Annotated in this window: 91 protein-coding genes and 5 tRNA genes (2 of these 96 cut by a window edge); 61 read left to right on the top strand and 35 right to left on the bottom strand. The window is 54.9% G+C overall.

Annotated features, from left to right (window positions below; genetic code table 11):
- Nucleotides 1-845, top strand: partial view of an RluA family pseudouridine synthase gene (locus CI070_RS06665; RefSeq protein WP_094136079.1) — the 3' portion only. It extends 121 nt beyond the left edge of the window; only the last 845 of its 966 coding nucleotides appear in the window; its start codon lies off the left edge, out of view; the stop codon is at nt 843-845.
- A 50-nt stretch (nt 846-895) separates the two neighbouring features.
- Here CI070_RS06665 and CI070_RS06670 read toward each other — a convergent pair whose 3' ends face one another.
- Nucleotides 896-1,318 carry a PEP-CTERM sorting domain-containing protein gene (locus tag CI070_RS06670; protein WP_094135989.1) on the bottom strand — a complete coding sequence of 141 codons (423 nt, stop codon included), beginning with the start codon at nt 1,316-1,318 and terminating at the stop codon, nt 896-898.
- Nucleotides 1,315-1,773 carry an IdeS/Mac family cysteine endopeptidase gene (locus tag CI070_RS06675; RefSeq protein ID WP_094135990.1) on the bottom strand — a complete coding sequence of 153 codons (459 nt, stop codon included), beginning with the start codon at nt 1,771-1,773 and terminating at the stop codon, nt 1,315-1,317. The genes CI070_RS06670 and CI070_RS06675 overlap by 4 nt, the downstream gene beginning before the upstream one ends.
- 292 nt (nt 1,774-2,065) lie before the next feature.
- Between CI070_RS06675 and pheA the strand changes: the two genes are divergently transcribed.
- From pheA to pgsA, 4 genes are all read left to right on the top strand, one after another.
- A complete protein-coding gene (gene pheA, locus CI070_RS06680; RefSeq protein WP_094135991.1) occupies nt 2,066-3,223 on the top strand; it encodes a prephenate dehydratase in 1,158 nt (385 codons plus the stop codon).
- Between the two features lie 44 nt (nt 3,224-3,267).
- Nucleotides 3,268-4,884 (top strand): alpha-L-fucosidase, encoded by a 1,617-nt coding sequence (locus CI070_RS06685; RefSeq protein ID WP_094135992.1) that lies wholly within the window; start codon nt 3,268-3,270, stop codon nt 4,882-4,884.
- Nucleotides 4,885-4,908: 24 nt separating this feature from the next.
- On the top strand, nt 4,909-7,293 hold the full coding sequence (ligA, locus tag CI070_RS06690; RefSeq protein WP_094135993.1) for an NAD-dependent DNA ligase LigA: 2,385 nt from the start codon (nt 4,909-4,911) through the stop codon (nt 7,291-7,293).
- Between the two features lie 178 nt (nt 7,294-7,471).
- Nucleotides 7,472-8,080, top strand: a complete 609-nt coding sequence (gene pgsA / locus CI070_RS06695; RefSeq protein ID WP_179218346.1) for a CDP-diacylglycerol--glycerol-3-phosphate 3-phosphatidyltransferase — start codon at nt 7,472-7,474, stop codon at nt 8,078-8,080.
- A 227-nt stretch (nt 8,081-8,307) separates the two neighbouring features.
- Here the strand turns inward: pgsA and CI070_RS06700 are convergent, their stop codons facing one another.
- Nucleotides 8,308-9,549 carry a hypothetical protein gene (locus tag CI070_RS06700; RefSeq protein ID WP_094135994.1) on the bottom strand — a complete coding sequence of 414 codons (1,242 nt, stop codon included), beginning with the start codon at nt 9,547-9,549 and terminating at the stop codon, nt 8,308-8,310.
- 339 nt (nt 9,550-9,888) lie between these two features.
- Between CI070_RS06700 and CI070_RS06705 the strand changes: the two genes are divergently transcribed.
- From CI070_RS06705 to CI070_RS06735, 6 genes are all read left to right on the top strand, one after another.
- The gene (locus CI070_RS06705) at nt 9,889-10,077 is read left to right on the top strand and encodes a hypothetical protein (protein WP_094135995.1); all 189 of its coding nucleotides are present in this window, start codon (nt 9,889-9,891) and stop codon (nt 10,075-10,077) included.
- Nucleotides 10,078-10,127: 50 nt separating this feature from the next.
- On the top strand, nt 10,128-11,417 hold the full coding sequence (locus CI070_RS06710) for a DEAD/DEAH box helicase (RefSeq protein ID WP_094135996.1): 1,290 nt from the start codon (nt 10,128-10,130) through the stop codon (nt 11,415-11,417).
- A 112-nt stretch (nt 11,418-11,529) separates the two neighbouring features.
- Complete coding sequence (locus CI070_RS06715) at nt 11,530-12,138, top strand: hypothetical protein (protein ID WP_094135997.1); 609 nt, start codon at nt 11,530-11,532, stop codon at nt 12,136-12,138.
- A gap of 495 nt (nt 12,139-12,633) precedes the next feature.
- Complete coding sequence (locus CI070_RS06725; RefSeq protein WP_094135999.1) at nt 12,634-14,079, top strand: Gfo/Idh/MocA family protein; 1,446 nt, start codon at nt 12,634-12,636, stop codon at nt 14,077-14,079.
- A 332-nt stretch (nt 14,080-14,411) separates the two neighbouring features.
- Nucleotides 14,412-15,554: a metabolite traffic protein EboE gene (eboE, locus tag CI070_RS06730; RefSeq protein ID WP_094136000.1), complete on the top strand. Its 1,143-nt coding sequence runs from the start codon at nt 14,412-14,414 to the stop codon at nt 15,552-15,554.
- 4 nt (nt 15,555-15,558) lie between these two features.
- Nucleotides 15,559-16,518, top strand: coding sequence for a hypothetical protein (locus CI070_RS06735; protein WP_094136001.1), 960 nt, complete (start codon nt 15,559-15,561; stop codon nt 16,516-16,518).
- Between the two features lie 18 nt (nt 16,519-16,536).
- On the opposite strand, the gene CI070_RS06740 is transcribed toward CI070_RS06735, so the two are convergent.
- Together CI070_RS06740 and rpoN are read right to left on the bottom strand one after the other, a co-directional pair.
- Nucleotides 16,537-17,691, bottom strand: coding sequence for an MFS transporter (locus CI070_RS06740; protein WP_094136002.1), 1,155 nt, complete (start codon nt 17,689-17,691; stop codon nt 16,537-16,539).
- 149 nt (nt 17,692-17,840) lie between these two features.
- Complete coding sequence (rpoN, locus tag CI070_RS06745; protein WP_094136003.1) at nt 17,841-19,229, bottom strand: RNA polymerase factor sigma-54; 1,389 nt, start codon at nt 19,227-19,229, stop codon at nt 17,841-17,843.
- A gap of 142 nt (nt 19,230-19,371) precedes the next feature.
- Here rpoN and CI070_RS06750 point away from each other — a divergent pair, with 142 nt between their 5' ends.
- The 4 genes from CI070_RS06750 to CI070_RS06765 all read left to right on the top strand — a co-directional run bounded on the left by CI070_RS06750 (nt 19,372) and on the right by CI070_RS06765 (nt 24,464).
- Entirely contained in the window at nt 19,372-20,082 is a 711-nt protein-coding gene (locus tag CI070_RS06750) for a GDSL-type esterase/lipase family protein (protein ID WP_179218347.1), read from the top strand.
- Nucleotides 20,083-20,293: 211 nt separating this feature from the next.
- Entirely contained in the window at nt 20,294-20,893 is a 600-nt protein-coding gene (locus CI070_RS06755) for a manganese efflux pump MntP (RefSeq protein ID WP_143245559.1), read from the top strand.
- Between the two features lie 108 nt (nt 20,894-21,001).
- Complete coding sequence (locus CI070_RS06760) at nt 21,002-23,230, top strand: discoidin domain-containing protein (protein ID WP_179218348.1); 2,229 nt, start codon at nt 21,002-21,004, stop codon at nt 23,228-23,230.
- Nucleotides 23,231-23,246: 16 nt separating this feature from the next.
- Complete coding sequence (locus CI070_RS06765; RefSeq protein WP_094136007.1) at nt 23,247-24,464, top strand: hypothetical protein; 1,218 nt, start codon at nt 23,247-23,249, stop codon at nt 24,462-24,464.
- 231 nt (nt 24,465-24,695) lie between these two features.
- Here CI070_RS06765 and CI070_RS06770 read toward each other — a convergent pair whose 3' ends face one another.
- The 6 genes from CI070_RS06770 to CI070_RS06795 form a co-directional block, all read right to left on the bottom strand.
- Nucleotides 24,696-26,075 (bottom strand): replication-associated recombination protein A, encoded by a 1,380-nt coding sequence (locus CI070_RS06770; protein WP_094136008.1) that lies wholly within the window; start codon nt 26,073-26,075, stop codon nt 24,696-24,698.
- A gap of 107 nt (nt 26,076-26,182) precedes the next feature.
- Nucleotides 26,183-26,578 (bottom strand): hypothetical protein, encoded by a 396-nt coding sequence (locus CI070_RS06775; RefSeq protein ID WP_094136009.1) that lies wholly within the window; start codon nt 26,576-26,578, stop codon nt 26,183-26,185.
- Nucleotides 26,579-26,943: 365 nt separating this feature from the next.
- Nucleotides 26,944-27,870 carry an NAD-dependent epimerase/dehydratase family protein gene (locus CI070_RS06780; protein ID WP_022197172.1) on the bottom strand — a complete coding sequence of 309 codons (927 nt, stop codon included), beginning with the start codon at nt 27,868-27,870 and terminating at the stop codon, nt 26,944-26,946.
- 26 nt (nt 27,871-27,896) lie between these two features.
- A complete protein-coding gene (locus CI070_RS06785; RefSeq protein WP_022197171.1) occupies nt 27,897-28,991 on the bottom strand; it encodes a phosphotransferase enzyme family protein in 1,095 nt (364 codons plus the stop codon).
- A gap of 12 nt (nt 28,992-29,003) precedes the next feature.
- Nucleotides 29,004-29,912, bottom strand: coding sequence for a nucleotidyltransferase family protein (locus CI070_RS06790; RefSeq protein WP_343125207.1), 909 nt, complete (start codon nt 29,910-29,912; stop codon nt 29,004-29,006).
- Between the two features lie 75 nt (nt 29,913-29,987).
- On the bottom strand, nt 29,988-30,707 hold the full coding sequence (locus CI070_RS06795) for a hypothetical protein (RefSeq protein ID WP_094136011.1): 720 nt from the start codon (nt 30,705-30,707) through the stop codon (nt 29,988-29,990).
- A 103-nt stretch (nt 30,708-30,810) separates the two neighbouring features.
- Between CI070_RS06795 and CI070_RS06800 the strand changes: the two genes are divergently transcribed.
- The 3 genes from CI070_RS06800 (at nt 30,811) to CI070_RS06815 (ending at nt 33,448) form a co-directional block, all read left to right on the top strand.
- Nucleotides 30,811-31,503 carry a M50 family metallopeptidase gene (locus CI070_RS06800; RefSeq protein WP_022197168.1) on the top strand — a complete coding sequence of 231 codons (693 nt, stop codon included), beginning with the start codon at nt 30,811-30,813 and terminating at the stop codon, nt 31,501-31,503.
- Between the two features lie 57 nt (nt 31,504-31,560).
- The gene (gene proS, locus CI070_RS06805) at nt 31,561-33,081 is read left to right on the top strand and encodes a proline--tRNA ligase (RefSeq protein WP_094136012.1); all 1,521 of its coding nucleotides are present in this window, start codon (nt 31,561-31,563) and stop codon (nt 33,079-33,081) included.
- Nucleotides 33,082-33,373: 292 nt separating this feature from the next.
- Nucleotides 33,374-33,448: transfer RNA gene (locus CI070_RS06815), tRNA-Gly, on the top strand.
- Between the two features lie 683 nt (nt 33,449-34,131).
- Here CI070_RS06815 and CI070_RS06820 read toward each other — a convergent pair.
- From CI070_RS06820 to CI070_RS06845, 7 genes are all read right to left on the bottom strand, one after another.
- Nucleotides 34,132-34,542, bottom strand: coding sequence for a hypothetical protein (locus CI070_RS06820; RefSeq protein ID WP_143245560.1), 411 nt, complete (start codon nt 34,540-34,542; stop codon nt 34,132-34,134).
- Nucleotides 34,543-34,759: 217 nt separating this feature from the next.
- Nucleotides 34,760-35,188, bottom strand: coding sequence for a hypothetical protein (locus tag CI070_RS06825; protein ID WP_094136015.1), 429 nt, complete (start codon nt 35,186-35,188; stop codon nt 34,760-34,762).
- Nucleotides 35,189-35,229: 41 nt separating this feature from the next.
- Nucleotides 35,230-35,643 carry a hypothetical protein gene (locus CI070_RS06830; RefSeq protein ID WP_143245562.1) on the bottom strand — a complete coding sequence of 138 codons (414 nt, stop codon included), beginning with the start codon at nt 35,641-35,643 and terminating at the stop codon, nt 35,230-35,232.
- Between the two features lie 29 nt (nt 35,644-35,672).
- Nucleotides 35,673-36,692, bottom strand: coding sequence for an RHS repeat domain-containing protein (locus CI070_RS06835; protein WP_094136017.1), 1,020 nt, complete (start codon nt 36,690-36,692; stop codon nt 35,673-35,675).
- A 145-nt stretch (nt 36,693-36,837) separates the two neighbouring features.
- A complete protein-coding gene (locus CI070_RS06840; protein WP_143245563.1) occupies nt 36,838-37,344 on the bottom strand; it encodes a hypothetical protein in 507 nt (168 codons plus the stop codon).
- Between the two features lie 334 nt (nt 37,345-37,678).
- The gene (locus CI070_RS13095; RefSeq protein ID WP_143245564.1) at nt 37,679-38,095 is read right to left on the bottom strand and encodes a hypothetical protein; all 417 of its coding nucleotides are present in this window, start codon (nt 38,093-38,095) and stop codon (nt 37,679-37,681) included.
- Nucleotides 38,096-38,097: 2 nt separating this feature from the next.
- Nucleotides 38,098-43,893, bottom strand: coding sequence for an RHS repeat domain-containing protein (locus CI070_RS06845; RefSeq protein ID WP_256943534.1), 5,796 nt, complete (start codon nt 43,891-43,893; stop codon nt 38,098-38,100).
- 485 nt (nt 43,894-44,378) lie between these two features.
- Between CI070_RS06845 and gadC the strand changes: the two genes are divergently transcribed.
- The gene (gene gadC / locus CI070_RS06850) at nt 44,379-45,947 is read left to right on the top strand and encodes a putative glutamine/gamma-aminobutyrate antiporter GadC (protein ID WP_179218349.1); all 1,569 of its coding nucleotides are present in this window, start codon (nt 44,379-44,381) and stop codon (nt 45,945-45,947) included.
- Nucleotides 45,940-46,881 (top strand): glutaminase A, encoded by a 942-nt coding sequence (glsA, locus tag CI070_RS06855; RefSeq protein ID WP_094136020.1) that lies wholly within the window; start codon nt 45,940-45,942, stop codon nt 46,879-46,881. The genes gadC and glsA overlap by 8 nt, the downstream gene beginning before the upstream one ends.
- A gap of 98 nt (nt 46,882-46,979) precedes the next feature.
- Here glsA and CI070_RS06860 read toward each other — a convergent pair whose 3' ends face one another.
- Nucleotides 46,980-47,390, bottom strand: coding sequence for a GNAT family N-acetyltransferase (locus CI070_RS06860; protein WP_094136081.1), 411 nt, complete (start codon nt 47,388-47,390; stop codon nt 46,980-46,982).
- A gap of 447 nt (nt 47,391-47,837) precedes the next feature.
- Here CI070_RS06860 and CI070_RS06865 point away from each other — a divergent pair, with 447 nt between their 5' ends.
- The 6 genes from CI070_RS06865 to dapF all read left to right on the top strand — a co-directional run bounded on the left by CI070_RS06865 (nt 47,838) and on the right by dapF (nt 54,766).
- The gene (locus tag CI070_RS06865; RefSeq protein WP_094136021.1) at nt 47,838-49,247 is read left to right on the top strand and encodes an alanine/glycine:cation symporter family protein; all 1,410 of its coding nucleotides are present in this window, start codon (nt 47,838-47,840) and stop codon (nt 49,245-49,247) included.
- 87 nt (nt 49,248-49,334) lie between these two features.
- Nucleotides 49,335-49,410: transfer RNA gene (locus CI070_RS06870), tRNA-Glu, on the top strand.
- Nucleotides 49,411-49,644: 234 nt separating this feature from the next.
- The gene (prfA, locus tag CI070_RS06875; protein WP_094136022.1) at nt 49,645-50,721 is read left to right on the top strand and encodes a peptide chain release factor 1; all 1,077 of its coding nucleotides are present in this window, start codon (nt 49,645-49,647) and stop codon (nt 50,719-50,721) included.
- Nucleotides 50,722-50,736: 15 nt separating this feature from the next.
- Nucleotides 50,737-51,642, top strand: a complete 906-nt coding sequence (gene prmC / locus CI070_RS06880) for a peptide chain release factor N(5)-glutamine methyltransferase (RefSeq protein WP_094136023.1) — start codon at nt 50,737-50,739, stop codon at nt 51,640-51,642.
- Nucleotides 51,642-53,882, top strand: a complete 2,241-nt coding sequence (gene priA, locus CI070_RS06885) for a replication restart helicase PriA (RefSeq protein ID WP_256943535.1) — start codon at nt 51,642-51,644, stop codon at nt 53,880-53,882. The genes prmC and priA overlap by 1 nt, the downstream gene beginning before the upstream one ends.
- Nucleotides 53,883-53,941: 59 nt before the next feature.
- Nucleotides 53,942-54,766, top strand: a complete 825-nt coding sequence (gene dapF, locus CI070_RS06890; RefSeq protein ID WP_094136024.1) for a diaminopimelate epimerase — start codon at nt 53,942-53,944, stop codon at nt 54,764-54,766.
- A 40-nt stretch (nt 54,767-54,806) separates the two neighbouring features.
- Here dapF and CI070_RS06895 read toward each other — a convergent pair whose 3' ends face one another.
- Entirely contained in the window at nt 54,807-55,445 is a 639-nt protein-coding gene (locus CI070_RS06895; protein ID WP_143247127.1) for a hypothetical protein, read from the bottom strand.
- A 767-nt stretch (nt 55,446-56,212) separates the two neighbouring features.
- On the opposite strand from CI070_RS06895, the gene CI070_RS06905 reads away from it, so the two are divergent.
- The 4 genes from CI070_RS06905 (at nt 56,213) to CI070_RS06920 (ending at nt 58,719) form a co-directional block, all read left to right on the top strand.
- Nucleotides 56,213-56,287, top strand: a tRNA-His gene (locus tag CI070_RS06905).
- A gap of 63 nt (nt 56,288-56,350) precedes the next feature.
- A complete protein-coding gene (locus CI070_RS06910) occupies nt 56,351-57,022 on the top strand; it encodes a ubiquinone/menaquinone biosynthesis methyltransferase (protein ID WP_094136083.1) in 672 nt (223 codons plus the stop codon).
- Nucleotides 57,019-58,524, top strand: coding sequence for an MATE family efflux transporter (locus tag CI070_RS06915; protein WP_179218351.1), 1,506 nt, complete (start codon nt 57,019-57,021; stop codon nt 58,522-58,524). Before CI070_RS06910 ends, CI070_RS06915 begins: the two co-directional genes overlap by 4 nt.
- Before the next feature lie 119 nt (nt 58,525-58,643).
- Nucleotides 58,644-58,719: transfer RNA gene (locus CI070_RS06920), tRNA-Ile, on the top strand.
- Between the two features lie 152 nt (nt 58,720-58,871).
- Here CI070_RS06920 and CI070_RS06925 read toward each other — a convergent pair.
- Nucleotides 58,872-60,026, bottom strand: coding sequence for a 2-isopropylmalate synthase (locus CI070_RS06925; RefSeq protein WP_094136084.1), 1,155 nt, complete (start codon nt 60,024-60,026; stop codon nt 58,872-58,874).
- Nucleotides 60,027-60,862: 836 nt separating this feature from the next.
- Here CI070_RS06925 and CI070_RS06930 point away from each other — a divergent pair.
- A complete protein-coding gene (locus CI070_RS06930) occupies nt 60,863-61,144 on the top strand; it encodes a DUF3892 domain-containing protein (RefSeq protein ID WP_094136028.1) in 282 nt (93 codons plus the stop codon).
- A gap of 98 nt (nt 61,145-61,242) precedes the next feature.
- Here CI070_RS06930 and recJ read toward each other — a convergent pair whose 3' ends face one another.
- Entirely contained in the window at nt 61,243-62,982 is a 1,740-nt protein-coding gene (gene recJ / locus CI070_RS06935) for a single-stranded-DNA-specific exonuclease RecJ (protein WP_046436108.1), read from the bottom strand.
- 188 nt (nt 62,983-63,170) lie between these two features.
- Nucleotides 63,171-66,032 carry a beta-N-acetylglucosaminidase domain-containing protein gene (locus tag CI070_RS06940; protein WP_094136029.1) on the bottom strand — a complete coding sequence of 954 codons (2,862 nt, stop codon included), beginning with the start codon at nt 66,030-66,032 and terminating at the stop codon, nt 63,171-63,173.
- 301 nt (nt 66,033-66,333) lie between these two features.
- On the opposite strand from CI070_RS06940, the gene CI070_RS06945 reads away from it, so the two are divergent.
- From CI070_RS06945 to CI070_RS06980, 8 genes are all read left to right on the top strand, one after another.
- The gene (locus CI070_RS06945; RefSeq protein ID WP_179218352.1) at nt 66,334-67,254 is read left to right on the top strand and encodes a metal ABC transporter substrate-binding protein; all 921 of its coding nucleotides are present in this window, start codon (nt 66,334-66,336) and stop codon (nt 67,252-67,254) included.
- On the top strand, nt 67,251-67,685 hold the full coding sequence (locus CI070_RS06950) for a hypothetical protein (RefSeq protein WP_094136031.1): 435 nt from the start codon (nt 67,251-67,253) through the stop codon (nt 67,683-67,685). Before CI070_RS06945 ends, CI070_RS06950 begins: the two co-directional genes overlap by 4 nt.
- Nucleotides 67,682-68,482 carry a metal ABC transporter ATP-binding protein gene (locus tag CI070_RS06955; protein ID WP_094136085.1) on the top strand — a complete coding sequence of 267 codons (801 nt, stop codon included), beginning with the start codon at nt 67,682-67,684 and terminating at the stop codon, nt 68,480-68,482. Before CI070_RS06950 ends, CI070_RS06955 begins: the two co-directional genes overlap by 4 nt.
- Nucleotides 68,479-69,342, top strand: a complete 864-nt coding sequence (locus CI070_RS06960; protein ID WP_012419117.1) for a metal ABC transporter permease — start codon at nt 68,479-68,481, stop codon at nt 69,340-69,342. The genes CI070_RS06955 and CI070_RS06960 overlap by 4 nt, the downstream gene beginning before the upstream one ends.
- A gap of 112 nt (nt 69,343-69,454) precedes the next feature.
- Nucleotides 69,455-69,946, top strand: coding sequence for a UvrB/UvrC motif-containing protein (locus CI070_RS06965; RefSeq protein WP_179218353.1), 492 nt, complete (start codon nt 69,455-69,457; stop codon nt 69,944-69,946).
- 5 nt (nt 69,947-69,951) lie between these two features.
- On the top strand, nt 69,952-71,007 hold the full coding sequence (locus tag CI070_RS06970; protein ID WP_094136033.1) for a protein arginine kinase: 1,056 nt from the start codon (nt 69,952-69,954) through the stop codon (nt 71,005-71,007).
- Between the two features lie 28 nt (nt 71,008-71,035).
- Nucleotides 71,036-73,618: an ATP-dependent Clp protease ATP-binding subunit gene (locus CI070_RS06975; RefSeq protein ID WP_094136034.1), complete on the top strand. Its 2,583-nt coding sequence runs from the start codon at nt 71,036-71,038 to the stop codon at nt 73,616-73,618.
- A gap of 126 nt (nt 73,619-73,744) precedes the next feature.
- On the top strand, nt 73,745-76,291 hold the full coding sequence (locus CI070_RS06980; protein WP_094136035.1) for an alpha-N-acetylglucosaminidase: 2,547 nt from the start codon (nt 73,745-73,747) through the stop codon (nt 76,289-76,291).
- A 130-nt stretch (nt 76,292-76,421) separates the two neighbouring features.
- Here CI070_RS06980 and CI070_RS06985 read toward each other — a convergent pair whose 3' ends face one another.
- Together CI070_RS06985 and CI070_RS06990 are read right to left on the bottom strand one after the other, a co-directional pair.
- Nucleotides 76,422-76,790, bottom strand: a complete 369-nt coding sequence (locus CI070_RS06985; RefSeq protein WP_143245567.1) for a rhodanese-like domain-containing protein — start codon at nt 76,788-76,790, stop codon at nt 76,422-76,424.
- A 194-nt stretch (nt 76,791-76,984) separates the two neighbouring features.
- Nucleotides 76,985-77,863 (bottom strand): fumarylacetoacetate hydrolase family protein, encoded by an 879-nt coding sequence (locus CI070_RS06990; RefSeq protein WP_094136037.1) that lies wholly within the window; start codon nt 77,861-77,863, stop codon nt 76,985-76,987.
- A gap of 166 nt (nt 77,864-78,029) precedes the next feature.
- Between CI070_RS06990 and CI070_RS06995 the strand changes: the two genes are divergently transcribed.
- From CI070_RS06995 to CI070_RS07060, 13 genes are all read left to right on the top strand, one after another.
- Nucleotides 78,030-79,586, top strand: coding sequence for a 2-isopropylmalate synthase (locus tag CI070_RS06995; RefSeq protein WP_094136038.1), 1,557 nt, complete (start codon nt 78,030-78,032; stop codon nt 79,584-79,586).
- Between the two features lie 126 nt (nt 79,587-79,712).
- Nucleotides 79,713-80,627, top strand: coding sequence for an SMP-30/gluconolactonase/LRE family protein (locus CI070_RS07000; RefSeq protein WP_094136039.1), 915 nt, complete (start codon nt 79,713-79,715; stop codon nt 80,625-80,627).
- A 118-nt stretch (nt 80,628-80,745) separates the two neighbouring features.
- Nucleotides 80,746-81,201, top strand: a complete 456-nt coding sequence (locus CI070_RS07005; protein ID WP_256943536.1) for a GatB/YqeY domain-containing protein — start codon at nt 80,746-80,748, stop codon at nt 81,199-81,201.
- Entirely contained in the window at nt 81,198-81,893 is a 696-nt protein-coding gene (gene ispD, locus CI070_RS07010) for a 2-C-methyl-D-erythritol 4-phosphate cytidylyltransferase (RefSeq protein ID WP_094136040.1), read from the top strand. Before CI070_RS07005 ends, ispD begins: the two co-directional genes overlap by 4 nt.
- On the top strand, nt 81,890-82,744 hold the full coding sequence (locus CI070_RS07015; protein ID WP_094136041.1) for an NAD-dependent epimerase/dehydratase family protein: 855 nt from the start codon (nt 81,890-81,892) through the stop codon (nt 82,742-82,744). The genes ispD and CI070_RS07015 overlap by 4 nt, the downstream gene beginning before the upstream one ends.
- A 137-nt stretch (nt 82,745-82,881) precedes the next feature.
- Nucleotides 82,882-85,167 (top strand): ArnT family glycosyltransferase, encoded by a 2,286-nt coding sequence (locus CI070_RS07020; RefSeq protein WP_094136042.1) that lies wholly within the window; start codon nt 82,882-82,884, stop codon nt 85,165-85,167.
- A gap of 129 nt (nt 85,168-85,296) precedes the next feature.
- A complete protein-coding gene (gene trpS, locus CI070_RS07025; protein ID WP_094136043.1) occupies nt 85,297-86,262 on the top strand; it encodes a tryptophan--tRNA ligase in 966 nt (321 codons plus the stop codon).
- A gap of 88 nt (nt 86,263-86,350) precedes the next feature.
- Complete coding sequence (locus CI070_RS07030; RefSeq protein WP_012419131.1) at nt 86,351-86,821, top strand: universal stress protein; 471 nt, start codon at nt 86,351-86,353, stop codon at nt 86,819-86,821.
- A gap of 33 nt (nt 86,822-86,854) precedes the next feature.
- Nucleotides 86,855-87,658 (top strand): TIGR00282 family metallophosphoesterase, encoded by an 804-nt coding sequence (locus tag CI070_RS07035; protein ID WP_094136044.1) that lies wholly within the window; start codon nt 86,855-86,857, stop codon nt 87,656-87,658.
- Between the two features lie 249 nt (nt 87,659-87,907).
- Entirely contained in the window at nt 87,908-88,702 is a 795-nt protein-coding gene (gene tcdA, locus CI070_RS07045; protein ID WP_094136046.1) for a tRNA cyclic N6-threonylcarbamoyladenosine(37) synthase TcdA, read from the top strand.
- The gene (locus CI070_RS07050) at nt 88,699-89,214 is read left to right on the top strand and encodes a hypothetical protein (protein ID WP_094136047.1); all 516 of its coding nucleotides are present in this window, start codon (nt 88,699-88,701) and stop codon (nt 89,212-89,214) included. Before tcdA ends, CI070_RS07050 begins: the two co-directional genes overlap by 4 nt.
- 104 nt (nt 89,215-89,318) lie before the next feature.
- Nucleotides 89,319-89,404: transfer RNA gene (locus CI070_RS07055), tRNA-Leu, on the top strand.
- Between the two features lie 295 nt (nt 89,405-89,699).
- Nucleotides 89,700-91,046 carry a tyrosine-type recombinase/integrase gene (locus CI070_RS07060; protein WP_094136048.1) on the top strand — a complete coding sequence of 449 codons (1,347 nt, stop codon included), beginning with the start codon at nt 89,700-89,702 and terminating at the stop codon, nt 91,044-91,046.
- Nucleotides 91,047-91,090: 44 nt separating this feature from the next.
- Here CI070_RS07060 and CI070_RS07065 read toward each other — a convergent pair whose 3' ends face one another.
- From CI070_RS07065 to CI070_RS13945, 7 genes are all read right to left on the bottom strand, one after another.
- Nucleotides 91,091-91,411, bottom strand: coding sequence for a helix-turn-helix domain-containing protein (locus CI070_RS07065; RefSeq protein WP_094136049.1), 321 nt, complete (start codon nt 91,409-91,411; stop codon nt 91,091-91,093).
- Between the two features lie 268 nt (nt 91,412-91,679).
- Nucleotides 91,680-92,006 (bottom strand): hypothetical protein, encoded by a 327-nt coding sequence (locus CI070_RS13940; protein WP_094136050.1) that lies wholly within the window; start codon nt 92,004-92,006, stop codon nt 91,680-91,682.
- Between the two features lie 268 nt (nt 92,007-92,274).
- A complete protein-coding gene (locus CI070_RS07075; RefSeq protein ID WP_143245569.1) occupies nt 92,275-93,765 on the bottom strand; it encodes a GYF domain-containing protein in 1,491 nt (496 codons plus the stop codon).
- Nucleotides 93,663-94,802 (bottom strand): DUF4339 domain-containing protein, encoded by a 1,140-nt coding sequence (locus CI070_RS13105; RefSeq protein WP_143245570.1) that lies wholly within the window; start codon nt 94,800-94,802, stop codon nt 93,663-93,665. The genes CI070_RS07075 and CI070_RS13105 overlap by 103 nt, the downstream gene beginning before the upstream one ends.
- A 39-nt stretch (nt 94,803-94,841) precedes the next feature.
- Nucleotides 94,842-96,842 carry a hypothetical protein gene (locus CI070_RS07080; protein ID WP_094136052.1) on the bottom strand — a complete coding sequence of 667 codons (2,001 nt, stop codon included), beginning with the start codon at nt 96,840-96,842 and terminating at the stop codon, nt 94,842-94,844.
- A gap of 46 nt (nt 96,843-96,888) precedes the next feature.
- Entirely contained in the window at nt 96,889-97,512 is a 624-nt protein-coding gene (locus CI070_RS13110; RefSeq protein WP_143245571.1) for an ankyrin repeat domain-containing protein, read from the bottom strand.
- A 278-nt stretch (nt 97,513-97,790) separates the two neighbouring features.
- Nucleotides 97,791-98,030 carry a hypothetical protein gene (locus CI070_RS13945; protein ID WP_143247128.1) on the bottom strand — a complete coding sequence of 80 codons (240 nt, stop codon included), beginning with the start codon at nt 98,028-98,030 and terminating at the stop codon, nt 97,791-97,793.
- Between the two features lie 410 nt (nt 98,031-98,440).
- On the opposite strand from CI070_RS13945, the gene CI070_RS07095 reads away from it, so the two are divergent.
- The 3 genes from CI070_RS07095 to CI070_RS07105 all read left to right on the top strand — a co-directional run bounded on the left by CI070_RS07095 (nt 98,441) and on the right by CI070_RS07105 (nt 102,668).
- On the top strand, nt 98,441-98,857 hold the full coding sequence (locus CI070_RS07095) for a hypothetical protein (RefSeq protein WP_094136055.1): 417 nt from the start codon (nt 98,441-98,443) through the stop codon (nt 98,855-98,857).
- A gap of 43 nt (nt 98,858-98,900) precedes the next feature.
- Nucleotides 98,901-100,523 (top strand): serine/threonine protein kinase, encoded by a 1,623-nt coding sequence (locus tag CI070_RS07100; RefSeq protein WP_094136056.1) that lies wholly within the window; start codon nt 98,901-98,903, stop codon nt 100,521-100,523.
- A 75-nt stretch (nt 100,524-100,598) separates the two neighbouring features.
- The gene (locus tag CI070_RS07105) at nt 100,599-102,668 is read left to right on the top strand and encodes a DUF262 and DUF1524 domain-containing protein (protein WP_094136057.1); all 2,070 of its coding nucleotides are present in this window, start codon (nt 100,599-100,601) and stop codon (nt 102,666-102,668) included.
- A gap of 487 nt (nt 102,669-103,155) precedes the next feature.
- On the opposite strand, the gene CI070_RS07110 is transcribed toward CI070_RS07105, so the two are convergent.
- The gene (locus tag CI070_RS07110) at nt 103,156-104,127 is read right to left on the bottom strand and encodes a carbohydrate kinase family protein (protein WP_094136058.1); all 972 of its coding nucleotides are present in this window, start codon (nt 104,125-104,127) and stop codon (nt 103,156-103,158) included.
- A 429-nt stretch (nt 104,128-104,556) separates the two neighbouring features.
- Between CI070_RS07110 and CI070_RS07115 the strand changes: the two genes are divergently transcribed.
- From CI070_RS07115 to CI070_RS07145, 6 genes are all read left to right on the top strand, one after another.
- Nucleotides 104,557-105,060: an 8-oxo-dGTP diphosphatase gene (locus CI070_RS07115; RefSeq protein ID WP_094136059.1), complete on the top strand. Its 504-nt coding sequence runs from the start codon at nt 104,557-104,559 to the stop codon at nt 105,058-105,060.
- 620 nt (nt 105,061-105,680) lie between these two features.
- Entirely contained in the window at nt 105,681-106,880 is a 1,200-nt protein-coding gene (gene kbl, locus CI070_RS07125; protein ID WP_094136060.1) for a glycine C-acetyltransferase, read from the top strand.
- 14 nt (nt 106,881-106,894) lie between these two features.
- A complete protein-coding gene (locus CI070_RS07130) occupies nt 106,895-109,534 on the top strand; it encodes an SUMF1/EgtB/PvdO family nonheme iron enzyme (protein WP_094136061.1) in 2,640 nt (879 codons plus the stop codon).
- Between the two features lie 160 nt (nt 109,535-109,694).
- Nucleotides 109,695-110,465 (top strand): ParA family protein, encoded by a 771-nt coding sequence (locus CI070_RS07135; RefSeq protein WP_094136062.1) that lies wholly within the window; start codon nt 109,695-109,697, stop codon nt 110,463-110,465.
- 240 nt (nt 110,466-110,705) lie between these two features.
- Nucleotides 110,706-113,459: a protein kinase domain-containing protein gene (locus CI070_RS07140; RefSeq protein ID WP_094136063.1), complete on the top strand. Its 2,754-nt coding sequence runs from the start codon at nt 110,706-110,708 to the stop codon at nt 113,457-113,459.
- 84 nt (nt 113,460-113,543) lie between these two features.
- Entirely contained in the window at nt 113,544-114,122 is a 579-nt protein-coding gene (locus tag CI070_RS07145; protein ID WP_143245572.1) for a hypothetical protein, read from the top strand.
- A 312-nt stretch (nt 114,123-114,434) separates the two neighbouring features.
- Here the strand turns inward: CI070_RS07145 and CI070_RS07150 are convergent, their stop codons facing one another.
- Both CI070_RS07150 and CI070_RS07155 read right to left on the bottom strand, forming a co-directional pair.
- Nucleotides 114,435-115,127 (bottom strand): hypothetical protein, encoded by a 693-nt coding sequence (locus CI070_RS07150; RefSeq protein ID WP_256943537.1) that lies wholly within the window; start codon nt 115,125-115,127, stop codon nt 114,435-114,437.
- A gap of 19 nt (nt 115,128-115,146) precedes the next feature.
- Nucleotides 115,147-115,343, bottom strand: partial view of a hypothetical protein gene (locus tag CI070_RS07155; protein WP_094136065.1) — the 3' portion only. 343 nt of this gene lie beyond the right edge of the window; 197 of the gene's 540 nt are visible here — the last part of the coding sequence; its start codon lies beyond the right edge, outside the window; it ends in the stop codon at nt 115,147-115,149.

Consider the following 115,343-nt stretch of genomic DNA (forward strand, 5'->3'; position numbering starts at 1 on the left):
TTAACGGTTCTCCCGCCAAGCCTAAAAACCCCGTTTCCCGCGGCGACTCCATCACCGTCCGCATTCCGGAGCCGGAACCGGCGGAAGCCCTTCCCCAGGATATCCCCCTGGACATCCTGTATGAAGATGAAGACGTGATCGTCATCAACAAGGAAAGCGGCATGGTCGTGCATCCCGCGGCCGGCAACCCGGACGGCACCATCGTAAACGCCCTGCTCCACCACTGCGGGGATCTCTCCGGCATCGGCGGAGTGGAACGCCCCGGCATCGTCCACCGCCTGGACAAGGACACCTCCGGCTGCCTGGTCATCGCAAAAAATGACGGCGCCCACCAGTCCCTGACGGCGCAGTTCGCGGCCCGCAGCACGGAAAAGCGTTATCTGGCCGTCGTCCAGGGCATTCCTTCCCAAAGTTCCGGCACGGTCTTCACCCATATTGGCCGCCATCCCGTGAACCGCCTGAAAATGGCGGTAGTCAATCCCGGTTCCGGGAAGGCCGCCATTACGGACTACGATTTGCTCTGCGCGGACCCGGCCACGGACTCATCTCTGGTTCTGTGCACGCTGCACACGGGAAGAACCCACCAGATACGCGTGCACATGCTCCATCTGGGCCATCCGCTCATCGGGGACCCCATTTACGCCAAGCCCGCCCGGCAGAAGGCCAAACCCGGCCGGCTCATGCTCCACGCGTGGCGGCTGGGCTTCGACCACCCGCGCACGGGAAAGCGCATGGAGTTTGAAGCTCCCGTCCCGCCGGAATATACGCCGTGGCTCCAACTCTTCCCCAACGGGCTTTACGGGACCATTCCGGAGCCCCGGAAGAGACATGACGGGCAAGGCTGACACGTCGCGCCCTTTTCCGTGCGCCGCACACAGTTCTCCCCTCAGGAATGTCAGAGGCGCAACCGGCGCTTCCTGCGCAGGAACAAAAGACTGCCGCCTGCAAGAAGGAGAGAAAAAGAAGCCGGCTCCGGAACCGCTTCAATCAGATTCAGGCCATAGGCGGAGTCAATGTAATAGTCGAGCGTTGAGTGGTACCCGTCCATATGAAGATAACCATTTTTTTCAGTCAAGGAGCAGGAACGCAACGCGGTCGTATCATCATCGGAGTCAGTAAAATAGATTTTGGTAAGCAGCCCTGTTCCGTCATCCCTGTCGACTCCCCAAAGTGTGATCGCGTGCCCCATGGCATCATTCGCAGAAATGCCAAGACTTACCCCATAGCAGGAATTCAGGGAAGAAACGATAAAATCGGAACAATAAGCGGAAAACGTGTCGTACCCGGACGGGAGGCTGCTGGACGTTTCCGTCGTCATATCGTTCCAATAATAGATATATTTCGTTGATACAGCTTCGGGTTATAATACCCCCCTCCCCATGTTGACGGATCCAGCGTATGCGGCATGGAATACCCATACTCATCAAGCCCGAAATCATAAGGCAAATAGCTTCCCTCATACCACCATTCCCAAGCATACTGGGCGGCGCCGCCCAAATCCTGAAAGGAATTGACATAGGTTCGGAAAATATTCTCCCCGGTCGGAGTCCCGTTATTCGCGCAGGAGGCATAGGAGCTATTCTCTTGCCACCAATTGATGAGGTTGGAAGCGGAAGCGGCCCAGCACAAGTAGGTATCTCCATTCCACGATTTGTTGAAATCGCTCCATCCGGATTCCTGCGTTACACCGTAGGTCCAGACAGAGCCGGAAAAAGCCGGAGAGGAAGAGAGCAAAACGCCGACACAAAAAGCATAGAGGGAATGATATCTCATGTTTTATTTCGTACTTTTTTTTATTCCAAAAACAAGTTTTTAATGGGAAGGACACAAAAAAACTTTCTCTTCGCTCGGCAACTCTATTTTCGTCTCATCCTTCCCTGCCCGGTTGAATTCCATCAGAAAGAAGATTCTCTTCATCTTCTTTTTCCCGTGAGCGGAAAATTCCCGTTTTCCCCATTGCTCCGGGCCGCACCGTTTCCGGGCAGCAGCAGGAGCTTTAATCTTGATTTGCCCCCCCGGAACCGCTACCTTGACACGGCTTTAACCACACAGCTTTCACAGAGACATGGAGACCACGCACCACGGGGAGGACGCCTCTCCGGACAATCCCCCCAGGCAGCAAAAAAGCGGAAACACGGATGAACAGACCATCGCCCTGACAAAGGCGCGCCTGGCTATTGACGAGGTGGACGCCCGGATTGTAGAGCTGTTAAAAAAACGCGCCGAATGGGTGCATGAAGTCGGCCGCATTAAAAAGGAAAAAAATTCCCCCATCTTCGTTCCCGAACGGGAAACGGCCATGCTCAACAAACTGAACCGCCTGAATGCGGGCGTGCTGCCGGAAGCCTCCCTCCAGGCCATTTACCGTGAAATCATTTCCTGCTCCTTCTTTCTGGAAGGCGGCCTGACCATTGCCTACCTGGGCCCCAAAGGGACCTGGAGCCATCAGGCGGCTCTCAAGCAGTTCGGAAAAAGCTGCGAACTCATTCCGTGCCAGAGCTTCAAGGACGTGTTTGACATGGTGGACCGGGGAAAGGCCCAGTACGGCGTAGTTCCCGTGGAAAATTCCTCGGAAGGCTCCGTCACCGCCGTGATGGATCTTTTCGTCACCTCACCCCTCAAAATCTGCGCCCAGATCAATCTGAACATCCGCAACAGCCTGATGGCGGATATTCCGCGGGAACACATCCGCATCCTGTATTCCCACCCCCAGGTCCTCGGCCAGACGAGGAACTGGATCCAGCGGCACTTCCCGAACGCGGAACTCGTGGAAACGTCCTCCACTACGAAAGCCAGCATTCTTGCCAAGGAGAACGCCGCCATGGGCGCGGCGTCCCTAGGCTGCCCGCTGGCTGCGGAATTGTTCGGCCTGAACATATTGGAAGAAGACGTTCAGGACCAGTCCTGCAACACCACCCGTTTTGCCGTCATCGGACGCCAGGAAACGCAGCCCAGCGGCAGGGACCGCACCTCCCTGCTCATCCGCATCCAGCACAAACCCGGCACCCTGGCGGAAGTGGTCAACTGCTTCCAGCGGCACAATAATAACCTGATACGCATTGAATCCCGCCCGTCCAAAGTCATCAACTGGGAATACGTCTTCTATATAGACGCCGCCGGCCACATTCAGGAATCCCCCCTCCGGGAAACCCTTCCGGAGCTGGAACAGCACTGTTCCATGCTGAAAATTCTGGGCAGCTACGCGGATACGGACGTCATTTAAGCCGGTTCAGCTTTCCCCCCAGCCTCACACCATCCTGAACAACCATGAACATAGCCACGATTGCCGCCCTGGCCGTCACTCTGGGGCTTCCCGCCCCGGCCCAGCAGTCCGTCACTAAAATCATTACGGAAAACGGGCAGCCCTCTCTGGCCCTGGACGAACAGTTCGCGGCCCGGCTGCGCGGCGGCGGAACAAAGCAGAACTCCCCGGCCACCGTTCCCTCGGAATTTTCGGCAGCCGCGCCCGGACTCCCCCTCCCCGCGGATGCCAACCATGCCGCAGTCAGGGAAACGGCGGAGGAACGCAACCGGCGCATGGAATGGTGGAGGGACGCCAAATTCGGCATGTTCATCCACTACGGCCTGTATTCCGGACTGGCCGGGGAATGGAAAGGCAGGCCCGGAGGTTCCGAATGGATTCAAAAAAACGTGGAAGTGGATACGGACACCTACGCCGCGGAAGCCCTGCCCCTGTTCAAGCCCAGGGAAGGCCTGACGGAAGAATGGGCCCAGCTCGCCCGGGATGCGGGGTGTCAATATATAGTGCTCACCAGCAAGCACCATGAAGGCTTCGGCCTGTTTGACAGCGCCTTGACGGATTACGACGCCAAAAGCGCCGTGAACAGGGACATCATCCGCGAATATGTGGACTCCTGCCGCAGGCGCGGCCTGAAAGTGGGCCTCTACCACTCCGTCATTGACTGGCACCACCCGTCTTATGACAACACCATCTGCCCGGACCTCTGCTACCCTGCGGGGCAGGCGGCCATGCTTAACAGGAAAAACATTCCCCGCGACCACGCCGCCTACCAGAAATACCTGCACGCCCAGGTCCGGGAGCTGATGACCCGTTACGCGCCCATCGACATCATGTGGTGGGACTACTCCCAGGGGGCCATGGAGGGGGCCAAAGGCTGGAAAGCGCCGGAACTGATGGACATGGTGCGCTCCATCAATCCCGGCGTCATCATGAACAACCGCCTGTACGCCTATTCCGGCCTGAACAAGGACCAGGCCGGAACGCTGGACCTGCGCTGCGGGGACTATATTACTCCGGAACGCTTCATCCCCCGGCGCGGATATCCCGGCGTGGACTGGGAATCCTGCATGACGGTGAGCGACAAATGGGGCTACAACCGCTACGACACCAACATCAAGTCCCCGGAAACCATCATTGAAAAACTGGTGGAATGCGTTACCAAGGGAGGCAATCTTCTGTTGAACGTCAATCCCATGGCAGACGGCACCATTCCGGAAAAAGTGGCCGCCACCATGCGCGGCGTAGGCCGGTGGCTCAACATCAACGGTGAAGCCGTGTACGGCACACGGGCATTCATTCAACTGGACCAGCCGGCCTCCATCAATCGGCAGGGGGATATCTTCGTCTTCCTGATTCCGCCGCCGGACAAGGGAGCGGCCCAGCCGCCCAGCGAAGGAACCATGAAAGAACTGACGGCGGGCGCGGAACACGCCCGCATGCAGCCGCTGGACGCCACCGGTTATGAAGATGATGAGGGAACGGCCATCACCCTGCCCGCCGGCTATTCCAAAGCATTGCTTTTGGGGGACAACGCCGTCCTTCCCGTCGTCAACGGAACGGTTCTGTTCAAGGCTCATGAACATTCCAAAACACCCTGTTCCGTCATCAAACTGAGCAAATAGCCATTGTTCCCACTCATTTTTCCTATGGAGGAAGACCTTTTTTCCCTGGCAGCCGGCAAACAGCCTTCACAGCAGGCAACGAATGAAACGGCATCCCGGGCTGGGGAGGCGCGGGAAAACGCCGGCGCCGGCCACCCCGGAAACGCGGAGGAAACCGCTCCCCGCCGCATAGACTACCTGCGTGCCGAACTGCGCCGTCACAACCGTCTGTATTACGAACAGGCGGAACCGGAGATTTCCGACGCGGAATATGACGCCCTGTTCCTGGAGCTGGAAAAACTGGAAGAAGCCCACCCCGAACTGGCGGATCCGGACTCCCCCACGCGCCGCGTAGGCGGCGCCCCCCTCCAGGGCTTCAACCAGATCAGGCATGCGGTGCCCATGTTGTCCATTGACGACATTTTTGAGCAGCGGGACGCCCCCGTGCCGGATGAAGAACTGGCGGAATTCTACCATAAGCTGGCCAGGGCGCTGCAAACGGAGAAAGTTCCCGTCTCCGTGGAACCCAAGATTGACGGAGTGGCCCTTTCCATCATGTACCGCGGCGGGAAGCTGGCTTACGCGGCCACGCGCGGAGACGGAGACGTTGGGGACGACGTAACGGCCAACGTACGCACCATCCGCAGCGTTCCCCTCACTCTCCCCCCCGGCGCGCCGCCCGTGCTGGAAGTGCGCGGGGAAGTCTTCATGCCCAATGAAGCCTTCGCCAAACTGAACGAAGAACGGGACGCCGACGGGCTCCCCGCCTTCGCCAACCCGCGCAACGCCACCGCCGGAACCCTCAAGCAGCTGGACCCCCGGCAGGTGGCCGCCCGTCCGCTGGCCTTCCTGGCCCATGGACTGGGCGCGTATGAAGGCCCGGAACTCAGGGACGCAAAAGACTTCTGGGACATGCTCCGCCATTGCGGCATCCCCTGCAATGAACCGGTGTATTACACGGACAGCCTGGAATCCACCCGCCAGGCCGTGCGGGATATTGACAGCCTCCGCCATACGCTCCCCTACGGCACGGACGGAGCCGTGATTAAAATCAGCTCCATGGCTACGCGGGAAGCGCTGGGCGCTACGGCGCGCGCGCCCCGCTGGGCGGCGGCGTATAAATTCCCCCCGGAACAGAAGGAAACCACCCTGCTGAATATTATCGTGCAGGTAGGACGCACCGGGGTGCTGACGCCCGTGGCGGAATTGCGGCCTGTGCTGCTGTCCGGTTCCACGGTGGCGCGGGCCACCCTGCATAACCAGGATGAAATCGACCGGAAGGACGTCCGCATCGGAGATACGGTGCTGGTGGAAAAGGCGGGGGAAATCATCCCCGCCGTTCTGAAAGTGAACCTCTCCAAACGCCCGGAGGACGCCAGGCCCTACAGCATACTGGAAGCCACGCGGGGGCTGTGCCCCGCCTGCGGCAATCCCATCATGAAGGAAGAAGGGAAAGTAGCCTGGCGCTGCACCAACTTCACCTGCCCCGCGCAGGCCGTGACGGGCATCACCCACTTCTGTTCCCGTTCTGCTCTGGATGTGGAGAGCATCGGCTCTTCCGTGGCGGAAGCGCTGAGAAGCTCCGGTCTGGCATCTTCTGCGCTGGACCTTTTCTCCCTGACTACGGACCAGCTCGCCACCCTGAACCTGGGCACGCCGGAGGAACCGCGCCGCTATGGGGAAAAAAATGCCCGGAAAGCTCTGGACGCCCTGCAAAACGCGCGCGGGCTTCCGCTGGAACGCTGGCTCATCGCCTTCGGCATTCCCCTGGTGGGGGAAGTTGTCGCCAAGGCGCTGGCGGACACGCATCCCGACCTGAAGCATGTGGCGGATTCTCCCTACCTCCGGGACATCGTCCGCCTGGATGAACTGGTGGAACAGGCCGCCAAAACCAACCCCAACACCCGCGACAACAAAAAGGCGGTGAAGGAAGGCGCGCTTTCCGCAGAAGCGGTACAGGAACGCCACCAGGAACTGATGGAGGAAATCGACCTCCTGACCGCGCCCTATCTGGCAACGGGCTACCTGCGTAAAAACACGGCCAAATTCAGCTATGGCTCCGAAATAGGCGTGGCGGCGGCCAAATCCCTCCGGAGCTTTTTCGCCTCCGCAGCAGGGAATCACACCATGGACGTCCTGAACGGATTGGGCATCAATCCCCAGTCCCAGTCCTACCGGGCCAACCTTCTGGAAATCCCGGCGGGATCCCTGTCCGGAAAAACCTTCGTCATTACGGGAACGCTCAGCCATCCGCGGGACTACTTTGAACAGCTTATCGCCTCCCACGGAGGAAAAGCTACCGGGGCCATCTCCAAATCCACCTCCTTCCTCCTGGCAGGCAGCGGAGGGGGATCCAAGCGGGACAAAGCCCTCAAGCTGGGCGTGCCCGTCATTTCCGAGGAAGACTTCTACAAAATGATCGGAAATTAATTGCCGCAAAACAGCGGGAACGGGAAGCAAAAACTGAAGCGCACGCACCATGCGTCCGGCTGCCTGTATCTTCACATTCCCTTCACTTTTTTTCGTGCGCCGTTTTCCGGAAATTTCATTCCTGAATCCAGCAAAAAAGCTTGCTACAGGCTGCCATCTGCCCCCTAATAAACCGCGTATGCTGAACCTGCCCAATGCCATTACCCTGACGCGTATTGCCCTGGTAGTCGTCTTTACGGCAGCAGTCAGCGTCGCGGACCAGTATTCCTGGGGATACCTGGCCGCCCTGGTCACGTTCATTCTGGCTGCCTGCACGGACTGGCTGGACGGCTACCTGGCCCGCCGCCTGAATCAGGTCACCACCTTCGGCAAGCTGATTGACCCCCTGGCGGATAAAATAGCCGTCTCCGCCGCCTTCATTTACCTGACGGAGGAAGGGCTCTGCCCCGCCTGGATTACCATTCTCATCATTAGCCGGGAATTCCTGGTCACCGGACTGCGCCAGATCGCGCAGGATCATGGCGTCATCATCCCTGCGGGGACGTCCGGCAAATGGAAAACCGCCTTCCAGCTGGCCTTCTGCATCGCCTGCCTGCTGGCCCTGACATGGACGCATACGCCGGAATACCTGCCCTCCATCGCGGACCGGCTGGCCGAGCTCTGCCTGTGGCACGGTTCCGGCGCATCCAACTTGCTGTACCAGGTTACGCTGTGGGGGTCCGTCCTCCTGACCGTTTATTCCGGAGCGGTTTACTGCGCGGGCGCCCGCAAATTCCTGCAACGCTGAACGTTGTCTTTTCCCCATCCGTCAGGAGGGTAAACAGCATTTTTCATTTTCCGGAACATTCCGTATCCCGGGCGCATGATTTCATTCCGCCAGGCTCCTGGATAAAAGAACGCACACGCTGAACCTTCTTCCATTGCTCTTCGTGCGCATGCAGAAAAGTCCCGCCCCCTTGAAGCCATCCATCCTTTGTTCCGGGAGAGGAGCGCCTGTACAGGCCTCAAGCCTCTTTACCTGTCCCTGATATGACGTTCCTCAAAAATATTGAGGGGATCATCGTGCTTGGCAGTTGGTCTGCCTCCGATACTGCCTGATTTTTGTTTACCGGCCTTTTCCCATAATCTTTCCAGGGAAACAGGAGTTCCATTCAAATCATACCGGCCAAGAGCAAACTGTTTACTGTCCCTGTCAAAATAGTAATTGTAACAATCCTTTCTTGGATAACAAAAAGACTTTTTGTTCGGGGCGGAAGCAAAAAACTGTAATGATCCCGCTTCAGAATCACGAATCGAAATCTTTCCTTCTTGATCAACGCAAAGAAACAACGAATAAAAGATACCCTTTCGAGCATCATAACTGTGCCATCGGCTCCAAGCGTCATCCCTTCCCTCCTCACCCCTTATCCCGCCAAAGAGAAGCTCCCCGTCTTCCTTCCGTTCAACAAAAGTCTGTACAATATATAAATAATCTCTGCTGTTTTCCCTGTACCACGCAACATATTTTGAATCATTCTTTGCTCTCCTATCAACACGAACACCAAAAACAACCTTTTTCTCATCATTATCAGCGTACAATGTGTCTTCCTGTTCAAGAGTTACATATCTTTCATCCAATTTGTAAAATAATTCCTGCATGACACTCTTCCATTGAGGTTCATTGGAATATAATGGGGTTGGCAGATACTCCCCGGTAAAAAGGTTTGTACGCATGGAAATAGACTTCCTCTTTTGCAACATTTTCTTTAAATATTTCATATTGAAAGAATTATCTTCTTTCACAAAATCCACCGGATATTTGTAATGATACGAATTTGCCTGTTCAAAAAGAGCATCAATAACATTTTGATAATATTTTATCCCTGCCTCAGGAGTAAGACGTTTTTGTTTCGCTTCAGCAAGAAATCTGACAAATGGATGCTCCTTGCCATTCCTGCCGGAATCCGGAAAACCGGCTTCCCCGCCCCGGTTTTCCTCCCGCGTCAGATTATTCAATAACCGCTGATCAGCTTCTGAAAGTTTTTCCAGTAAAATGGTTTTGACCTTTCCTCCATTCACGACCAGCTGAATTTTATTACCCACCCTTCCCTCATACGTTGCTTTTAACTGATGCCCCGTCACCGCTGTCCAAATCCGGGGCTTGCTTAAATCCGCCCTTTCTTCCGATTGGAAATCCGCAAAGAGAGGACTGCCGCAACATACGGCCAATACGGAAAAAATGACCATTCCATTCTTTATTTTTGTTTTCAGGGGCATAACTCATTTAACATGGTTTATCCAGTGAATAAGTATACGGATAAGGAATCCGCTGATTGGAATATGTTGTCTCTAACATGGCGGTCTGCATCCCTGATGCAGATGAACCCTGAATTGGAACAGGAACAGGACCTCTTGGACGTTTCCCCTAAATTGTTCACCAAAAAATGAATCAGGCCATTCATACGCAGAATTTAGGGTTGACGGCGGATTCCTTACCCGCTTCATCCAATAATCCGTTTATACTCAGTTCCTATAAAAAATTCATGACGAAAACTGTTTCCAAAGCGGAGGGGAAAAGGAGCTTCCAGGAACCAGCCGGTACCGGAATATGGAGCCATGACAGAGCAGGCGTTTTTATTTTTCTTGACAGATGCTCTTCGTCGTGTTCTGATGAATCCGTTCCCGCCGAATGGTGTTTGGTTGTTGATTGTTGATAGTCATTTGCGGTTGGCGGAATACGGGCGTCCCCGTCTTGACCTTTTCAGTATCGCTTCTGCGGGCTTTTTGGTTCCGTTATTGTCGTGATTCCGTCAGTTCATTGCAGCCGGGGCGCATTCACAGACACACCCACAGACATGGTATCGACTACATTCAGGGAGCTTGGCTTGTCGGCTCCCATTCTCCGCCAACTGGAGAACCTGGAGTACAAGACCCCCACTCCCATCCAGGCCGCCAGCATCCCGCTGCTGCTGCGGAACAAGGACCTGCTGGGGCTGGCGCAAACCGGAACCGGCAAAACGGCCGCGTTCGCCCTGCCCCTTATTCAACATCTTTCAGAACGTCCCGAAAAACCGCCGGGCCGCCGGGTGAGGGCGCTTATTCTGAGTCCCACCCGGGAACTGGCCGCGCAAATTCATGAAAACATCCTCGCCTACGCCAGAGGGCTGCACCTGTCCACCGCCGTCATTTTCGGAGGCGTGGGGTATGCTCCCCAGTTCAAAAAGCTGGCGGACGGTCTGGATATTCTCGTAGCTACGCCCGGCAGACTGATTGACCATCTGGAACGCCGGACTGTCAGTCTGGACAGCGTAGAAACCCTGATTCTGGATGAGGCGGACCATATGCTGGATATGGGATTCGCTCCGGCCCTGAAAAAAATCGTCTCCAGAATCCCGGAAAAACGCCACACGCAAATGTTTTCCGCCACAATGCCGGAAAATATCCGGCAACTGGCCCAGACCCTGCTTCAGGAACCGGAAACGGTGAGGGTCTCCCCTCCCTCCTCCACGGCGGACAAGGTGGAACAGTTCCTTTGCATGGTCGGCTCCCAGGCGGAAAAAAGGCCCCTTACCCTGAAACTGCTGAAACAGCAGGAGTTGCCTGGCCGCACGCTTATCTTTACCCGGACCAGGCACGGAGCCGACCGCCTGGCCTCCTTCCTGTCCGGAAAGGATTATCCGGCTTCCGCCATTCACGGAGATAAAAGCCAGGGCACGCGCGAACGCATGCTCCGTGAATTCCGCTCCGGGGAAACGCCCGTCCTCGTCGCCACGGACATCGCCGCCCGCGGCATTGACGTGAAAGACGTGCAGCTCGTCATTAACTATGACCTGCCGGAAGAACCGGAGGTCTATGTGCACCGCATCGGCCGCACGGCGCGCGCCGGAGCCGCCGGGCAAGCCATCGCCCTCTGTTCCCCGGAAGAAATCAGAAAAGCCAGGGATGTGCACAAGCTGCTGGGACGCCTCATTCCCGTGCACGCTTCCAGCGCTTCCGTTCCTGATGAATTGCGTACGGTTCCGGGCGCGTGCAGGAAAAGGAGCAACTCTATGCAGGAAAAACGTTCCTCATTCCGCAGGGGGCCGCGGAAAGGATACGGAAGACGCAACTCCGCCGGAAGGCACGGCAGCCGTTCGGAGGCATGATTTTAATCATTCAAAAAAACTTTTGAACGGAATCGGAGCCTGCCCGGTCTCACTTGCTGCAAACGGTTCGCCGGACCGTTCCAGTCGGGAAGCTTCAACCGGAGTTTCAATCATGAAAATAATCTCGTTCATCATCAAGACACTGTGCGCGGGCACCGTCGGTTCCCTCGCCTGCCAGGCCGCCATGCAGGCTTACGCGGATGACGTTCCCTCCACCTTCGTGGAAGGAAACTATTCCCCGGAAGTAGCCAGCTACGTGCAGAGCATCGCAGGCGTGGCGCTGGCCTCGGGCATTCATGATGATGACGAAAACGCCACCGGCAGTTATCAGGTTCTGGTCCAGGTCCTCAACAGCGGCAATGTAACGGAATTGCCGGAAGACCTGAAACGGGCCATTGAGATGCTGACCGACTACGTTCCCGACCCGAACGCGATCATCCAGCCGGTTCTGTCCAAAAAGCAGATCGAAAGGATGAGGAAAATGGCGGACCGCATTGAAAACCTGATGGAGGAAAAATACGGAGTGGACCTGGAAGACTGCATGAACATCATGAAGCGTGCGCTGGCCCCGTCCATCCCGGACATCCTCCGCTCCTGCGGCATGGAAGGCTCCCGGCTGCCCGCCACCACCGCTTTCCGCCCCAGGCTGGGCAAGGCTCTGAATGAGGCCTATGCCAGGCTTGCGGCTCCACAACTTCCCGCCGCCGGCATGGCGCCATAACCGGACCATCTACGGATGATCGGGAAGATGATTCCGATTCCACGGCATGCGGGCCCCAGCCAAGGGCCCCCTGGATAGAAGCCGCAGGAAACGGAATGATCTTCCCCTTCTCCGGGAACGGAAACGGCAGCCAGCGTCGGCGGCAACAAGCAACACCCTCCGGATGTCCTCCGATGCAGGGCCGATCCTTCGGAACGCGGAGCGGCGATACGCCCGCTCCCCTGCTTTATTCCCAAGCAACGGCATGCAACATCGGCACAACCGGATAATGCCCTTACAAGCCCCGTCCTTCCTGCTCTGCGGCAGGGACGGGGCTTTTTCCATGTCCGGGATTTTCAGAAGGCGGCGGCCTTCCCTCCTGATTCCCTCCCGGAATCAGGAACGCTCCTTTTTGACAGCGGAATGCATTTTTTTCACCATCCGTGAAAGAAAGATTCTCAAGCCGCAGTACCTGTGGTAAACTGAGAATTCAAATCTTTCATATAATTACCATTCATGGATCATTCATCATCACGCCGTCGTTTTCTTCAGACTCTGGGCCTGGCTACTGGCGCCCTGGCTGCCGGTCCCTTTGCCAACGCCCAGGAAGTCGCCCCCCTGGCTCCCAAGAAAATCACCATTCCGGACCCGAATAACATCGGCCCCATGACCACCTGGCCGCCGCGCAAGCCCGGCGCCATCTACATGGGCGGCTTCAGGGCACCCAAGCTGGACAAGGTGCGCGTAGCCTTTGTCGGCGTGGGTGAGCGCGGCTCCATGCACGTGGGCCAGATGGCCGTTATAGAAGGCGCGGAAATCGTCGGCATTTGCGACCTGTATGAAGACTGGGCCAAGCGCAACGCGGACGTCGTGGAAAAGAAGACGGGCAAGCGCCCCCCCATTTTCACGAAAGGACCGGAAGACTACAAGCGCATGATGAAGGAAGTCAAGCCGGACGCCGTCATCGTCTGCCCCAGCTGGGAATGGCACTGCCGCGTTACCTGCGACGTGATGAAGATGGGCGCCCACGCCTTTGTGGAAGTGCCTATGGCCGTCTCCATCAAGGAACTCTGGGAAATCGTGGATACTTCCGAAGAAACCAGGAAGCACTGCATGATGATGGAAAACGTCAATTACGGACGTGAAGAACTCCTGTACCTGAACATGGTGCGCCAGGGCGTCATCGGCGATCTGTTGTACGGAGAAGCCGCCTACATCCATGAACTGCGCAACCAGATGAAGCAGGTGGAACGCGGCACCGGTTCCTGGAGAACCTACCACTACGCCAAGCGCAACGGAAACGTGTATCCCACGCACGGCCTCGGCCCCATCGCCCAGTACATGAATCTGGCCCGCAAGGACGACTGCTTCGGCCGTCTCGTGTCCTTCTCCAGCCCGGCCCTGGGCCGTCCCGCGTACGCCAGGAAGAATTTCCCGGCGGACCACAAGTGGAACAAGCTGGACTTTGCCTGCGGCGATATGAATACCTCCATCATCAAGACCACCATGGGCCGCACCGTCCTGGTGGAATGGGATGAAACCAGCCCGCGCCCCTACTCCCGCCTGAATCTCATCCAGGGAACCCTGGGCACCCTGGCCGGCTTCCCGACCCGCGTAGCCGGCGAAAAGCTGGGCAATGGAAATTATCACGAATGGATTGAGGGCAAAGAAAAGCTGGCCCCCATTTTTGAAAAATACGAACACCCGCTCTGGAAGCGCGTCGGTCCGCTGGCCCTGAAGATGGGCGGCCACGGCGGCATGGACTTCGTGATGCTCTTCCGCATCATCGAATGCCTCCGCAACGGCGAACCGATGGACCAGAACGTTTATGAAGGAGCCTTCTGGTCCTCCGTCTCCGAGCTTTCCGAATACTCCGTGGCCCAGGGCGGCATGCCCCAGGTGTTCCCGGACTTCACCCGCGGAGACTGGAAAACGACCGCTCCGCTGGGCATTGTCCAGTAACAGCCGGTGACCTTCCCCGGCCCGGAGCTTTTCCGCCTCCACGGCGCGCTTCCAGGCCGGGGCAAATGCCCTCTTTGCAAAAAAACAGGCCCAGCTTGCAAGCGGCCTGTTTTTTATTGCGTCAATGACATCCAATTCCAGAAGTTGAAAAACGCTGCAAGCGCCCCACTTGTCCGGAAAGGCTCCGTATGGCGCCAAAAAGCGGAATTCCATGAAATTTTTTTCCTCTCCCGGAACGTATACAGGATTGAAAAACGTTTAACGGGGCATGTTTTCCGCCCTGTCCCTCTCCCATAGGGGAATGCCGTTTCCTTTACATCGCACACGCCTCCATGCTTTCCTACTGCACCAATATTCATCCCGCCGAATCCTGGGCGGAAACCAGGGAAGCCCTTTTCACCTGCGTTCCCCGCATCAGGCAGGAACTCGCGGCAATGGACTCCCCTTTGAAGAATCTCCCGCTGGGCATCGGTCTGCGCCTGTCCGCCAGGGCGGCGGCGGAACTTCTGGAAACGCCGCACGCCGTGGAAGCCCTGAAATCATGGCTGGATGACCAGGGCGCGCGCGTGGAAACCCTCAACGGTTTCCCTTACGGTAATTTTCACGGGCAGCGCGTAAAAGAGCGCGTTTTCCAGCCGGACTGGACTACGCCGGAACGTTTTGAATACACCTGCAACCTGTTCCGCATTCTGGCGCTCATTGGAGACGAACAGGCTGACAGGCTGACCGTCAGCACGCTCCCCGCCTCACACAGCTGGTTTCATGCGGATGAAGAACGCCTCTTTTCCCGGCTGGACGCCATGAGCGGATTCCTGGATATGCTGGGCAGGCAGACCGGCCGCCTGATGCAGCTGGGGCTGGAGCCGGAGCCATTCGGGCATTTTCACGATACGGAAGGAGCCATCCGTTTCTTCAACGGCCTTCGCAACTATTCCCGCCGTCCCGAACTGATCGAACGCCACCTGGGGCTGACATACGATACCTGCCATTTCGCCATTCTCCGGGAAGAGCCGGAAGCCACTCTTTCCGCCTGGGAGGAGAACAACATCGCCCTCTGCAAGGTTCAATACTCCAACGCCCTGGAATGCCGCGTACGCGGTGAAGAAGACCTGGAACGCCTGCGCCAGTTTGACGAAGGCGTTTATTTCCATCAGACCAGCATCCGCAACCAGAACCGCACCATGCTTTTCCCGGACCTGCCCAATGCTCTGGCCTATGGACGGGACTATGCGGAGGAAACGCGGGATTCCCAATGGCGTATCCATTACCACATTCCCCTGTACGCTTCTCCGGAACCACCCTTGAAAGGCACGGAAGAATTCATCCTGAAAACGCGCCATTTCCTCCGGGACCGCCAAGGCCCGCAGCCGCACCTGGAGGTGGAGACCTATACCTGGAGCGTCCTGCCGGACCACATGAAGATGCTCCTGGCAGCCCAGATTGCCCGTGAACTGCATTACATTGAAACCCTGTAACGCCATGACGCCCCGCATGCATCCCTACGCCGTCCTGTCCTCCGGATTCCTGCTGTTGTCCACCGGTCTTTTCTCCTGCACGCTGCTTTCCACGGTTTCCTCCGGGGGACCGGAAACGCCGCGGACCCTGGGCGCGCGCATGGAAAAACACACGGAAGTCCTGCAAAAAGACATCGGGGTCAGAGACGCCGGCCAGCCCAAATCCATGGAAGCCGCCGCCAAATACATCGCCGGGAACTTCTCGGACATGGGGTACGCCGTCACCATGCAGCCGGTATCCGGAGGAAACGCGGAAAAAGGAGAGGCCATTTACAACATCCTGGTCTACAAGCCCGGCCTGTATTCCAGCAACCAGAGCATCGTCGTGGGGGCCAATTACGATTCCAGCGGACGGCGCAACAACGGCAGCGGAACAGCCCTGCTGCTGGAGACGGCGCGAGGCCTGAAGGACATCCCCACCAATCACAATATCTATTTTGTCGCGTACGCGAATGGAGCGGAACCCACGGGGAAATCCATTCCTTCCGGCGCCTGCGTGCATGCCGGCGCCCTGAGCGGCAGCATCGGGGCAGCCAACATCCTGGGAATGATCAATCTGGAACCCCAGAAGCCGGATGCCGGAGGGGAACGAAAACAGCCGGCCCCGGAATCCTCCCGGGAAGCCGTTCTGTTCGTGACCACCCCGCACGGCAGGAAATTCGCAGGCCAGTGCACCGCCCCCTTCGCCAAATCCTGGGATCAGGCGCCCACAACCTTTTACCGGGAACCTTCCGCCCTCACAGGCAATGACCGCCATTACGCGGTCCTGGGCATTCCCACGGTCTCCTGCCGGTGCAGGTATCCCGTCACGGATGCCCGCACGGAAGAGTATGTGCAGGCGCTGACGGACATGATCCACCAGGTAGCGGACAACGACGCGCCCGAACCGGCAAAAAACGCCGATCAGGACGGGAAAACATCCTGACGTTTCCCTCCCTCCCCGTTACCGGGACAGCTTTCTCCTTCCGTGGCCCCCGCCCAGCACCAGCACGGGCATGAAGGAAAGAGCCACCAGCGCAATAACCATAGGCATCCAATTGTCGGAATACCTCTGCATCAGGAACGAAGTCAGGGACGGGCCGGCCAGTGTGCCGACGGAATAACTCAACAGCAGAAGCTGGTTCATGGTCACCAGTTCATCCCGGGAGGCTTCCTCGCATCCCCAGGCCATGGCAACAGGGTACAGGGAAAATCCGGCCAGCCCCAGAGCAATCAGGGAGGGAGCCATCAGCCCTCCCTTCAGCATCAGCCCGGCACAGGCCGCCGCCACCAGCAGGGACTGGCATTTCATGACGAAAGCGCGGCCGTACCTGTCCGCCAGCCTCCCCATGGGCCACTGCCCCAGAATGGCAGCGGCAATCAGCAGGGCCATCCAGTATCCCACGGAAGAGTGGCTCATGCCCTGGCGCTTCAAAAACAGGGGCATCAGGCAATAAATAGTACCCAATACCACACCGGAAATCACACATCCCACAATGCCCAGAAAGACGCTGCGGCGCCTCAGCAGTGTCCGGATCTCCACATGGGAGGAAGATGAAATCTCCCCATTGCCCGATTCCAGACGCGCAAACATCAGCGGAACCATGCCCGCTACTGATAAAATGCACACTTCCGTTGCAATCAGAGACATATCGCTGGGGAACCAGCCCAGAAGCAGCTGCCCCAGCACCGTACCCAGATAATAAACCACCATGTAGGAAGCCAGAAGAATGCCGCGGGTTTGCAGCGTTCCGGCCCTCAGCAGGGCGCTCTCCACCACCACCCAGACCAGGGCGCAGCTGATCCCCGCCAGCAGCCTGAGGCCGCTCCAGGCCGGCACGCCGGGAAACACAGGCAGCAGAACGGTGGACACCGCGCACAAAAGGCATGCATATTGGTAACTTCCTTTGAATCCGGCCCTTCGGATCACGCCGCCAGCCAGCAGCGTGCCGGCCAGGTTCCCGAGAAAAAAGAAAGCCCCCACCAGCCCCGCCTCCCAGGTGGCGGCATCAACTTGCTCCATCCACAGGGGAACAACCGTATTCAACACGGCAAACGCCACTGTCTGGAAAAAAAGCCCCGCCAGCAGCAGGGCAATAGGCCAGGTAAATGTACGCATCACGATAAAGCGGGGACTATAGCACCAAAGCCGCACCAGTCAACCGCCTCTTCCGCCGGAAAGAAAAACAAGAAAAGCGCCTCAAGAACAAAAGACACATTTTATTGAATGTGAATTATTAACAAACAATTCAAAAAGATAGGAAACTGTCATATTCCCCGGCGCAGGGAAGCGGGCAGTATCTTCATCTGCTCCCGGTATTTGGCCACCGTCCTGCGGGCGATGTTCACCCCTTTTTCCCGCAGCGCAGCCGCCAGCCCGGCGTCACTGAGGGGTTTGGAAGAATCTTCCTCCGCAATCAGCCGCCGCATCATCTCCTGGACGGCGCCGGAAGCCATGGTTCCGGAGGCCGCCCCATCCAGAGAAACGCCGCTTTCAGAAGGAACTCCCGCACTGAAAAAGGACCTCAGTTCTTTCATCCCCCACCTGCACAACAGGTACTTGTCCCGGCACGCCCGGGAAACCGTGGAAACGTGAACGCCCATCTCCTCCGCCACCTCTTCCATGCCCATGGCCTTCAGGCGGGAGGGACCGGACCTGAAAAAATCCTCCTGCCTCCGCACGATGACGCGGGCCAGGCGCAAAACGGTCTCCTGCCTCATATCCAAAGCCCGCAACAGCTCCTGGCCCTCCCGGAACGCCCTGCGGAGATACTGCCTCAGCTCCCGGCTTCCGGAACCCTCCGACATCAGCTCCATATACCGTTCATTCATGGACAGGCGCGGAAGATACTCGGAAGTGAGGGCAACCTCCAGCACGCCGGAAGGGTTTTCCTCCACAATGACGTCAGGCAGCAGATGAGGGTTGCCGCCGGGGGCGTAGGCCCCCCCCGGATCAGGAGTCAGACTTCTAATCACCTCCAGGGCTTCCGCCACGGCACCCGGTTCCACGTCCAGCAGGTTCGCGGCTTCCTCATATTTGTGCGCCGCCAGTTCCCGCCAGCAGCGCTTGACCAGGCGGAAAGCGAGCGAACGCTTCAAACCGCGCTGTTCAAGCTGAATCAGCAGGGAATCCCTTAAATCCGCAGCCCCCACTCCGGGCGGGTCCATTTCCCTCAGCGCAGCCAAAGCTTCCCCCATGTCCCGCATGCTGAAACACCCCAGCTCTTCCAGCTCCTGCGGAGACTCCGTCAGAAATCCGCGTTCGTCCAGAACGTCAATCAGCAGGAACAGGGCGTCCCGGGCGCGCCCCGTCAATGCGGAATGCTGCGCCTGGTCCATCAAATGGGTTTTCAGGGATTCCGGAGCCACTACGGATTCATACATGAAATCACGGCGTGCGGCCGCGTCCTCAGAAAGGCGGCCTTCCGCCGTAAACTCATTCCACCCGTCTTCCCGTTCATTCCTGTCATCTCCGTCCTCCAGAGCTTCCGGGGAAGCGTCCGGCAATTCCTCAAGCATGGGATTGGTTTCCAGCGCCTGGCGGACAATCTGCCTCAATTCCAAAGCGGAGGCCTGGAGAATCTGCATTCCCGTCTGCATGGACTGGGAGACGGCCATCTGACGCGTCATTCCATGCTGCAGGGATACCTCACTCATACGGCCCACAAGCTACACCACCCCCCGGAATCTGGCAAGGGGGAACACCCTGCCGCAAAAGCTGCCCGCACACCGCAACAGCGAAAAAAAGGCCATCACTTTCATGTGGCGTTTTTGGAAAGCTCCCGTACAATAAATGCCCATGAAGATTTTACATATACTTGCTTTCTCCCTGCTGGCCTCTCTTCTCTCCACGGCTGCGCCGTCCCCTCTGGTTCCGCTGCCGCGGGAACAGCCCCAATGGTGGAGAAAGCAATATGAACAGCAGGTGGAACAAATAAAGAACAACCCCTGCGGCGTCCTTTTCCTGGGAGATTCCATTACGGACTACTGGAAAAGGGAAGGAAAACCAATATGGGAAAAGGCGTTCGCCCCCTATCATCCCTGCAATTTCGGCATTTCCGGGGACCAAACCACCAATCTGATTTACCGCATCACGGACTCCGGCATCCCGGCCCAGACGGATCCCAAACTCTGCATCGTCATGATCGGCACCAATAATACCGGTCATTTCAAAGGAGGGGAAGCGCCGGAACAAACGGCCATGGGCATTCTGGGCGCCGTTGAACACCTGCTGGTCAGGTTCCCGGACACCCACGTCCTTCTGCTGGGCATCTTCCCGCGCGGCACAGGACCGCAGGACAAGCTGCGCCAGCATAACGACCGCATCAACGCCGTTCTGGCCCAGTGCAAGCTGCCCCGCACCACGTACGCCAACATCAACAGGCGTTTCCTGGATTCCGCCGGAAAACTGCTCCCCGGCATCAGCAGGGACAATCTGCACTTTACGGAAAAAGGCTACGCCATCTGGGCGGACGCCGTGCTGCCCTATATCAAAAAATACTGCAAATAGCTTTCTTTCCCATCCTCAACGCATGGCTGCCGGAAGACGTCTTTCCATCAGTCATGCGTGCGGTCCGGAAACATGCATGCAGGAGACATGCCTCCCCGGCTGAAAGATGGAATCAAGCCTCCACCGCCTGTGACGCATCCGGAACCCGGAAGAAACGCAAGGAACATAAAAATTGCTTTTTGCCGGGGATGCCCTAGAGTGCCTCTCCGCAATGAGCATGCCGCTTGCCGACTTGATATTCCTGGCTTTTGCCCTCTCCGTGGACGCTTTCGTCGTGGCGTTCTCCTACGGTTTGCTCATTAAGCAAAAGCGTTTGAGCAACGGAATCAGGCTCTCCCTGTCCACCGGGGCCGGCCAATTCCTGATGCCCGTGCTGGGCTTTTTGCTTACAGGCTCCGTGCACCGGTATATTGCGGCCTGGGATCACTGGCTGGGCTTCGCCGTGTTCACGTTCCTTGGAGTTAACGTCCTCCGCGAAGGATGGAATCACCGCAATGGAGAAGAGGATATGCCCCACGTCGCCAGCCTGACGCTTCCTACCCTTATGGCCGTGGGAATCGCCACCAGCATCGACGCGCTGGTGGCGGGCGTCAGCATTTACCTTTCATCCGCCCAGTGCGGAACCGGCCCCACCCTTCATGCGGTGCTTCTCCCCGCCGCCGCAATCGGCCTCACCACGTTCCTGTGTACGGCGGCTGGCTTTTTTCTGACCGGACGGCTGCACCGCTTCCCGACCTTTCATCTGGAAGCGGGCGCCGGGCTCATCCTCATCGGCCTGGGCGTCAAAATGCTCTGCGACCATTTGTGCTGAAATGTACCACGAAGGATGATAAAAACGCTCCTCCGGCACCGTAATAAGCAGAAAAACGCACTGGCTCTCTCCCCGCTCTTTCTGCTATTATCAAGTAATCCTTTCCACATGAATATTTCACACCTTTTTCTCTGCACCTCCCTGCTCGCGGCGCCCGTCTGCGCGGCGCAGGGCCTGACGGAACCTGAAACGGAAACGCCGGCCTCCGCCAGCCGTCTGCCGGCGCCCCTGGCACAAAAAATTGCCTCCGGAGACTTTGACGGTCTGCAGACGGAACTGCGTTCCACCCTCCTGAAGGCAGGAGAACAGACGAAATCCGGACAAAAACTGCTCCAGAACAGGCAGTACCGCCATTTGCTGGACATTCACGAACTCCTGCGCGTCACGGGACCGGACAAGGTGAAAGCCGTGTTCTCCAAAAGCGCACAGGATGCCGCTTTCATCAAAACCTTTTTACAGGATCCGGCATGGATAGAGCTTTACCTTGGAGCGGGCCTGATTCCGGAAAATTCACCGGAAGGTCTTCAAATTCTTTCCGACATCTGGAAAGCGGACGGCAAGAGCCCGGATTTCCGGAATTACCAGTCCCTGGCCACCGGGCTGGCCTCTGTCTTTTCCACCGGCCCCATGGCGGGAAGGCTCAAAACCAACTCCGCCAACAGCAATCCGGTGCGCCGCTACCGGATTTTCAAGAAACTGCATCAGGAAAACAAGCTGCATCCGGGATTCATCAAGCTGCGCCCATGGGAAATGCGCTTCGTCGTGGGAAGTCCCTGGGACGATAAATCCTACGAATGGAGCAATGAACACGTCAACCTCCCCTGGCGGCGGTACACGGCCGCCTGCTGGGCCGCCCCTTATACGGGCCATAATTTCTTTGGCGATACCATTCAGGGACCGCTTTTCTACGTGCCGTGGAGGGATCTTCACACAACTGCGGAAAACACTCAGATCATCGGCGGCGTCTGCGGCGGCCTCTCCTACTTCGGCACCATGGCGGCCCAAGCCCACGGCATCCCGGCCTATCCGGTAGGGCAGCCCGGCCACTGCGCGTACGCCGTGCGCGTGAAGCGGGGGGAATGGAAAGGCGGCTTCGGAGGACCGGACGGAGGCATGCACAACCATATCTTCGGCTCCCAGGCCCCAACTTCCTACCTGCTGATGGAAAACGTCTTTGCTGACAACGACAAGGCGGACCAGGCCTACCTGTGGGCCGCCCAGGCCCGGCTGGACGAAGCTTCCGGCAATAAGGACAAGGCCATCCAGGCATGGGAGGAAGCGCTCAGGCAAACCCCTCTGCACCCGTTCTTCCGCACGGAACTCCAACGCCTGCTGATGGAAAAGAAAGGCATGCAGCCTATCGACTGGTACGTTTACGCCAAGGATGCCCTTTCCCACTATCAGGGCAACGGCTTTGCCGCATTCGACATCCTCAAGGACGTGCAGAATAAATTCCTGATGGATATTCCGGCGGAAGACCGGATTGCCTGGTTCCGGGACCTGCATGAAGCCATCGCCACCACCCCCACATCCTGGGCAGTGAAATTCCAGCCCGTGCTGGACGCCCAATCCGCCTTCCTGGTCAATCCGCAGGAAAAAGCGGCCTATCTGGAAACAGTCCTCTCCACCCACCTGAAAACGGGAGACGGCACCAATTTTGGCCAGGCGTTGGAATGGGGAGTGAAAAACTTCGTGGAAAACGGCCAGGCGGACGTCTTCTCCAACGCATTCGCCAAGGTAGCCCAGCAAACGGAAAAAACCGGAACCTCCGGAAAAGCCCCCGACCCCAAAAAGCTGAAGGAAGCCTACGGCACAGCCATCTACGCCACGGAAACGGCCCGCTCCATTCCGGCCTTCCAGGCCTTGAGCAAAGCGGCGGCCACTTTCTCCGGCGCCAATATGGCGAGCAATACGGTCAAGGCGGCCGTTCCGCAGGGCTGGAAACTGGTGCCCGCAGACGGCATGGTCCGGTGCTCCACCACAAGCCGGTGGGACACTCCCTGGGATCATATCAACCTGCTGCGTCCCTGCGGGGGCGCCCAGCATACGGACAAGGAAGCCAGTCCGAACGTCATTGTAGAACTGAAAAACGGCGTAAACCTGGCCGGGCTGGTAATCACCAAGCGCAACGGCAATGAAGACCGGATGAAGAAGATGGAGGTTTCCACCTCCACGGACGGAGCCACCTGGTTCCCCCTGTCCGCCACGGAAAACATGCCCAAGGAATGGGTGATCACCGCCCCGGAAAGCGCCAGAGCCAAGTGGATCAAGGTGGAAGCCAAAAACGCACAGCCGGAATTCATGCATCTGCGCCATATCCTCGTTTACGAAAAATAAATTCTCCATTAACGCCATGCTTCATCATATCCATACCGTTTCCGGCCTGCTGGCCGCAGCTCTCCTCCTGTCCGCCCCCGTCCAGGCGGCCCTCCCCGCCTACAGCGCCGTGAAAGACGAGGCGAAAACCGTCAATAAATACATGATCGTCGTGTGGGCCGGCACGGACTGGTCCCCCAAGTCACGTGAAATCACCCGCGCAGTGGAACACCTGGCCAAGAACTCCCCGGAACCCGTGCTCTGGTGCATCCAGGACGAACGTGAGGAAATGACGGAAGAAGAGCAGAAACTGCCCAAGCCCCCCGGGGAAATCTGGAACATCCCCGCCATTCAGGTGGTCTCCCCCACCGGAAACATGGTATTCCTGTCGGAAGGCGTCTCCAGGGAAACATTGCCAGCCGTCATGAAGCAGGCGATGGAAGCCGTAAAACAGCAAAACAAAGCCAATGCCCTGTGGGAAAAAGCCGCCGCTTCATCCGGAACGGCCGCGGCCCTTCTTTACGGAGAAGGGCTTCAGCAGCTTCCTCCTTATGCGGCCTCATCCAGAAAGGATATTCTGGAAAAAATCAAGAAGGCGGACCCGGAAGATACCAAGGGCGTGCACTTCAAATCCACCTTCAATCATCTGCCCTACATTGAAAAAGTGCAGAGAATGGTGAATGATTCCGCCAAAGACGGCGGGCCAAAGGATTACAAAATCGCCCATGCCTATGTAAACAAACAGCTCAAAATCCCCGGCCTGACGCCCCTTCAAAAACAACAGGTCATGGCGGCCAGGTTCTGGCTCTACCGCCATGAGGGGAAAAAGGACCAGGCGCTGAAGACCCTGACGGACATCGCCAGGATATCCCCTAAAACCCTCATGGGAATAGGCGCCCAGAACTACTACCGCTACCTGACGGAACCCGTCACCCTGAAAAGTCCTCACTTCACGGGCTACGACCTGCGTCCGGAACTGACGCCTACCCGCGTTAACGTCAGCAGCATGCTCGACGGCCCCGGAAACTACAAGATCACCTTCAAGATGAACAACGGAGGCTGCAATATCCGCAATCCCCGCTTCATGAAGGGCAACCGCGTAGTCAGCGAACTGCCCAAGGACCGTCAGGACAAAAACGGGCGCGAATTCACCCTGCGCCTCTCCGGTTCGGAAAAGCCGGACCTGGTTTTCGACTGCCAGGGACACGGATGGTTTGATGCGGACTGCGACATCATCGTGACCAAGGAATCCTGATTCTTGCCGGCAAACAAACACGCCGCCATATCACAACCTTCACAGAGGCAGGATATTCCCAGGGGATTTCCTGCCTTTTTTCCGGAGAGGGAAGCATTCCCAACCGGCGCTCAAGCGGAAGCCGCCCCACTCTCCCTGCCCTTTGCCGGCCCAGGCCGAACAACATTCCCGGCAGCTTCAAGGGAGCAATAAGAGAAACATTCTTCTCATTCCCGCGTCTTCAAGGGAGGATTACCCCTTCTTCCCGTCTTCCCTCGCGTTCTCCGCCAGTTGGCGTCGGTACTCCATGCGCTCCCTGATCCGCAGTTCCAGTCCGTTTCCGGTGGGAGTGTAATACACGCGGCCTTCCGGGAGGTAGGCCTGGGGAACGTAATGTTCCGGATAGTCGTGGGAATACAGGTATTCCAGCCTGGCGGCATCCGCGCCTCCGGCAGCGGCCAGCTTCTTGCGCGTGGGCGTCCGGAGGTGCTCCGGCACGGCCAGCGTTTTCCCATTGCGCACGTCATCCATGGCGGCGTTGATGCCCATGTAGGCGGAATTGCTCTTGGGAGCCGTCGCCAGGTAAACCGCAGCATGCGCCAGCGGGATGCGGGCTTCCGGCATGCCGACCATTTCCGCGGCGCGCGCCGCATCCAGAGCCACGCGCAGGGCGTTGGAGTCCGCCAGCCCTACATCCTCCGACGCGGCGATGACCAGCCTTCTTCCGATAAAGCGGATATCCTCCCCGGCTTCCAGCATCATCCCCAGCCAATACAGGGCGGCGTCCGGGTCAGAGCCGCGCATGGATTTGATGAAAGCGGAAATCGTATCGTAATGGGAATCCCCCAGGCGGTCGTACCTGATGGCCTTGCGCTGGATGGATTCCTCCGCGACGGAGATGTCCACATGAATGACGCCGTCTTCCCCCGCGGGAGTGGACAGGACAGCCACTTCCAAAGCCGTGAGCGCCTTCCTGGCGTCTCCGTCCGCCTTGGCGGCCAGATGGTTCAGGGCATCCTCCTCCATATCCACGCGGAATGCGCCCAGCCCGCGCACCTCATCCGCCAGGGCGCGCTTCAGCAGGGCGGCCAATTCCTCCTCCGGCACCGGTTCCAGCGGAAAGACCTGGGAGCGGGACAGCAGGGGGGAGTTAATCGCAAAATAGGGGTTTTCCGTGGTCGCTCCAATGAACCTGACCGTTCCCTTTTCCAGATGGGGTAGCAAAACATCCTGCTGGGCCTTGTTGAACCGGTGCAGTTCATCCACGAAGAGGACGGTTTTCCGCCCGTGCATGCTCATCCTCATCTGGGCCTGGGCTATTTTTTCCCGGATGTCCGCTACATTGGATTCCACGCCGTTGAGCATCATGAAATGGGCATTCGTCGTCCGGGCGATGACGGCGGCCAGAGTAGTCTTCCCGCAACCGGGAGGCCCGTAGAAAATCAGGGACGTGAACCGGTCCGTCTCAATGGCCCGTCTCAACAGCTTGCCCGAAGCCAGCAGATGCCTCTGCCCGGCCACTTCATCCAGGGCGCGCGGACGCATGCGCGCGGCCAGCGGCATGGCGGAAGTATCCGCTCCGGGCTCAAAACCTTCCCGCGCTTCCGCTTCCTGTAAACTGAACAAATCCATCGGAAACACTTTACCCGGTTGAAAGGCTGGAGAAAAGGCCAATCCCCGGAATCCTGAAAGTTTGGCGGAAGAGACACCGTTTCCCCCCTCAGGAAAGAAAGGCGCCTTTATCCCAACCTGGACCAGAAGGACAGCATGAAAACCATGCTGACAGGGGCCAAAATACTGAACAGCAGCCCCGCCACAGCCAATCCCCTGCGGTTCACCTCCCAGTAATGAAGGGAGGCGATCAGCATCCAGATGGGAATCACAACCATGTGGACGAGAGCCAGAAGCCCCCAGCCTGCCAGCACCAGCAAAAAGAGCCATGACTGCGAGCCGTCCGCATTATTGCTCGGCATGACAAGGCCAAAGAAGCGGTACACAAACAAAAAGAAGACGAATACGGCAAAAGGTATCCATCCCCAGCGGGCTTCCTCCTTCCGGCGGGCCAAGGCCAATTCGAAACAGGGATCTTTAAACGCAGGCCATTGCTTGGCGGAAGAATCTCTGAAGAAACGCATATCGCCCGAAGTCTCTATTATCGCGCCTTTCTCCCGTCAATGATATTCAATGCCAGTCCGGCTTTTTCCCGCAGAAAATTTTTTCCTCTAACAAATACGGGACATCGGCTTCAGCCAATTACCTTATTGTCAAACCAAAGGACTGTGAAAATTCATGAAAAACTTTTGACCATAAATCATTTTTTCATTCTTCCTCCCCCCCGCTCTTCTTCTTTTCCCATGATGGGAAAAGTCTTTTTGCATGGTCCAAATTTCAACACCCGTCCAATTTGTCATACACATCCCCAATTTCCCATAAAAAAGACTGCCTCCGCCACAGGAGCGGAGACAGTCCGGAGTAATATAAAACCGGAAATTACGGAAGGCTACCTGCCCAGAATTCCCTTGAAGTATTCCAGCGTCGTCGCCAGGCCTTCCGGCAAAGTATGCCTGGGCTGCCATCCGGCATTGCGGAGCTTGTCCGCACAGGCGCGGGAATGCTTGACGTCTCCCGGACGTTCCGGCGCATGAAGCACCTTGGAGGAAGATCCCGCAGCCTTGATGATGTTCTGCGCCAGCTCTTCAATGGTGATCTGGCCGCCGTAACCGGCATTGAACACGCCAGTGACTTCCGGGTGTTCCGCCACAAAGGTCAGGGCTCCTACAATGTCTTTCACATAGATGAAATCGCGCGTCTGGGAGCCGTCCCCATACACGGTGATGTCTTCCCCCTTGACAGCTTTTTCAATGAAAATGGGCACGGCCGCGGCATAGGCGCCCTTGGGGTCCTGCCGGGGGCCGAAGACATTGAAGAAGCGCACGGCCGCCGTATTGATTTTTCCTTCCGCCCGGAACATGTTGAGGTAGTATTCCCCGTCCAGCTTGGTAATGGCATAGGGGCTCTTGGGTTCCGGGTACATGGTTTCCAGTTTGGGCACCGTAGGATTATCTCCATAAATGGCGGCGGAAGACGCCAGCACGATTTTTTTGACTCCGGCGGCGGAAGCTTCCTCCAGCACGTTCAGCAAACCGTTGACGTTGATGTCGATGCATTCGCCGATCTTGCTCATGGATTCCGGCACGGAGACGAGCGCGGCCATATGGAAAATATAGTCCACCCCCTGCACCGCCTGGCGCACCAGCTCCCGGTCGCAGATGGAACCTTCGATGAATGTGTGCCTGAGCCCTTCCAGGTTTTTGAGATAGCCCGTGCGCAGGTTGTCCAGCACACGGATTTCTTCCGCCTTATCCTGATAGTGTTCCACAATATGGGAACCGATGAATCCGGCGCCGCCGGTTACGAGAATCTTCATGTTCTTCCGATGTTGGTAAATATTGATTAATAGCGGTCCACAATGGCCTTCATTTCATCCATCTGCGCCTCAATGGATTCCACCAGGGCCATCTGCGTACGGCAACGGTCCAGGTTGTGTTCCGGACGGTGGATTTTAAAATACACGTCACCGGACAGGTAGTCCGTCAGGAAGCGGATGCCGCATTCCATCGTGAGCAATTTGCCGGAGAACGGCAGCAGGCTCTTTTCCAGAGGCGTCAGGAAACTCTTGGCGGAACTCAGGTAACCCTGCACCAGAGCTTCAAACATGAACATGCGCATCGTGACCTTGGAGACGTCCTTTTCATCTTCCGCGGCGGGAGACGTGGCCGTCCGGATCATGTCGCCGAAGTCGTAAATGGCGGAACCGGGCATCGTGGTATCCAGGTCAATCACGCAAATGCCTTCTCCGGTGACATCGTCCAGCATCACATTGTTCAGCTTGGTATCATTGTGCGTACAGCGCAGGGGCAATTCCCCGGATTTCAGGTAATCCACCACCATGTGGCAGTCCGCCTCGCGGGAAAGATACCAGTCTATTTCCTTCTGCACCTCTTTCACGCGCCCCAGGGGGTCGGACTGGATGGCTTCTTTCAGAGCCGCCAGGCGGGAAGTAGTATTGTGGAAATTGGGAATGGTTTCGAACAGGGGCTCTCCGGGCAGGTCTGCCGTGAGCTTCTGGAACTCGCCGAAGGCGCGCGCCGCTTCCTGGCACTGCTTGGTAGTTTCAATCTGGTCATACGTGCGTGCGCGTTCAATGAACGGGTACACGCGCCAGCAGTTGCCGTCCGAATCCAGGGCGTACGGCTTGCCGTCCACGGAGGGAACCAGCGTGAGAGTGCGGCGGTAAGCTTCCGGGCACTGTTCCTCTTTCAGGCGCTTCAGAGCGTGGTCCGTTACGCGCTTTACATTCTCCATCAGGGGGATGGGCTGCTTGAACACATTATGGTTCACGCGCTGGAGGATGTAACGGATACGCTGTCCCGCCTGATCCACCCAGATGCAGTAGGTGTCGTTGATGTGGCCGCTGCCGTAGGAGTAACCGTGGACAAAATCGCCGCGGAGATCGAACAGGGTTGATACAGCCTTGAGATCGTGCATAGGAAAAAAGGCTTAGTTGAGCTTTTCAGGGTATACGCCCTGCTGGATAAGTTTGTTGATGCCTTCCACAACCATGGGCTTATCCCCCGGATAGGTCATGCCGAACCAGGAGGAAGAAGTGGGAAGAACGGCGCAATCGGCCCGGTCCGCATGAATCAGGGCGTCCACCACGGTGGGAATAAAGCATTCGCTCTTGGGTTCCTGGCCGTGTTCTTTCAGGAAGTCAATGAAATGATCCTCCGTCAGTTCAATGAAGGAGGGGGAGAACAGCCAGAAATTCATGGAAACCAGTTCTGAGGGATCCACCGGCAGGCGTTCGCCCTTCAGGTTGTTGCCGCGCACGACGCCGTCTTCGTCAGCCTGGATTTTCACGAATTCCTCCACGCCGTCCAGCAGGCCGTCCTTGATGGAGCAAATGCCGCGGTTCACGTCCCCGTTGTCGGAGAGGGTGTTCTTCAGCGGATAGCCGATCATGCCGTAATGGGCCTTGCCGGGTTCATCCGTAGTGGAGGTCAGGAACTTGGCGGCCTGCACAAAAGCATCCGCACCGTAAAAGTCATCCGCATTCACTACGGCAAAGGGTTCCTTCACCACGTGGCGGGCGGCACGCAGGGCGTGGGCGGTGCCCCAGGGCTTTTCCCGGCCTGCCGGCACGGAGAAGCCTTCCGGCAGGTCGTCCAGAGACTGGAAAGCGTAATCCACCTCAATCTTGCCGGCAAAACGGCTGCCGACCTTTTCCTTGAAAATATCTTCAAAGTCACGGCGGATAATGAATACCACTTTTCCGAAACCGGCCCGGATGGCATCATAAACAGAGTAGTCAAGAACGACTTCCCCGTTGGGGCCCATCGGATCAAGTTGCTTGAGACCGCCGTAACGGCTGCCCATGCCAGCTGCTAAAACAAGAAGTGTAGGCTTCATCATACGCAGACCATTATGACCAAGCCTCCCCGTTTGGCAACAGGAAAATGCCGGAAAGCCGGAGAAATCCGCCCGTTAAAAAACGTAAGAGCACCAAAGCCCCAGCACTACTTTTTTGAAATCGTCCCGCCCGTAGCCACAATACCATCCCAGGAAAGGCTCCACCCGCAGACCGCCGGAAACGGCCCACAGCGCCCCCGTGCGCACCATCAGCTCTTTCAGGCCGTTCCTTCCCAGATAATCATGGACAAAGCCCAGGGAAACCGTATTCACCATGGCGACGGATTCGCACAGCAGGGGCTGCCAGGTAACGCCCCACTGGGAATACACCCCCTCCTGGCCGGAATCATACAGGAGGGAGCCGCGGAAAGACCAGGAAGGAGTGGGGTTCCATTTAAGGGAAAATCCCGGCTCCGCCCCGTTCTTCAGAGGGCAGGAATCATACCGCTGTCCGTTGACAAAAAAACCGGCCGTGCATTCGTCCGCCAGATAATACTGGACTTCTCCGTGCAAGGTGGTCTGGCTGAAATGGCGGCGCTGCCAGTTGCGGATGGCGAAAAGTTCCCCGCTCACCGCCCAGGAATCCGACAGGGAGGCTCCGCCGGAAATCTGGCCCTCCAAGGAATCCCCCCCCATCTTTTCTCCCCGGTGGACATAATAGGAACGGTAGCCGCCAAGCATCTCCCCGCCCATGCGGATGGGGGAACGGCCGTCCACCTCCGTCAGGGGCGGCGGCCCGTCATACCCCAGGACGGCCTGCACGGCACAGCACGGAATGATGAAAAACAGCCTCATGAAAACCGTTTAACACAATTCGCTGCGCCTCTCCAACGCCAAAACGGGGCATGCACATTCTCCGGGCTTGGCAAAACGGGAATCTGCCCTTACCCTCTCGCGCATGGTTCATTTCACCCTGTTCGGGATACCTGTTTACATCCGCCCCAGCTTCTGGGTGGTGCTGGCCATTTTCGGCGGCGCCCTCAGCATCAGCAGCGTGGAAGATCTCATTTATCCGGCCCTGTTCGTCATTGCCGGCTTCATCGCCATCCTGTCCCATGAAATGGGGCACGCGCTGGTGGGACGCAGGCTGGGCGGCGGCCAGCAGACGATTGTTCTGGAACTCTTCGGCGGCCTGACAAGCAGCCACGGCATGCAATTGACGCGCGGAGGCAGGGCCCTCATGATTCTGGCGGGCCCCATGATGACCCTGCTGCTGGGCATCATCAGCCTGTGGCTCACCTGGAACATCGTCGCTCCCGTCATGGCCTCTCACAACCTGGACTTCTGGGACCTGGCCATCAGCCCCTTCACAGCGGCGCTCATCTCCCCCAAGCTGTACATCCTCTCCTGCCTCATCATGATTGGAGAATGGTGGACCCTCCTGAATCTGCTGCCCATCTATCCCCTGGACGGCGGCCAGCTGATCGCCCAGTACATCCGCTCCCCCAGGAAAGTATTCATGACCGGCTTCATCACGGCCATCCTCATCGGACTGCTCAGTTTTCAGCTCTTCCACGGCTACTTTATCCCCATCTTCATGGCCCTCTTCGCCTACAGCAATTACCGGGAATACAAAAACGCCCCCTTTTAACAGCATTCCGAATTTCCTTTGCGGGCTCCGCCCGTTCTATTCAACAAACCATCCAATATGTCTCAACAAACCGCAATCTCCCCTACCCGCGCCCAGGATTTCCCCGAGTGGTACCAGCAAGTCATCAAGGCCGCCGACATGGCGGAAAATTCCGAGGTTCGCGGCTGCATGGTCATCAAGCCATGGGGTTACGCCATCTGGGAACTCATTCAGAAAGACCTGGACCAGCGCTTCAAGGACACCGGCCACACGAACGCCTATTTCCCCCTCCTGATTCCGATCTCCTATCTGGAAAAGGAAGCGGAGCATGCCGAAGGCTTCGCCACGGAATGCGCCGTAGTCACCCACCACAGGCTGGAAGCGCAGAAGGATGAAACCACCGGCAAGACACGCATGATTCCCACCGGGGAGCTTACGGAACCCTTCGTCATCCGGCCCACTTCGGAAACCGTCATCGGCGCGGCTTTCGCCCGCTGGACCTCCAGCTACCGCGATCTGCCCCTCAAGGTCAATCAGTGGTGCAATGTGATGCGCTGGGAAATGAGGCCCCGAATCTTCCTGCGCACGGCCGAATTCCTGTGGCAGGAAGGACATACGGCCCATGAAACCCGGGAGGAAGCCATTGAGGAAACCCTCACCATGCACAAGGTTTATGAGGAATTCCAGCGGGACGTGCTCGCCATTCCCACCATTCCCGGGGAAAAGACGGAGGCGGAACGCTTCCCCGGCGCGGAGCAGACCTACACGGTGGAAGCCATGGTGCAGGACCGCAAGGCCATCCAGGCCGGGACCTCCCACTTCCTGGGACAGAACTTCTCCAAATCCCAAAACATCTGCTTCGCCGGACGGGACAACACCCAGCAATTCGCATGGACGAGCTCCTGGGGCGTTTCCACCCGCATGATCGGAGCGCTCATCATGATGCACTCCGACGACGACGGACTCGTCTGCCCGCCCCGCGTCGCTCCCCAGCAAATCGTCATCATTCCCGTCACGCCCAAGGAAGAAAGCCGTCAGGCCGTTCTGGACCACTGCGAGGAGCTGGCGCGCACCCTCCGGGCCAAAACCTTCCATGGCCAGCCGTTGCGCGTGCTGGTGGACAAGCGCGATCTGGGCGGCGGCGCCAAGAAATGGGAATGGGTGAAAAAAGGCGTGCCCGTGCGCCTGGAAATAGGCCCCCGGGACTTGGAAAAAGGCTCCGTCTGCCTTCAGCGGCGTGACCGGCCCGCCAATGAAAAATCCTTCGTCCCGGAAACGGAACTGATCGATACCGCTGCGGATATCCTCCAAAACATCCAGGACGCCCTGCTTCAGCGGGCCATTTCCTTCCGGGACTCCCATATCCGCCCTGCCTCCACGCTGCGGGAATTGGAAGAAAACTTCTCCGGTGAGGGAGACGCAGACTGGCTCCAGGTGCCGTGGGACGGGTCTCCGGAAGAAGAAGAAGCACTGGCTAAACGGCTGCGCATCTCCATCCGCTGCATCCCGCTCGGCGAACTGGGCCAGGGCGAACCGGCTCCCTGCATCCTCACCGGACGCATGACGACACGCCGCGTTCTGTGGGCCAGAAGCTACTGAGCCCTCTGATTGTCCCTTTCAACGGGATTGTTCCAAGGCAGGCCCAAACGGGCCTTTACGGAACAATCCCGTTTTTATGCGCCCCTCCACTGTTTTCCCAAAAACGGCATCAACAAAGAACGGAACAACATGTATCGCAGACCAGAACTCTTTCTTCTCCTGTGTCCCCATGCCGGCGGCGACATCCTTATTCCGGGAAAACAGGATTTTTTCTCTAAAAAAATCTTGCCAAGACCGGAAAACCTTATATACTCCTCGGCACACGGACGCCGTAAGGCTCCAATCATTTAAAGCGGATGTAGCTCAGGGGTAGAGCGCAACCTTGCCAAGGTTGATGTCGTGGGTTCGAATCCCATCATCCGCTCCAACTTTTTTATAGCAAAAGACCCGCACAAATCTTGATGATGTGCGGGTTTTATATGACGGCCCGTACAGAAAAAACTGTCTCCCCCCTATTGCAAAACCGTTACAGGAAACATTTTCATCTGCCTTGGTGAAGCCCTCCGGACGATCATCCTTCATGGCAGACGTTACCGGTTTTCACAGGCATGTCCTGCCTTATTGTTTAATGACTTAGCGTTTATCCTCTGAAACCTAGGAGGACTTAATGATCACCGTATCAAGAACCTGTCGCGAACCCTATGGTCATGATGACAAGCCATGTACCTGACAATATAAGTGCAATAAGATCGTCTTTTCTATTCGAATTCACGATGATACCACACAATCCCCAAAACAGGCTTGTAAATTGACCGATGAACATTGCCAATCCTAATGTTATAGATAGAGAAACAGGAAAGCTAATGTTTTTGTCGAATAGCGTTACACAAGCTGTAGGAAACAGCGCTATCCATCCGATGAGTGAAGAGTGTAAGATTTCATGATTAATGCTGGCGCATGCCTGAAATAATTTTATACCGCTTCTTTCATCAGTTGCCGCAGGAAGTTAGTCGGCAACGAGAACATATGGCTCCATCCATCAAGAATTAGAAAAAGATGAACCAAAAAGAGCGATTCCCGTAGAAATAGGAAACATAATTCCGCATTTATCTAATAGAAAAGTCTCCACGGAAAATATATTTTTTCGCAATAAGTAGTGTAAGGATAACCATTGCTCGGAGGGGCCATGATTTGTACTTCGATACGGCAGCCTTTCACGAGGTCTGGGTTGTTTAACAGATACTCCTCAACTTCCGGAGGAATCCGGGCATTCGTTCCGTCTTCGACAACGAAACAGATCTGACAAGTTTTACTTCTCCAGGAAGCTCCATCGTCTGTTAATTTCATTCCATGCCGGGCAAATATCTTATGGAGTTCCAAATCCTTTTCCACTGTTTCCAACAGAGTTACACTCCTCTCATAACCGTCTCCCGTATCTATGGCCGACCAGAAGAGGGAGAACGGTAAATAAATGAAGTAAAGAGCAGCTATTCCTATGACGATCCACATTTTCTTTTTCATCTTAAATAACTTGTCGGCATTATTTACTTTAGTCTTACTTCATTGATCTTTCCGATTTTTCATCGAATCAATTTACTGAATATCAATATTCAGAATATTCTAGAAATCTTACAGCAAAATTATTCTATATAATTCCGAAATTAAATAACGGAATCAGAAAAAATATTAAGCCTGTTTACGCAATTAAATAATTGGCATAAATTTATATTCATACCCATTATTGTTTGGGATGATGTTTCCCCTCAAAAGGAATAAATGTCTTACCTGACTCCCATGTCCCCTTTATTATAGGAGATATATTTATATAATATGACCCGGGCGAAAGGAAGATCTTCTCCTCTTCATCTCGTTTTGCGTATAAAATACCTTTACGCAAAACAAAATCGATGCCAAAGAAATTTACAGGCTGATTTTCTTTAAGTATAATTTCTTGTTTTCTCCGGGAGGGATGACCAAATGTTACAATAACTTGTAAATTTTTAGTCAAATCTCTCAAGATAATCCGATCTGGATCCATATGTTGATTTTTATTTTCTTCTGATATTGCACAATCAGCTAATAATATTGAAAATAAAATGATAAAGACTATTGAAATATATTTATTGATTTTCATCGCATGGACATTCGCTATTTTTTTTAATAGCATCTATTTCATGTTGATTGGCTTTTCCATAATATGCCCTTCATTTAATAGAAAAGTCTCCATGGAAAATATATTTTTTCGCAACAAACCCTGTAAGGCTCTTCTTTTGATTCAGGGGGAATTTTGATTTGCACTTCGATACGGCAGCCTTTCACGAGGTCAGGGTTGTTTAACAGATACTCCTCGACTTCCGGAGGAATCCGGGCATTCGTTCCGTCTTCGACAACGAACCAGATCTCACAAGTTTTACCTCTCCAGGAAGCTCCATCGCCTATTAATTTCATTCCATGCCGGGCAAATATCTTATGGAGTTCCAAATCCTTTTCCACTGTTTTCAACAGAGTTACACTCCTCTTCATACCGTTTCCCTTATCTATGCCCGACCAGAAGAGGGAGAACGGTAAATAAATGAAGTAAAGAGCGGCTATTCCTATGACGATCCACATTTTCTTTTTCATCTTAAATAATTTATTAATTCCCTTTTTGTTTATTTGCAAGGCACTCTTCCTTCGCCATAGCCTCTATGCCCTTGAGGAGCTGGAGCCAGAAGAGAAGTATCGGGGACAAACGGGGCTACAAAACCAGCTCTTTCCACGATTTCACACGCCCATCCGCAGCAATTTCTTGCTCCCGAGTTGTATAGTGAATATTGAGGAACATTCTTTTCATCTTCCCGGATCTGTTCTTCTACTTTACTTACTGACTCAGGACAGGCTTTATAAGTGTAGGAATTTCTAGGATCGGCAGCTCCTTCATTATGGGCATCATCCTGAATTTCTCCGGCTCCAACGCCTAAAGCGCCTTTGTGCCAACTTCCGGGGTAGAGGCCTCTCTGCATATTGGGCGTTTTGACCCAAGCATGTCCTACATTTCCTAGCAAATTCCTGAATGGTTTAACCAGAATAAAAATTTCCTGTATTTCATATTCGCAACATTCCCTTCCTGCGTCATCCGCAATTTTAGAGTATTTTACACCATCCTTGCAACATTCCGTTTCAGCATCTTCAGAAAGTCCAAGCGTATCAGAGTACAGGCATGTATTGTTCTTGACAAAGATATAAAGATTCCATCCGCTCTGTTCATCGACAGGATCTCTGCTGATCCACCTTCCATCTTGGGGATTATAGTAGCGGTAATTGTAATAAACCAACCCCAGCTCGTCATCAGCATACTCGCTGGAGAAGCGGAAGGGATTGATTTCTGCCGCATTGCCTTCCATCTTGAGAACATTCCCATACGGGCCGTATTCGTACAAAGCTCGCCGGCCCGCCTTGATGCCGAAGAGCGCCGTTGTGTTCTTCAACGCGTCATGCGTGTAATAAAGATCTTCCACATAGGTTCCCGTTTCATCAAAGACGCTCATCGCCAGGACGCGCGTGGCTATCGGCTCCAGGGGATCCCACAGGTACGTTTTACGCAGGACGGGGTCAGCGGATTCCGAAGCGTCCGCAGCATCCAGTTCCGCGATTTGCAGGTAACCCTGGTAAATAAACCGTTTCCTTGACATGAGCGCTTCCCCTTCATAGACGGATTAATAAAAGTTTGCTAGCTATTTCGTGTTAAGAACCTATCGCGAACCCTATGATCATGATGGCAAGTCATGTACCCGATAACATAAGCGCAATAAGATCACCTCTAATAAATTATATTTATTATTTTTTTGAATCAATCTGAAAATAGATTATTTTCTCTCCAGAATTTCCTTCTTCAGATTTACTCTTTAAAATAATACAATTTTCCCTCCAATCATATACTTCCCAAGAAACACGGTCTTTATTGTTTTTTGGAGTTTGGTATATTTTTCTTAAATAAGGTTCTTTATCCAGAAGTTGATAGATCGTAAGGACATTTTCTTTGGAAGCATAATTATTACAAATAACAAAATGATTCTTATCCAAAGAAGATAAATAAATCGTAAAATTCCTGATATTGCCATCAAGAATAATCTGAAATGAATCATCAATTTTAGAAAATATTACATATTCATCACATATATTTTCGCTTATATACTTGTCCAACGAGGCTATCTTTTTAACATAAAATAAAGAATCGGGTATTCCAATCTTTTTATTAATCCGCATTAATTCACATGCAAATGTTGAACAATAGACATTGTGAGATAATAGAAAAAAGAAAGTAATAACAAAAATGAATTTCATATGATTTTATGCGTAGAACTATGATTAAGGACCACACTACAACATGCTCCAGCACCTGCCTGTACACGTGAATTCCCGCACCACAACTTTAAATAACAACAACACGTTTCCCTATCAGCAACTCCGTTGATTATTTGCTTGCCATATAAAAAGCAAAAATGACTATATAAAAAAATAATCACTAATAATATAGTGAGTGATATTTTCCAGCTTTTAAAAATTATACAGTTAGCAATAAACTCAATTTTCTGGGAATCTAATTTAAGAATCGGAAAATTTAATTATTCATCAATTGACCAATCTAATTAGACAATCCATTTACTCATGTTTTGAATTATTCTTTTTCAATTACCCTGGAACTGTTGTTTTTCAGAATCCTTTTTTTCATATTTTCCCAATATTGATCCACGTTAGAATCATAAATTTCATGATCATCCTCCCAACCATAGATTTTTTTTATGATGGCAATGGCCTTCATTTTTGTGAGGATACAGCTTACTTCACCAACCGATATAATAAAAGGAACTATTTTCTTTCCCTGCTTAATGATTTCCTTCGCTTCCTTAGAACCAAGTGAAGGATTAGTTGTTGCTTTGTTAAGCACTCTCCTCATATCTATATTTGATCCCAAATTTGGATCCCAAAGACCCAAATATTGCTGCCATAAATATTGATAGTATACATTTTCGTTAGAAAATGACAATTTAACTGCAATCAAACTCAAAATTGCGATTATTACTATTGATTTCATACTTATTGTTTTCTGTCGCAACAACAATATCTTTTTGTTTTTTTATCATCAATTATCAAAGGCGTTCCACCAAGATCTTGCATACACTTATTATAAAAGGCATTTGTATGAACCTGCGGGTCTTTAATTTCTGAAACTATTCCTAGGCTCCCTACAGCTGCAGACCAGTTTCCATTAGGATCTTGACGAACTACATGATAACTATCAGGATCATCTGCATTAGGTTCGAAACCATATAGCATAACAGCGTGCTCATTTTCTAAACAGTTGCCATCAGGCACTTCACGACAATCTTGAGCTAATTCTTTAACAGCTTGATCATAGGTAGTACCAATTGGCTTTTGACAACCTATTGCATGAGCCAGACAATTGGGGGGAATCTCTTCTGGATAATCGTCATAAAACTCTTGCGACATCAATGCAGCTGGATGAGCTTTGTATTGACCGCTACCTTGAAATTTACTAAGGCAATCATTAATCATTTTTTCAAATTGTTTTGTTTGCCTCTTTGTTTCCTCATCGTATTCGTACATTCCTAAAAGATCGAATCTAAATATTGCGTGATTTTTCATAAACGCATAACTATTTTGAGTATACATCTCTCCTAAAATATCACGCGATAACCATCTCCCATCCTTCGGATTATAATATCTAAAATTGTACTGCACAAGCCCGGTTTCCTCATCGAAATACTCGCTGGAGAAGCGGAAGGGATTGATTTCTGCCGCATTGCCTTCCATCTTGAGAACATTCCCATACGGGCCGTATTCGTACAAAGCTCGCCGGCCCGCCTTGATGCCGAAGAGCGCTGTCGTGTTCTTCAACGCGTCATGCGTGTAATAAAGATCTTCCACACAGGCGCCCGTTTCATCAAAGACGCTCATCGCCAGGACGCGAGTGGCTACCGGTTCCAGGGGATCCCACAGGTACGTTTTACGCAGGACGGGTTCAGCGGATTCCGAAGCGTCCGCAGCATCCAGTTCCGCGATTTGCAGGTAACCCTGGTAGATAAACCGTTTCCCTGACATGAGCGCTTCCCCTTCATAGACGGATTTTTCTACCCTCCTGTTCAGATAATCGTAAACGCACTCAATACGCCTGTCCCCCTGCGTGAAGCTGACCGCCTGATTCAACGCGTTGTAGGCGGCTTCCCATTCTCCCGTGGACGTCTGAATTTTCGTCTGGTTGCCGTCGGCGTCATAGGTGGGAACAAAGGGCGGCTCCGTACCCTCGGTGATATCCGTGTATTGATTAAGCCGGTTGGCAACGTATGTGGCGGGAAGGGAATCCGTTCCCTCCCGGGAGGTTGTGCGGTTGCCGATGTTATCGTAGGCGTAACTGTATATGCCGCCCCGGCTCATCGCGTCGCTCACAAGTTCATTCCTGTCATTGTAGGCGTAGGCGTGGGTGAGGTCGGGCGCGGACGTGTTGAAATAGTCTTTCTTCGTGACGGGACGCCCCAGCACATCGTAAGAGTAGTCGGTTTTGGCCGGGTAGTTGGCGCTGCCGGGGCGCAGGTAGTCAATATTCACCGGGAGGTCGCGCTTTTCTTCCAGAGTGCGCCGCCATTTCAACGTGTTGGGGTAATCAAGAGTGTCCAGCAGGCCGCTTTCCGCATTGTAGCCGTAGGTGAAGGGCTTCGCGACGGCGTTCAGCGAGACGGTGGAAAGCCTTCCGGAGGCGTCATGCCCCCATGCCGTCTGCAAGGCGGCGGCGCCCGCATAGTCCAGGCAGTAGCCCGAGGGCCTCCCCACTCCGTCACGGCGGAGGGTCAAGACGCTTGCCGCAAGGCCAGCCGTCGTTTCCGTTTCCTGTTCGTTATACTGATTGTACGTGAACGTGCGCGTTCCGGAAGCGTCTTCAATTTGCGTCAGCTGCCCCAGATGATTGTAGCGGCTGCTGATGGAGGGGGTAAAACCGTCGTCATTAAAGGTAATGGAGGTAAGCTCCCCGGTAAGGGGGGCGTAGGAGCGGGAGGCAACGGTTCCCCGCGCGTCCGTCGTAGCGGAAACGCGGTTGAGCGCATCATAAGCGGTATCCACATGGGTGGCATTGGCATAGGTCTTGCGGACAACCAGCCCCGTAGCGACATCGTACGTCCAGGTGGTGATGTCCCCATCCGTCCGGAGGCGGGGATCAGTAGTGATGACATCCCCGGGATCACGGAAGGTGGAAAGGCTCACTATATGGCCGGCGGCGTCATAAGCATATACGGCGGGCTGTATGGCCGTCCCCCATTCGGCTTCCTTGCGGCCCCGGATATCATAAACGGAACAGGCTGTTTTACCAAGGGCATTGGTAACGCAGGTAGGCAGATCAAAGGGCTGGGCATAAGCGTAGGTGGTCGTGTTGCCCGCGGCATCCGTGCCGGAAATGATGCGGCCGGCGATGTCGCAGACGGCGGTAAAAACGTTACCGCGCACATCTGTGTCCGCATAGGTGATGCCCGTTTCCGTATAAGTGCGCTGCCGGCGGGCGGTCGCGCCGTCAAAGCCCGTAACCGCCGTCGTGAATCCGTCCACGACGCGCGTGAGGGCAACGCTCCCGACGCCGGGCACGGTTTTCTTCTGCAGACGGACAGAACCGCCGCCATACTCCGTCCACTCCACGGTATCCTGGCCGCGGGGATCCGTCATGACAGTTTTGCCGGCAAGAACAGAACTCAGAGCAGAGAGCAAGGACGCCTGCTTTTGAAGAACGGGAGTACCTGAAGAAGTATAACTTGTTATGGAAACAAGTCTGTAGATGCCGTCTTCACGGCTCTCGGCCACATAAGCGTAGTCAGTAATGCGGGAGTTCAGGATGGTCGGTTCATCCTCCAGGGCGACGATTGCCCTTGTCCTGTTCCCAAAGGCATCATAGGCATAGAGTGTCGGCGCCATGTCCGCCAGCTGTTCCCTGATAAGGCGCCCCTTGTCATCGTATGCAAGAGTGCGCACGTTTTCCCTATTCAGGGTATTGGCGGCAGCAATCCGTACAAGCTCGCCAAAGCCGTTGACGGTGGAGCTTCCCGTCACGACGCGGGGCTCTCCCCCCTCCCCGCCCGGCACAGCCTCCGTCGTGCGGATCCCTTCCGCCGTGGCCTCAACGGTATAAAGGATATCCTGCTGCCCGGTGCCGTAACGCCGCACTACTGTTCCGGAAGGGCTTTTCCGGGTGATGAGCGTAGCGCCGGCGGGCGTGGTAACAGTTTCTACCAAGCCATCCCCGCTATAAGAGCGGACGGTGGTGCGCCCCAGAATATCGGTTTCTCTTATCAGGCGCCCCAGCAAATCGTATTCCCGGCTTTCCACCGTCGTCATTGGGCCTGCATCCCTGCGCAGGGAGGTAATTTTACCGAGGGCATCACGGGTATAGCTCGTGATGGTTTCCGGAGTGATCATGGTTTCCCCGTCCGTAACGGCTGAACGGATGGTTTCCACCAGCTGGCGGGCCGTATTGTAGGAATAGGAAGTGGTCACTCCATTTTCATCCCTTTCCCACAACGGGCCGCAGCAGGTCATCATGCGCTCGGAAACGCGCCCATTGGCGCGGGTGCGCTTTACCCAACGGTTCTCAACGTCATATTCATAAGAAGACGCGTCCGTCATGGACCAGGCGCCATCGGCCAGCCGGGCGTATTGCTCATAACGCATGTTATTGCCCTGGCCGGAGACGTAAGTAACCTTCCGCGAGCTCAGGCCGGGGACGCTCTCTCCCGCTATCCGCGTTTCCGCGGTCACTTTGTAAAGGGCTCCGTACTGGTCCGTCTCTTCATAAAAATAATGCGTCTGAATGCCGTCCATGCCCTGTTTCATCTTCAGGCGTCCGCGGGCATAAACATTGGGAGCCGTGCCGAGCCAGGATTCCTTCACTTCCAGACGCACGTTTTCTTCCCCCAATGCGGTGGTGCGTTTTTCCACGCGCCGCACATGATTTTCCTCAACGTAGGTGTAATCCGCGCGCCAAAGTTCCGCCGCAGTGGCTGTCAACGTCACCCATTGGGTGAGGATATCCGGATCCGCCTGCGTCTGGTCCCGATACGTGGTGTAAGTGACCTTATCGCCGGCTTCCGCCCAGGGGACGCTGGACACGATTTCACGGCCGAAACGGTCGTATGCCCACGTCTTGACACTTCCGTCAGGAGCAGTTTCCTTCGCGATTTTTCCCATGCCGGTGTACTCGTAAGTCGTTTCCCGGGCGTAGTCCGTTCCGTAGCCTTCAATACGGCTGGTGCACAAATTGCCATTGCGGGTGACGGCATAAGTCTCACAGACGCGGGAGATGGGAGCGCCGTTTTCCCCCCGCTGGATGGTGGTGATGAGTTTCCATGTGCCGGACGAAACGATCTGCTTTTCTTTCAGAGTGAATATGGCGTCTTCTCCTTCCCCCTGCGCCATGTTCCATGCTCCGTCGGCTCCCTGCCAGTAGCGGGTGGTGTAGGGCGCGCGCCCGGCGGTCTGTTCGGTAACGGAGAGTCTGCCCGCAGCCGCGTCCCCGGTAATTGTGAAGGTTTTAAAGGGGTCGCCCGTGACGGAATAAAGGCCGGTGGAACTGTTTTTCCCTCCCACCTGTTCGGGGAGATAGAGGGCGATGCGGTAACCGGACTCCGTGACATTTTCGATGTTGGCGAGCCCGTCCCACAGGTTCCATATCTGCCGGATGCTTCCATCCGAAGCCCGCACAATATCCAGCTTTCCGTCAAATTCTTCTCTTGTGTAAGCCGCGCCGTTTTTAGCGGTGTAGCCGGTGGCGTATTTCAAGGAAGAGGCCGAACCTGCGGTATAGTTAACGGTATTGCCCGCGTTTGAACGGATACTGAGGCAGAATTCTCCCGCCCTTGCCGAAGAAGTGGAGCTCCTCCCGAACCACGCCGAGCCCCCGCGCTTGGCGGATCCTGCAATGGGGGCCACGCTGTCCCCCCTGCTGCCGTCTCCATCCGCGTAACAGTAGTAGTTAATGGCAGTTCCGCCGCTCCTGATTTGGAAAGCGGTATTCGCCCCGATGCCCGATGATGGCGCCGAGATGATTTCACGAGTCATCGGATGCCAGTAATGAAGCGCACGTGGGGACCAGAGCTCAGCCGAGAATGTGTATCCTACCATTTCCAGCAATCCCTGAGGCAGCCCCGTCATGCCCCGGAAAGAGCCGAAATTGGTACGCCAGATCATTTCCGTCTTGAGCGTCCGGGCAACCACGCGCCTGCCGGCGGCCGACGAACCGTAAAGGGTGGAGGAAGAGCGCGCGCCGCGCGCCGAAGAGCTGCTGCTGCCGCCCTCATTGTTTTCACAGGTGCAGGGATCCTCATCTTCACCGTTATCCCCTTCTCCGTTGTCTTCCTCCGGACAGGGAGAACTGGAACTGCTCTGGGAGCCATTGCCGCCAGCAGCCTCCTCCCCGCATTCACACGGCACGTCTTCCCCCTCATCTTCCGTACTTACGGGTTCCGGATAACCTTCATCCGGCTGATAGGAGGATGAAGAGGTTCCATCCGAAACCATGACTTCAATGGAATAATTAAGGATGGCGAGATTAGTCCATTCAGGAGGAACAGCCACGTTCTCATAAGTCATGTGCACGCGGTGCGGTCCCGGTTCAATGGGGAAGCTCAAGCTTTTTTCCCTATAAGACCCTCCATGGTATTTGCCCTCCCCAGGAATGAAAATTCCCTCGCCGTCAACAGTAAGAGAGCCGTTATCATCCACCCCCAGCATCAGACGGCACTCCGCCGTTTCCCCCGGGCCGAGCGGATCAACGACAATCCCCCAGTCCCAGCTGCCGCTGAACGCCCCGGCCTCCTTGTTAAACGGGACCGGCACACCTCCTGACGCTGTTAGGGAATTATCAGACAGAGAATTCGCATGACGCTGAACCTGTTGATCTTTCATAAAATCCAGATAATTGACGATTGAGGGACGAACATCAAAGAAGACAACGCTTCTCTATATTCACTGTTCTTATGTATCTCGGAAAACGGAACAGAGCAATGATTCATTTTTGAATAATTGTTACTAATTACAATAAATTATTATCAATCAATATTCTTTTAAAATATATATTTATTTCCAACAACCGGAGGGAATAACCATGTTTTTCCGCGCTGCCTGACATCCCCCGCATCCACTGCCGGCCAAATGGCCATGTGGACGGGCTGAACAACTTCCCCGGCCCCCGTTAAGACAAACTCCGGCAGCTCTATCTGCATCATCCCTTCAACGAAAGGGTCTCCCGTCTGGTCGTCCAGATAAGGCCGGTGTGGGCACTTTCTTTACGCCGTCCCAATTCTCAACCCGGAAATAAACCAATGAATAATACGACTCAACCAGGGGCCGCTCCAACAGGCCCCGCAGCAACAAGTAACGCTCCGGCGGTAAAATCCGTCCTCCGCATGGGAGTATTTACGCTCGCCATGATCAACGTTTCCGCCATTGTCAGCCTGCGCGGCATGCCTGCGGAAAGCACTTACGGACTAAGTTCCGTTTTTTATTACATTTTCGCTGCGGTTTTCTTTCTGGTGCCGGTTTCCCTGGTGGCCGCGGAACTTACTACCGGATGGCCTCAAAAAGGCGGCGTTTACCGCTGGGTAGGCGAGGCTTTCGGAAAGAAATGGGGGTTCCTGGCCATCTGGCTGCAATGGATTGAAAGCACCATCTGGTTCCCTACCGTTCTGACATTCGCCGCCGTTTCCCTGGCTTTCATGGGGCCCGGGCAAAGATGGGATGAAGCTCTTGCCGCCAATAAATGGTACGTTCTCATCGTGGTGCTGTGCGTGTACTGGGCGGCAACTCTGCTTAACCTGCGCGGCATGAAGACTTCCGCAGGCGTCACCAAATGGGGAACCATCATCGGAACCATTGTTCCCGGAGCCATCCTGATCCTCCTGGGCCTGGGCTATTGGGCCGGAGGCAATCCGATCCTGCTGGATATGAGCTGGGACAAGCTGGTGCCGGACATGAGCAATTTCAACAACCTCGTTCTGGCTGCCAGCATCTTCCTGTTTTACGCGGGGATGGAAATGTCCGCCGTTCATGTGAAGGATGTAGATAATCCCGGACGCAATTATCCGCTGGCCATTCTGATTTCCGCCATCATTACGGTGCTTATTTTCGTTCTGGGCACGCTGGCCATCGGCTTCATCATTCCCAATTCCCAGATTAATCTGGTGCAGAGCCTGCTGATTACTTATGACAGCTACTTCAGCTTCTTCGGCCTCGGCTGGATGAACTGGATTCTGGCGCTTGCGCTGGCCGTAGGCGTTCTGGCCCAGGTGACCGCATGGGTGGGAGGCCCTTCAAAAGGCCTGTACCAGGTGGGCCTGGCCGGCAACCTTCCGCCCGTCATGCAGAAGCGGAACAAGAATAACGTCCAGATGGGCATCCTGCTTATTCAGGGGGGAATCGTCACCCTGCTCTCCATCATGTTTGTGATCATGCCTTCCGTGCAATCCGCCTACCAGATTATTTCCCAGTTGACCATCATTCTGTACCTCATCATGTACATGCTGATGTTCGCGTCCGGCATTTACCTGCGCTACCGGGAACCGAATACGCCCCGCACCTTCCGCATTCCCGGGGGCAGAACCTTCGGCATGTGGGTTGTCGGGGGCCTCGGCCTTCTGGCCAGCCTGGCGGCTTTCCTAGTGAGCTTCATCCCGCCGAATCAAATTACCGTAGGCAGCAGTACCATGTACATTCTCCTTCTGGTGGCGGGCACCTTCATTTTCGCGGGTATTCCCTTCATCATCCATGCCATGGCCAAACCCTCCTGGAAACGGCCGGTGGATCCCGAAGACGCCTTTGAACCCTTCGGATGGGAAAAAAACAATGATTCCCATTCCACCGCAACCCCTAGCCACACCATATCCCATGAGTAACATTCCTTCCAATGAGCAAATCCGGACGGCCCTGGATAACGCGTACGCCTACGCCAAAACCGTCCAGGGAGGCAAAAACGCCTCGTACATTCCCGCCCTGGCCCAGGTGCCTTCCGACCTGCTGGCGATTGCCGTGGTCACCGTCAACGGAGACCTGCTGACCGCAGGCTCCGCGGACACGCCCTTTGCCATTGAATCCATCTCCAAGGCATTCAACCTGGCTTATGTCATGGATTTGATCGGCATGAAGCAGCTGCGCGCGAAGATCGGAGCGGACCCCACCGGGGAACCCTTCAACTCCGTGATGGCGGTTGAGCTGCACGGCGGCAAGCCCCTCAACCCCCTGGTCAACGCAGGGGCTATGGCGACGGTCAGCCTGGTCAACGGTTCGGATTCCGATGAAATATGGGGAAACATGATCCATAATTTCAATAACTTCGCCAACACGGCCCTGACCGTGAACCAGGAGATTTACAAGTCGGAAAGCGCTACCAACCAGCACAACCGCGGCATCGCCTGGCTGCTGGACAGCTACGGCTATTTTTACAATACGCCGCCCATGATTGTGGATTTGTACACCCGCATGTGTTCCCTGAACATCACCGCGTCCCAGCTGGCCCTGATGGGCGCCTGCTACGCCAACGGCGGGATCAATCCCGTCAGCAAGAAGCGTGTGGTAAAGGAGGAAAATGTTCCCCCCATTCTGGCGGAAATGTGCATGTCCGGCCTCTATGATTCCACAGGGGACTGGATGTACAATGCAGGCCTTCCGGCCAAGTCCGGCGTGGGAGGCGGCCTGGTGGCCGTAGCTCCCGGCAAGCTGGCTATGGCGGCCTTTTCGCCTCCCCTGGATCCCGCAGGGAATACCGTCAAGGGGCAGGCAGCTCTTCAATCCATGATCAGGGAATTGAATCTCAACCTTTTCCGGAGCTGATCCGGGATGAGAAGGTAAACCCGCGGAGCCAAAATCCGAAAGGATTCCCGCGGGTTTACTGTACCCTGGCCAGGAAAAACGCTCCGAGGCAGCCCGCATCAGCTCCTGTTTGAAAAATTGCACAGCTGCATGGCTACGCCGTCTGCCATAACCCGGAAGCCGTGCTTCTCATAAAAAGAGGCGTTTCTGCTCTCCTCCGGCATGATTTCAAGATACAGGTAGTCCCTGTATTTTTCCTTAACCATTTCCACCATTTTTCCAGCAATCCCCCTGCCCTGATAGGCGGGATGCACCAGAACATAATGCATGTAGGCAACCATCTCGCTGTCGTCCAGCACCCGCACCAGCCCTGCCAGGCGGTCGCCATCCCAGGCCGTCACAACAGTGGACGAATTCATGAGCGCTTTATACAGACGCCCCGGATATTGTCCGGAAATCCAGCCAACGGACAGAAACAATTCTTGAACATCTTCCCTGGAAAATTTCTTTTCTTCCGTAAAAACAATCATTTTCTTCTTTAATTGATTATTGATGATCCGCCTGTACTGTCGCGGCCACATCACCGCCTGAGTGGAAAACGCCTTTCCCCCGGCCGGATGAACACCTTGTTTCAAGGTTTTATCTGCTCCTGCCGGCGCAGTCAACACCGTCTGTCCGAGGACTTTGCCCATTCCAAAACATGGCGGAGCTTATGATAAGAACGCGCGCGCCGGGAACAAGACCCTCCCTTTTCCCAGTCAGCAACTCGTTCGCTCCTGCCTCCATCCTCTTCCGGAGGGAAGAAGAGCCGCACTCAGAACACACATCTTCTATCAGGGAAACGGCATTTTTCCTGGAATCGATTCCCCCAAAGCGGAAAAACTCCGGTCCAGGATTCATAACATCGCGAAAAACCTTTCTCCGTCATCTGTTTAAGGGCTTGTCACCACGTTACTTTTCCCTAGAATCCCTCCGGTATGCCTGATGCCCTCCAAAATGCCTTTTTCCAGGCCGGTGACGCTCTCACGTCCTGGCTATCCGCTTTCAGCAGCTTCCTGTGGGGCTGGCCCCTGCTCATCATGTTGCTGGGCACGCACCTGTACCTCACCGTCATCCTGCGGTTTCCGCAGCGTTATCTGCTTAAGGCCCTGAAATTGTATTTTGTGAAAGATCATACGGACAAGGGGGATATCTCCCCGTTCAGTTCCCTGATGGTGGCCCTGGCCGCCAACATCGGAGCCGGTAATATCATCGGCGTGGGCGTGGCGATTGCCGCCGGAGGCCCCGGAGCCGTTTTCTGGTGCTGGCTGACGGGAGTTCTGGGAATGGCAACCCGTTATTCGGAAGGATTGCTCGCCATCAAATACCGGGTGGAGAACAAGGACGGCAATATGAGCGGAGGCCCCATGTTCGTGCTGGAACGCGGACTGAACAGCAAATGGCTGGGTACGGCCTTCGCCGTCTTCACGGCCATTGCCGCCTTCGGCATCGGAAACCTGACGCAGGGGAACGCAGCTGCGGAACAGCTCCACCATGCCTTTTCCATTCCTTCCTGGGGCACAGCCATTGTACTGACGGCGTTGACGGCGCTGGTGATGCTGGGAGGCATCCGGGGCATTGCCAGGGTATGCGCTTTCTTCGTGCCGTTCATGGCCGTCATCTACATCCTGGGATGCCTGTATATTCTGACCGTACAGGCGGAGTACATTCTTCCTGCCGTCCGGTATATTCTGGATTGCGCCTTTACGGGAGAAGCCGCCGTCGGGGGCGCGGCAGGGGCGGCCGTCATGGCTGCCATGAGAACCGGTGTGGCCCGGGGCCTCTTTTCCAATGAGGCCGGCCTGGGGTCCGCAGCCATCGCCTCCGCCGCCGCACAGAACCGCAACCCCGTCAGGCAGGCGCTCATCTCTTCCAGCGGCCCCTTCTGGGATACCGTCATCATCTGCGCCCTGACAGGAATTGTCCTGACCACCAGCATCATCGCGCATCCGGATATTTCCTGCACGGACGGCCCCAGGCTTACTACGCTGGCATTCAGCAAAATTCCTTACCTAGGCTCCCCTCTGCTCACGCTCAGCCTAGTTACTTTTGTAGTTTCCACCATTCTGGGCTGGTCCTACTTTGGAGAAAAAGCGCTGGAATACCTGGGCGGCATCCGGCTGATCACGCCTTACCGCGTCATCTGGGTGGCGGCGGTTTTCATCGGCTGCGTCTCTAAAATAGAACTGGTATGGATTTTTGCAGACTGCGCCAACGGCCTGATGGCCCTGCCCAACCTCATTTCCCTGCTGGCACTTTCCGGCGTGCTTGTCCAGCAAACGCGGCACTACCTCTGGCAACACAGGCTGGACGATTACGACGAATCCCACATACCGGAAGGAAAATAACGATTTTTTTAACTCGGATTCAAATAATTCTTGCCTTTCGGCCTCCGGTAGTATTTACTTCGCCGCGCAGTCCCTGCAAACCTAAAAGTCGCGTTCGTCTAGCGGTCTAGGACTCCCGCCTTTCACGCGGGCAACACGGGTTCGAGTCCCGTACGCGATGCCAGCTTTACCGCCGCGGCAGTTACGATGATTCCGCTTTTCCCTTTTTCAGGAAAGCATATCGGAAAAACGTAATGGCTGCGGTTTTCTTTTGGCCCGGTTTCCCGGATTCAGGAAAGCGCGGCAAAGGCGCCGGAAGCGGCCCTCCTTCTTTTAAATGCCGGAATTGTCTTACATTTCCCGGATTTGGCTTTCAGAAAGCCCTGCCATCTTTTAAAATTCTTTACACGCAAACGCCATGGATTACACACCTCTCATTGAAAAACGCCGCCAGCGCCTGGAAGAATTGGAAACAGTCATTGCCGAACCGGCCTTTTTCAATGACCAGAAAAAGGCCTCGGAAATCATGAGAGAACACCGCCGCCTGAAGGAACTCATGGAAACATGGGATTCCCTGAACGCCACGGAACAACAGCTGGCGGACAATCAGGAACTGGCCAAGACGGACGATCCGGAACTGGCGGAACTGGCCTCCCTGGAGATTCCGGAACTGGAAGCCGCCCTGGAAAAACTGCGCAGCGACGTGCAGTACAGCCTGCTTCCCCGCGACACGACGGAAGACCGGGACGCCATTATTGAAATCCGCGCCGGAACGGGCGGGGATGAAGCATCCCTGTTTGCCGGAGACCTGCTGCGGATGTACCAGCGTTTTGCGGAAGAACGCGGCTGGCGCTTTGAGCATCTGGAAAGCAGCCCGTCAGACGTGGGGGGCTTCAAGGAAGTCGTCTGCCGCATTGCCGGGGAAGAAGTGTTCCGCTTCCTGAAATATGAAGGTGGCGTACACCGTGTGCAGCGCGTTCCCGCTACGGAAACCCAAGGACGCATCCATACCTCCACCGCCACCGTGGCCGTCATGCCGGAAGCGGAGGAAGTGGACATAGAAATCCGCCCGGAAGATCTCCGCATCGAAGTATGCCGTTCCGGCGGAGCCGGGGGCCAGCATGTGAACAAAACGGAATCCGCCGTTCAGATATGGCACCTGCCCACGGGAGTTTATGTCCGGTGCGAGGAAGAACGCAGCCAGATGAAAAACCGGGAAAAAGGCATGAAAATCCTGCGCGCCAAGCTCTTTGAAGCCAAAAAACGGGAAGAGGCGGAAAAATATTCCGCCGCGCGCCGCAGCCTCATCGGCTCCGGCGGCCGTGAAGAAAAAATACGCACATACAATTTCCCGCAGAACCGTCTGACAGACCACCGCATCGGCTACACCTCCCACAATCTGGACGGTATCCTGATGGGGCAGCTGGAAGACCTGATTATGGCCCTCCAGCACGCGGAAATGCAGGAACGCCTGGCGGAGGCCGGAATGTCCTAACCCCTTTTCCCTTGCATGAAAACTTTACTGGAAGTCCTTCAGTCCGGCACGGATTATCTGGTCCGCCAGGGGTGCGACGAAGCGCGCGCCACCATGCAGCATTTGCTGGCCCATGTCCTGCACTGCAACCGCACGGCTCTTTACTCCCAGTTTGACAGGCCCGTGGAAGAAGCGGAACTGGCCCCTCTGCGCGAATTGCTGAAACGCAGGGCAGCGGGAGAACCGTTGCAGCACTTGCTGGGCGTCACGGAATTTTTCAGGAGGGATTTCCTGACGGATGCCCGTGCCCTGATTCCCCGCCCGGAAACTGAGGAACTGGTGGAAATGGTGCTAAGGAAAATCCCGGATCATCCGGTACGCATCCTGGACATGGGCACGGGTTCCGGCGTTATCGGCGTCACGCTGGCGCTGGAGCTCAAGGAGCGCGCCAGGGAAGTTGTGCTGGCGGACATCTCCCCGCAGGCTCTTGATCTGGCTCTGGAAAATGCCATGCGGCTGGGAGCCAGAGTCTCCACCATCCAGACCGACCTGTTCGCCAACATTTCCCCGGAAAAAACGGGTCTGCCCCCAGAAGATGCCGATTCCGCCCCGGAAGGGGAAAAAGGGGAAGACGGGAGGAACATGCTCTTTGACGTTATCGTGGCCAATCTGCCATACATTGCGGAGGGGGAAAAACTTGCCCCGGAAGTTATGAAAGACCCCCATACAGCCCTGTTCGGAGGGCCTAAAGGCTGGGAAATCATTGAACGCTTTCTGTCCCGCGCCCGGGATTACCTGAATGAAGACGGCTTTGTAGCCCTGGAAATCGGGTACGACCAGGCATCCGTCGTAACACAAATCATGGATGGATACGGCTACAATTATATTGAAGTTCTGAAAGACATGAGCGGCGTCGCCCGTTTCCCCTTCGGCTACCGTTAATGTTTATCCCTTCTTTTCATTCCATGCAGGCGGCGCGCATTCTGGTTGACGGACAAAGCGATCTGGTACTGGATTACGGCATTCCTCCGGAAGCGGGAGACGTCAGGCCGGGCTGCCGCGTACAGGTTCCCCTGCGCAACAGAACGGCTACCGGAACCGTGCTTACGCTGTCGGAACCGTCTCCGGCCTGGAAGGACAGGCTCAAACCCATTCTGAAACTGATTGATCCGGAGCCTCTGATTTCCCCGGTGATGATGAATCTGGCCTCATGGGCGGCGGACTATTACTCCGTGGCTCTGGATCAGATGATCCGGTGTCTGCTCCCGGAAACCGTCCGTCAGGAAAATACGGCGGAAAAACTGCGCAAAATGGTGTATCTGGAAAAAACTCCGGCACGGGAGGAACTGGATGCCCTGTACCGCAAAGCGCCCCGACAGGCCCAAATGCTGGATTATTTCTCATCCGCGGGACAACAGGCCGTCCCCCTGGCAGCATTCGGCGCCGGAGCCCTGAACGTTGCCCGTAGCCTGGAAGCCAAAGGCTTCATCTCCCTGAAGGAAGAGGCCGTGCACCGGGACCCCAGCACCGGGGAGCAATTCGTCCCCACCCAGCCCATGAAGCTGAACAGCCAGCAGCAGAAAGCGCTGGAAGAAATCACGGCCATGTGCGCGGCAGAGCACAAAAAACCGATCCTGCTGCAAGGGGTTACCGGTTCCGGCAAGACGGAGGTTTATTTACAGGCCGTTTCCCAAATAGTAACATCCGGAAAATCCGCCCTGATCATGGTGCCGGAAATTTCCCTGACGCCCCAGACGGTTCAGCGTTTCAAATCCCGTTTCGCGGAACTGCCTTCCTCCGTGGCAGTGCTGCACAGCCTCCTTTCGGACGGAGAGCGCTTTGACGAATGGCATGCCATCCGTTCCGGAAAGGCCCGCATCGTCATCGGCCCCCGTTCCGCCGTCTTCGCCCCCCTTCAAAATCTGGGCCTGGTGATTGTGGATGAAGAACACGACGCCTCTTACAAACAGGAAAGTTCCCCCCGCTACCACGGGAGGGATCTGGCCGTGCTGCGCGCCCATCTGGAAAACTGCGCCGTGCTTCTTGGCTCCGCCACTCCCTCCCTGGAAAGCATCCATAACGCCCTGATTGGAAAGTATTCCCTGGTAAAACTGACGGAAAGGGCGGACGGCCAGCAGCTGCCGCTCATTCGCATCCTGGACATGAAAACGGAAGGGAAAAATAAATCCGGTCCCAACGTTATCTCCGAACGCCTCAGAATGTCCATTGACCGGCGTCTGGACAAAGGGGAACAGGTTATCCTGCTGCTCAACAGGCGCGGATTCGCACGCTCCATCCAATGCCCGGACTGCGGCCACGTAGTCACGTGCATGCACTGCTCCCTGCCCCTGACCTACCACCGTACGGAAGACCGCCTCATGTGCCACCTGTGCGGATTCAAAGCCCTTCCGCCCCGTTCCTGCCCGGAATGCCGGTCCGCCAACATTCTGCTCCAGGGGTACGGAACCCAGAAGGTGGAAGAAATCCTGCGCCGCACTTTTCCTGCGGCGCGCATCACGCGCGTGGATGCGGACGTGGCCCGGCGGAAAAACGCCGTCCGGACCATTCTGAACCAGTTCCGCGCCCATAAGATAGATATTCTCCTGGGCACCCAGATGATCGCCAAAGGGCTGGACTTTCCCAACGTGACGCTGGTAGGCGTGCTGAACGCGGACCTGGGGCTCCACATCCCGGATCCCCGTGCAGGGGAACGCACATTCCAGCTCCTGACGCAGGTAGCGGGCCGCGCCGGCCGCGGTGACCTTTCCGGAGAAGTCATTATCCAGACTTTTACGCCCCAGTCCCCCTCCCTGCAATACGCCCGACACCATGATACGGACGGCTTCGCAACTCAGGAACTGGAAATGCGGCGCGCGTTCGACCTGCCCCCCTTCACCCATATCGCCGTATTGACCATACGGTCCCAGCATGAAAGCATGGCGGAATTCGCCACGCAAACCCTCGCGTCCCGCCTGCGCGGCATGCTTCCCCCTCCCGCCACGATGACCGACCCCATGCCCGCCCCCATTCCCCGCGCGCACGGACAGTTCAAATTCCAGATTACGGTCAAGGGACCTTCCGCCCGCATCCTCTCCCGCACCCTACGGAAACTGGTGCAGGAAGCCGGACTGGGGGAAGACCTGACGGCCGTAATCGACGTGGATGCCATGTCATTCATGTAAGCCGCCTTGCCAAAACCGGCCGGGAACATTAGAATTCCGGCACAACACAACTTACTATTATGCTGCTTCATTTCTACAAAATGACGGGAGCCGGCAACGACTTTGTCATGGTGGACAATCGTGACCTGAGCCTTTCCTCCGTGCTGGATAAAGAAACCATAGAAGCCCTGTGCGACCGCCGCTTCGGCATTGGGGCGGACGGGTTGATCGCCGTGGAACCTTCCCAGGGCAAGGGGGGAATTGTCCGGATGCGTTATTACAATGCGGACGGCGGAGAGGCGGAAATGTGCGGCAATGGGGCCCGCTGCTTCGGCAACTTTGCCGCCGCCCTGCTTCATCACGACAAGACAACGCCTCTTCCTTTTGAAACAATGGCCGGCGTCGTCACCGCCACCTTTGAAAAAGACGGCAACGTCACCGTCAACCTGACCAATCCCCACTCCATGCAGCTCTTCGTGCTGAATGCCGACCCGGCTGTGGGAGCGGATGTCCATTTCCTGAACACGGGCGTTCCCCACGCCGTAGCGTTTCTGGACAAGCTGGACGGCCTGGACATTGCCAAACTGGGGGCCTATCTGCGTTACCATGATGCCTTTTCACCCAAAGGCACCAACGCCAACTTTGCCAGAATCCTGTCTCCGGGGCACATTGCCATACGCACTTACGAACGCGGCGTAGAGGATGAAACGCTTGCCTGCGGAACGGGGATGACCGCCTGTGCGCTGCTGCATGCCGTATTGACGGACGCTCCCTCCCCCATTCAGGTGGACGTGGCGGGTGGAGACACGCTTAAAGTCGGATTCCAACGCACAGGGGACCGTTTCACTGACGTGACGCTGACCGGACCGGCAGACCTTGTGTTCACCGGAGACATTCAGATCTAGATCTGAGCCTCCCCGGCCAGAAAAAACAGCCTCTCACCCATCAGCGGGACTGCCTGTTCAGCAGGGAACATTCCGCCCTAACGTAACCGCCGTAATTATTGCAGAACGCCTTGTACACGGCAGGGCCCATATTCGTTTCGCAATAATATTTCACGGTAATACAGCCGTTTTCACGCTCCATATTCAGAAAATGGCTGGACAGAAGAACCAGATTATTCTGGTAATTCCACAGGGCCATGTCACGCGCCATTTCCTCATGAATCCTCTCACATATAAAACTCTCCGGAGGGGGAAACAGAATGGCACAGACAATACTGATCAGGCAGATTCCCGGAATGACCCCTACGGCAAGCCCCCTGTGGCATTTTCTGATCAAGGGGAGGTGATTCCTGAATTTCCGAAAAACGGTAAAACGGAACAAATACCCCGCCAGCAACGCCACCGGAAAGAAGACATTGACGTATTCGAAAGCCAGACTCATTCCTCCAAGAACAAAAAACCCGATTCCCTTCCACACCTTCCGGTAAACCGGAATGCAGGCGCAAAGGAACACGTACAGAATATAGCCCAGCAGACAGAGGAAAGGCAGAAGCGTTCCCGTAAAAACATGCTCCATCATGCGGTCCCACGGATATTCCCGGCTGGGAGAGCTGGCCTCCTGAAAAAACATGCATACCATGATCATCAACACCAGCCCGACAAGAAGAAAAGCCTTTGATTTTCTTGACTCGTACAAAAGCCACAGCAAAACAGCCCCTAACGGCAATAAATAGCAACCTATACTGTTGAATACAGTAGACAGCATGGGAATATGAGGAAAGAAATTCATAGATCGGATACAGATGAGAGGCCGGTTAACAACTAAAATGCAGCAGCGACTGCGGAAACAGTAATTGGAAATAAAATAAATTCAAACATTCGTTTTCAAACAACTCATAAAAAATCATGTCCTTTTCACAAAAATCCGCTTATCCGGACTCTCCAACTTGACAAAACAACTCTCCGAAAAGGATAATAATATCCTTGTGAAGCCCTCCCTTTTCATCCAGATCGTCCTCCTTCCGGTTCTTTTCTTCTTCCCCCAATGCGGCCGCAAACCGCTCCTTCCGGAATATACGCCGCTGTGTTCCGGAATGATACCGGGAGAGCACGCTTCCCACCGAGCCCTCCGGGCGCGGGAAAACAGGACCTACCGGGTCGGCCCGAAAGGCGGCATATACTACATCAATCCCCATAATAAAAAAGTTTACATCAAATCCAGGAGGGTGCAATAGAAGATCACACAGGTTCTCCGCAATTTTCCAAAGAGGAAACAAATAACCGCCCCGGCATGCTCTTATTGTATTATTGAGAAAATATTCCATTCAAAAAAACTCATTAAACTTATTTTCTTCTTGCCAAAATGGAAGAGAGCGGGTAATGTCTGCCGCACCACAACACTAAATGGTGTCGGTAGTTCAATGGTAGAGCCCCAGATTGTGATTCTGGTTGTTGCGGGTTCGAGCCCCGTCCGACACCCCATCCCTTTCCTTTATAAAAAGAGCACTTACGGTGCTCTTTTTTACTATCCCCAGCCCTTTCCGCATGCGTAATCCAGAATTCGTCAAAGCCGCTTTTTCCGCTATTGCACCGCGCTATGTGGCTACCAACCATGTGCTGAGCATGGGCGTGGACCTGCTATGGCGCCGGCGCGTCGTTCAGCTTGTCTCCGAATGGAAGCCGGAGAACCTTCTGGATCTCGCGACCGGAACGGGAGACCTGGCCCTGGCCATCCTGAACGCGATGCCGGAAATCCGCCTCACCGGGTCCGACTTCTGCCAGCCCATGCTGGACATAGCGGCCAGGCGCGGGCTGGATCATCTGGTTTGCGCAGACGCCATGAACCTGCCCTTCCCCTCCGCCTCCTATGATGCGGTCACTGTCGCCTTTGGCCTGAGGAACATGGCCAGTTATCCGGACGCCCTGCGGGAAATGGGCCGAATGCTGCGCCCGGGGGGCCATCTGCTCATTCTGGATTTTTCCCTGCCTGAAAGCCTGTTGAAAAGCCCTTACCGGTTTTATCTGCACCGCATCCTTCCCGTCATTGCGGGCTGGATGACCGGCCACCGGGAAGCATACGACTACCTGGCGGACAGCATTGAAGCCTTTCCCTGCGGGCAGGCCATGAAGGCCCTGCTGCGGGAATGCGGCTACAGCAATATCACGGCGGAACCTCTGAACGGGGGAATTGCCAGCATTTACACGGCTCAGCGATGAGTGCGGGGGACGCAAGAGAAGGAATCATACGCGGCAAGGCGGCACGCGCCCGCCTGGGCGGCAAACTTGCCGGACTGTCCCTGCCCCGGCAAATCGCCGTCATTGCTTTCTGGCCTTTCCTGGAGCAGCTGTTGAGCTTTTTCGTCACTTCTTCCGACCTTTTCATCGCCACTAAGATAGGGGTGGACGCCCAGGACACCATCAACATCTCTGACGGCATGGGCGCCGTCGTCTTCATCATGTGGTTCGGCTTCGTTATCCAGGGGGCCATCATGATGGGAGCCACAGCCATCGTTTCCCGCATGACGGGCGCCAGAGACTATCCCCAGGCGCAGCATGGCCTGCACCAGGCCGCCATGCTGGGGCTCCTGGCCGGCGTCGTTTCCTGCGGCCTTCTCTTCACCTGCAGCGATTTCCTGGTCACGCACGTATTGACCATGAATGAAGCCGCCCGGGCCTACGCCCTGCAATACGTTTATATGGCCGCCTTTGCCGCCCCGTTCAGCGGCGTGGTCTTTGCCATCAATGCCGCGCTGCGAGGCTCCGGAGACACGCGACTGCCCTTCTGGATTATGATGAGCGTAGGCATCCTCAATGTCATCTTCAGCGTCATCTTCGTCTTTGCGGACGCTCCTTTGGGCGGCTGGCGCATTGGAGGAATTGCGGCGGGAACAGTCTGCGGCTACGGCATCAGCATGAGCATCCTCCTGTTCATCATGCTGCGGCGCAGAAAAAAAATCTTCACGGGCAGGAACAATGAATCCCTGGAAGAACTCGTCCGGGAACGGGGAGAGCACTATGCTCCGCCCCTGTACCTCAGCTTTTCCCATCTGCGGCCGGACATGGGCATGCAGAAGCGCATCCTGAAAATCGGGCTGCCGCAGGCCGTGGAAGTCTTCGGAATGTGGGGCATTCAGATGTTCTGCCTTTCCATCATCAGCGAACTGCCTGTTCAAGGCGTGCTGGGCGTCCACAACATCGCCGTCCGCATTGAATCGCTCAGTTTCCTGCCAGGCTTCGCCATCGGCATGGCCGCTTCCACGCTCGTGGGGCAATACCTGGGCGCCCGGAACGCGCTTATGGCCCGCATCACCATCTGGAAATGCATGCGGTACGCCATCATATTCATGACGGGCCTGGGAGTGCTCTTCTGCGCCTTTCCCGCCCTGTTCATGGAGATATTTTCCAACGGCAGCATGACTCTCATTGATACCGGCATTCCCGTGCTGCGCACCATGCTGGTGGTGGAGCCCTTCTTCGCCGCCTGCATCGTGATGAAAATGTCCCTGCGCGGCGCGGGAGATACCCGGAGAGTCATGCTCATTTCCTACGGCATTATGGGCTTTTTCCGTGTCGTCTGCACCTGGGTATGGTTCAGGCTGGCACCGGAAACCATGACCCTGTGGGGCATCTGGCTACTCTTCGCCTTTGAAATGGCCGTCCAATCCGCCATCCTCTATAAAATCGTCAAGGGGCGGAGCTGGACGAAACTGCAAGTCTGAATCTTCCCGTTTTTTCCTGCTTCCCGCACCCGTTCGCCAATCCAAAACGTTTACTGCAGGATAAAAACTTTGCTTTCCTTCTCCAATTCTGCTAGCATTCTTCCACGTTGTTCTGCAACGGGCTCGTAGCTCAGCGGTTAGAGCAGGGGACTCATAATCCCTTGGTCGTAGGTTCGAACCCTACCGGGCCTACCAGATAATCCCCTGCAAGTTTTTAACTTGCAGGGGATTTCCTTTTTCAGTGCAGAAGAAAAAGGCTTCTGTTGAAGATGCCTCTGCTTCCCCATACAAATACAACAATCATCCGGAAATTCCGTGGGGAACTTCCGGACAGCGGAAGTTCATTCTTAAAGGGAGTCCACGAGGGCGGCTAAATCATCATCATACACGAACTTGCATTGGTCCCCCTGTTTCTTGAACAGTTCAAACAGGCGCGGCATATCCGTATCCGGAACGGAGAGGCCCAACGCACGCAGACGCATGTTCACGGCATGTCTGCCGGAATGTTTGGTCAGGGGAAGTTCCGTGGTTCCCCAGCCTATTTCCTCCGGGTCCAGAACTTCGTAAGTGCTCCGGTTCTTCAAAACGCCGTCCTGGTGAATGCCGGAACCGTGGGCAAAGGCGTTCGCCCCCACTACGGCCTTGGAACGAGGAACGGCCAGGCCGCTCATGGCGGCCACCATGCGGCTGGTGCGCACCAGTTCATTCGTTCGTATTCCGGTCCACACTTCGGAAAAGAAATCCCGCCGGGCATGCAACGCCATAATGACTTCCTCCAGGGCGGTATTTCCGGCCCGTTCCCCGATGCCGTTGATGGTTCCCTCTACCTGCCGCGCCCCGGCCCGGATGGCCGCCAGCGAGTTGGCCACGGCCATCCCCATGTCATCATGGCAATGGACGGACAGCCGGACGCGGTCCACATTGGGAACATGTGACTTCAGATGGGAAATCAGGCGAAAATATTCCTCCGGCATCGTGTACCCCACCGTATCCGGAATATTGATGACGGCGGCGCCCGCGTCAATGACAGACTCTACAATCTCCGCCAGGAATTCCGGCTCCGTGCGGGAAGCGTCCTCTGCGGAAAACTGCACTTCCCCGCACAAATCGGAAGCCATGGCAACGGATTTTACGGCCATGTTCCTGATTTGTTCCCGGCTTTTTCCCAGCTTGTATTTCCGGTGGATGGGGGAGGTGGCCACCACCAGATGGATGCGCTCCCGTTCCCCGGCGGCCTTCAACGCTTCATGGGCGGCAATGATATCCTTTTCCACGCAGCGGGCCAGTCCGCAAACGCGGCTTTTTTCCGTGCATTCCGCCACGGCCCGGACGGCTCGGAAATCGCCGTCCGAAATAACGGGGAAGCCCGCTTCAATAATATCCACCCCCAGCGTTTCCAGCTGCATGGCCACCTGTATTTTCTGCTCCACGTTCATCGCCGCGCCGGGGCACTGTTCCCCGTCTCTCAGCGTCGTATCAAAAATGTGTATATGTTCTTTCATTACAATAATCATGTTAAGGGTTCGTTCCTCAGGAAACTGCGCGCGGAAAAATATTCCGATGAAGGAGCCATTCCTTCTGCGCACAACTATCAAGACCAGCCGTTTACTTCCCTCGCGCCGGAACGGCCCGCCGGCGCATATCAAGATATCTTCTCGGACTACCGTCCGAGAAGCAGCAATAGACGACCTTGAAGGAACAGGGTGTTCATCTTGCTTGTTTTACCGTAATCACCACAAAAGGGAGAACCTTTATGGAGGATATCCTTTTAGAACATTACTGTCAAGTCTTCTAAATTGATATGGCTTTGTTCTACTGTCCTCTAAGACAAGACTATAGAAGCAAAACTGCCCATCTGATTAATCAGATGGGCAGAATATTTTTCTTTTTTATTCGTGTCTTCCAATAAGTTTCAATCCACACACCCGTCAAAGGTGCGACATCACCCTCTATACTCACTATAGATAAGTTATTTACCACGCAACTGTAGAGATGCGACAAATTTCGAAGCCAGCCGGTACACAAGCAAGATAGAAATACTCTCTGTTCATGTAAAGCAATTATGCTTGGTATACAAAAAATTGTCACCCCCCTTGAAATAATTTTTTTCTTATTAGAAGATATGATACACCCCAATTTTCCATTGACAAGAATATCTGTATTTGCCATAAATATCCCACCGGAACAAAAGAGGGAAAGATTACCCTAATAATCTTTCCCTCCTATTTCTGATTAACAGCCTCGTACAGAAGTTGGCATCAGTTTGCTTCTCAGCAAACGCCTTATATAGGTTCATTACGATGATGTCAATCCGGGAAGCGAGGCAACCTATAACACAATGACTAAAGCAACCAAAATAATGCTTAAACCGGGATGCGCTAATCCGCAATCCGCAGTAGAAATCGATAAAATTTACCTCGTTTGGGCAAATAATGAGGGATACTTCTATGATAAAGAAGTCGTCCATGATTTTGTCAAGGAAGGTAATATCGTACATGTAGACATCAGTCCGCACTACCCAAAGCTCATTGATGCTATCAGCTCAAGAGGAGAAAAATACGTACGTTCCGAACCCAATGACACTCCTAACGACAATCTGTTAAGATTGCCCAGGGTCTAGATTTCATAAATTATTTATAATTTTGCGGCTTATTGCTATTCAACGCAATAAGCCGTTTTTACTTGGTTATAGACAATTCTTTTCTTTCGCGGTTCTCCTTACATTTCCCGGTGGGAACGTATTTCCTGAATGGAAATGGACAGGGAGGCGCGGCCGCGGTACACGTTGCGGTCAATCGTAAAAGCGATATCCCAAGGGGGATTGGGAAGTTCCCGTTGCGCTCCGTTGAAGAAAATAGCGTCGCGCTCCACGATGCCCTGACGCATGAAAAGCTTCAGATGATTGGTTCCCACGCGCTTGGGCGGTTCCGTGGGAAAAACGTCGGAACTCATGAAAAGAGGCTGAGGATTGGAGTTGCCGAAGGGTTCCAGTTTTTCATAGCTGTCCAGCAAATCCAGCGTCAGCGCCTGGAAGGACACTTCCATGTCAATGTTGAGTACGGGGCAGCGCTGTTCCTCCGTCGTGGTTTCGGACACATAACGGTTGAATGCCCGGCGGAAGTCGTCCATGCGGGATTCTTCAATCACCAGCCCCGCCGCCATATCATGGCCGCCGCCGGAAACCAGCGTATCCGCGCAGTGGTGGATGGCCTGCACCAGGGATACGCCGGGAATGGAACGGCCGGAGCCCTTCCCCACGCCGCTTTCATCAAAGGCGATGACGAAAGTCGGCTTGTGGTACCGCCTCATCAGCTGGGAGGCCACAATGCCCACCACGCCGGGATGCCACGCGCGGGAACCCAGCACAATAACGTTGTCCCGCTCCGGGTCAAAGGAGTTGTGAAGCATTTCCACCGCATCCGTCCGGATGGCCTCCTCTTCCTCCTGCCGCTTGCGGTTGTGGGAATCCAGCATTTGGGCAAGCTGCACGGCCCTCCTGGCGTCCATGGTCAGCAGGAGTTCCAACGCATCCATAGGGGAATCCATGCGCCCGGCGGCATTAATGCGCGGGCCTATCCTGAACCCCACGTGGGCGGCGTTCAGGAAGCCCGCGTGGTTGACGGAGTCGGAAGGGCGGATGCCCGCTATTTCCGTCAGGGTTTTGAGCCCCGTATGGCGGCTGTGAGCCAGCCTTCCCAGGCCGTGGCGAACCAGAATCCTGTTTTCCGCCACCAGGGGAACGATGTCCGCCACAGTAGCCACAGCTACCAGGTCCAGATAAAGTTTCAGGTCAAAGGTTTTCAGCTTCCGCTCCTTCAGGAGGGCATGCGCCAGCTTGAAGACGACGCCCGCGCTGCACAGATAAGTATACGGGCTGTTTTCCTCAATTTTGGCATTGACCACCGCCACCGCGTCCGGCCGCCCCAAAGGGCCCGCCTCATGGTGGTCCAGAATGATGACGTCTATCCCCAGGCCGTTGAGCATGTCCACCTCTTTTACGGAGGAAGTGCCGCAGTCCACCGTAATGAGCAGGCTGGGAGGGTCCGCACATTCGCAAAGGCAACGCTTGATGCCGGCCTCGCTGAGGCCGTAGCCTTCCCGGGAACGAACGGGAATAAAATACTGGGGATCCAGGTCATAAGCCATCAAAATGGCCCGAAGAAGCGCCACGGAGGTAACTCCGTCCACATCATAGTCCCCATAAATGCACACGGTTTCCCCTTCATCCACGGCCCGGAAAATGCGGTCCACGGCTACCCTCATTTCCCCCATCAGGAAAGGGTCGCTCAGGTGGGAAAGCCTGGGTTCCAGAAAGAGTTCCGTTTCCGTTCCCCCGGTGAACCCGCGCTGCAGCAGAAGCTGCTTGACCAGCAGAGGCAGTTCCGCAGGAAACGCTTTCAAGACCGGATCATCCTCCTTCACGGAAGGGCGTAGAGTCCAATGAAAACCCGGTGTCATGGCAGTATTTTAGCCCCGCATCCAACAGGGTCAAGGTTGTTTCCACAGCAGGCGGCCAAAGCGGAGAAAAGAGGTTTCCGCTTCCGTTTCCGGGAAACGGCCTGCACGCAGCGCCCCCGTCCCTTTCAAAATAAAACTCCGTCCGGAACGTACCGGACGGAGTAAGATGCCAGCGGCGTCTGAGACGGTTATTTCCGGGAGGAAAAAATGACTTCATTAATGATCGCCTCCGGCTGGGGAGCCTTATAGGTCAGGCGCACGGCAGAAGTTCCGGCAGGGATGGCAAATTCAGAGACACCGGGGCCGGCGTTCCGTTTGCCGACCGGCGTCCAAGCGCCTTCTCCGCGGCGGGCCTGGATGGCGAAGGCGGCGGATCCCACCACGATTACTTTGGTGGCCTTGGGATTGTCCAGATTGGGAACGACTATGTCCAGCGGCTTGTCGGCACGGTAAACCGTTTTCAGGTTTCTGTCGCTCAGGGAAACCAGACTGGTGCCGGGGTCCGCGGGAGGAACGTCAAATTTGAACATGTTCAGAACAATATCCTGCTCCCTGCCGCTTTTATTAACCAGCTTCATCCCCTTGATTCCCTTGGGAAGCTGGTTGCCCCTGGCAATGAAGTTTTTGCCCTGTTTGTCCAGCTTCTGGACTACGGGCTTGGAAGAACCTTCCACGTCCAGCACCACTTCCGCCCAGGAGTTGACGTCATCCCGTTCCAGGTTGACTTCCAGCCAGGTAGCGTCCGTGGGGCCATCCAGCTGCAGGGAAATAAATTCCCCGGGTTTCATCTTATGCGTTTCCATCACGCGGTTGATCCGCACGATTTTATCGGATTTCTGCACGGAAACGCCCTCCAGCCCCGCCACATTGGAGGAAGCCATAGCGGAAGGAGGCGTATTGACGGCTATTTCCCGCACGGCAGTCCAGACAGACCGGCCATTGCCTGTTTTTTTCGGTTCAATGACGCGGTAGCGCACGGCACGGAGCAAAACCGGCTTGGGAGCCTTCCAGACCACCTGCATGCCGGAAGTTTCCGGCCCCAGCGGTTTCCAGGTTTCGAGGTCGCGGGAGCCTTCCAGCTGCCCTTTTTCTACATAGTCGCCGTCCTTGTCATTGCGGCCCATCAGCACTTCCACGCTCCGCACGGGGATGGGCATCCCGTAATCCACGCCATACCAGTCGCCCGGCTGGCCGTAGGCGCCGGAGTGCCAAAAAGAGCCGCGATCCCCGTCACAGAAGAGTTCCGCCTTATCCATGCTGCCCCCCTTGACCAGGGGCTTGGGAGAAAGGGCCGGCGCGCCGGCAATGGCCGGAAAAACTTTTTTGGAGACAATATCCGCCAGTTCATTGACGGCGGGGGCCATCACACGGGAACCGGTCTTTACCGCAGAACGATACAACTGTCCTTCCTGGTTGTGGCGGCGGGAAATTCCATCCATGGCCGCCAGAGCCTGCGTAGCCTGCACCAGCCGGGTCGCGGCTTCTCTGGCGTTGTTTTCCTCCAGCGCCGCTACAGCGTGCTGACCGGCATGCCCCAGCTGCTCAAAGGCATCCACCCACGCGCCTATTTCCTTCATCAGCCGCGGATTGTTCGCCCTGGCACGGATGACGGGCGCAGCGGCGGCCATACGGGCAAATTCCTTTTTGAGCAGGGCCGTATCCTTCTTCTCAATCTTGCCTTCCCGGGCGGCTTCCAGCACGCGCTTGACTACGGGCTCTATTTCCACGGATTCCTCACGCCGGTAGCCGTGACCGTTAGGGCCCTGGTCGGAGTTGTGGTTCACAAAAACCTGCATGGCTTCCGCCGCTTTCGGGAACAGGCGCCTGACTCCTTCCTTCCAGGCCTCATCAGACTTGAACCCGTTGATGTTCCAGGAGTAGTCCGCAAGGCCGAAGAGGGAGACCTTGGAGGCCTCCGGCTTATCCATGGGGTTGGAGACGAAACCGCCCATGGATTCCTTCGCTCCCGGTTCCGAGGCAACGCCATACACGCGGCCCATGCAGAGGTTGGAACGGCAGTAGTCCGTGACGGGGAAGTTCCACCAGACGTAGGAAGGGCGCTTGATTCTTCTGTTCACCCATTGCTGGCCTTCCAGCGTAATGTCATGGCAAACGGAGTTCCCCGTCCACATGACGTGGATGGAGGGGTCCAGACGGTCCCCCAGAATGTCCAGATAGGTTCCCGGCTTGGGATCGGCCCAGCCGCGGTTGTACTCCGTGGGGCACATGACCAGGGGGGTGACGTCCTTCTTCACCTTGACAAATTCGTCATTGATCTTGTTCAGCAGAAGGGCCTGCATGTCCCCGCGCTTGCCTTCGCCGAAGATATCGTCAAAAAACACGGCAAAGGAACGGACGCCCAGCTTGTACATCATCTCAAACTTTTTGATGACGTTGTTCATGTCTTCTTCCGTCCACTTGATATCTTTGCCAGGATGGATAGCCCACACAAAATCCACGTGGTTTTCCTTCGCCACCTTCACCAGTTCCCTGATCTGGGCGGCCTGGTCCGCGGGATAGGGGTCCCGCCAGTGGGGGGAGGAGTGGTAGGGATCGTCCTTCGGCCCGTAGATGTATGTGTTCATCTTGTTCTGGCCGTAAAAGCGCAGCTGGCTCAAACGGGCTTCATGGCTCCAGGGGGTGCCGTAAAAACCTTCCACCGTTCCGCGGAATTCGATGTCCGGCCAGTCTATGATTTCCCCAACGGGCAAAATCACGCCTTCCCCGCCGGCCTTCGTTCCCAGCTGCCGCAGCGTCTGCATGGCGTAAAACGCCCCCCGTTCGTCATGGGCTCCTATGCCCACCTTTCCCTGCGGAGAAATCACCAGTTTGTAGGCTCCGGATTTCTCCGGAACTCCCTCCAGCAGCTTGCTGCCGCCCGCCTTGGCGGAACGTATGGTCACGGACGGCTTCCCGGAGAAAGCAACCGTCTGGGTGGTAAATTTGGACTGTTGGGGAGACGGATATACGGCAGGAGTCGCCGCCAGGGCGGAACCGGCCAGAAAGGCCGCCACGCTCAAGCCACATTGGAGAAGTTGAAAACCATTCATGATGATGCGCGATAATGGAACCAGAAAACACTTTCCACCTCAAGAAAAAACCTCTCTCCGCCATCAGACCGTCGTCACCAGTGGAAGAAAGCCCCCGGAGCCCGCACGGGAACCCCGGCCGGGCTGGACGCCAAGGGCGCCGCATCCCCCTTCCCCTGCCAGGAGTTCACCACAACGCTGAAAAACAAAAAAAGAGCCGTGCGGACTCCCTGAAAAGTCAGCGTCATCCTGCTTTAGAAGACAAATTTGACCATTGCATCACTTGAAGGGAAGGTTCATCATGCGGAACATGCTCCGGCGCATGTTGATTCCTTTTCTGTGTCTTCTGGGCCTGTTCTGTTCTCTTCAGGCCCAGGATGCCCCAATATTGAAAATCGCGGCTCTGCACCCCGTTCTGGGAGACATGGCCCGCTCCATTGGCGGCAGCCGCGTGCAGGTGACGGATCTGCTGCGCCCCAACGGCAACCTGCACAGTTTTGAACCCGCGCCGCGGGATATTGCCGCCGCGGGACAGGCGCGCCTGGTGCTGGCCTCCGGCAAAAACCTGGAGCCGTACCTTCCCAAATTAAAGGACGCCCTGGGAGGCAATGTGCAAATTCTGGATCTTGGAGCCTCCGTTCCGGACGTTCCCGTGGAGGAAGACACCGCAGACCATGACCATAAACACGACGGAGACTGCTGCGCCCACGGCCCCAACGACCCCCACTGGTGGCACACCCCGGCCAATATGAAACGCGCCGCCCGCACCCTGGCCGCAACGCTCACGCGGCTGGACCCGGCCCATGAACAGGACTACAAAGCCGGCCTGGCCCGGTGGAACAGAAAGATGGACCAGCTTTCCTCCTGGGCCAGAAAGGAGCTTGCGGACATTCCGGAAAAGGAGCGCGTCCTGGTTACGGGGCATGCGGCCATGAACCATTTCTGCCGGGAATTCGGCTTCCGCAGCATCAGCATCCAGGGAATAAGCCGTGAAGACGAAGGCAACTCCGCCCAGCTGGCCTCCACGCTGAACAAGCTGAGGTCCGCCGGGGTCAAGGCCCTGTTCCCGGAATACTCATCCAACCCCAAGAGCCTTGCGGAAATCGCCAAATCCCTGAACATCCCCGTTGCCAGGCCAATCAATACCGACGGGCTGGCCCCTGAAGGCCACACGTTCGAATCCATGTTCAGACAAAACACAGGCATCATCAAGGAAGCCCTTTCCCCGTCTCCCAGACCATGACCAGCACTCCCCTGCGGCAGTTTTTTCCCACTCTGGGAGTCGTCATCCTGCTGGGATTCTTCCTTTACAACATGACGGCGCCTTCTCCGGGAACACAGGGAACGGCGCATGCCGCCCCTGCGGCGCCAACCGCGGATGTTCCCACGGTCATCACGGTCAGATGCGCCCACCGTCCGGAAGCCCTTTCCATATCCTGCGGCGGCCGCCTTCTCTGGCAGCCAGAAACGCCCGGGCTGCATGAAGAAACGGAATGCGGCCTGCCGTTGAAAGACGGCTCCGTGATCCTCACCGTTTCCGCCCGCTGGCCGGAAAACACGCCGGACACCCCCGTCACGCTGGAACTGGAACCGGAGGGGAAACCTACCGTCTCCGCCACCCGCTGGTCCTTCGGCCCTTCCCTGAACGACAGCTACTCCTTCTCATGGAAATGAACAGCCCAGCCCCACCCTGCACCCGGGATCACATCTGCTGGGGCGCGCACGCCATCCACCCGGACCGCCACCGCCTGGAAGTGGACAGCCTCAGCGTTTATTATGGTAGTCTTCTTGCGCTCAACGGCATCAGCTTTTCCATCACCTGCGGACACACGCTGGCTCTGATGGGTCCCAACGGCGCAGGAAAATCCACGCTGATCAAGGCTCTGGCCGGGCTGATCCGCCCCGATTCCGGAAAAATCCTGTGGAACGGACGCCCCCTGCACGACACGCCGGGAGAAATAGCCTACCTGCCCCAACGTTCCGACGTTGACTGGTCCTTCCCCATCACCGTCCGCGCGCTGGTGGAAATGGGGCGTTATCCTTCCCTGGGCCTGTGGAAAAAATTCGGGAGGCATGACCGGGATATTGTGGAAAAGTCCCTTCACGCTCTCGGTATGGAATCCCTGGCGGACCGCCAGATTTCAGAACTTTCCGGCGGCCAGCAGCAACGGGCCTTTCTGGCGCGGGCTCTGGCGCAGGAGGCCCATGTCCTCCTGCTGGACGAACCCTTCACGGGCCTGGACGCTCCCGCCAGCCAGTCCCTGGGAAGGCTGCTGGATTCCCTGGCGGCGGAAGGGCGTCTGGTCATCGCCTCCCATCACGACTTGAATACGGCGGCGGATATCTTCGACACCATCCTGCTGATGAACCGGGAGCTGGCCGCTTTCGGCCCCCCGAAGGAAGTGCTTTCCCCCGCACGCATCCGGGAGATATACGGAATGGACCCCCAACCGGAAACCCAAGCTTCATGATGGATGATTTTCTCCAATTCCTCCGCGAACCCATCGCGCAGCGGTCCCTGCTGGCCTGCGTCATGATCGGCTTCGCCAACGGCTTCGTCAGCGGGCTGGTAATCCTGAAAAAATCCGCCCTCCAAATCGGCACGCTTTCCTGCGCCCTGCTGCCGGGCATTGCGGTGGCGGTGCTCCTCTTCGGCCTTACCCGCTGGAGCCTGCTGACGGGGGCTGTGGTAGCCGCCCTGCTGGTGGGTCTGGGTTCCCTCTTCGTCTCCCGCACATCCCGGCTGAACCAGGACACCGCCCTTTCCATCCTGCATACCACGGCTTTCGCTGCGGGCTTCATCGTGCTGGTCAGGCTGGGCCTGCAGCAGAAAATTGACGACTGGCTGTTTGGCTCCATCATGAGCCTGTCCGACTCCGACCTGTGGATCGCCTTCGCCATCAGCTCCGTCAGCGTCCTGATCCTGCTGCTCTTCCGCCGCCCCATCCTGATCTGCCTCTTTGACCCGGACATCGCCACCACGCTGGGAATCCCCTCCCGTCTCATCAGCTACGGCATTTTCACCCTGATCATTCTGGTGCTCGTTTCCTCCCTGCAGGCCGTGGGAGCGTTCCTGACGCTGGGGCTGCTTGTCGGCCCCGCCGCCACGGTGTACCTGCTTACCAACAAGCCGTCCCATCTCTTCTGGGGGGGAGGAATCATCGGAGGGCTGGGCTCTCTGCTGGCTTTTTACCTGTCCTTCCCCCTGGGCTGGCATCTGGGCGCCACCATCATTCTGGTTCTGGGCGTCATTTTTTGCACAGCCTATTTGTATTCATCACGGTGCGGACGTTTGAAACAACGCGGAAAGAATTCTTCCCAAGTACAATAACAAAGCCCATTTTCATGACAATCCATGACACGCAGACTACTAGTCCGCCACAGGGAGCGCCATTATAATGCGGGTTGTGAAAAAATGTGAGATATGCTCTGCACCGGCAACGGTGTTCCTGACACAGATCATCAACGGGAAGTCCACCAAATTCTGCCTTTGCGCCAAATGCGCCCAGGAGCGGGGTCTGCTGGATCCAGATGCCTTCGATCTGGCGGAGAAACTGTTCCCGAATCTTCAGGGCCAATTCGGCAAGGAAGGCGCGGCGGGCCCCTCCGCCCCCATTCCGGCCCTGCAATCCCTGCCCCTCACAAGCTGTCCAATCTGCTCCTTCACCCTTCAGGATTACAAAAACGTAGGACGTCTGGGCTGCAGTGAATGCTACAACGTCTTTGAAGAAGAAATCCTCCCGCTTCTTACCCAGATCCAGCCTGATTCCCACCATCACGGGAAAACGCCGGAACGGGCCGAAAAACGCGAAACGGAAACCCAAACCATCAGTGATCTGGAACAACAGCTTTCCCTGGCAGTGGCAAGAGAGGACTATGAACGCGCCGCCGAACTCCGCGATCAAATCAACCAATTGCGCACGCCGACCAATTAACATACATGCTCTTTGACGACTTACTCAACAACCCCGCCAAATGGATGGTGGAATCACGGGATGAGCACGACATCGTCCTCACCTCCCGCATCCGCCTGGCGCGCAATCTGACCGCCACGCCCTTTCCCGGCTGGGCCACTCGCCAGCAGAGGGAGGAAACGCTGAAGCTCACTTCCGGAGAAGCGCGCCAAATCCCCGTCATGAAAGGAGGCTATTATGCGGAGCTTTCCGGGCTTACCCAGCAGCAGAAACAGTTGCTGGTGGAACGCCACCTCATTTCCCGGGAACTGGCGGCCCGTTCGGAAGGCTGCGCCGTCCTCATCTCCCGCAGCCAGAATGCCAGCATCCTCTTTAACGAGGAGGACCATCTGCGCCTGCAGTATATCCTGCCCGGCATCCAGCTTAAAAAAGCATGGGGGGCCATTTCCAAAATAGACTCCGAACTGGAAGCCAGGCTCCCGTACGCCTACAATACGCGGCTGGGCTATCTCACCGCCTGCCCCACCAATCTGGGCACGGGCATGAGGGCCTCCGTGATGATGCATCTGCCGGGCCTCGTCATCTCCGAACAGATGCAGCAGGTCGTTCAGGCGGCCGTGCAGCTCAACATCACCGTCCGCGGCCTTTACGGGGAAGGGACGGAAGCCACCGGCAACCTTTTCCAGATATCCAACCAGTCCACGCTGGGAGACAGTGAAGACCGGATTGTGGAACGCATGACCCGCTTCACTTCAGACCTGGCCCACCAGGAATGGAACGCGCGCAGGCGGCTGCTCCAGTCATCCTCCCTGCAGGTGAAAGACCGCGTTTCCCGCGCTTACGGACTCCTGACCAACGCCACTCTGCTTTCCACGCAGGAGGCGCTGGCGCTGCTCTCCTTCCTCCGGATGGGAGCGTCTCTGGACATCTTTTCCCGCCAGGCATTAAAAAACGTCAATAAAACCATCATGAACATCCAGCCGGCCCATCTGGCGCGCCTGTCCACCACGGACCAGACCACCTCGGAACACAGGGACCAGATCCGCGCTGATATGATCCGGAAGGAACTTTCCGGCAATTAATGCAACCATACCAATTTTTTAATCATCCATGAATAATTTTACGCCTAGGGCGCAACAAGTGCTGGCGCATGCGCGCCGGGAAGCGGACCGCTTCAATCATCATTACATAGGAACCGAACACCTTCTGCTCGGCCTGCTCAAACTGGGCAAGGGCGTGGCCGTCACCATCCTGGAAAATCTGGGCGTGGAACTTTCCGCCGTGCGCAAACAGGTGGAGGAACAAATAGGCCGGGGCACGGAACCCCAGGCGGAAGGCAACATTCCGTACACCCCCAGGGTGCGCAAAGTCCTGGCAATGGCAAACAGGGAAGCCCAGGAACTCAACCACACGTATGTGGGCACGGAACACCTGCTCCTGGGCCTCATCCGTGACGGAGACGGCGTGGCCGGACAGATTCTGCGCCACTTCGGCGTGGATTTGGAACAGGCGCGGCGCGAACTGCTGGACGTCCTGACCCCCAAATACCAGATGGACGCGGATGAAGACAACATCATCCCGGACGACGATGACGACGAAGAGGAAAATGAATCCCCCGCCATCCCGACGGACGAGCCTTCCTCCCCCTCCTACTCCAGGCAGCAGAAATCCAAGACTCCCGCGCTTCAGGCTTTCGGCCGGGACATGACCCAGCTGGCCCGGGACGGCAAGCTGGACCCCGTCATCGGCCGCGCCTCCGAAATTGAGCGCGTCATCCAGATCCTGTGCCGGAGGAATAAAAACAACCCCGTCCTGCTCGGTGAAGCCGGGGTAGGCAAGACCGCCATCGTGGAAGGGCTGGCCCAGGAAATAGCCCAGGGCCACGTTCCGGAGCTCCTGCGCAGCAAGAGGGTCATCTCCCTGGATCTGGCGCTGATGGTGGCCGGCACCAAATACCGCGGCCAGTTTGAAGAACGGCTCAAGGCCGTGATGGATGAAATACGCCGGGAAGGCAACGTCATCCTTTTCATTGACGAACTGCACACCATCGTGGGCGCCGGCTCCGCGGAAGGCTCCATGGACGCCTCCAACATCATCAAGCCCGCCCTCTCCCGGGGTGAGCTCCAGGCCATAGGCGCCACCACGCTCAACGAATACAGGAAACACATTGAGAAGGACGCCGCCCTGGAACGCCGCTTCCAGCAGGTGCAGGTAGGGGAACCCTCCGTGGAGGATACCATCCGGATTCTTGCCGGCATTCAGCCCAAGTATGAGGAACATCACAAGGTGCACTATACGACGGAAGCCATTGAAGCCGCAGCTAGGCTCTCCCACCGCTATCTGACGGGCCGTTTCCTGCCGGACAAGGCCATCGACATCCTGGATGAAGCGGGCGCGCGCAAGCGCGTCTCCCAAATGACCCGCCCGGACCACATCAGCGACATGGAAACCCGCATTGCGGAAATCAAGGAACGCAAGGACAAGGCTGTGGAAACCCAGATTTTTGAGGAAGCAGCCCGCCTCCGCGACGAGGAAAAACAAGCCAGGGCGGAACTTCAGAACATGCTGGAAACCTGGCGCAATTCCTATGAGAACAATTACGTTCCCGTAACGGATGAAGACGTGATGAGCGTGCTCGCCAAATGGACGGGCATCCCTCTGGCCCGGATGGAGGAAAAGGAAACCGCCAAGCTTTTGCGGATGGAAGAAGAGTTGAAAAGCAAAGTCATCGGCCAGGATGAAGCGGCCTCCGCCATCGCCCGCGCCCTGCGGCGCAGCCGCGCGGACATCAAGGATCCGCGCCGCCCGATCGGCTCATTCCTCTTCCTGGGCCCCACCGGCGTGGGCAAAACCTATCTGGCCCGCAATCTGGCGGAAATCATGTTCGGCACCGCGGACGCCCTGATTCAGGTGGACATGAGCGAGTACATGGAAAAACACACCACGTCCCGTCTCATCGGTTCTCCTCCCGGCTACGTAGGCCATGACGAAGGCGGCCAGCTCACGGAAGCCGTCCGGCGCAGGCCCTACTCCGTCATCCTCTTTGATGAAGTGGAAAAGGCCCATCCGGACGTCATGAACCTGCTTCTCCAGATTTTGGAAGAAGGAAGCGTGACGGACTCCCTGGGACGCAAGATCAACTTCCGCAATACCATCATCATCCTGACCTCCAACGTGGGGGCCGCCTCCGCCAAGCGGCAGAGCGCCATGGGCTTTGGCGCCATGGCCGCCGACAACGCGGACTACGCCGCCATGAAGGGAAAGATTCTGGAAGAAGCGCGCAGGCAATTCCGCCCGGAATTCCTGAACCGCTTTGATGACATTTCCGTCTTCCGCATGCTGGAACGGGATGACCTGGAACGTATCGTGCATCTGGAAGCGGACAAGCTCATCTCCCGTCTCAAGGCCAAGAACATCACGCTGGCCCTGAGTCCGGAAGCCCTGAACCTGATCATCAAGAACGGCTACGACCCGCAATACGGCGCACGCCCGATGCGCCGCGCCATCGAACGCCTGCTGGAAGACCCGCTGGCGGAATCCCTGCTGAGGGGAGACGTGAAACCCGGCGATAAAATTGAAGCCGTGGAAACGGACGGGACGGAGACACTCACCTTCCTGCACATCCAGGACACCCCCCCGGCAAAGCCCAAAGCGCCGCGCAAGAGAACGCCTCGGAAGCCCAAGGTGGAATAAAAGCTTTCAGGCTTTTTAACCAGGGCCCCTGCATGACAACATGCAGGGGCCTTTTTCTTTAACGGATTACGCAAATATCCGCTTTTTCCTGAAAGAACTATTTACCTGTCTTGTATATATTACAATATGACCTCTTATTTTCCAAAAATTCTATTACTTTTCGTGCTGACAAGCCTGTTTGTCTTCGCAGAAGATATACAGAAAAACAGAGAGCGGGAAGCAGCGCGTTCAGTAATCATGCGGACCGTTCCGTCCCTGGCTAAAGCCCCGGAAAAACTGCAACTGGAAATTATTGAAAAAGAAGACGGGCACGATGTTTTTGAAACGAAAGCTTCCGGCGGAATACTGAATATCCGGGGAAGCAGCGGCACAGCCCTCTGCCGGGGATTCTATGATTTTCTGAAGACAAACCGTCTGGGAATGGTCTCCTGGGATAATAAAGATATCCGCTGGCCGGCGCAACTGCCGGATGCCGCGCCGCGCCGCATCGTTTCCCCTTTCCGCAACCACTATTACTTCAATGTGGTCACCTATGGCTATACGATGCCTTACTGGACCTGGGAACGCTGGGAAAAAGAAATAGATTGGATGGCTCTGCACGGCATAGATATGCCTCTGGCCCTGGTTGCCACGGAGGGAATCGCCGTCCGGGTATGGAAACAGCTGGGACTGACGGAGAAAGAAATAGAAGAATTTTATACGGGACCGGCACACCTTCCCTGGCAGCGGATGGGGAACATCGTCAATCATGACGGCCCCCTGCCCGCCAGCTGGCACAAGGACCAAATCGCCCTGCAGCACCGCATCCTGCACAGGATGAAATCCCTGGGCATGACCCCCATTTGTCCTGCTTTTTCCGGTTTCGTTCCCCGGGGAATCCTCCGCCTTTATCCGGAAGCGAAGCTTCACCGGCTGGGGTGGGGAGGCTGGCCTCAAAAAAACCACGCCCATTTTCTTTCTCCGGAAGACCCCCTTTTCCTTAAAATAGGATGCCTGTACATGCAGGAATGGCAGAAGGAATTCGGAAGAAACACCTATTTTCTTGCAGACTCCTTCAATGAAATGGAACTTCCTGAAAACAAAGGAGGCGCCGAAGCCCGCAACAACATGCTCAGTTCCCTCGGAGAACAAATTTACCGCTCCATTTCCTCCACCAACCCGGATGCGGTATGGGTCATGCAGGGATGGATGTTCGGATACCAGCGCAATATCTGGAACGCAGATACCCTGAAGGCTTTGCTCAGCAAGGTTCCGGATGATAAGATGCTCCTTCTGGACCTGGCGGCGGATTACAACAAGACCTTCTGGCGCAACGGCATGAACTGGGACGTCTTCAAAGGTTTTTTCAATAAACCGTGGGTTTACAGCGTGGTTCCCAACATGGGCGGCAAATGCGCCATGACCGGGGTAATGGATTTTTACGCCAACGGCCATCTGGAAGCCTTGAACTCTTCATCCAGGGGGCGTCTCTCCGGAATGGGCATGGCCCCGGAAGGGATAGAAAACAATGACGTTATCTACGAACTGGTTACGGACGCCGCATGGAGGGACCGCCAGGAGGACGTGGAACAATATCTGGAAAATTATTGCCGTGCCCGATACGGAAATTATCCGGACAGCATGAAGGAAGCCTGGAATCTGTTCCGCCGCACGGCCTATTCCAACTTAAAGGACCATCCCCGTTTCAACTGGCAAATGAAACCCGGCACCCGCGGCTGTTCCGTAAACACAAGCGAAGATTTTCTGAAAGGCCTTTCCCTGTTCGTCAACACTCGCGGCCTGGAACAGTCCCCCCTGTTCCGCCAGGATGCCGTTGAGATGACCACCCATTACCTTGGCATACGCATGAATGAAGCCATCCTGGCCGCTCTGGAAGCCCTGGATGAACAAGACATGGAGAATACGAAAAAATGCATGGAATATTTCCGCAAATACGCCCTTCGGGCGGATTCCCTTCTGGAAGGACACCCCACCTGGAGGCTGTCGCGCTGGTTATCATTTGCCCGGTCTCACGGAACTTCTCCGGAGGAAAAAAACAAGTATGAACAAAACGCCAGAAGGCTGGTGACCAGATGGGGGCCTCCCGTAGACGACTACGCCGCCAAAATATGGAGCGGCCTTATCAGGGACTACTATCTGCCGCGCTGGGAACACTTTATTCAGAGCCGTCTTTCCGATAAAAATCCGGATATGGGAGCATGGGAGGAAAAATGGGTCCGTTCCACTGGCGTAAGCGCGGCGCACGCGCCCGGAGATCTGGTCAACGCCTGCCGCCAGGCTATTCGGGAGGCGCCCCCCCTGCCTTCTTCCCTGAAAAGAAAAGCAGCCGGGTCAATTATAGGAAACTGGACCTCCGCGACGGTATCCACGGAATGGAGTTATCTGGACTGGCCCGTTTCTTCCGCTGATCTTGAAAAACTCCGGGGGGTGCGCTTCGTCTTCACTTCCGGCAGCCATGCCCTGGAAATAGACGGCATCGAACTCCTGGAAAACGGCAAAGTAATCGCCCGCGACCGGCACGCCGGATTGGCAGGCAAGCCTTCCCGCGGGAATTTCTACAAACTTTCCCTTCCCAAGGGAATCCATGCCAACAACGGATGTTCCCTCAGAGCCAGGGTCCGCTCCGTGGGAGGAAAATTCTCCAATGGGAAACTGGAACTGATTAAAGAATGAACGGCTTGAATTTCATTCGCTTTCCGGAAGGAGCCATATGAATCCGTACCCGTGCCGTTTCCTGACCGAACCAGGAAACGGCATGCCCGGCGCCCCGCGGAATCCCCGCACGGATCAATCGGGATGAAAGCTACATTTCAGACCGGTACAGGTTTTCCACATGGGAATATCCCATCTTCCTGAGCACTTCCAGCGCCTTGTCCGCCCTCTTGCCCGTACGGCAATACAGCAAAATCACGGCATTCTTATCCGGAAGAAGCTGCGCGGCCCGTTGTTCCACCTCATCTGCCGGAATATTCAAGGCCCCCTCCTTATGTCCCGTGCGGTACTCCTCCGGAGTTCGGACATCCACCAGCACAATAGGGCGCGCCATGCCGCTTTCCGGAGACACCACCATGGCGGCGGAAGCAGGGGCGCGTTCCGCATTCCTGCTTTTCAGCCAGACGAAGAGGGCAGTCAGCCCGGTCACCATGACCACGTACAAAACCACATTTTTCACGCGGCCACTTCACTAAACCGCGGCGAAGTAATCAAGAGAAAATAACGCCCAGCCCCCGCACGCAGACGTCATCTGCCGTCCGGTTCGCTCCGGCGGCCCCGTTCCACGGGAAAATAACGCTCCGTCCGCAGAAGCGGGAAGGGAAAGAACTTTCCCTTCCCCTCCATATTCGGAAAGGCCGGAGAATTGTCTCCCTACCCCTCATCATCAATCACCACAGCCTGGGAGGCGAAACCAAAAGCGGGACTTCCCCATTCCACGACATCCTCGGGTTTCAAATATACCGGAGGCTTCATCCCCATCCCCACACCTCCCGGAGTGCCGGTGGAAACCACATCTCCGGGCCATAAGGTCATGAACCGGGAAACATAGGCAATCAGGCGCGGAACAGGCCAGATCAAGCCGTCCGTATTGCCGCTCTGGCGCACTTCCCCGTTCACCTTCAATTCCAGGGGAATGCCGGCACCGTCCCCAAGTTCATCAGCGGAAATGAACGTGGGGCCCATTGGGGCAAAGCTGTCATAACTCTTTCCCTTGGTCCACTGTCCGCCATGTTCCAGCTGGTTGGCCCTTTCCGAATAGTCGCACATCAGCGTATAGCCGCTGATAGCCCGCGCGGCCTCCTCCGGGGAAGCGTTTTTCAGCATCTCCTTAATCACTACGGCCAATTCAATCTCATAATCCAGCTTGTCGCAGCCGGGCGGATACAAAACGACATCGCTGCAGGAAGTAATGGCGGAAGGCGATTTCAGGAAAACAGCCGGCTCCTGCACGGAATCCCCGTCAAACTCCTTCGCATGGTCCGCATAACTCTTTCCCAGGCACACCAGCTTGGAAGGAGAACAGGGCAGCGCGGTATCAATCATCCATTCAGGGTTGACAGCTTTGGCGGCGGCACTATCCAGAAACGCGGCAATGCGCTTCATTTCCTCTCCGCAGGCCCCCGTTTCCCCGCAAATGCAGGCATCCACCTCGGCAAGCACGGAATCCGCCGCCAGGTATTCTCCGCGGCTTTCGCTCCACAGAGCCATGACGCGCTCCGCCCGGTCATTCAGGTAAAATCTGATCTTCACCCTTCCATCCTACAAAGCTCTTCCTTTTAGGCAAAGGGCGGTTCCGTCATTCTTCGCTCCGGCGGTTCTCTTCCGCCGCCCGGACGCTCTGTGAAAGCATGCAGCGCGTAGGGCTTGCGTTACCGGAGCAAAACATTATCATGCCACCGCTTAACATCATTAACCTATGTCCGATCAAATCTACTTTTTTGACACTACCCTGCGCGATGGAGAACAATGCCCCGGAGCATCCATGAACCTACGCGAAAAGCTGGAAGTGGCGCGGCAAATGGAACGGCTGGGCATGGACGTGATTGAAGCCGGCTTTCCCTGCATCTCCGACGGCGACTTTGAAGCCGTGCACACCATCGCCCGCGAAATCAAAAAATGCCGCATCGCAGGACTGGCCCGCTGCGTGAAGGCGGATATTGAAGCGGCGGCCAGGGCCCTGGAACCCGCCGGGGAACGCGCCCGCATCCACATCTTCCTGGCAACCAGCAAGCTGCACATGCAGTTCAAATTGAAAAAAGCGGAATCCGAAATCCTGCGCATGGCGGCGGAAGGCGTATCCTATGCCAGGCAATTCGTACAGGACGTGGAATTTTCCCCGGAGGACGCTTCCCGCACAGACCTGGATTTTCTGACCAAAGTCGTGGAAACGGTCATCGACGCAGGCGCCACGACCGTCAACATTCCGGATACCGTAGGCTACACTACTCCGGACGAGTTCTACCGCATTATCCGCCACCTGAAGGAACATGTGCCGAACATCGGCAAAGCCGTCATCTCCGTGCATTGCCACAATGACCTTGGCCTGGCCGTAGCCAACTCCCTGGCAGCCGTCCGCGCCGGAGCCCGCCAGGTGGAAGGAACCATTAACGGCATCGGCGAACGCGCCGGAAATGTGGCTCTGGAAGAAGTCATCATGGCCCTGCGCACCCGCGCCGGGCAATTCGGAGACGTCACGGACAACATCAACACGAAGGAAATCGTCCGCACTTCCCGCATTGTGGCCCGCATGAGCGGCATGCAGGTGCAGCGATCCAAAGCCATCGTAGGGGAAAACGCTTTCGCCCACTCTTCAGGCATCCACCAGCACGGCATCCTCAACTGCCGGGAAACCTATGAAGTCATGGACCCGCAGGCGGTCGGCTGGGGCGCCACGGAACTCCCGCTCACCAAGCATTCCGGACGCGCCGCCGTCAAATCCAGGCTGGAACAGCTGGGCCATGTCCTCACGGAAGAGGAAGTCAACACCGTCTTTGAACGCTTCAAGAAAGTGGGCGACTCCAAAAAATTCGTTTATGATGATGATCTTTCCGCCATTGTGGACGACTCCCTGCATGCTTCCACCGGCCTATGGGAACTGGACTTCCTGCAATTCGTGGCGGGCAGCCACGCGCGTCCCACGGCTACGGTGGGACTGCTCAAGGAAGGCAAGAAATTTGAAGACAGCTCTACAGGCAACGGCGCCGTGGATGCCGTCATCAAGGCTATTGAACGCATCACTAAGCGCAAAGGCACGCTGAAAGGCTACAGCGTCAACGCCGCTTCCGAAGGAAAGGACGCGCTGGGAGAAGTCACGGTGCATGTGGACTTCGGCCAGCCCAAGCCCATTGTGGGCAAGGGAGCCTCCACAGACGTTATTGAGGCCTCCGCCCGCGCCTACCTGAACGCGGTCAACCGCTCCATCCGCATGGAAAACATGCCCCGGCCCAACAACCTGGATTCAGGAACCATCTAACACGGAAAGCGCCCCGTTCGCCCGAACGGGGCGCGACTCTGCCCGGCAGCCTATCATCCTCTACAGGGCTTGCATTCCCATTGCTCCCATGTCATAAGGATCAAGACTCCTATACCGCACCACCCCATGAAAGCGACACCACTCCTTCTCTGCCTGGCGTGCAGCGCGCTGGCCGCACCGCCAACAAAAAAACAGCCGGAACCCGCCGAACCGCTGCCCGCCCTGGAAAAAAACACCATTACCATTGACGGCCATCCGGAAAGCGTGGCGGCGGATGCCGAGGGCAATATCTATTTCACCTGCATCGGCTCTAGGCTCACGCCTACGGAAAAAGACAAGGACGGCTATCTGGGCGTCATTCCGCACGGTTCCACAGAGCCGAAAAAAATCACGGACGTAGATACCCTGGACGCGCCGAAGGGGTTACTGTATCAGGACGGCTTTCTTTACTGCACGGACGTGGACATGGTCTTCAAGATAAACGCCAAGACCGGCGCTATTGAAGGATACGTGGACTTGTCCCCGTCCCGCATGAAATTCCTCAATGACCTGGCGTTCATCAATGGCAGGCTCATGGTTTCCTCCACGGATACCAACCAGATTTTCTATGTGGACACAAATACCAGCTCTTATGGAGAACTGGTGACCAAACAGCCCATCTACAAGCCGAACGGCCTGGCCTGGGATCCGGAAAGAAAGGTCATTTACCTCTGCGAATACGCAACGGATGAAAAGGGCAAACCCAGCGGACGCCTGCTCTCCATCAACCCCGTTTCCCGGGAGGTCACGGAACTTTCCAAGGAACGGGGACAATATGATGGGCTGGTGTACCGTGATAACGCCCTTTACTACAGCGACTGGTCCAAGGATAAAAAACCGGAAGCTGTCCGCAGGCTGGATCTGAAAACGGGGCGTTCCGCCCCGGTAGCCACCGGCCCTGTTGAAGGAGCGGCGGACTTTATCCTGTATGACTCCATGATGGTGGTTCCGGGCATGACGGAAAAGAAAATCCACATCATGCCCATTGGCGGGAAAAAATAAACACGGCTGTTCCGCTTTTATTCCCCTTATCCGGGCCGCCGCGGCATTTCCTGCGCTGGCGGCCTTTTTCAATTTACGGCTTGAAGTACACCTGGGGATGCGCTTAGTTAATGGAAATATGAACAAGATTTCCGACCAAATCATGGAGGGAATGAAAACCGCCATGAAAGCAAAAGACACCGTTACCCTCAATACCCTGCGCGCCCTCAAGACGGCCCTCACGAACACGGCCATCGCCAAGGGAGGCCTGGGAACCCTGCTGGAAGAAGCGGAAGAACTGGCCGTAGTCCGCAAGCAAATCAAGCAGCGTGAGGACTCTGCGGAGCAATTCCGCTCCGCCGGACGCCCGGAACTGGCGGAAAAGGAAGAAGCTGAAATCACCGTGCTCAAACAGTTCATGCCCGCGGAACTCACAGCAGAAGAAACGGCAGCCATTCTGGAAACCGTGATGAAGGAAACGGGAGCCTCTACCAAAAAAGACATGGGGCAGGTCATGAAACTCATGCAGGAACGCACGGCCGGCAGAGTCAACGGCAAGGAGCTGGCCCGCATGGTGTCAGCCAGACTGTCATGAAATGCTGCGCCGCCATTATCGTTGCGGCCGGGTCCTCCCGGCGCGCCGGATTTGACAAGCTGCTGGTCCCCCTGCACGGAGTCAAGGTGCTGGAACGCAGCATCCGCGCCTTTGCCAGCTGCCGGGAAATCACGGAAATCGTAGTCGTCTGCCCGGAAGAACGTTTTCATGCCATTAACGGCGCGGACCTGGAAACGGAAATACCCGTTACCCGTGTGGACGGAGGGGCGGAACGGCATGAATCCGTGCAGAACGGACTGGCAGCCCTGCTTTATACCCCGGAATTCGTGGCCGTGCATGATGGAGCCCGCCCGCTCATTACGGCAGAGCAAATCTCCCGCTGCATTCAAACCGCCAGGGAATATGGGGCGGCAGCTTCCGCACATCCCGTAACGGATACCCTGAAGCGTGCGGACAAAGAACGCTTTACGATTCCGGAACAGGTGGAACGGGACGGCCTGTGGTGCATGGAAACCCCGCAGGTCTTCCAATATCCTCTTCTGCTGGATGCCTATGTGGAAGTCACGGAACGGAATATCCAGGTAACGGATGAAGTCACCGCCCTGCAGCTCATCGGTCATCCTACGCGCCTGGTGCATAATCATGAGCCCAATCCCAAAATCACATGGCCGGAAGACATTTCCCGCGCTGAAATGCTAATGGAACTCAAGCACCTCCGCAATGACTCATGACCAGCTTTCTGTGTAAAAACCCCCGCGTCATTCTCATTCTGGGCACAGGGTATCTGGGAAAAGCCCTGGCGGAAAGTCTGCGGAAAGCGGGACATACGGCCCTGACGGCGGATATTGACCCGCAAAAAGCCATTTACGAAGCCGATGTCGCAGACCGGGCCTCCATGCAGGGGCTGGCCGCCCGCATCCCCTCCCCCCAGATCATCGTCATGTGCGCCAGCACGAGGGGAGGCGGAGAGGAAGCCTACCGCAACCTTTACGCCAATGGAACGCGGAACACGCTGGAAGCCTTTCCCGGAACGCCGGTCATCTTCTGTTCCAGTACCGCCGTCTATGGAATCACGGACGGACGCTGGATTACGGAGGAACACAACGTCTATCCCTCCTCCGGAAAAAACGGGCTTCTTATTCAGGCGGAACAGGCGGTCCTGGCAGCGGGAGGCACGGTCGTCCGGCTGGGAGCCCTGTACGGGCCGGGCCGCTGTGTTCTCGTCTCCCAGTACGTCACGAAGGGGACGGCCCTCCCCGGAGCCATGGACAGATGGCTCAATTACATCCACCGGGACGATGCCGCAGCCGCCCTGCACCTGCTCTGCACCCTGCGGGAACCGCCTGCCGGCATTTACAACCTGACGGACCGCACCCCCATGCAAATGGGAGAAATATACTCCTACCTTTCCAATTTGCTGGGGAAACCCGCTCCGCAGCCTGAACCGCTCCCGGCGGAAGCGCGCCGGGGCTTCTCCAACCAGAGGATTTCCTGCTCCCGCCTTCTGGCCCTGGGCTGGGAACCGCTCTACCCAAGCTTTGCGGACGGTGTGCATAACGTACTGGAGGCGCTGGAAGAGTAAATCTTACCCCCATCTTCTTCCACGCTGGCCGGATCTTTCCAGACGTTCCATGGAAAAGAAGCAGCAAACCTTCTGAAAAAACGGCGGAATTGTTCCCCCAATCCGCAACCCTTCCCCCAAGCCTCTCTCAAACTTTCATGACTTCCTTCCCCTCCCTGAAAAACAGTTATTATATCCGCCGTCTGGCGCCTTTCCTGATTGTATATCTTGTTTATGAACTCATTGAAGTAGCCATCCTGGCCTTTCTTCAGCAAACGGGAATGGACTGGAATGCCTTAACGCTCCTCCGGCTTCTGGGCAACCTGCTCGTGGAAACATGTTCCTCCTTCCTTTACCTTATCATCCCCTATCTTCTCTATCTGGCAGCACTCCCAAAAGCATTCCATGGCGGCAAAACGGACCATGTGCTCACCACGGCTTTTTTTACGCTCTTCTGCCTGTTGAACTGCTGTGAAGAAATGGCGGAAATTCTGACCCGGGAACACTTCTCTTTTTACTCCCGGCAATTCCTGCTATCCCCGGGACAAGCCTGGACTCAAATGGTGGAGGGCGTCCCCATTATTCCCTCGCTACTTTCTGTCCTGACAATTTCCACAGCAACAGTCGTCCTCTTTTCAAAAAAACTCGTACCCTTGCAACCCCCTCCTTCCGCTCCGGTTCGGGCATCCGCCCCCGTCCTTGCATGCGCCATGGCTTTCATCCTCTCATGGGGAAGCAGCGGCCCCCTGCCCGCCTATGGGGGGGAAAATGGGGAAATAGCCAAAGACGGCCTTTTCTCCTTCTTTGGGGATCTGTTTGCTGTTACTACGCTCCCTCATCTGCCTTCCATCTTTGGAATTCCCGTACTCATCACGGGAAGCATCATTCTCCTCTTTCTGCTGGCGGAATATATTCCGGAGCGGTTCATGCCCGCAACCCTCCGCCCGTCCTCTCTGGCGGCCAATCTCTTCCGGCGGATGAAAAAACGTCTCCACCTCCGTTCCGATTTTACACTCTGGCTCCTTTTACTCCTGGCAGCGGTACTTCTCATCCGCCTCATCAGCATGGGAGCCTACCCCCTCATGGACACGACGGAAGCACGCTATGCCGAAATGTCCCGGAAAATGCTGGAAACAAACCAGTGGCTCGTCCCCCAGTTCGACTACGGCATTCCCTTTTGGGGCAAGCCCCCTCTCTCCTTTTGGGCAAGCGCTGTCACCATGAAACTGGGAGGCGTTAACGAATGGAGCGCACGCCTGGCCCCCTTCCTGGCTTCCCTGGCCATGGGCCTTCTGTTCTTCGCATGGCCGTTCCGCTCCCAACCCGGGCAAAAAGCGGCCGCGTGCTTCCTGGTCCTCGCCGCATCAGGCATAGGTTTTGTCGCCTCAGGAGCTGTCATGACGGATGAATTTCTGGCTCTGGGCATCATGCTCTCCATGATCTCCTTCTGGAAATCGGCGGCCCAACCCTCCAAGCAGCCATGGTGGAAATACCTGTTTTTTGTCGGGTTGGCCGTAGGCCTGATGAGCAAGGGGCCTCTTGCCCTCGTCCTTACGGGATTCCCAATAACACTCTGGACCGTATGGAACCGGGAATGGAAAAGCGTCTGGAACGGGCTCCCCTGGATAAAAGGTGCCTTGCTGATGCTGGCGCTGAGCCTTCCCTGGTATCTCCTGGCGGAAAGGGAAACTCCCGGCTTCCTTCATTACTTCATTGTGGGAGAACACTTTCAGCGCTTTACCGTCAAAGGATGGCAGGGAGACCTGTACGGCTCCGGACACGCTTCTCCCCTGGGAACCATCTGGCTCTACGGACTGACCATGTTCCTGCCCTGGTCCCTCCTGCTCCCCCTCCTGCGGATGAAAAAAATTTCTCCGTTATCTGAAAAAGCTACCCTTCCGGGAGAAAATTCCTTCCTGTGGCTTTGGGCGCTCAGCCCCCTGCTCTTCTTCACGCTGGCCCGCAATATCCTTCCAGCCTATGTGCTCCCCGGCATCCCGGCCTGGTGCATCCTGACAGTACAGGGGCTCTGGCAATGGAACAGCCGCCGCCCGGGCACCAAACATCTTATCTTCCTCCCTGCCTCCATATTTGGCATCATGGCCATTTTCCTGCTGGGGCACGGATTCGACCAACTTGAATACCGCTGCCAGAAACAGCTGCTCCAGGCCTGGGACGGGAAATCCCCCCCTGTACTATTGGGACAGTGTTCGCCCCCCCTACTCCGCTCAATTCTACTCATCCGGAAAAGTGCAGCGGCTGGAACCGGGAACGCTGCCTCCAGACAACGGAACAACCTATCTGGCGATGAAACGGACGGACTATCATCAGCACCGTTCCCTCCTGTCCGGATGGAAGCAGGAAGCGAAAGAACGGCTCTGGCTCCTGCTTTCCCTCCCTGCCGGCCCCGGCAGCGGAAAACACGCGCCAATTCCGCCCTCTGAAAATTGAAGGGGAAAATGCACTTCATGAGTCCGGTACATGCCGGAAAAAATCCAGCCAGCGGCCCTGCCTGTCTTTGACTCTCCCCTTTCTTGACTTGCCGGGCGCAAACAGGCAAAATCTTGCGCGCAATGCGTATCATCACAGGTCTTCAACCCAGCGGCAAGCTGCACGTCGGCAACTACTTCGGAGCCATGGAACCGGCTGTCCGCATGCAGGAAAGCGGGGAATCTTTCTACTTCCTGGCGGACTACCACGCCATGAGCACCGTTCACGACGCGAACACGCTGAGGGAAAACTGCAACAGCCTCGCTACGGACTTTCTGGCCGTGGGCCTGGATCCCGAAAAATGCGTCTTTTTCCGCCAGTCCGCCGTGCCGGAAGTCAATGAACTGGCCTGGATACTCAGCACCGTCTGTCCGATGGGCCTGCTGGAACGCTGCCATTCCTACAAAGATAAAATCGCCAAGGGGTTCTCCCCCAGCAACGCCCTGTTCACCTACCCCGTGCTGATGGCGGCCGACATCCTGATGTATGACTCCGACCTGGTGCCCGTAGGCAAGGACCAGAAGCAGCATCTGGAAGTCACACGCGACCTTGCGGGCAAAATGAACGAACAATTTGGAGAAGGCACCTGCAAACTGCCGGATGCGCTCATTGCGGAAAGCACAGCCATTGTGCCGGGGCTGGACGGGCAGAAAATGAGTAAAAGCTATAATAACACGCTCCCTATTTTCGGAGAGGAAAAAGCCGTCCGCAAACTCATTATGAGAATCCCCACGGATTCCACTCCCGTGGAAGATCCCAAACCGACGGAAGGATCCGTCATCCTGCAGCTTTACAAACTCTTTGCCTCCGCGCAGGGTTATGAAGACATGGTGCGCGGCTTCCAGAACGGGGGATGCGGCTATGGAGACTTCAAAAAGCGCCTCTTTGACGCTTACTGGGAATACTTCCGGCCCGCGCGCGAACGCAGGGCGGAACTGGAAGCCAATCAGGACTATGTGCGCCGGACGCTGGAAGAAGGCGCCCGCAAGGCGCGCGAGACGGCATCTGTCGTGCTGGACAGAGTGCGCCGCGCCGTGGGGCTGGCCTGAAACGGAATAAAACGGAACACCCAGGAAAGCCGGGACAGCACACGTTTTTTGGTGGCATGGAAAAGTACGGAATGTTATACAGAAAGATATGAAGAATATTCTGGTAGCTATTGATTTCTCCAACGCCACGGACGCCGTCATCCATCAAATCGGCAAACTGGCCTGCCCCAACGACAGCATCATCCATTTGCTCCACATTGTGGAACCCAGCATTTGCTATGAAGTCTCCGGCGTTCTGCCGGATGAAGTGCCCGTTCCCGTGATGGACCAGACGGAAGAAAACGAAGTCATTTCCATCGCCAAAAACCATTTGAAGCAAACGGCGGAAAAACTCTCCCGGCTGACGGACGCCACGATCATCCAGGCGGTGGAAGATGAATTTGAAATCAGCGAAGCAGTCATCAATTATGCTGAAAAACACCACATTGACATGATCGTGGTGGGCAAGCATAACCACGGCTTCCTCTCCACCGTCTTTCTGGGCAGCGTAGCAAGCTCCGTGATGCGGAAATCCCCCGTGCCCGTTCTGGTAGTGCCCGTCACCAGGGAAGAACAGTAAAAGCCGCCGTCTGCGCCAGCCCCGTTCCAATTCATGATTACCATACTCTTTATAGGCGATGTAGTCGGCGAACCCGGCCGCACCGCCGTGAAACACATGTTGCCGGAACTCAAACGGGAACACGAGGCGGATTTCGTCATCGTCAACGGGGAAAACGCGGCTGCCGGGAGAGGCATCACGCCCCGTTTGGCACAGGAACTGCTGCACGCCGGAGTGGATGTCATCACAACGGGGGATCATGTCTGGGACCAGGCGGAGCTGGCCCCGTGGATGGAATCCGAACCGCGTGTACTGCGCCCCGTCAACTATCCGCAGGGAACACCGGGGCACGGAAGCGTAGTCGTGGAAACTCCCAAAGGGAACATAGCCGTCATGCAGGTGCAGGGGCGCTCATTCATTCAGCCGCCGCTGGAAAACCCCTTTCTCATCTCGGAAGCGGAAGCCAAAAGACTCAGGGAAGAAAAAGGCGTGCAGGTTATCTTTGTGGACATGCACGCGGAAACGACCAGTGAAAAAATCTCCACCGGCTACAATCTGGACGGACTGGTTTCCGCCGTCGTCGGGACACATACCCATGTGCAGACAGCGGATGAAACCATTCTGGAGCACGGCACGGCCTACCTGACGGACGCAGGCATGTGCGGTCCGGCCGTCGGGGTGCTGGGACGGGAACGGGAACCTATTCTCCAGCGTTTCCGCACCTCTATGCCGGCCAAATTCCCCGTAGCGAACTGGCCCGTGCGCCTCTGCGGAGCCGTCGTGCAAATAGATGAAGCCACGGGCAGGGCGCTCAACATCGCCCGCATCAGCAAAATCGTGGAAAAACCGGCCTCCTGACATGCATGCTTCAGCAGCATTCCTCTTCCCGTACCCGGTGACGGCGCCCTGCGGATGTTCCGGACATGGCGGGAGCCTCGTGAAGCGCGGCCAGAATGCGAATCATAAGAAAAACCTGTTTCAGCGGGCACCCTTCATCACACTCGCGGAAGAAAAAGGTTGCCGGCGGTCTGCTCTGCTTTCCTGGAATAACGGAAAATTAGCGCCCTTATTCTCCTTAAGCCCATACTCCGGAACAAATACGTGGTCATGAACTATGAAGCCAGATTCGGCGGCATAGGCCGCCTGTACGGAAACAGCGGACTATCTCTTCTCAGAAGCGCCCGCATAGCCGTCGTCGGCATTGGGGGCGTAGGTTCCTGGGCGGCGGAAGCCCTGGCCCGGTCAGGAATAGGCACCATTATTCTGATGGATATGGACGACCTTTGCGTCACCAACACCAACCGGCAAATACATGCGTTGGCGTCCACAATCGGGCAACCCAAAACGGAAACCATGGCCACACGCCTCCGGGAAATCAACCCGGAAGCGGAAGTCATCCCCATCAACAGTTTTTACACGGCCTCCAACGCGGAAAAACTGTTGTCGGCGGAACCGGATATCATCATTGACGCCATTGACTCCCTGATACCCAAGGCCCACCTCATCGCCTCCTGTTACCGCAGCAGGCAACCGCTGGTGACCTGCGGCGGCGCGGGAGGGCGCATCAATCCCGCCCGGATAGAAATAGACGACCTCTCCCGCACCAAAGGGGATCCCCTGCTCTCCAGCCTGCGCTACAGGCTGAAAAGGGATTATGCCCTCCCCCTTGGAGAAAAAGCCCGTAAACTGAAAATCCCCTGCGTTTTCTCTCAGGAAACGCCCGTGTACCCCACCTGCGACGGAAAAACCTCCTGCACACGTGATCCGGAATTCCAGGGGAAAATGGGTTGTGACTCCGGATTCGGCTCCATCACCCATATCACGGGAACCTTCGGCTTCTTTGCGGCTTCCGCCGCCATTCAAATGCTCTTCAATAAGAAAAAAACACCATCGTCATCATGAACAAACTTCTGCTTTCCCTGCTGGGGGCCGCCCTCCTTCCCGCATTGACCCAGTGCAACACCCTGGAAAAAGACATTGCCGGCATCAACGCCCGCAATGCGGAAATAGCCCGCGAACCCAGGGGAAACTACTTTGTCGGCCGCCGTTACCATGTACCGGCAACGCGTTTCTGGGGATACCTGCGCCAGCCGGGCCAGACTTGGAGAACGGCCCAACTCGTCATTATGGATGAGAGCGCCTGCCGTAACCCGGACCGCCTGCCGGAATACACCGGAAATCCGCGCTACGCCTACGACAATAACTATGAATACAGGGTGTATGGCAAATACACGGGCAAATACGGTTACGAACCCAATTCCAATCTGAGGCTGCCCATCTTCAAACCGACCAGGTTTGAAGTGGCTAACACCAGCCCCGGCTGGCTCTTCAAACCCTCGGAAAAATATGATACCGGAGCCGTTACTCTGCGCCCTGCTATCATGCCCGCGACAACCACCCTCCCGGTCCGGTAAGAACAACCTTTCCGCAAAAACGGGCCACGGAAAGATAAAAAAGAAGAAAAAGCTTGATATTTTCATTTCTCTGCGCTAAAAACTTCCCGCCTTAAGGCCTCCATGCTCAGGTGGCGGAATTGGTAGACGCGCTAGACTAAGGATCTAGTGGTGATAAACCGTAGGGGTTCGAGTCCCCTCCCGAGCACCAATTGATAAACCTCTTAATTCGAAAGAATTAAGAGGTTTTCCTTTACCCGGATTGCAAGGTCTCCAATTTATAGCCATTATCAAAATCAGGCACGAATTCGCAAAATTCGGAACACGTTTGGTAGCCATTGGTAGCCGAAATCGCTCTTCCAAAGCCACATTTACAGTCGCATGTACAACCTTGAATGTTACAGGAGCATTTTTGAGGAGACATTTTACATGACCCCCGTCATTTTTCCGTTTTTGAAGACTTCTTCCGGGAGTGACGGAATTCAAGGCATGACCCTGTCGTGGAAATGTGCTACAAAGAGGCAATGCCCAAACCTTCCGTCATACGATGCGTTCTTGATGAACAACGCAAGGCTCAAAACAGGAAAGCGGTCTACCGTGTTTCCATACCGGCGGAGTTGTCGGAAACAGGCAAGAGGCAGAATCGTTATTTTACGACACAACGGGAAGGAAACGCTTTTGCCGCTCAGTTGCGAACGAGAAGGAATGCGGAAGGAAGCAGCGTATTCCAGGTTTCTGCGGCAGAGGCTCAGTTGTTCCGGGAGGCGCAGGACATTCTGGAGCCTTATGGCGTGGATGTTTTCGGTTTTGTGAAAGGAATTGCCCCGGTGCTGGAACTGGTGCAGGAAGTTTCGGAAATCGGACGGCTTGTCCGGATGGGGCTGGAGCAGGAAAAGAGAGACAGCAAATCCATCCCTTTTTGTGACGCAGTATCAAGGCTGCTGGAAGTGAAACAAGACGTTCAGAAGCGTCGGGAAAGTACACTTGCACAGATCCGCTACATAACCGGACGCATCGGCAAATGCTGCCCGGATTTCGCTGTGACATTGCTCTCTCAGCTCACGACGGAAGATTGCCGACAGATGATCTCCCAAACCTTCAAACCTGATAAGCAGAAGAATGATGCACGGAAAATCCTCAGCAGTATCTTCAACTTTGGTATCAAGAGGAAATGGTGCCGTGACAATCCGGCTCAAGCCCTTGACATTATTTCCATTCAGGAGCATGAAATCCATCCCTTGATTCCGGAAGAAATACAGGCCTTGTTTATGGCGTGCCGCCCACCATTGCCGGAAGAGAAGGCTCAGCCCAAAACGAGAAAGAAAACCGTAGAAGGAGCAAGATTGGATTTGACCTGTTGCCTGGCTCCGCTCGCGATCATGACGTTTGCCGGAATTCGCCCGCAGGAAGTAACCCGGCTGACTTGGAATGACATCTTTTTGGACACTCCGTCAAAAGTCATCAAAGTACGCAGTATGGCCTCAAAAACGGGAGGGACACGTCAAGTAAGTATATGTGCGGCATTAGAGGCTTGGTTGCGCATAGCTCCTCGTCAGGAGGATAACTCCATATGTCCGCCCCAGTGGCCCGTCCGATGGGCAGGGCTTCGTTATAGAGCGGGATGGGATGCCAATGGGAAACGATGGCCCAATGACGCTTTGCGCCACACCTTCGCCAGCTACCATGTCCTTACTCATCGAGACATTCCCCGGCTTCAATTGGAAATGGGACACTCCAGCTCTACCCAGATCATGCACCGTTACATGAATCTGTCTGGGGTGGATCAAGAGATGGCGGAGCGTTTTTGGAACATCGTTCCCGAAGAAGATTTCTACGCTGACCGGAATGCATAACACTTCCTACTGATTCATAAGTCCTGGGATATCTTCTTCTCTTCTCACTTATTTTTAGTTTGTTTGTGGGAGGGAAGAAAAATAGACGCCATGAAAGCGTCAAATTCGGCAACATGATACTTCTGCACTCCGCCATGCGGACGAATCATCCTGACATGACCTGAACTCACGGCTTCTGCCAGTAATCTGCAAATGGTCGATTTACTCGTATCGTAACGCTTGGCAAGAGTTGCCTGGCTTGCCCAGACGACAGAACCGGATTCAACAGCCTGCCGGGCAAGAAGAACCTCCAGACATTCCCGAATGCCCCTTAGCTCTGTAATGACGTCCTCAGCAGAGACGAAAGTACCTTCTATGATTTTCATATTCGATTTTATTTTAGGACAAAGATGCAGGTAGGATAAGAAAATATGGCATTTCTTATTATTTGCACCCTCTGCTCCCTCACCTCTTTTCCCCACCCACTCACGGGTAAAGATGACAAAAACCCGTCAACTCTTTGTTTTCTTTTAACACAGCAATCTTGGTACTGGAAGGCCAGCGTTATTAAATGGTGTTGTCTTTCATGATAGGAGATCAACCTCTTCAGTCATTGCCGGGCTAGTATTCATTATTTCTGTTTTTCTTACGGATCTATGAAATTGCTATCTGTGACCGCATAAGATCATTTTCAGGAACATGCCGATATTCATAGATATCCCGATCTGCCCGGTTTGCAAAGCAATGCCAGACAATGGCGCCGGTCATTAAGAGGATGAACAAAAGAAAGAAGGCAAGCGCCTTATTCCTTCTCGAAAGGACGGGCTTATCATGAACATGGGGAATTGATGGGCCGCACTCCTGCTCGATGCACCTGATAAGTTCATCATGATAGTGTGCGGCAGTTTCTCCGAGACAAATGTCCGGCACTTCCTTGTTTTTATGATCCTCCTCTTTAGTAATGGATGGTCTGTTTTTCATTGTTGTTTTCCTTGTTGGTGACATGCGTTCCCCTGGCAGGAACATACGGCATGGCGTGAAAAGGGTTATCAGAGACAGCCCCTGCCGTGAATGATGAGCTTGACCAGCCATTGCCCTCTTTTGGGGAAGGAACTTGAAAGATGGATAATAACTGTTGCTCAATTGCCACACTTGAAGAATATCCTCGCTACAGGAATACAGCATTCCCGGCCTGTTGGCAAAAACAGCACCGGCGCATAACGAGGACACAGTATATCGGCACATGATACTAAAGGTCTATTTTATGTTCCCTGGCTTGCCTGACCTGGATTAATCCTGCATTGAGGAGTAAAAAGACCATACTCCAGCAGATGACGGCACATATCCCCCATTTTGCATAATGCAATAATTCCGACTTATCCAACAAAGGACTGTTCCAAAACATGTGAAGCCCTATCGGGATAACGGCAATTCGCCAAAAAGAGGGTTGAAGAATGGAGGGAATGTTGTTCTGCCGTTGTTTCTTCATCGCAAGCCAGAATGCCCCGGCCATGATTGCCGACCAGGAAACATGACCAAAGGGAGCAGGAATTCCTCTCATTACCGCTATACCCAATGGATCCGAACCTGGGCCGATAGAATCCACGATATAACCCGCTGTTTCAAAACCAGCGAAACCGGCGCCTACAGCGGCACCACACAACATGCCGTTTAAAATTTGCCCATTCAGAAAGAATTTTCGGGCAAAGAAAACGGCAACAACAAGTTTTGCGACTTCTTCAATGGGACCAGCCCAGTAAGCGGCCCTGGGATTACCGGAAAGCTCGTGCAAAATCATTGTAACAATCAAAGACAAAATCCCTCCACCTAGCACCAGGACGATAATCGAATACCACGAGATGTTCCTTCTGACATTAAATTCCGCAAACAGGACAAGAATGGAAAAGGGCACAGCAAAACTTATGAAAAACAACAGACCCAAAATAGCGGCACCAGAAACTACAGGAGCGTTATTAAATGCCTCAAGCATGAGTGCCCACCCGATGCACATCAACAGGGAAAGCGCGAGAATGCGGGTGAAGAGCCATGGCGAAGGCCAATCCGTAGATATTTCTTCCAGCGCCGGGGTAGATTTCGACCCGCCTGACGTAAAAAAATCTATCCTTTCCTGCGCCGTCCTGCGGCGGAATACCCCTTTGAATATGCTTTTCAAACTGAATCTTTCTATGGGAGAAAGGCCGGTCAGAGATGATAGCATTCCAAAAACCCCCACCCAGAAGGAGCTTTCCTCCTGATAGACGCTGATAAATTCCCCCACTCTTACCCACTCGGCCATTCCCTCTTTCCACAGGAACGCCTCAGGAGAAAGCTGTCCGGTCGCGTACCAGTTGCTTATTTCCTTGAATGTATAGGGTCCCTTGCGGCTTTCTCCGCCCGATGAAAGAAAATAAGACGCATCCTCCTTCCCCGGTCTGGAAGCGTCTGATGTACCCGCCTGTTGTGAATGCGGGTCGTCCTTCTTTTTTTGAACTTCGCGAAGAGGAAGCCATGCCGGCATTCCTTCCGTCCATACCAGATCATCTCCGCTGATTCTTCGGGAAGCATACAGTTTATCTATCTTCTCCCATGGAAACGGCCCCATTTGAGTTCCGTCCGGCAGTTTGATCAAATAAGATTTCATCTTGCCTCTTCTTGTTGTGAATATTTCTTTTTCCTTTCTTGAGGACGTGGAAATGACTGAATAATTCTTTCCGTGTACCAGAACACCGCGATCGGCCATGGGATCCAAAGCCAGGAAAAAAGATCAGAAAATGCTCTAAATTCAGGGAGGGCTCCAGTAATGATACTGCCTCCAAAGGTGAGTTGTGAAAGCAGCACGAAGGCAAACATCGGCCATGCTTTCAGCCGGAGGCTGGTTTGCCGGGAGGCCCGGGCAAGCCAGGAGGCGTTGTCGGCTAATCCGACAAAGCAGACATACATCCAGTATAAATTAAATACAGGAACGAACAACAGCCCCACAGCCTGCCCCGCTGAGGGGACGCGACGACCATACCGGGCAATGGGCTGTATGCATTTCCACGCCCTCCATGTATTGATCAGCAATGCAATCTGAGTATACAAAAAGAATAATATTCCTATACCTATAACCGTTAGGCTAACCCGGGCATTACCTGCATAGGTTGCTGATGCCACTATAATCAGCAACGGGGACAAAAGATACAGTATGGTCATTGTCCAGAACGCTCTCATGTCATACCTCTGCCCAGAGGGAGTACTTCTTTCATCCTGCAACGGAGGATTGCCGTATGAAGCGGTTTCTTCTAATGGAGGCGATGTCTTGGGCACAGGAGGAATTTCCAGCATTAAATGAGAATTCTCGTCATCTTCGCTTGAGCAAGAAGAACGGGAGCCTTCCCTCCTTCCTCCTGTGATTTCAGGAGAAGCAGTCTGTTGAACATTTTTCCCGATTAACGTTTCAAGCGCTTCCCATGAGGATGCGCCCATCTTGCAGCAAAGAAGAGATCCGGCCAAGCGGCCGTTGCGATACAGGGCTTTCATTTGTTCTTTGGTGTAAGGGCCTTCAGTTTCTCCATCCGGCAGCGCAATCAGATAGGAGGATTCATCAGCCTCCTTCCGGGGATTGCCCTCCAAAACTTTTGCCGCAATGTCTGAATATGAGCCCCATTCAGAAGACTGAGTTTCACGAATACGGGTATCAGACCGTATGGAGCCTTCTTCATGGAGAACTTGAAGCACATGCTCGGAATAGGGGCCTTGCAGATTCCCGGAATCGTCGCAAATAAAATATTTTTTCATCTTTGATTTGAAAATTGAGTTCTGATATCCGTGATGCTGTTACAATTTTCTGCGCAACCTGCAAAAAACTCCTAAAGGAAAGACAATCAGGAGCCCCAGAAAAATCAACGGGAGAGCCATCCCGGAAAGCGGGCTGGAATTCGTGTCCTCTGAAACAGGATCCGTATCTTCTGAAATGCCAAGTCTCCGATAAATATCTTCCGGGCGATCCATGGAACCACCCATAATGCGGCTTCTCGCTTCGATAATGTCCCTGGCTCGTTGCCTGCATGCCAGAGACAAATTAGGGTCATAGGTTTCTTGTGAAGCGCCTATCATTTTATCAACCTCTTCCGCCCATGCCTCATCTCCCATTTCCATGACAGTAGGTAACGAAGGAAAGGCTCTGGACAAACTGGGGTGATAGGCTGTTCCCTGTCCTGTTTTATTCGAAAGAGCACGGTAGAGGGCCATGTTGGTCAGGTACTGACGCATGGCCGGGTCAATGGTTCCCTTGTCGGCGTAAGCTTCCTCGACAGCCCTTGAGATCTCTACAGGGTCCGTGGACGTCTGAATGACGTTCCTGTACTTCTCGTCAATTCCCTCCAAGGCTCGTGGGTCAGGAGAACCCAAGGTGCAATATATCATCCTGTTGGTGTCGGTATCGCTCATGTACTTGACGGGAGGATTGGCCGGTATCGCAAGCTGGATTGGGGTCGTTGGCTGAGATGGTGTGGAAGACGCTTTTACCGCTTCCATGTTCTCTTCTGCGGCTTTTCGTTCTTCCTCTTGACTACGCCGTGCAATCTGTTGAGCTCGTTCTTCTCTTTGACGAGCGATTTCTTCCCGCTTTTCCCTAAAGCACCGCTCTTCTTGCTCTCTTTCTTTCCGAAGCCTTTCTTCTTCCTTCTCACGAGCTAACTGTTGTTCCCTTTCTTCCTGTTCACGGGAAATTTCTTCCTGCCGTCTGTCCTCTTTATCCCTGACTTCCTCAAACCGGCTTCTGAAATCTATCTCCCCATGATAGGACTCGGCTATCGCCGCAACGGCAAGAGCCAGACTCTCCGCGTCCTGAGGAATGGTCTTATACAAGGTGCAGGCCAGAGTATCGCTTTGCTTCAACGCCTGGAGAAGTTCCCTCTTTCCACTAATAAGAGCATGTTCCGCGTTCAGGATAATCTCTCTTGCCTGCTTACGGGCACGATTGGCCATATAGGAGTTAGGCTCTCCCGTCAATGGATTCGGCCTCATGTTATTCTCCGCCTGGCGTTCATATTGTTCCGCTTTGGCCTTGGCTCCAGCTTGCTGCTGCAAGGCCTTTTTGTAAGCGGACTGCGCGGTAAAAAGCCGTTTGATGGATTGAATGACCTGCTCCGCCTGATTCCGCCCTGCGGGATCCAAGGACTTTTTACTCTGCTCCAATCTTTTGACGACTGTCCTGGCCCCCTCGACACTCCCTCCGCTTATTTCCTTCAAGGAACCGTCTGCGTACGGTATCCGGGGTTTTTCTTCTCTTCCGGCAGACCTGGAATCCGTCCCAACAGTATTTTTATCTGCCTCTTTTCTCTTCTGTTCTTCTTGCAAGCATCGTTGGTTCCTCTTCTCCCTCTGTGCGGCCTGCTGTTGCTCATAGGTTAATTTTTCCATCCAGACGCCATTGACAAAACGCTTTCCGGAATCATAGTTGTCCTGGTATTCCTGCAATCGCTTCAGCCATGGATCGAGAATAGCTGAAGACTTCGGAAAGCGTTTCCGAAAAACGCCCATCTCATATTTCTGCTTGAGGAGCATCTCATATTGAACCGAATCAGAGAGTTCTGAAGGAAGGCCATTGGGAATATCAATGTACCAATAGAGATTCTCAGGCAGGTAAATATCTTTTCCCTTTACGTTGAATATCCCTTTGTTTCCACTCAGCTTTCTCCTGCTGTACGTTGCTATTTTGGCCATGGAGTCCTCATGGAAAGCTTGATCCTTCCAGGCGACGATACCGGCGCCTTTGCAGATAAAAGAAAAAAGTAGTTCCAGACTAATAATATAAAAGAAAACATGCCTCATCATGGCAACAACAATTACTACATAAGCTGTTTTTTAATTTTCTGAAATTCTATTTGGAATATTCCCGAAAGAATAATTCCATAGATTTTCTTTTCTGTTTTCTGGCACATCTCATAAATGTATGTAATTTAAATAATTTACGATAGGAAACATTCGCATTTCCACCTTTCTCTACTGACAACTTAACATATTCCCATAGTATTGATTTTGATTTTTTCCCAGAAAACCCATATCGTGCATAAAGTTCTTTTAATAAGAAAATCATAAAATCATCTTCTTTTTCCATAGAAGTAGTATATTTCAATATAACACTACATACATCATAATAAAACGAATCATACAGAGAAATTCTAAAAACATCATATAAATGGTATCGAGAGCCAAAGCAATCCAACGGATTTTTTACCTCCGAAATCAATGATTCTAGAAAATTTAAATTACGATATAATAACGCAGTATTTATGAGTAATTTAAAATCTGCAGAATCTTTAGGAGCTCCATATTTTCGCAATAAATCAAAAACAGTATTTTGATTATGAATGATAGCATGATAGAGTACAGGATGATGTTTTGAATCCTTGGAGTTCACATCACATCCTTGTTCAAGGAATCTTTTTATAATATCACATCTCCCATTGGCGGCAGCAGAAAATATATTCCAATATTTATACATATCAATATAAATTATTTCAATTCCTTTTCTCGTAAAAAATATATCTTATTCAATAAAATAACTATAAATAAAATTAATATAATCAATTTTATTCCATAATTATTAGATGATATACAACCAAGCTCATATCTTCCTGTCTTCGGATTATAAGGCTGTATTTTCCCTCCTCCTCCAATTTTTCTAGGAGTACAACTCGATAACAGTCCAAAACTTAAAAAAGACATGCATATAAGCAAGATACTGTTGACTTTCATTTACTTGTTCTATAGATAAAAAATTTACAGCCTCTGCCCATCTTGGCGGACAATGCCCTTGCCGCCGCAGTTGACGCAGGTGATATTTCCGAACTTGCCGCTGCCGTTGCAGGCGGGGCAAACTTTGACTCCATCTCTTTGTCGGCATGAGGTGTAGTCGTTGGCAGACGGGGAAGCATCCGGGGATGACAGACTTGCATGGGCTGCCGGGACACAGAGGAAAGCGGCTATCAAAGCCATGAGGGAGACGCAAAATGTTTTCATTGGTGGAGGGCTTTTGGGTGAGAGGTTAAATGAGGAATGAAACAGGCGGAACATGCGGTTTCTTGTTCTTTCGAGCCGGACGCAGCCTCTCTGCTTATCCCGATGACAAGCTCCAGGAGAACTTGCCGGAGGGAAAGGTTACGGGAGGCCATTCGTTTCAGAAGATACAATCTGGCTTCATCGCTTAGCTTCTCGATTAGCTCTGTGATATCGCATTGCATATTCGCCATACAGATATTTTTTATATCTATATACCCCATTTTGTCAAATAGTATTATAGCTATTATGGAAGAATAGATATTATTCAGAAAACCTTGTTATCACTTATCCACCTTCTTCTGACGATAGTTTTCCCGGCATTCACCTCTTGGGAATTGACGCGCAATAGCGGAAAAGCTAGTATCACGAATATGAGTTCAGATTCCAAACCGCAGATGGAATTGAAAGCCGACGTCAAGCGTTGGCTCAAGGCCCGTGGGCTGGACTACAAGTGGTTGGCTGAGCAATGCTTCGTTAGTGAAGTGACCGTCTACAACTGGATGGCCAAGAAAAAGATTCCGGAGGTCAAGGAACACATCATCCGTTCCCTGATGACGGAGATGCCCGTGACTCTTCCGTCCGTGAAGGTGGAAACGGAGTCCCGCGTGATCCTTCAACTGCCGCCGGATGTCCAGGCGGCTCTGGAGCGCAAGGCGCTCGACAGCAAGATGACTCTGACCGATTTTCTGGCGACAAAAATCAATGAGATTGTTCGCGAAGGGACTCCCTCCTCTCCTTCCTTGGTCGATGAAATCGAACGCGAGGAATTTTCGGAAGACAGGGATTGATTTTCTCCGTACTGCCAGGGCATGATCGAATCATTCATCCGCCATGCATGAAGCCCCCGTTTTCCTTCCTCCCGGTCAAAAAATTGGTCCTTACGCCATTGAGCGCGTCCGCGGCCACGGGGCCAACGGCATCGCGTATCTGGCTCACGACAAGGCTCTGGACAGAAAGGTCGTCCTCAAGGAACATTATCCCCAGGGGCTTTGTCGCAGAGATTCAGAGACTCACCTTCTGGTTCCGCTGAACGAAGAAGTAGCTCATACCTTTACCGATTCTGTTGACCAGTTCATCAGAGAAGCCCGCTTGATCGCTTCTCTGGAGCACCCCTCCATCATCAAGATACACAGGGTATTCAGCCTTTCGCCCACCACCTGTTTTTATGTGATGCCTCTTCTTGAGGGCGGAACCCTGCGGGAGGTCATCCACTCAGGCAAACGCATTCCTCCACGCACCATCATCTCATGGCTTCAGACTCTGGTTTCGGCCCTCTATTGTCTGAATCAACATCACATCGTCCATCTGGATATCAAGCCGGGCAATATCCTCTTTACCGGGGAAGGCCAGCCCGTTCTGGCCGATTTCGGCACCGCTTCTCTGCGCCCTCCTCATGGCACAGTCAATATCCTGGCTCATTCCGCATACTCGGCTCCGGAATTGTTCACGGAAGACGCCGCACCCGACATCCGGGCGGATCAATACTCCCTGGCAGCGTGCTTTTATGAACTGATGACCTCCTATCCCTGGAACACCATGTCCGGAAAGGTCGGTGAAGCACATGCGGGAGAGTTATTGGTATCACTGGCCCAAAAAGAGAAATCCCTGAGATGCGTAAGCTGTCTTCTTGTTCAAAACCTCTCCTTGAAGAGGGAGGAACGGTCTCTTTCTCCAGAAGCGTGGCTGACCGGGATGAATCATGCCCTCCATCGCAATCGAATACGGAAGCTCTGGAGCAGAATTCTGACGGTAGCGGTCGTGATGCTCGTCACAGGGGGAGCGCTTACCTGGGGACTTTATGAGACAGGCGTTTTGACGCAAGAAATCAGGAAAAGTCCTGAAGATCTTCTTGTCGAAGAACTACTTCAAAATCCGGAAATCGCGGCATTCAACCAGGAATCCCGGGAATTTCATGATTATTATAGCCGCATGTTCCTCAATCTGGTCAACAAGAAGGAAACTTCCGTCCGGAAAATGCTGGAAACTATCAACGCCGCCAGAAATGCTGAAGAGCTGGAACAAATCAGACAGGCATGGCGCAAGCAGCAACAGTTTGACAACATGACCCTGCTCGCGGCGGAACGCGTGTATGCCATCAAGGGAAAAGGACTTGCCCAGCAATATAAACATCTGACTTCACCCGCATGGTTCCGGAGCTGGAAGCAGAATCATCCCGGTTCCTGTTCCGACGATGTTCTCCCGCCGTCATCCCCGCAGCTCCTGCCAAGGATATTCCCCCATCCCCTCCACAATCCTTCCTATCTCAGTGAAAGCCGTCTCCGCATCAACGCCGCTTCCAGCAACATCACCCACGCTTTGGAGAAAAAGGCACAGAAAGTCGGCATTTACAAAATCTCCTATCCGAACGGCACTCCCCGCAATCCCGCCATTTCAGATAAGACGAATTTGGGTTCTCCGGTTCAAAATAATGGATCTTTCAAATTAACGAGGTAAAAAGACAGGAAGCTTCCAATCTTCATTCAACGAGTATTCTTGAGCAAGATTCATTTTTATGCAAGACTGCTCTCCATGAAGGCCAATGCCGAAAATCTCTTGTCGCTTTTAAAAGGCCCCAGGCAGTTTGTTATCCCTATTTACCAGAGAACCTACTGCTGGTCCATTGCACAATGCCAGCAACTGCTTCAGGATATCTTGAGAATCAGCAAGGATGATTCCGTCAATGGTCACTTTATCGGCTCTGTCGTTCATTTTCAACATAGCATTACGACTATTTGCGATGTACCGGAATTACTTGTCATTGATGGACAGCAACGTTTGACAACGGTTTCATTGCTGGTTCTTGCCGTAGCTGAATTTTTGGAGAAGCATTCCGATTTAAAAATCGACACGACTCCTACGAAATTAAGGAATTACTACCTTCTTAACAATGAAGAAACAGGGGAAAAACGCTTCAAGTTGCTACTGACCCAGGGAGACAGAACCGCCTTTTGTTCCTTGATGGATGGAACTCCGCTGCCAGAACATGTCCCTGGCAGAATCGTAGAAAATTATGAATTTTTCTGTGGGAAAATAACACGGGAAAACGTCACGGATATCTATGATGGAATGATGAGGTTGTTCGTTGTGGATGTCGCTCTTGAACGGGATAAAGATGATCCTCAGTTGATTTTTGAGAGCATGAACAGTACGGGGTTGGCTTTGTCCCAGACGGATCTTATTCGTAATTATGTCCTGATGAGACTGCCAGTTGAGCAACAAACCAGACTATATCAGAAGTATTGGTTTCCGATGGAACAAAGCTATGGCAACGAATATGAATTACTGTTCAACAGCTTCATGCGCGATTACCTGACCATCAAGCAAACAGAAATTCCTCGCAAGGATGGAGTGTACGAGGCATTCAAGCATTTTGTCGATACCTGTGGGCAAAGCATTGAGGAGATTGTAGCGGATATTTTCGAATTTTCATCTTATTACAGTAAGATGACCCTTCATAAGGAGGCGGATAAAAATCTAAATGAAGCTTTCATGCGTTTATCCCAATTGAAAGTGGATGTCTGTTATCCTTTTCTGCTTCCCGTCTATCGGGATTATGTTCACCAAATCATATCTGCTGATGAATTTCTCGCTATCGTATGCCGGGTGGAAAGTTATGTCTTTCGACGCGCCGTATGCGGAATCCCTACAAACAGCCTGAATAAAACGTTCATGTTGTTGTATCGCCAAATCAATCCTGCGAAGTATATGGAGAGCCTGGATGCGGCTCTGATTTCGGCGGATAATTATAAACGCTTTCCTACCGACAGGGAATTCATGGACGCATTGCTGTCGAAGGATGTCTACAATTTCCCGAGACGTAATTACCTGTTGTCCATGCTTGAAAACAAGGACAGAAAAGAACGCATCAGCATCAGGGACTATACGATTGAACACATCATGCCCCAGAGCGCCAATCTTTCCTCGGAATGGCAATCCATGTTAGGAGAACGGTGGCAGGATGTACATGAGAAATACCTTCATAATCTGGGTAATCTGACGCTGACAGCATATAACTCCGAATTGAGTAATCGCTCTTTCAGTGAAAAGAAAACGATCCCCGGCGGATTCAATGATTCCCCCCTTCGTCTTAATGAGTATCCTCGTCAAGCAGACAAATGGGGTACGGAACAAATTGAGGAACGGGCACAAGCCCTGGCACGGAAAGCCTGTCAAATCTGGATGCGGCCAGTGCTTCCTCAGGAAGTTGTTGATACCTATAAGAAAAAATCAGCACCGGCACCTTCGATTTATAGCATGGAAACCTATGACTGGAGCCCTGCCATGCTGGAACTGTTTCATATTTTACGAAAGAGAATTCTTAATCTCGATCCTTCTGTTCGGGAAGTTTTTCTCAAGCTTTATATTGCGTATAAAGTACAAACAAATTTTGTCGATATAGTTCCCCAAAAACGATCTCTGAGGCTTTCACTCAATATTCCGTTCAATGAAATAATTGACTCGGAGGGGATTTGCCGAAATGTCAAAGGACTGGGCCGCTGGGGCAATGGAGAAGTAGAAATAATGATGAAAGATTCTTCCCACCTTGAACCCATTATGGAGCTTATTCAACAAGCCTGTAATCGACAAATAGAAGAATAGAGTAGATTCACCAATCAATATTATCGTCAAAGACTTTAGCAAATTCGCTTCCTTATCGTACACAAAAATGATTCTTAGAATCATCTCTGGACAGAACTCCATGCATACCTGTGCTGGTAAGAATAACATCCAGCATTAAGGCGGCTATGCCAGGCTCCTCATTTTCTATCTTCCTGTTGATCAAATTTTCTTTTCTCAAATAGTTGCCTCCGACATGAAATTGGCATCAGAATAGATGCAGCTCCCTTCTAAACAGCTATTTCCATAACTGTCACAGGATTGATTTCTCCTACGATAACAAGCCCCCCCTTGATGCTCTTTTCAGTAAGATACTAACCATGCTGACCTCATACCTCGGCCGGAAGGAACGCCTTTAAACAAAATTCTTTCCTGCAACACGCTCACACGGCTTTGCATACGAAGCTGTGTCCAACATTCAGACAAAAAATCCTCCAACATCTTACTTGCCGAAACAATCCGGACGTAATCAGCAACGGATTGGCCCTTCCGCCATCAGGGCCATGGCTTCTTCACGGGTCGGCATGGAACGGATGGCTCCCTTGCGTGTCGTCACAATGGAAGCGGCGGCATTGGCAAATAAAAGCATGTCCGCCAACTGACCTTCCGTCAGGTTTTCCAGCCCGGTTTCCAGAATCCGGTCCAGGCAGCATCCCAAAAAGGCGTCTCCGGCTCCTGTTGTGTCAATAGTCTTGACGTTCAAATATGTAGGCTGGTGAATAAGTTTGCTTTCATAGGCAGCCCAGCTTCCTTTTCTGCCTCCCGTCACCAGAATAAGGCGCAAATTGTCGAATTCCCTCTGCAAAACCCTCAACCCTTCTTCCATGGAGGCGCAGCCGGTGAGAAAGAGAAGTTCCTCCATTTCTATTTTCATGACGCTGCATGCGCCGCATCCGTAGAGCATTTGTTCCCGGGCCAGTTCCATATCGGGCCACAGGGGCGGCCGGAGATTGGGGTCAAAAGAGATGAGAACCCCTTTTTCCCGGGCATGGCTGACGGCATGCCTGGTGGCCCTCCGAACATCATCATGCGTCATGGAAATCGTCCCGAAATGGAAGACGCGCGCGTGTTCCACCAATTCAAGGTTCACTTCTTCTGCAGTCAGCTTCATATCGGCGCCGGGATTACGGTAAAAGGAAAATTCACGGTCTCCGCGTTCGTCAATCTGAACGAAAGCCAACGTCGTATTGACTTCCCGGGATGAAACGAGCCCCGAATCTCCGATGCCTTCTTCCTGAAGCGTGTGGCGAAGCATTTTCCCGAACATGTCGTGACCCACTTTGCCGATAAAGGAGGTTTTGCGCCCAAGCCTGGACAACATGGACAGGACGTTGCAGGGCGCTCCCCCCGGATTAGCCTGGTAAATGGGCAGCTCCCGGTCATTTATCCCGCAGGGAGTGAAGTCTATCAGCAATTCTCCGAGAGCTACGACGTCATACATACTTTTTCAAATGTTGGAAGTGAACCTTCCGGCGAAATAGTAAACCGGGAGAGATGGCCAAGCATAGAACGCGGCGCCCTGGCGGGAAAAGGAAAAAGAGATTCATTCCAGTCATGGCGGAAAAGGATTTTTCCCTTTTATCCCGCCTTGCAGAAGTTTCGAAGATTGAAGGGAAACCCAAATGTGAACAAGTCAGGCATATATCCCTAACGCCCTCTGCTCAGGAATGCCCATGAAGATGAGACGGCAAAAACAATCCTGCATGAGGCAGACACGGAACGCAGGACTCCCATTCCTCCGCAACAAGCACGCATTTTCAAGGCATTTCAGGCTTCTTGAAGAGAATTTAGCCCTGTTCAAGCATGTATGGAGGTTACAGTACTCCGCATTTTTCTTCATGATTCCCCTCCCATCCTGTAATATGCGCTCATGCAAGAAAAAAGCCGCGGCTTTCAATGGCCCGCACAGTGGACCCCCGATATTCTCGCCACATTGATGTTTGTGGTGCAGGAAGGAAGGATTCTCCTGATACGCAAAAAGAGGGGAATTGGCGCGGGCAAGGTGAACGGCCCCGGCGGAAAATTTGAACCGGGGGAAACGGCCCTGCAATGCGTTTTGCGGGAAGTACGGGAAGAACTTCACATTGACATTGAGGATGCCCGGGAAATGGGCGTGCTGAATTTTTCCTTTGTCTGCGGCACCATTCCGGAAATCCGCTGCCACGTGTTTATGGCGTCGTCTTTTACAGGCGCTCCCACGGAAACACCCGAGGCGGAGCCTTTCTGGTGTCCGGTGGACGGGATTCCCTATGATCTCATGTGGCAGGATGACCGGTTCTGGCTGCCAGCCATGTTGGACGGGAAACGGTTTGAGGCGTATTTCACGTTCGAGGGGGACCGAATGCTGGAATTTTCCCTGAAAACCGGGGATTAAACCGGCAAGGACTCCCAGGTTGCGGACTCTTCCCTTTAAGCCGGACGGGGAATGCTGCATTTTTTATTCTTCCCTTCAGATATCCTGAAACGCATCATAGGAATTGTTCCGGCCACCTCTTTCCGATGCCGCCGCCCAGAAAAGCGAGGGTTCTTCCTGCCGGAAACCGGTTCCGGATTGGGGTTCATGCGAAGGGCTGGAATTCAGATCAATCCGCGCTCCGTGAAAAAACGGGAGAAGAGGTCATACCCGGGGCCGGGAATGGTGGTTCAAGGCAGTAAATCAGCTCCGGCCTTTATTTTTTCCAAGCGTGTCCGAATATCATTTGGTACATCAAATTCCTTTTCCGTAAACAGGCGGAAGCCTTTCTTTTTGGCCCGGTCTCCGGGAAATGATGATTTTCCGATGTTTTGTTTTCTTTTTCAGTCAAATGCGCGAATGCCTACGCCCTGGCCTCTTTGTTACTTTGCACGGGAAAAGGACGGCTCCCGCTTCCGGGCATCAGGCCGGATTCTTTAAGCTTTTCCTCCCGCCTCCGTTATGATAATGATGCGGGAGCAACCGTGTGATCCTTGATCGTTCACTTGCTGACTATTTCAATTCATATTCCATTATTCAACATGTATACCCCCGAATTCAAAAATATTCTCACTTCCACCCTGGACGGACTGCGCGCGGAAGGACTTTACAAGGAAGAACGCTTTATCGCCTCCCAGCAGTACTCCCAGGTGACGCTGAAGGACGGACGCTCCGTCATCAACATGTGCGCCAATAATTATCTGGGCCTGGCCAATAATCCGGAAGTGATGGAAGCCGCCAAGAAGGCCATCGACCAGTGGGGTTTCGGCATGGCGTCCGTGCGTTTTATCTGCGGCACGCAGACCCTGCACCGCCAATTGGAAGAACGCCTCACCCAATTTCTCGGCACGGAAGACACAATTCTGTTTCCCTCCTGCTTTGACGCCAACGGCGGGCTGTTTGAAGGCCTCCTGACTGCGGATGACGCTATCATTTCCGACTCCCTGAACCACGCTTCCATTATTGACGGCGTGCGCCTCTGCAAAGCCAAGCGCTTCCGCTATGCCAACAACGACATGGCAGACCTGGAAGCCAAGCTTCAGGAAGCGGACGCTGCCGGAGCGCGCGTGAAGCTGATTTCCACGGACGGCGTCTTTTCCATGGACGGCATCATTGCCCAGCTGGACAAGATTCACGAGCTGGCTGCCAAATACAATGCCATTGTCCACTTTGACGACTGCCACGCTACGGGGTTCCTGGGCGAAAGGGGCCGCGGCACGCATGAATACCGCGGTTTGTTCGGCCGTATAGACATCACCACCGGCACCCTGGGCAAAGCACTGGGAGGCGCCTCCGGCGGCTACGTCTCCGGCCCGAAGGAAGTGGTGGACGTCCTGCGCCAGAAGGCGCGCCCGTACCTGTTCTCCAACAGCGTGGCTCCGGCTATCGTAGCCGCTTCCATCAAAGTGCTGGACCTGCTTGAACAATCCACGGAAGCGCGCGACCGCGTAGAAGCCAATACCAAGTATTTCCGTGACGCCATGACGGGAGCCGGCTTCACCATCGGCGGCAAGGACCACCCCATTTCCCCGGTCATGCTGGGAGACGCCGTCCTGTCCCAGAAATTCTCCGCCCAGCTCCTGGATGAAGGAGTGTACGCCGTCGGCTTCTTCTATCCCGTCGTGCCCAAGGGACAGGCCCGCATCCGCACGCAAATTTCCGCGGCCCATACCCGCGAACAGCTGGACAAGGCGATTGAGGCTTTCTGCAAGGTAGGCAAAAACCTGGGAGTTATTTCCTGATTCCCGCGCTTTCCATGGCTTCGGACGCATCACCCATTCCCGGCGGCAATCTGCCGACGCTTCCCGTCAAGCGGGTGGTGCGTCCCACTCCTTCCATTCCGGACCATGAAGTTGTGCGCCAGATAGGGAGCGGCGCGTATGGAGAAGTATGGCTGGCGAAATCCCTGACCGGGGCATGGCGCGCCGTAAAAATAGTCTGGAGGGAGGATTTTGAAGACGAGCGCTCTTTCAACCGGGAATTTGAGGGCATTCTCCAGTATGAACCCATCGCCCGCAACCATCCGGGGCTGGTCCATATCCTGCATGTAGGAAGGCATGACCAGGATTCCCCGTTTTATTATTACGTCATGGAACTGGGCGACGACGCCCGCACCGGAGTCCATATTGCACCGGACGAATATATTCCGCGTACGCTTCAGACGGACAAGAAATTTTCCGGCAACAAGCCTCTGCCCCTGGACTATTGCCTGGAGGTAGGCAGCCAGCTGGCCCACGCCCTGCTGTACCTGCACAGCAAGAACCTGACGCACCGGGACATCAAACCGGCGAACGTCATCTTTGTCAACGGACGCCCCAAACTGGCGGACATAGGCCTGGTGGCCCATCTGGACCAGCGCAGCTTTGTAGGAACAGAGGGATTCATCCCCCCCGACGGCCCCGGCACCCGGCGGGCGGACGTTTACGCGCTGGCCAAGGTTCTGTATGAAATCAGCACGGGGAAGGACCGCATGGATTTTCCCGAACTCCCGGATGAGCTGCCGGAAGGCACCGTACGCAAGAAGTGGCAGGCCTTCAACACCATCATTTGCCAAGCGGCGGAACCCCGCATTGAGGAATGCTCCATTGATTCCGCAGAGGAGCTGGCGGAAAAAATAGACGCTCTCCGGGGGTATGAAGTGCCGTCCCGTTTTCGTCTTCAGAAGAAAAAGAAACGCCGCAAACTCAGACGGGCCCTCCAGCTTCTGGCCGCAGCCGTCGCCGGAGCCCTGACTGCCTACTGGGGGGCTTTATGGCTCAACAACAGCCAGAACCCGCCGGAGGGACCTGCCGCGGATATTCATCCGGATATCCACCCATCCGCTCCGGAAGAAGAATCCCGGACAGGGTACGTGCTGGTGACCAGCTCACCGGCGGGAGCGTCCGTATATGACGCGGACGGCAACTATCTGGATGAAACTCCCTACGGCCCCATTGAGCTGCCTTCCGGCTCTCCGGTGGCCTATACCATCAAGAAATCGGGGTTTGCGGACAAGGAGGAGGCGGGAACCGTCAAGGGAGGATCCACGCTGGCCCTGGGCGGCGTGCTGAAGGAGTACCATCCCCCTACGGACAGTCGGCCCTGGAAGGATACGGAGGGTGTTACCTACCTCCCCGCAGAAACGCGCCATGTAGCGCAAGGTCCCCTTACCGCCGCCCTGTTCAACAAATTTCTGAAGGAGGACCGCCAGAAGGGGAATTTCCAGATGAAAAAGGAACAGACGGAACCGGGGCATCCGGAGAAGGATGTGGCCCTGCTCACGCAGGACGGCATTACGGCCTACCTGGCGTGGCTGAACAAGAAATGCGAGCGGGAGGGGCTGCTGGGCAAGGAATTCTCCATCACCGCGGACCCGCTTCCGCAGGCTTCCGGCAGCACGGGAAACCACAACGCCTACGTTCTGAACGTCACCCGCGTGTTCCAGGTGCCCATTACCGTCACCACCAACCCGCCGGGAGCCAGCGTTTTTTTCAATAACAGGCTCATCGGGCGCACCCCCATTGAAGAATACGTCAACCAGGTTCCCTACGTCATTGAAATCAAACTGCCGGGGCACGCCACCATGCGCCGCAGGGGGCTGGACCCGCAGGACTTATACCTTTCCCTTCAGTTGGAGCCGGACAAATCCGTCGTCTTCGGATCGCCCTGGACCAATAGCCTGGGCATCAAACTGGTCCCTGTGGGAGGAAATGCTCTGGTCATGACCCACGAGGTGCGCGTAAAGGACTTTCAGGAATTCCTGAAAGCTACCGGAAGGAAAGCTCCGGACCGGCCCGGCTTTCCACAGGGAGAGGATCACCCGGTGGTAAACGTCAGCAGACAGGATGCGCGCGCCTTCGCCAGATGGCTTACCAACAAGGAGCGGACCCTGGGCCTGATTGACCAGAACGACTCCTACCGTCTTCCCAAGGATGAGGAATGGAGTTCCTGGGTGCGCCTGACGGATGAACAGGGAGCCTCCCCCTATGAAAAGACGCTGCCTCATGAAAACTCCCGGGAAGCTTTCCCGTGGGGGTATTCATGGCCGCCGCCGGATAAAACGGGAAATTTTGCGGACCAGTCCGCCCTGATTTACCTGCCGTCCTCCCGCGTTATCGTAGGATATAACGACGGACAGCCGTACACGGCCCCCGTAAAAACCTTCCCGCCCAACCACCTGGGCCTGTACGACCTGGAGGGAAACGTCATGGAATGGGTAGACGATTCTTACGGGGGGCCGGAATCCCTCCCCATCCGCAACTACGGTGTCGCCCGCGGAGGCAGCTACCTGTCCTTCCGCCCCAAACAGCTCACCACTTCCATCCGCACTCCCCTGCCGGAAAATACGAGGGATAACGCGCTGGGCTTCCGTCTTATCCTGTCTTCCGAGCGCCCCGCCACTCCAACAGCTCCCTGACGCCTTATCTGCGGCAGCGGGTTCCCCCGCACTCCCCACCCTGAACACACCGTTCCCCGAGGGGAAAAAACCTGAGGCCTGACGAGGGCTTCCGGATCTCCGGGAAAATGATTGAAAGGGCCTCCCGTTATGCTACCATTTTTCCGCATCCTTTTCCTGAATGAAAATCATCGCTATCGCCAACCAGAAGGGGGGAGTGGGAAAAACCACTACGGCCATCAACATGGCTGCCGCCCTGGCTCAGCTGAAAAAGAAAATCCTTGTCATTGACCTGGACCCGCAGGCCAATGCCACCAGCGGCATGGGCATTGACGGAAAAGACGTGCCCAGCCTGTATCCGGCGCTGCTCGGCCAAATCCCGGCGGAAGAGTGCATCCTGCCTTCCGGCAGGAAACGGCTGGATATCATCCCCTCCACCATGGATCTGGCCGGCGTGGAAATAGAATTGGCCCGTTCCGGCAACCATCTGACCCGCCTCCGGGAAACGCTCGCCCCCCTGAGGGAGTCGGACGCCTATGATTACTGCATCATGGACACGCCTCCTTCCCTGGGCGTTTTAATGACCTCCGCCCTGGCCGCCTGCGACGAAGTGCTGACTCCCCTCCAATGCGAATGGTTCGGTTTGGAAGGGCTGGCCAAGATTCTGCACGTGACGGCGCAAATCTGCGCCAGCGGCGCCAATCCTCGCATTCGGCATGAAGGAGTACTGATGACCATGTATGACGGCCGCACCAATCTTTCCCGCCAGGTCATCGACCAGGTGGAACGGCATCTGCCCCAGATGCTGTATAAAACGGTCATCCCCCGCTCCATCCGGCTGGGGGAGGCCCCCAGTTTCGGCCACACCATTTTTGAACACGATCCTTCCGGAGCTGCGGCGGACGCCTACCTGAAAGCAGCCCGGGAATTCATCAAACGCCATAAACCCTGAACATTTGGAGAAACAAGTTTCCCGGAATGCCGCAAGCCTCTGCGGGAGGAACAGGCAGAAAGGGCCTGCAGAGAACTTCCTTCTTCATTTTGCCTTCCGGGCTTGTTGCGTCCATTTAACGTCAGGAAAACCTATTCCATACCGGCCTCCCCGGATACGGAGGAAAACAGGCATTCCCCTTGACTTGACTTCCGCGGCATATAAGAATGTTTCAGCTCCGTTTCAGGAACTTTTCCCCTCATGCCAGCAGAAGAAGGCCAGCCAGACGACCAGCCCCGGGAGACAGGGCAAGTCCCGCCTCCCGCTCCGACGACAGGCCTGGAACAAATTCTGCCCGGGCGTCCTCCTCTCCCCCACGCGGAAGAAAAAGGGGCCTTTTTCGTTTACCAGCGGGAGCTGGCTCCCAGCACGCGCCTGGAACAATATGAAATCATCCGCGTCCTGGGCAGCGGAGGTTTTGGCATCACGTACTTGGCGAAGGATCTGTTCCTGAACCGCAACGTAGTTATCAAGGAAAACTTCCCTTCAAGATACTCCTATAGGGACCCTCTGACCGGGCATATCCAGCCTAATAATGAACACGATCTGGAAAATTACACCTGGGCTCTGAAAAGCTTTCTGAGCGAGGCTCAGACGCTGGCGGAGCTCAACAACCCCGGCATCGTCAGAATCCTTTCCGTCTTTGAAGCTAACGGCACAGCCTACTTCGCCATGGAGCACATTACCGGCCTCTCCCTAGATTATCTGGGGGAAAAGCTCCACAGCACCGGGCACCGGTATACGGAAGACGAACTCAAGGGGTTGCTGACGCGCCTGCTCCGGATTCTGGACTATCTCCATTCCCGGCACATTTACCACCGGGACATCAAACCCGGCAATATCCTGCTGACGGAGGAAGGCACGCCCGTGCTGATTGACTTCGGAGCGGCACGGCATGCCCTGAAACTTCATTCTGCTACCGTCTTGACCACTCAGGGGTATTCCTCCCCGGAACAGGCGCTGGGCAAAGCGAATATCGGCCCCTGGAGCGACCTCTATTCCGTAGGAGCCACCTTTTACGCCCTGCTTACAGGACACCCGCCGGACCGGGCGGAAGCGCGCCTGGCGGAAGACGAAATGCCGCCGCTGCACAGCGATCCCGTGCTCACCCGCTATTACTCACGGCAGTTCCTGCTCTCTCTGGACAAGGCGCTGGCGCCCCAGATCAATTGCCGTTACCAGACCGCCCGCGAATGGATTCAGGATATTTGCGCCATTTCAGGGGAGGAATCATCCGCCACTATTCAAGTCCCCCCGGCAGACCTTCGCCATGCCCATCCGGAAGGAACGCCAACTCCCGGCGCCGGGCAAAACATCAGCAGCAGGAAGGCCGCAACCGGAACGGACGGCCTTCATTCCGCTTCGCACAGGCAGTCCGCACGCGCTCTTCGTCGTAACCGCCACATGATGTCCCTGCTGGTGGGCAGCGCGTGCACCATCCTGCTGGGGGCGGGAGCATTTTATCTGCTGGACTACATGAAAAAAGCCCCTATGGGCACCACCATCAATACCATCAAGGTAGCCATCCAGCAGCCCGCGGCAAACCCTAACGAGGGAGAACTGAAACCGCCGCCACGGGATCTGGCATCCATCCGCATTCCGGAACTCAAAATAACGGAAGATGCGGCGCTGGAACCGCGAACGCTGACGGAGTTCCGTTTGCGCCTTGACGACACCATCCTGACCCGTTCCGGGCTTCCTCCCATCCTGCCGGAAAAACTGCGCATCTCCTGCGTTTATCTCCAAATCATTTCTCCGGCCGCAAACGGGGAAAAACTGTACCTCACCATTCGGGACTCCAACGGCGTTCTGGTGGACCGTTCCGTCAATGCCGTCCCCTCCTTCACAGTGCCGGGGCAATCCACCTCCACCTTTTTCTTTCCTGCACTTCCGGAACTGTTCACGGACCGCACCTACACGTACTCCTTTGAAAATGCCGCCCACCAGGCCGTTCCCATGCAAATGGCATGTTTCAAAAACGAGACGAAACGCACGGAGGAAGCCTTCCCGAAAATCCGTTTCATTGCCGCGCCTCCCGTGCCGGAACCGGCCCTGCTGAATGATCCTACCTACAAAAAACTTGTGGCGGCAATCGCTGCGCCCTCCCCGGAGAACAGAAATATTCTCGACCAGGCAAGTTCCATGCCGGGCATCCTGCCGGCCCTAGAGCAACTTTCCAAAGCCGGCTATCCGGTAGCCCAGCAGACACTGGGAAAAATCCTCATGTCTCCGGACTGTCCCGGCGGCTCCAGGCCGGAAGAAGGCGTGGAATGGCTTTACCGTTCCGCCACGGGAGGGTGCTATGAAGCCATGAAGGAGCTGGGAATCCTGCTCATGGACATCCCCTCCTATTTTCCCCGCCTTCCCCAGCAGCCTCCCCTTGCCTCCCGGGATTACGCCCAGGCAGCGCGTTTCCTGAGAATGGCGGTCCAATACCGGGACCAGGAGGCCCTGTACCTGCTTTCCCTCATGTACTCCCAGGGCTGGGGCGTCCCCGCCTCCCCGGAACTTTCCAGCCTGATGATGGAACGCCTCAACGGGTCCTCCTACTCCACGGACAGCCTGAACCCCAACGCGCCTATCGCGGCGTACTGGCTTCCCCTTCCTCTTGCCGGAGAAAAAAACACCATCCTGCGCTTCACTATTCCTGGTCCGTTCGCCCCGTCCCAGCTCAAAGGCGTTACTCTGCACAACACAAGCCTGAAGGACGCCTTTTCCATCAGTAAAATCAATATTCTCCAACATGGGCGCCTCATTCTGGACATCATTTCCCCCCAGGAAGTACTGCCCGGCAAAAACTCCGCTCCCATAGGCATCTCCATCCCGGAAGGGCTGCTGGCGGATACGACCCTGCCTCTGGAAGTGGAAATTTTGCTGAACCCCGGAAACAGCAGCGGCGTGGTGGAAATGCCCCCTCCGGTGGAAAAGAAAAACTCAGGAATTGAAATCAATTAAGCTTCACCGCTTTTCAACGCGAACAGCCACAGAGGAAACGGAAAACACCCTTGATTCCCGCCGGGGGCATGCTACAAAAGATAAATGAATGCCTCTGCTTTCCTGCGGCGCATACTCCCCATGCTGGCCGCGTTCCTGATGGCCTCCTGCGGTGATCCTACCGTCTCCTACTGGAAAAAGGCGGCGGATATCAATACGGAATACTCGGAAAAAAGCGACGCACTGGTGCAGCGCCTCCTGAAACTGAAAAAGAACCCTAATCTTCCGGGCCTGGAAGAAAGCAGCAGGGATGCGGCGGACCTGTTGCGGGAAAGGGACGAAGAACTGGCGGACCTGAGCACGAAAAACGTGGATCCCGCCGTGACGGCCTATGTGGAAGAAGACCGCAAGCTTTTTGCCAAAGGGAGGGAATTGGCGGAACGCTACCAGCAATACTTTGAAAAATATCTTAAGGGAGGGCCGGGATTCACTCCGGACCCAGTCCGGGCCGCCGCCCACATCGGCCGTGGCCGGCAGGAAATACGCAACATTCTGGCAGAAGCCCGAAAACTGGAAAAACGGGCGGAAATGCTGAGAAAAGAAAAGTCAGCTGAGCTTGAGCAGGAACTTCCTCCGCTGCACTTTCGCCTTCCGGAGTTAAAACAACTGTTATCCAACCGTTAAAAACACGCACGAACCATTTGCATCAATGCTGAGTCACGGCCAGTCTGACAACGGACTTTCCACTGCACGGGCGGACACAACCGGCTCCTGAAACTTTCCCCGTCCCTGTTACGGAAATGTCCTTTTCCTGGATTTACAGGAAAAATGAGTTGCTCTGCTACCATCATCGTTTATTTCAGCATTCAAAAATCTCCCCTAAGGCCCCTTCCGCACAAGCTCCATAGTTTAAAATCCCAAAGCAGGGGAACGGACCTCCTCCACAAAAAAGCCCCGTTCATATTTCATGAATGGGGCCGTATCAATTTTTCAAATTCACCTGGAGGTTTGATCCATGACGATAAAATCCTTTTTCCCCACATACTCCCTCCGGGTACCCGGATCTCCATATCCGTCCCGGAAACGTACTTCCAGTTCGTATATTTTTCCGCTGGCCAGAGGTTGTAAATAGGTCAGCAGCAGGTATGCATCCTTGACGGGCACTTCATATTTTTCTCCGGGGTTCAGGGTAATAAAGCGCATAAGATCCGCGACACGTTCCATTTGATAGGAGGGAAGATACCATGCCGTTGGCCTTTCTCCCTTCCTTCCGTTTCCCTGACTCCATATCTTGATGATGATATTCGGCCCGCGTTCCTTGAGAGGATAGAAGTCGTTGAAAAGACGCACAGCCTTTTCTCCCTTGTTGGCAAACACCAGCTTGAAGTCCGGAAAAGCGGCTCTTGGATCGAACGAAGCCTTTTCCATCACCACGGAACATTCAATCCCGTTATCGGCCATATCCCCCCATGCAGGAGCATGGAAGAACAGGCTGGCCAAAAGCCCTAAAATTTGGAAGATTTTTTCATTGCAGCGCGAGCTTTTGGGAGAAGGCGAGAATTCGCGCTTCATCGTCGAGTTCCCTTCGTACTTCCCTTCCTGGATAGGTTCCTTATCCATCGTGACGTTGAACGCGACCGCATTGCCACTAGAGGGATCGTAAGCGTTATTCTCATACTTTAAAGCCACCTTGTAATAAAATGTCTCACTATCTCCAGGGCGATTGATCGACCACGGAGAAATCTTTTCTTCCTACATACTTCCTCCGAACACCGGGATCTCCATATCCGTCACGAAAGATTACTTCCAACTCATATTTCTCACCATTGCGAAGGCGGCGTGAAGGCCCAAAATAGTGCATCAACAGATACGCATCTTTGATGAGCACTTCATGTCTTTCTCCCG

The organism is Akkermansia muciniphila (genome assembly GCF_900184965.1).
Taxonomy (GTDB): Bacteria; Verrucomicrobiota; Verrucomicrobiia; order Verrucomicrobiales; family Akkermansiaceae; genus Akkermansia; species Akkermansia muciniphila_A.

Coding starts and splice junctions, on each gene's coding strand:
- CI070_RS06670 (WP_094135989.1), bottom strand. CDS start 1,318: ATGACGACGGAAACGTCCAGCAGCCTCCCGTCCGGGTACGACACGTTT.
- CI070_RS06675 (WP_094135990.1), bottom strand. CDS start 1,773: ATGAGATATCATTCCCTCTATGCTTTTTGTGTCGGCGTTTTGCTCTCT.
- pheA (WP_094135991.1), top strand. CDS start 2,066: ATGGAGACCACGCACCACGGGGAGGACGCCTCTCCGGACAATCCCCCC.
- CI070_RS06685 (WP_094135992.1), top strand. CDS start 3,268: ATGAACATAGCCACGATTGCCGCCCTGGCCGTCACTCTGGGGCTTCCC.
- ligA (WP_094135993.1), top strand. CDS start 4,909: ATGGAGGAAGACCTTTTTTCCCTGGCAGCCGGCAAACAGCCTTCACAG.
- pgsA (WP_179218346.1), top strand. CDS start 7,472: ATGCTGAACCTGCCCAATGCCATTACCCTGACGCGTATTGCCCTGGTA.
- CI070_RS06700 (WP_094135994.1), bottom strand. CDS start 9,549: ATGCCCCTGAAAACAAAAATAAAGAATGGAATGGTCATTTTTTCCGTA.
- CI070_RS06705 (WP_094135995.1), top strand. CDS start 9,889: ATGACAGAGCAGGCGTTTTTATTTTTCTTGACAGATGCTCTTCGTCGT.
- CI070_RS06710 (WP_094135996.1), top strand. CDS start 10,128: ATGGTATCGACTACATTCAGGGAGCTTGGCTTGTCGGCTCCCATTCTC.
- CI070_RS06715 (WP_094135997.1), top strand. CDS start 11,530: ATGAAAATAATCTCGTTCATCATCAAGACACTGTGCGCGGGCACCGTC.
- CI070_RS06725 (WP_094135999.1), top strand. CDS start 12,634: ATGGATCATTCATCATCACGCCGTCGTTTTCTTCAGACTCTGGGCCTG.
- eboE (WP_094136000.1), top strand. CDS start 14,412: ATGCTTTCCTACTGCACCAATATTCATCCCGCCGAATCCTGGGCGGAA.
- CI070_RS06735 (WP_094136001.1), top strand. CDS start 15,559: ATGACGCCCCGCATGCATCCCTACGCCGTCCTGTCCTCCGGATTCCTG.
- CI070_RS06740 (WP_094136002.1), bottom strand. CDS start 17,691: ATGCGTACATTTACCTGGCCTATTGCCCTGCTGCTGGCGGGGCTTTTT.
- rpoN (WP_094136003.1), bottom strand. CDS start 19,229: ATGAGTGAGGTATCCCTGCAGCATGGAATGACGCGTCAGATGGCCGTC.
- CI070_RS06750 (WP_179218347.1), top strand. CDS start 19,372: ATGAAGATTTTACATATACTTGCTTTCTCCCTGCTGGCCTCTCTTCTC.
- CI070_RS06755 (WP_143245559.1), top strand. CDS start 20,294: ATGAGCATGCCGCTTGCCGACTTGATATTCCTGGCTTTTGCCCTCTCC.
- CI070_RS06760 (WP_179218348.1), top strand. CDS start 21,002: ATGAATATTTCACACCTTTTTCTCTGCACCTCCCTGCTCGCGGCGCCC.
- CI070_RS06765 (WP_094136007.1), top strand. CDS start 23,247: ATGCTTCATCATATCCATACCGTTTCCGGCCTGCTGGCCGCAGCTCTC.
- CI070_RS06770 (WP_094136008.1), bottom strand. CDS start 26,075: ATGGATTTGTTCAGTTTACAGGAAGCGGAAGCGCGGGAAGGTTTTGAG.
- CI070_RS06775 (WP_094136009.1), bottom strand. CDS start 26,578: ATGCGTTTCTTCAGAGATTCTTCCGCCAAGCAATGGCCTGCGTTTAAA.
- CI070_RS06780 (WP_022197172.1), bottom strand. CDS start 27,870: ATGAAGATTCTCGTAACCGGCGGCGCCGGATTCATCGGTTCCCATATT.
- CI070_RS06785 (WP_022197171.1), bottom strand. CDS start 28,991: ATGCACGATCTCAAGGCTGTATCAACCCTGTTCGATCTCCGCGGCGAT.
- CI070_RS06790 (WP_343125207.1), bottom strand. CDS start 29,912: ATGAAGCCTACACTTCTTGTTTTAGCAGCTGGCATGGGCAGCCGTTAC.
- CI070_RS06795 (WP_094136011.1), bottom strand. CDS start 30,707: ATGAGGCTGTTTTTCATCATTCCGTGCTGTGCCGTGCAGGCCGTCCTG.
- CI070_RS06800 (WP_022197168.1), top strand. CDS start 30,811: ATGGTTCATTTCACCCTGTTCGGGATACCTGTTTACATCCGCCCCAGC.
- proS (WP_094136012.1), top strand. CDS start 31,561: ATGTCTCAACAAACCGCAATCTCCCCTACCCGCGCCCAGGATTTCCCC.
- CI070_RS06820 (WP_143245560.1), bottom strand. CDS start 34,542: ATGAAAAAGAAAATGTGGATCGTCATAGGAATAGCTGCTCTTTACTTC.
- CI070_RS06825 (WP_094136015.1), bottom strand. CDS start 35,188: ATGCTATTAAAAAAAATAGCGAATGTCCATGCGATGAAAATCAATAAA.
- CI070_RS06830 (WP_143245562.1), bottom strand. CDS start 35,643: ATGAAAAAGAAAATGTGGATCGTCATAGGAATAGCCGCTCTTTACTTC.
- CI070_RS06835 (WP_094136017.1), bottom strand. CDS start 36,692: ATGTCAAGGAAACGGTTTATTTACCAGGGTTACCTGCAAATCGCGGAA.
- CI070_RS06840 (WP_143245563.1), bottom strand. CDS start 37,344: ATGAAATTCATTTTTGTTATTACTTTCTTTTTTCTATTATCTCACAAT.
- CI070_RS13095 (WP_143245564.1), bottom strand. CDS start 38,095: ATGAAATCAATAGTAATAATCGCAATTTTGAGTTTGATTGCAGTTAAA.
- gadC (WP_179218349.1), top strand. CDS start 44,379: ATGAATAATACGACTCAACCAGGGGCCGCTCCAACAGGCCCCGCAGCA.
- glsA (WP_094136020.1), top strand. CDS start 45,940: ATGAGTAACATTCCTTCCAATGAGCAAATCCGGACGGCCCTGGATAAC.
- CI070_RS06860 (WP_094136081.1), bottom strand. CDS start 47,390: ATGATTGTTTTTACGGAAGAAAAGAAATTTTCCAGGGAAGATGTTCAA.
- CI070_RS06865 (WP_094136021.1), top strand. CDS start 47,838: ATGCCTGATGCCCTCCAAAATGCCTTTTTCCAGGCCGGTGACGCTCTC.
- prfA (WP_094136022.1), top strand. CDS start 49,645: ATGGATTACACACCTCTCATTGAAAAACGCCGCCAGCGCCTGGAAGAA.
- prmC (WP_094136023.1), top strand. CDS start 50,737: ATGAAAACTTTACTGGAAGTCCTTCAGTCCGGCACGGATTATCTGGTC.
- priA (WP_256943535.1), top strand. CDS start 51,642: ATGTTTATCCCTTCTTTTCATTCCATGCAGGCGGCGCGCATTCTGGTT.
- dapF (WP_094136024.1), top strand. CDS start 53,942: ATGCTGCTTCATTTCTACAAAATGACGGGAGCCGGCAACGACTTTGTC.
- CI070_RS06895 (WP_143247127.1), bottom strand. CDS start 55,445: ATGGTATGCATGTTTTTTCAGGAGGCCAGCTCTCCCAGCCGGGAATAT.
- CI070_RS06910 (WP_094136083.1), top strand. CDS start 56,351: ATGCGTAATCCAGAATTCGTCAAAGCCGCTTTTTCCGCTATTGCACCG.
- CI070_RS06915 (WP_179218351.1), top strand. CDS start 57,019: ATGAGTGCGGGGGACGCAAGAGAAGGAATCATACGCGGCAAGGCGGCA.
- CI070_RS06925 (WP_094136084.1), bottom strand. CDS start 60,026: ATGAAAGAACATATACACATTTTTGATACGACGCTGAGAGACGGGGAA.
- CI070_RS06930 (WP_094136028.1), top strand. CDS start 60,863: ATGACTAAAGCAACCAAAATAATGCTTAAACCGGGATGCGCTAATCCG.
- recJ (WP_046436108.1), bottom strand. CDS start 62,982: ATGACACCGGGTTTTCATTGGACTCTACGCCCTTCCGTGAAGGAGGAT.
- CI070_RS06940 (WP_094136029.1), bottom strand. CDS start 66,032: ATGAATGGTTTTCAACTTCTCCAATGTGGCTTGAGCGTGGCGGCCTTT.
- CI070_RS06945 (WP_179218352.1), top strand. CDS start 66,334: ATGTTGATTCCTTTTCTGTGTCTTCTGGGCCTGTTCTGTTCTCTTCAG.
- CI070_RS06950 (WP_094136031.1), top strand. CDS start 67,251: ATGACCAGCACTCCCCTGCGGCAGTTTTTTCCCACTCTGGGAGTCGTC.
- CI070_RS06955 (WP_094136085.1), top strand. CDS start 67,682: ATGAACAGCCCAGCCCCACCCTGCACCCGGGATCACATCTGCTGGGGC.
- CI070_RS06960 (WP_012419117.1), top strand. CDS start 68,479: ATGATGGATGATTTTCTCCAATTCCTCCGCGAACCCATCGCGCAGCGG.
- CI070_RS06970 (WP_094136033.1), top strand. CDS start 69,952: ATGCTCTTTGACGACTTACTCAACAACCCCGCCAAATGGATGGTGGAA.
- CI070_RS06975 (WP_094136034.1), top strand. CDS start 71,036: ATGAATAATTTTACGCCTAGGGCGCAACAAGTGCTGGCGCATGCGCGC.
- CI070_RS06980 (WP_094136035.1), top strand. CDS start 73,745: ATGACCTCTTATTTTCCAAAAATTCTATTACTTTTCGTGCTGACAAGC.
- CI070_RS06995 (WP_094136038.1), top strand. CDS start 78,030: ATGTCCGATCAAATCTACTTTTTTGACACTACCCTGCGCGATGGAGAA.
- CI070_RS07000 (WP_094136039.1), top strand. CDS start 79,713: ATGAAAGCGACACCACTCCTTCTCTGCCTGGCGTGCAGCGCGCTGGCC.
- CI070_RS07005 (WP_256943536.1), top strand. CDS start 80,746: ATGAACAAGATTTCCGACCAAATCATGGAGGGAATGAAAACCGCCATG.
- ispD (WP_094136040.1), top strand. CDS start 81,198: ATGAAATGCTGCGCCGCCATTATCGTTGCGGCCGGGTCCTCCCGGCGC.
- CI070_RS07015 (WP_094136041.1), top strand. CDS start 81,890: ATGACCAGCTTTCTGTGTAAAAACCCCCGCGTCATTCTCATTCTGGGC.
- CI070_RS07020 (WP_094136042.1), top strand. CDS start 82,882: ATGACTTCCTTCCCCTCCCTGAAAAACAGTTATTATATCCGCCGTCTG.
- trpS (WP_094136043.1), top strand. CDS start 85,297: ATGCGTATCATCACAGGTCTTCAACCCAGCGGCAAGCTGCACGTCGGC.
- CI070_RS07030 (WP_012419131.1), top strand. CDS start 86,351: ATGAAGAATATTCTGGTAGCTATTGATTTCTCCAACGCCACGGACGCC.
- CI070_RS07035 (WP_094136044.1), top strand. CDS start 86,855: ATGATTACCATACTCTTTATAGGCGATGTAGTCGGCGAACCCGGCCGC.
- tcdA (WP_094136046.1), top strand. CDS start 87,908: ATGAACTATGAAGCCAGATTCGGCGGCATAGGCCGCCTGTACGGAAAC.
- CI070_RS07050 (WP_094136047.1), top strand. CDS start 88,699: ATGAACAAACTTCTGCTTTCCCTGCTGGGGGCCGCCCTCCTTCCCGCA.
- CI070_RS07060 (WP_094136048.1), top strand. CDS start 89,700: ATGTGCTACAAAGAGGCAATGCCCAAACCTTCCGTCATACGATGCGTT.
- CI070_RS07065 (WP_094136049.1), bottom strand. CDS start 91,411: ATGAAAATCATAGAAGGTACTTTCGTCTCTGCTGAGGACGTCATTACA.
- CI070_RS13940 (WP_094136050.1), bottom strand. CDS start 92,006: ATGAAAAACAGACCATCCATTACTAAAGAGGAGGATCATAAAAACAAG.
- CI070_RS07075 (WP_143245569.1), bottom strand. CDS start 93,765: ATGGCCGATCGCGGTGTTCTGGTACACGGAAAGAATTATTCAGTCATT.
- CI070_RS13105 (WP_143245570.1), bottom strand. CDS start 94,802: ATGAAAAAATATTTTATTTGCGACGATTCCGGGAATCTGCAAGGCCCC.
- CI070_RS07080 (WP_094136052.1), bottom strand. CDS start 96,842: ATGATGAGGCATGTTTTCTTTTATATTATTAGTCTGGAACTACTTTTT.
- CI070_RS13110 (WP_143245571.1), bottom strand. CDS start 97,512: ATGTATAAATATTGGAATATATTTTCTGCTGCCGCCAATGGGAGATGT.
- CI070_RS13945 (WP_143247128.1), bottom strand. CDS start 98,030: ATGAAAACATTTTGCGTCTCCCTCATGGCTTTGATAGCCGCTTTCCTC.
- CI070_RS07095 (WP_094136055.1), top strand. CDS start 98,441: ATGAGTTCAGATTCCAAACCGCAGATGGAATTGAAAGCCGACGTCAAG.
- CI070_RS07100 (WP_094136056.1), top strand. CDS start 98,901: ATGCATGAAGCCCCCGTTTTCCTTCCTCCCGGTCAAAAAATTGGTCCT.
- CI070_RS07105 (WP_094136057.1), top strand. CDS start 100,599: ATGAAGGCCAATGCCGAAAATCTCTTGTCGCTTTTAAAAGGCCCCAGG.
- CI070_RS07110 (WP_094136058.1), bottom strand. CDS start 104,127: ATGTATGACGTCGTAGCTCTCGGAGAATTGCTGATAGACTTCACTCCC.
- CI070_RS07115 (WP_094136059.1), top strand. CDS start 104,557: ATGCAAGAAAAAAGCCGCGGCTTTCAATGGCCCGCACAGTGGACCCCC.
- kbl (WP_094136060.1), top strand. CDS start 105,681: ATGTATACCCCCGAATTCAAAAATATTCTCACTTCCACCCTGGACGGA.
- CI070_RS07130 (WP_094136061.1), top strand. CDS start 106,895: ATGGCTTCGGACGCATCACCCATTCCCGGCGGCAATCTGCCGACGCTT.
- CI070_RS07135 (WP_094136062.1), top strand. CDS start 109,695: ATGAAAATCATCGCTATCGCCAACCAGAAGGGGGGAGTGGGAAAAACC.
- CI070_RS07140 (WP_094136063.1), top strand. CDS start 110,706: ATGCCAGCAGAAGAAGGCCAGCCAGACGACCAGCCCCGGGAGACAGGG.
- CI070_RS07145 (WP_143245572.1), top strand. CDS start 113,544: ATGAATGCCTCTGCTTTCCTGCGGCGCATACTCCCCATGCTGGCCGCG.